This is a genomic window from Mangrovibacter phragmitis (genome assembly GCF_001655675.1).
In the GTDB taxonomy this organism is placed as follows: Bacteria; Pseudomonadota; Gammaproteobacteria; order Enterobacterales; family Enterobacteriaceae; genus Mangrovibacter; species Mangrovibacter phragmitis.
Genome location: NZ_LYRP01000022.1, coordinates 173,015 through 288,357, shown reverse-complemented (window position 1 = coordinate 288,357; position 115,343 = coordinate 173,015). Strand labels below are relative to the sequence as shown.

General features: G+C 50.0%; 108 protein-coding genes and 3 pseudogenes (2 of these 111 running past the window's edge). 44 read left to right on the top strand and 67 right to left on the bottom strand.

The genetic code is table 11. The annotated features are described in order from the left end of the window. Positions 1–1,338: the 3' portion of a phosphatidylglycerol--membrane-oligosaccharide glycerophosphotransferase gene (gene opgB / locus A9B99_RS14470; protein ID WP_064598619.1), read on the top strand. It extends 951 nt beyond the left edge of the window; the window shows 1,338 of its 2,289 coding nt (coding positions 952–2,289); its start codon lies beyond the left edge, outside the window; it ends in the stop codon at positions 1,336–1,338. 45 nt (positions 1,339–1,383) lie between these two features. Here the strand turns inward: opgB and A9B99_RS14465 are convergent, their stop codons facing one another. Beyond that, complete coding sequence (locus A9B99_RS14465) at positions 1,384–3,222, bottom strand: sensor domain-containing diguanylate cyclase (protein ID WP_197499280.1); 1,839 nt, start codon at positions 3,220–3,222, stop codon at positions 1,384–1,386. A 290-nt stretch (positions 3,223–3,512) separates the two neighbouring features. Here A9B99_RS14465 and A9B99_RS14460 point away from each other — a divergent pair, with 290 nt between their 5' ends. Beyond that, positions 3,513–4,829, top strand: coding sequence for a D-serine ammonia-lyase (locus tag A9B99_RS14460; protein ID WP_064598617.1), 1,317 nt, complete (start codon positions 3,513–3,515; stop codon positions 4,827–4,829). Positions 4,830–4,861: 32 nt separating this feature from the next. Here A9B99_RS14460 and A9B99_RS14455 read toward each other — a convergent pair whose 3' ends face one another. Further along, complete coding sequence (locus A9B99_RS14455; protein WP_064598614.1) at positions 4,862–5,380, bottom strand: gluconokinase; 519 nt, start codon at positions 5,378–5,380, stop codon at positions 4,862–4,864. A 214-nt stretch (positions 5,381–5,594) separates the two neighbouring features. Here A9B99_RS14455 and idnD point away from each other — a divergent pair, with 214 nt between their 5' ends. The 4 genes from idnD to idnR all read left to right on the top strand — a co-directional run bounded on the left by idnD (position 5,595) and on the right by idnR (position 9,917). Next, positions 5,595–6,626 carry an L-idonate 5-dehydrogenase gene (gene idnD / locus A9B99_RS14450; protein WP_064598611.1) on the top strand — a complete coding sequence of 344 codons (1,032 nt, stop codon included), beginning with the start codon at positions 5,595–5,597 and terminating at the stop codon, positions 6,624–6,626. 22 nt (positions 6,627–6,648) lie between these two features. Then, a complete protein-coding gene (gene idnO, locus A9B99_RS14445; RefSeq protein WP_064598608.1) occupies positions 6,649–7,413 on the top strand; it encodes a gluconate 5-dehydrogenase in 765 nt (254 codons plus the stop codon). Positions 7,414–7,492: 79 nt separating this feature from the next. Beyond that, a complete protein-coding gene (locus A9B99_RS14440; RefSeq protein ID WP_064598606.1) occupies positions 7,493–8,812 on the top strand; it encodes a gluconate:H+ symporter in 1,320 nt (439 codons plus the stop codon). Between the two features lie 106 nt (positions 8,813–8,918). Continuing rightward, positions 8,919–9,917, top strand: coding sequence for a DNA-binding transcriptional regulator IdnR (gene idnR, locus A9B99_RS14435; RefSeq protein WP_064598604.1), 999 nt, complete (start codon positions 8,919–8,921; stop codon positions 9,915–9,917). Between the two features lie 184 nt (positions 9,918–10,101). Here the strand turns inward: idnR and A9B99_RS14430 are convergent, their stop codons facing one another. Genes A9B99_RS14430 through A9B99_RS14405 form a run of 6 tightly spaced genes read right to left on the bottom strand, consistent with a single transcriptional unit; the run spans position 10,102 to position 16,299 of the window. After that, a complete protein-coding gene (locus A9B99_RS14430; protein WP_064598602.1) occupies positions 10,102–11,616 on the bottom strand; it encodes an ABC transporter substrate-binding protein in 1,515 nt (504 codons plus the stop codon). Further along, a complete protein-coding gene (locus A9B99_RS14425; RefSeq protein WP_036106511.1) occupies positions 11,597–12,634 on the bottom strand; it encodes an ABC transporter ATP-binding protein in 1,038 nt (345 codons plus the stop codon). Before A9B99_RS14425 ends, A9B99_RS14430 begins: the two co-directional genes overlap by 20 nt. After that, complete coding sequence (locus tag A9B99_RS14420) at positions 12,634–13,617, bottom strand: ABC transporter ATP-binding protein (RefSeq protein ID WP_064598600.1); 984 nt, start codon at positions 13,615–13,617, stop codon at positions 12,634–12,636. Before A9B99_RS14420 ends, A9B99_RS14425 begins: the two co-directional genes overlap by 1 nt. Further along, positions 13,614–14,465 carry an ABC transporter permease gene (locus tag A9B99_RS14415; protein WP_064598598.1) on the bottom strand — a complete coding sequence of 284 codons (852 nt, stop codon included), beginning with the start codon at positions 14,463–14,465 and terminating at the stop codon, positions 13,614–13,616. Before A9B99_RS14415 ends, A9B99_RS14420 begins: the two co-directional genes overlap by 4 nt. Continuing rightward, positions 14,462–15,400, bottom strand: a complete 939-nt coding sequence (locus A9B99_RS14410) for an ABC transporter permease (protein WP_064598596.1) — start codon at positions 15,398–15,400, stop codon at positions 14,462–14,464. Before A9B99_RS14410 ends, A9B99_RS14415 begins: the two co-directional genes overlap by 4 nt. Further along, entirely contained in the window at positions 15,400–16,299 is a 900-nt protein-coding gene (locus A9B99_RS14405; protein ID WP_064598594.1) for a proline iminopeptidase-family hydrolase, read from the bottom strand. Before A9B99_RS14405 ends, A9B99_RS14410 begins: the two co-directional genes overlap by 1 nt. A gap of 219 nt (positions 16,300–16,518) precedes the next feature. Between A9B99_RS14405 and A9B99_RS14400 the strand changes: the two genes are divergently transcribed. The 3 genes from A9B99_RS14400 (at position 16,519) to A9B99_RS14390 (ending at position 18,874) form a co-directional block, all read left to right on the top strand. Continuing rightward, entirely contained in the window at positions 16,519–17,271 is a 753-nt protein-coding gene (locus tag A9B99_RS14400) for a helix-turn-helix transcriptional regulator (protein WP_064598591.1), read from the top strand. An 84-nt stretch (positions 17,272–17,355) separates the two neighbouring features. Next, the gene (locus A9B99_RS14395) at positions 17,356–18,249 is read left to right on the top strand and encodes a proline iminopeptidase-family hydrolase (RefSeq protein WP_064598589.1); all 894 of its coding nucleotides are present in this window, start codon (positions 17,356–17,358) and stop codon (positions 18,247–18,249) included. A 202-nt stretch (positions 18,250–18,451) separates the two neighbouring features. Next, positions 18,452–18,874, top strand: coding sequence for a DoxX family protein (locus A9B99_RS14390; protein ID WP_064598587.1), 423 nt, complete (start codon positions 18,452–18,454; stop codon positions 18,872–18,874). A 51-nt stretch (positions 18,875–18,925) separates the two neighbouring features. Here the strand turns inward: A9B99_RS14390 and proP are convergent, their stop codons facing one another. Beyond that, positions 18,926–20,428 (bottom strand): glycine betaine/L-proline transporter ProP, encoded by a 1,503-nt coding sequence (gene proP, locus A9B99_RS14385; RefSeq protein ID WP_156519072.1) that lies wholly within the window; start codon positions 20,426–20,428, stop codon positions 18,926–18,928. Positions 20,429–20,857: 429 nt separating this feature from the next. On the opposite strand from proP, the gene A9B99_RS23885 reads away from it, so the two are divergent. Then, complete coding sequence (locus A9B99_RS23885) at positions 20,858–21,022, top strand: hypothetical protein (protein WP_156519065.1); 165 nt, start codon at positions 20,858–20,860, stop codon at positions 21,020–21,022. A 79-nt stretch (positions 21,023–21,101) separates the two neighbouring features. Here A9B99_RS23885 and A9B99_RS14380 read toward each other — a convergent pair whose 3' ends face one another. The 5 genes from A9B99_RS14380 to A9B99_RS14360 all read right to left on the bottom strand — a co-directional run bounded on the left by A9B99_RS14380 (position 21,102) and on the right by A9B99_RS14360 (position 25,416). Beyond that, a complete protein-coding gene (locus tag A9B99_RS14380) occupies positions 21,102–22,238 on the bottom strand; it encodes an ABC transporter substrate-binding protein (protein ID WP_082917880.1) in 1,137 nt (378 codons plus the stop codon). A 130-nt stretch (positions 22,239–22,368) separates the two neighbouring features. Further along, a complete protein-coding gene (locus tag A9B99_RS14375) occupies positions 22,369–22,626 on the bottom strand; it encodes a hypothetical protein (protein WP_064598583.1) in 258 nt (85 codons plus the stop codon). Continuing rightward, a complete protein-coding gene (locus A9B99_RS14370) occupies positions 22,607–23,419 on the bottom strand; it encodes a GNAT family N-acetyltransferase (protein ID WP_064598581.1) in 813 nt (270 codons plus the stop codon). Before A9B99_RS14370 ends, A9B99_RS14375 begins: the two co-directional genes overlap by 20 nt. A 513-nt stretch (positions 23,420–23,932) precedes the next feature. Beyond that, positions 23,933–24,574: a TenA family protein gene (locus A9B99_RS14365; RefSeq protein WP_064598579.1), complete on the bottom strand. Its 642-nt coding sequence runs from the start codon at positions 24,572–24,574 to the stop codon at positions 23,933–23,935. Beyond that, entirely contained in the window at positions 24,574–25,416 is an 843-nt protein-coding gene (locus tag A9B99_RS14360) for a BtpA/SgcQ family protein (protein ID WP_064598578.1), read from the bottom strand. The genes A9B99_RS14365 and A9B99_RS14360 overlap by 1 nt, the downstream gene beginning before the upstream one ends. A gap of 27 nt (positions 25,417–25,443) precedes the next feature. Between A9B99_RS14360 and A9B99_RS14355 the strand changes: the two genes are divergently transcribed. Next, positions 25,444–26,313, top strand: coding sequence for a PfkB family carbohydrate kinase (locus tag A9B99_RS14355; RefSeq protein ID WP_064598577.1), 870 nt, complete (start codon positions 25,444–25,446; stop codon positions 26,311–26,313). A 13-nt stretch (positions 26,314–26,326) separates the two neighbouring features. Here the strand turns inward: A9B99_RS14355 and A9B99_RS14350 are convergent, their stop codons facing one another. Beyond that, positions 26,327–27,271 (bottom strand): ABC transporter substrate-binding protein, encoded by a 945-nt coding sequence (locus A9B99_RS14350; protein ID WP_064598576.1) that lies wholly within the window; start codon positions 27,269–27,271, stop codon positions 26,327–26,329. Between the two features lie 306 nt (positions 27,272–27,577). Here A9B99_RS14350 and A9B99_RS14345 point away from each other — a divergent pair, with 306 nt between their 5' ends. The 7 genes from A9B99_RS14345 to A9B99_RS14315 all read left to right on the top strand — a co-directional run bounded on the left by A9B99_RS14345 (position 27,578) and on the right by A9B99_RS14315 (position 35,219). After that, the gene (locus A9B99_RS14345; protein WP_064598574.1) at positions 27,578–28,597 is read left to right on the top strand and encodes a LacI family DNA-binding transcriptional regulator; all 1,020 of its coding nucleotides are present in this window, start codon (positions 27,578–27,580) and stop codon (positions 28,595–28,597) included. A gap of 351 nt (positions 28,598–28,948) precedes the next feature. After that, entirely contained in the window at positions 28,949–29,695 is a 747-nt protein-coding gene (locus tag A9B99_RS14340; RefSeq protein WP_197499282.1) for an ATP-binding cassette domain-containing protein, read from the top strand. Positions 29,696–29,714: 19 nt separating this feature from the next. After that, positions 29,715–30,716, top strand: a complete 1,002-nt coding sequence (locus A9B99_RS14335; RefSeq protein ID WP_197499281.1) for an ABC transporter permease — start codon at positions 29,715–29,717, stop codon at positions 30,714–30,716. Positions 30,717–30,719: 3 nt separating this feature from the next. Continuing rightward, the gene (locus A9B99_RS14330; protein WP_064598569.1) at positions 30,720–31,799 is read left to right on the top strand and encodes a phosphotriesterase family protein; all 1,080 of its coding nucleotides are present in this window, start codon (positions 30,720–30,722) and stop codon (positions 31,797–31,799) included. A 13-nt stretch (positions 31,800–31,812) separates the two neighbouring features. After that, positions 31,813–32,571 carry a glutamine amidotransferase gene (locus A9B99_RS14325; RefSeq protein ID WP_064598567.1) on the top strand — a complete coding sequence of 253 codons (759 nt, stop codon included), beginning with the start codon at positions 31,813–31,815 and terminating at the stop codon, positions 32,569–32,571. Beyond that, positions 32,568–33,707, top strand: coding sequence for a M20 family metallopeptidase (locus A9B99_RS14320; RefSeq protein ID WP_064598565.1), 1,140 nt, complete (start codon positions 32,568–32,570; stop codon positions 33,705–33,707). The genes A9B99_RS14325 and A9B99_RS14320 overlap by 4 nt, the downstream gene beginning before the upstream one ends. 513 nt (positions 33,708–34,220) lie before the next feature. Then, positions 34,221–35,219 (top strand): hypothetical protein, encoded by a 999-nt coding sequence (locus A9B99_RS14315; RefSeq protein ID WP_156519063.1) that lies wholly within the window; start codon positions 34,221–34,223, stop codon positions 35,217–35,219. 55 nt (positions 35,220–35,274) lie between these two features. Here A9B99_RS14315 and A9B99_RS14310 read toward each other — a convergent pair whose 3' ends face one another. From A9B99_RS14310 to tssB, 16 genes are read right to left on the bottom strand one after another with little or no spacing between them, the layout of a single operon-like run. Then, positions 35,275–36,348 (bottom strand): VasL domain-containing protein, encoded by a 1,074-nt coding sequence (locus A9B99_RS14310; protein WP_064598561.1) that lies wholly within the window; start codon positions 36,346–36,348, stop codon positions 35,275–35,277. Continuing rightward, on the bottom strand, positions 36,333–38,876 hold the full coding sequence (gene tssH / locus A9B99_RS14305; RefSeq protein WP_064598559.1) for a type VI secretion system ATPase TssH: 2,544 nt from the start codon (positions 38,874–38,876) through the stop codon (positions 36,333–36,335). The genes A9B99_RS14310 and tssH overlap by 16 nt, the downstream gene beginning before the upstream one ends. 17 nt (positions 38,877–38,893) lie before the next feature. Further along, a complete protein-coding gene (locus tag A9B99_RS14300) occupies positions 38,894–42,325 on the bottom strand; it encodes a type VI secretion protein IcmF/TssM N-terminal domain-containing protein (RefSeq protein ID WP_064598556.1) in 3,432 nt (1,143 codons plus the stop codon). Between the two features lie 5 nt (positions 42,326–42,330). Beyond that, on the bottom strand, positions 42,331–42,948 hold the full coding sequence (locus A9B99_RS14295; RefSeq protein WP_064598554.1) for a DotU family type IV/VI secretion system protein: 618 nt from the start codon (positions 42,946–42,948) through the stop codon (positions 42,331–42,333). Next, entirely contained in the window at positions 42,948–44,309 is a 1,362-nt protein-coding gene (gene tssK, locus A9B99_RS14290) for a type VI secretion system baseplate subunit TssK (protein ID WP_064598553.1), read from the bottom strand. Before tssK ends, A9B99_RS14295 begins: the two co-directional genes overlap by 1 nt. 1 nt (position 44,310) lies before the next feature. After that, complete coding sequence (locus A9B99_RS14285; RefSeq protein WP_064598551.1) at positions 44,311–44,967, bottom strand: type VI secretion lipoprotein TssJ; 657 nt, start codon at positions 44,965–44,967, stop codon at positions 44,311–44,313. Next, on the bottom strand, positions 44,964–46,037 hold the full coding sequence (tssA, locus tag A9B99_RS14280) for a type VI secretion system protein TssA (protein WP_231889198.1): 1,074 nt from the start codon (positions 46,035–46,037) through the stop codon (positions 44,964–44,966). Before tssA ends, A9B99_RS14285 begins: the two co-directional genes overlap by 4 nt. Positions 46,038–46,050: 13 nt before the next feature. Continuing rightward, complete coding sequence (locus tag A9B99_RS14275; protein ID WP_064598547.1) at positions 46,051–46,347, bottom strand: PAAR domain-containing protein; 297 nt, start codon at positions 46,345–46,347, stop codon at positions 46,051–46,053. Further along, on the bottom strand, positions 46,344–46,799 hold the full coding sequence (locus A9B99_RS14270; RefSeq protein WP_064598546.1) for a DUF6931 family protein: 456 nt from the start codon (positions 46,797–46,799) through the stop codon (positions 46,344–46,346). Before A9B99_RS14270 ends, A9B99_RS14275 begins: the two co-directional genes overlap by 4 nt. Positions 46,800–46,808: 9 nt before the next feature. Beyond that, positions 46,809–48,788, bottom strand: a complete 1,980-nt coding sequence (locus A9B99_RS14265) for a type VI secretion system Vgr family protein (protein WP_064598544.1) — start codon at positions 48,786–48,788, stop codon at positions 46,809–46,811. 13 nt (positions 48,789–48,801) lie between these two features. After that, entirely contained in the window at positions 48,802–49,743 is a 942-nt protein-coding gene (gene tssG, locus A9B99_RS14260) for a type VI secretion system baseplate subunit TssG (RefSeq protein WP_064598541.1), read from the bottom strand. Beyond that, positions 49,734–51,533: a type VI secretion system baseplate subunit TssF gene (gene tssF / locus A9B99_RS14255; RefSeq protein WP_064598538.1), complete on the bottom strand. Its 1,800-nt coding sequence runs from the start codon at positions 51,531–51,533 to the stop codon at positions 49,734–49,736. Before tssF ends, tssG begins: the two co-directional genes overlap by 10 nt. Further along, a complete protein-coding gene (locus tag A9B99_RS14250; protein ID WP_064598536.1) occupies positions 51,526–51,954 on the bottom strand; it encodes a GPW/gp25 family protein in 429 nt (142 codons plus the stop codon). Before A9B99_RS14250 ends, tssF begins: the two co-directional genes overlap by 8 nt. A gap of 54 nt (positions 51,955–52,008) precedes the next feature. After that, positions 52,009–52,491 (bottom strand): hypothetical protein, encoded by a 483-nt coding sequence (locus A9B99_RS14245; RefSeq protein WP_064598534.1) that lies wholly within the window; start codon positions 52,489–52,491, stop codon positions 52,009–52,011. A gap of 27 nt (positions 52,492–52,518) precedes the next feature. Further along, positions 52,519–54,000, bottom strand: coding sequence for a type VI secretion system contractile sheath large subunit (gene tssC / locus A9B99_RS14240; protein ID WP_064598532.1), 1,482 nt, complete (start codon positions 53,998–54,000; stop codon positions 52,519–52,521). Next, on the bottom strand, positions 54,000–54,488 hold the full coding sequence (gene tssB, locus A9B99_RS14235; RefSeq protein WP_064598530.1) for a type VI secretion system contractile sheath small subunit: 489 nt from the start codon (positions 54,486–54,488) through the stop codon (positions 54,000–54,002). Before tssB ends, tssC begins: the two co-directional genes overlap by 1 nt. An 899-nt stretch (positions 54,489–55,387) precedes the next feature. Here tssB and A9B99_RS14230 point away from each other — a divergent pair. Both A9B99_RS14230 and A9B99_RS14225 read left to right on the top strand, forming a co-directional pair. Continuing rightward, entirely contained in the window at positions 55,388–56,347 is a 960-nt protein-coding gene (locus A9B99_RS14230) for a hypothetical protein (protein WP_064598528.1), read from the top strand. A gap of 16 nt (positions 56,348–56,363) precedes the next feature. After that, the gene (locus tag A9B99_RS14225) at positions 56,364–56,960 is read left to right on the top strand and encodes a hypothetical protein (RefSeq protein ID WP_156519062.1); all 597 of its coding nucleotides are present in this window, start codon (positions 56,364–56,366) and stop codon (positions 56,958–56,960) included. Here the strand turns inward: A9B99_RS14225 and melR are convergent. Further along, positions 56,957–57,898 carry a transcriptional regulator MelR gene (gene melR / locus A9B99_RS14220; RefSeq protein ID WP_064598524.1) on the bottom strand — a complete coding sequence of 314 codons (942 nt, stop codon included), beginning with the start codon at positions 57,896–57,898 and terminating at the stop codon, positions 56,957–56,959. The genes A9B99_RS14225 and melR overlap by 4 nt on opposite strands. Positions 57,899–58,171: 273 nt before the next feature. On the opposite strand from melR, the gene melA reads away from it, so the two are divergent. Both melA and melB read left to right on the top strand, forming a co-directional pair. Then, positions 58,172–59,527 (top strand): alpha-glucosidase/alpha-galactosidase, encoded by a 1,356-nt coding sequence (melA, locus tag A9B99_RS14215; RefSeq protein ID WP_156519071.1) that lies wholly within the window; start codon positions 58,172–58,174, stop codon positions 59,525–59,527. 112 nt (positions 59,528–59,639) lie between these two features. Continuing rightward, complete coding sequence (gene melB, locus A9B99_RS14210; RefSeq protein WP_064598522.1) at positions 59,640–61,067, top strand: melibiose:sodium transporter MelB; 1,428 nt, start codon at positions 59,640–59,642, stop codon at positions 61,065–61,067. A 177-nt stretch (positions 61,068–61,244) separates the two neighbouring features. On the opposite strand, the gene A9B99_RS14205 is transcribed toward melB, so the two are convergent. From A9B99_RS14205 to A9B99_RS14165, 9 genes are all read right to left on the bottom strand, one after another. Next, positions 61,245–62,042, bottom strand: a complete 798-nt coding sequence (locus tag A9B99_RS14205; RefSeq protein ID WP_064598521.1) for a PhzF family phenazine biosynthesis protein — start codon at positions 62,040–62,042, stop codon at positions 61,245–61,247. Between the two features lie 90 nt (positions 62,043–62,132). After that, a complete protein-coding gene (locus A9B99_RS14200) occupies positions 62,133–63,191 on the bottom strand; it encodes an AbrB family transcriptional regulator (protein ID WP_197499279.1) in 1,059 nt (352 codons plus the stop codon). 5 nt (positions 63,192–63,196) lie between these two features. Next, on the bottom strand, positions 63,197–63,754 hold the full coding sequence (locus tag A9B99_RS14195) for an isochorismatase family protein (protein WP_064598520.1): 558 nt from the start codon (positions 63,752–63,754) through the stop codon (positions 63,197–63,199). Between the two features lie 10 nt (positions 63,755–63,764). Next, complete coding sequence (locus A9B99_RS14190; RefSeq protein WP_064598519.1) at positions 63,765–64,196, bottom strand: MarR family winged helix-turn-helix transcriptional regulator; 432 nt, start codon at positions 64,194–64,196, stop codon at positions 63,765–63,767. A 150-nt stretch (positions 64,197–64,346) separates the two neighbouring features. Beyond that, positions 64,347–65,399 carry an L-asparaginase 2 gene (gene ansB, locus A9B99_RS14185; protein ID WP_064598518.1) on the bottom strand — a complete coding sequence of 351 codons (1,053 nt, stop codon included), beginning with the start codon at positions 65,397–65,399 and terminating at the stop codon, positions 64,347–64,349. 220 nt (positions 65,400–65,619) lie between these two features. Further along, positions 65,620–66,576: an ABC transporter permease gene (locus tag A9B99_RS14180; protein ID WP_064598517.1), complete on the bottom strand. Its 957-nt coding sequence runs from the start codon at positions 66,574–66,576 to the stop codon at positions 65,620–65,622. After that, positions 66,573–67,544: an ABC transporter permease gene (locus A9B99_RS14175; protein WP_064598515.1), complete on the bottom strand. Its 972-nt coding sequence runs from the start codon at positions 67,542–67,544 to the stop codon at positions 66,573–66,575. Before A9B99_RS14175 ends, A9B99_RS14180 begins: the two co-directional genes overlap by 4 nt. Continuing rightward, on the bottom strand, positions 67,537–69,021 hold the full coding sequence (locus tag A9B99_RS14170) for a sugar ABC transporter ATP-binding protein (protein ID WP_064598513.1): 1,485 nt from the start codon (positions 69,019–69,021) through the stop codon (positions 67,537–67,539). The genes A9B99_RS14175 and A9B99_RS14170 overlap by 8 nt, the downstream gene beginning before the upstream one ends. Before the next feature lie 76 nt (positions 69,022–69,097). Further along, positions 69,098–70,081, bottom strand: coding sequence for an autoinducer 2 ABC transporter substrate-binding protein (locus A9B99_RS14165; protein WP_064598511.1), 984 nt, complete (start codon positions 70,079–70,081; stop codon positions 69,098–69,100). A 446-nt stretch (positions 70,082–70,527) separates the two neighbouring features. Between A9B99_RS14165 and A9B99_RS14160 the strand changes: the two genes are divergently transcribed. Next, entirely contained in the window at positions 70,528–72,126 is a 1,599-nt protein-coding gene (locus A9B99_RS14160; RefSeq protein ID WP_231889197.1) for a DUF2235 domain-containing protein, read from the top strand. Positions 72,127–72,168: 42 nt separating this feature from the next. Here A9B99_RS14160 and A9B99_RS14155 read toward each other — a convergent pair whose 3' ends face one another. Further along, complete coding sequence (locus A9B99_RS14155; protein WP_064598509.1) at positions 72,169–72,891, bottom strand: GntR family transcriptional regulator; 723 nt, start codon at positions 72,889–72,891, stop codon at positions 72,169–72,171. Positions 72,892–73,187: 296 nt separating this feature from the next. Between A9B99_RS14155 and A9B99_RS14145 the strand changes: the two genes are divergently transcribed. The 3 genes from A9B99_RS14145 (at position 73,188) to A9B99_RS14135 (ending at position 76,806) form a co-directional block, all read left to right on the top strand. Then, positions 73,188–74,807: an alpha-glucoside-specific PTS transporter subunit IIBC gene (locus A9B99_RS14145; RefSeq protein WP_064598505.1), complete on the top strand. Its 1,620-nt coding sequence runs from the start codon at positions 73,188–73,190 to the stop codon at positions 74,805–74,807. After that, positions 74,804–76,129, top strand: a complete 1,326-nt coding sequence (locus tag A9B99_RS14140) for a 6-phospho-alpha-glucosidase (protein WP_064598503.1) — start codon at positions 74,804–74,806, stop codon at positions 76,127–76,129. Before A9B99_RS14145 ends, A9B99_RS14140 begins: the two co-directional genes overlap by 4 nt. A gap of 392 nt (positions 76,130–76,521) precedes the next feature. Further along, positions 76,522–76,806 (top strand): hypothetical protein, encoded by a 285-nt coding sequence (locus A9B99_RS14135; RefSeq protein WP_064598502.1) that lies wholly within the window; start codon positions 76,522–76,524, stop codon positions 76,804–76,806. A gap of 364 nt (positions 76,807–77,170) precedes the next feature. Here A9B99_RS14135 and A9B99_RS14125 read toward each other — a convergent pair whose 3' ends face one another. The 11 genes from A9B99_RS14125 to A9B99_RS14075 form a co-directional block, all read right to left on the bottom strand. Beyond that, positions 77,171–77,458, bottom strand: coding sequence for a HipA domain-containing protein (locus A9B99_RS14125; protein WP_269448072.1), 288 nt, complete (start codon positions 77,456–77,458; stop codon positions 77,171–77,173). Between the two features lie 55 nt (positions 77,459–77,513). Continuing rightward, entirely contained in the window at positions 77,514–78,320 is an 807-nt protein-coding gene (locus A9B99_RS14120; RefSeq protein WP_064598493.1) for a DUF6933 domain-containing protein, read from the bottom strand. Positions 78,321–78,531: 211 nt separating this feature from the next. Beyond that, complete coding sequence (locus A9B99_RS14115) at positions 78,532–79,011, bottom strand: discoidin domain-containing protein (protein ID WP_064598491.1); 480 nt, start codon at positions 79,009–79,011, stop codon at positions 78,532–78,534. Positions 79,012–79,399: 388 nt separating this feature from the next. Further along, positions 79,400–79,975, bottom strand: a complete 576-nt coding sequence (locus A9B99_RS14110) for an AAA family ATPase (protein WP_064598490.1) — start codon at positions 79,973–79,975, stop codon at positions 79,400–79,402. Continuing rightward, complete coding sequence (locus tag A9B99_RS14105; protein WP_064598488.1) at positions 79,972–80,409, bottom strand: PTS sugar transporter subunit IIA; 438 nt, start codon at positions 80,407–80,409, stop codon at positions 79,972–79,974. Before A9B99_RS14105 ends, A9B99_RS14110 begins: the two co-directional genes overlap by 4 nt. A 9-nt stretch (positions 80,410–80,418) precedes the next feature. After that, complete coding sequence (locus tag A9B99_RS14100; RefSeq protein ID WP_064598486.1) at positions 80,419–80,688, bottom strand: hypothetical protein; 270 nt, start codon at positions 80,686–80,688, stop codon at positions 80,419–80,421. Positions 80,689–80,757: 69 nt separating this feature from the next. Further along, positions 80,758–81,600: a class II fructose-bisphosphate aldolase gene (locus tag A9B99_RS14095; protein ID WP_064598483.1), complete on the bottom strand. Its 843-nt coding sequence runs from the start codon at positions 81,598–81,600 to the stop codon at positions 80,758–80,760. After that, entirely contained in the window at positions 81,587–82,954 is a 1,368-nt protein-coding gene (locus A9B99_RS14090) for a PTS sugar transporter subunit IIC (protein ID WP_064598481.1), read from the bottom strand. The genes A9B99_RS14095 and A9B99_RS14090 overlap by 14 nt, the downstream gene beginning before the upstream one ends. Continuing rightward, positions 82,947–83,261, bottom strand: coding sequence for a PTS sugar transporter subunit IIB (locus A9B99_RS14085; RefSeq protein WP_064598479.1), 315 nt, complete (start codon positions 83,259–83,261; stop codon positions 82,947–82,949). Before A9B99_RS14085 ends, A9B99_RS14090 begins: the two co-directional genes overlap by 8 nt. Positions 83,262–83,272: 11 nt before the next feature. Further along, the gene (locus A9B99_RS14080; RefSeq protein WP_064598995.1) at positions 83,273–84,253 is read right to left on the bottom strand and encodes a 6-phosphofructokinase; all 981 of its coding nucleotides are present in this window, start codon (positions 84,251–84,253) and stop codon (positions 83,273–83,275) included. Positions 84,254–84,851: 598 nt separating this feature from the next. After that, on the bottom strand, positions 84,852–85,793 hold the full coding sequence (locus A9B99_RS14075; RefSeq protein ID WP_064598476.1) for a sugar-binding transcriptional regulator: 942 nt from the start codon (positions 85,791–85,793) through the stop codon (positions 84,852–84,854). Positions 85,794–86,011: 218 nt separating this feature from the next. On the opposite strand from A9B99_RS14075, the gene dalD reads away from it, so the two are divergent. The 4 genes from dalD to A9B99_RS14055 are packed head-to-tail and all read left to right on the top strand — an operon-like array spanning position 86,012 to position 90,905. Further along, positions 86,012–87,379, top strand: a complete 1,368-nt coding sequence (gene dalD / locus A9B99_RS14070) for a D-arabinitol 4-dehydrogenase (RefSeq protein WP_064598474.1) — start codon at positions 86,012–86,014, stop codon at positions 87,377–87,379. Positions 87,380–87,388: 9 nt separating this feature from the next. Further along, positions 87,389–88,861: a xylulokinase gene (gene xylB, locus A9B99_RS14065; protein WP_064598473.1), complete on the top strand. Its 1,473-nt coding sequence runs from the start codon at positions 87,389–87,391 to the stop codon at positions 88,859–88,861. A 58-nt stretch (positions 88,862–88,919) separates the two neighbouring features. Beyond that, positions 88,920–90,197: an RbtT/DalT/CsbX family MFS transporter gene (locus A9B99_RS14060; protein WP_064598471.1), complete on the top strand. Its 1,278-nt coding sequence runs from the start codon at positions 88,920–88,922 to the stop codon at positions 90,195–90,197. Between the two features lie 45 nt (positions 90,198–90,242). Further along, a complete protein-coding gene (locus A9B99_RS14055; RefSeq protein ID WP_064598469.1) occupies positions 90,243–90,905 on the top strand; it encodes an HAD family hydrolase in 663 nt (220 codons plus the stop codon). A gap of 785 nt (positions 90,906–91,690) precedes the next feature. Here A9B99_RS14055 and A9B99_RS14050 read toward each other — a convergent pair. After that, positions 91,691–91,930: a DUF1737 domain-containing protein gene (locus tag A9B99_RS14050; protein WP_231889196.1), complete on the bottom strand. Its 240-nt coding sequence runs from the start codon at positions 91,928–91,930 to the stop codon at positions 91,691–91,693. Positions 91,931–92,128: 198 nt separating this feature from the next. Between A9B99_RS14050 and A9B99_RS14045 the strand changes: the two genes are divergently transcribed. After that, complete coding sequence (locus tag A9B99_RS14045) at positions 92,129–92,380, top strand: hypothetical protein (protein WP_064598466.1); 252 nt, start codon at positions 92,129–92,131, stop codon at positions 92,378–92,380. Positions 92,381–92,518: 138 nt separating this feature from the next. Here A9B99_RS14045 and A9B99_RS14040 read toward each other — a convergent pair whose 3' ends face one another. Continuing rightward, positions 92,519–93,076, bottom strand: coding sequence for a nucleotidyltransferase family protein (locus A9B99_RS14040; protein WP_064598993.1), 558 nt, complete (start codon positions 93,074–93,076; stop codon positions 92,519–92,521). 460 nt (positions 93,077–93,536) lie between these two features. On the opposite strand from A9B99_RS14040, the gene A9B99_RS14035 reads away from it, so the two are divergent. The 3 genes from A9B99_RS14035 to A9B99_RS14025 all read left to right on the top strand — a co-directional run bounded on the left by A9B99_RS14035 (position 93,537) and on the right by A9B99_RS14025 (position 95,232). After that, positions 93,537–93,953 carry a hypothetical protein gene (locus A9B99_RS14035; RefSeq protein WP_064598464.1) on the top strand — a complete coding sequence of 139 codons (417 nt, stop codon included), beginning with the start codon at positions 93,537–93,539 and terminating at the stop codon, positions 93,951–93,953. 264 nt (positions 93,954–94,217) lie between these two features. Beyond that, positions 94,218–94,475, top strand: a complete 258-nt coding sequence (locus A9B99_RS14030) for a YjhX family toxin (RefSeq protein WP_064598462.1) — start codon at positions 94,218–94,220, stop codon at positions 94,473–94,475. 10 nt (positions 94,476–94,485) lie between these two features. Next, on the top strand, positions 94,486–95,232 hold the full coding sequence (locus A9B99_RS14025) for an SAM-dependent methyltransferase (protein WP_064598460.1): 747 nt from the start codon (positions 94,486–94,488) through the stop codon (positions 95,230–95,232). A 140-nt stretch (positions 95,233–95,372) separates the two neighbouring features. Here A9B99_RS14025 and A9B99_RS14020 read toward each other — a convergent pair whose 3' ends face one another. Further along, positions 95,373–96,431 (bottom strand): DUF1176 domain-containing protein, encoded by a 1,059-nt coding sequence (locus tag A9B99_RS14020; RefSeq protein ID WP_064598458.1) that lies wholly within the window; start codon positions 96,429–96,431, stop codon positions 95,373–95,375. Positions 96,432–96,693: 262 nt separating this feature from the next. Between A9B99_RS14020 and A9B99_RS14015 the strand changes: the two genes are divergently transcribed. From A9B99_RS14015 to A9B99_RS14005, 3 genes are all read left to right on the top strand, one after another. After that, positions 96,694–97,245, top strand: a complete 552-nt coding sequence (locus A9B99_RS14015) for a hypothetical protein (RefSeq protein WP_064598457.1) — start codon at positions 96,694–96,696, stop codon at positions 97,243–97,245. 94 nt (positions 97,246–97,339) lie between these two features. Next, positions 97,340–97,606, top strand: a complete 267-nt coding sequence (locus A9B99_RS14010) for a hypothetical protein (protein ID WP_064598455.1) — start codon at positions 97,340–97,342, stop codon at positions 97,604–97,606. A 168-nt stretch (positions 97,607–97,774) separates the two neighbouring features. Further along, the gene (locus A9B99_RS14005) at positions 97,775–97,984 is read left to right on the top strand and encodes a YdgH/BhsA/McbA-like domain containing protein (protein WP_036106759.1); all 210 of its coding nucleotides are present in this window, start codon (positions 97,775–97,777) and stop codon (positions 97,982–97,984) included. Positions 97,985–98,188: 204 nt separating this feature from the next. Here the strand turns inward: A9B99_RS14005 and A9B99_RS14000 are convergent, their stop codons facing one another. Continuing rightward, positions 98,189–99,118: a DMT family transporter gene (locus A9B99_RS14000; RefSeq protein ID WP_231889195.1), complete on the bottom strand. Its 930-nt coding sequence runs from the start codon at positions 99,116–99,118 to the stop codon at positions 98,189–98,191. 200 nt (positions 99,119–99,318) lie between these two features. Next, entirely contained in the window at positions 99,319–100,395 is a 1,077-nt protein-coding gene (gene fic / locus A9B99_RS13995; RefSeq protein ID WP_064598453.1) for a protein adenylyltransferase Fic, read from the bottom strand. 435 nt (positions 100,396–100,830) lie between these two features. On the opposite strand from fic, the gene A9B99_RS13990 reads away from it, so the two are divergent. Then, on the top strand, positions 100,831–101,094 hold the full coding sequence (locus A9B99_RS13990) for a helix-turn-helix domain-containing protein (RefSeq protein ID WP_064598452.1): 264 nt from the start codon (positions 100,831–100,833) through the stop codon (positions 101,092–101,094). A gap of 80 nt (positions 101,095–101,174) precedes the next feature. Here A9B99_RS13990 and A9B99_RS13985 read toward each other — a convergent pair whose 3' ends face one another. From A9B99_RS13985 to A9B99_RS13975, 3 genes are all read right to left on the bottom strand, one after another. Further along, positions 101,175–101,681, bottom strand: a complete 507-nt coding sequence (locus A9B99_RS13985; RefSeq protein ID WP_064598450.1) for a hypothetical protein — start codon at positions 101,679–101,681, stop codon at positions 101,175–101,177. A gap of 347 nt (positions 101,682–102,028) precedes the next feature. Next, entirely contained in the window at positions 102,029–102,520 is a 492-nt protein-coding gene (locus A9B99_RS13980; RefSeq protein WP_064598448.1) for a hypothetical protein, read from the bottom strand. Further along, positions 102,510–103,271, bottom strand: coding sequence for a winged helix-turn-helix domain-containing protein (locus tag A9B99_RS13975; protein ID WP_064598447.1), 762 nt, complete (start codon positions 103,269–103,271; stop codon positions 102,510–102,512). The genes A9B99_RS13980 and A9B99_RS13975 overlap by 11 nt, the downstream gene beginning before the upstream one ends. Positions 103,272–103,946: 675 nt before the next feature. Between A9B99_RS13975 and A9B99_RS13970 the strand changes: the two genes are divergently transcribed. Genes A9B99_RS13970 through A9B99_RS13950 form a run of 5 tightly spaced genes read left to right on the top strand, consistent with a single transcriptional unit; the run spans position 103,947 to position 109,152 of the window. After that, positions 103,947–104,492, top strand: a complete 546-nt coding sequence (locus A9B99_RS13970; protein ID WP_064598445.1) for a fimbrial protein — start codon at positions 103,947–103,949, stop codon at positions 104,490–104,492. 52 nt (positions 104,493–104,544) lie between these two features. Continuing rightward, positions 104,545–105,222 (top strand): fimbria/pilus periplasmic chaperone, encoded by a 678-nt coding sequence (locus tag A9B99_RS13965; protein ID WP_064598443.1) that lies wholly within the window; start codon positions 104,545–104,547, stop codon positions 105,220–105,222. A 15-nt stretch (positions 105,223–105,237) separates the two neighbouring features. Continuing rightward, positions 105,238–107,760, top strand: a complete 2,523-nt coding sequence (locus tag A9B99_RS13960) for a fimbria/pilus outer membrane usher protein (RefSeq protein ID WP_064598441.1) — start codon at positions 105,238–105,240, stop codon at positions 107,758–107,760. Positions 107,761–107,772: 12 nt separating this feature from the next. After that, positions 107,773–108,285 carry a fimbrial protein gene (locus tag A9B99_RS13955; RefSeq protein ID WP_064598439.1) on the top strand — a complete coding sequence of 171 codons (513 nt, stop codon included), beginning with the start codon at positions 107,773–107,775 and terminating at the stop codon, positions 108,283–108,285. Between the two features lie 18 nt (positions 108,286–108,303). Next, entirely contained in the window at positions 108,304–109,152 is an 849-nt protein-coding gene (locus A9B99_RS13950; RefSeq protein WP_064598437.1) for a hypothetical protein, read from the top strand. A 243-nt stretch (positions 109,153–109,395) separates the two neighbouring features. Here A9B99_RS13950 and A9B99_RS13945 read toward each other — a convergent pair. The 6 genes and pseudogenes from A9B99_RS13945 to A9B99_RS13925 form a co-directional block, all read right to left on the bottom strand. After that, positions 109,396–109,788: pseudogene (locus A9B99_RS13945) on the bottom strand (phosphorothioated DNA-binding restriction endonuclease); the annotation flags it as partial. A gap of 149 nt (positions 109,789–109,937) precedes the next feature. Next, positions 109,938–111,266: a type II toxin-antitoxin system HipA family toxin gene (locus A9B99_RS13940; protein WP_064598435.1), complete on the bottom strand. Its 1,329-nt coding sequence runs from the start codon at positions 111,264–111,266 to the stop codon at positions 109,938–109,940. Between the two features lie 4 nt (positions 111,267–111,270). Then, positions 111,271–111,576: a helix-turn-helix domain-containing protein gene (locus A9B99_RS13935; RefSeq protein ID WP_064598433.1), complete on the bottom strand. Its 306-nt coding sequence runs from the start codon at positions 111,574–111,576 to the stop codon at positions 111,271–111,273. 327 nt (positions 111,577–111,903) lie between these two features. Further along, positions 111,904–111,990 (bottom strand): annotated as a pseudogene (locus A9B99_RS23630) (integrase); the annotation flags it as partial. Positions 111,991–112,232: 242 nt separating this feature from the next. Beyond that, positions 112,233–112,463, bottom strand: a pseudogene (locus A9B99_RS13930) (integrase core domain-containing protein); the annotation flags it as partial. A gap of 202 nt (positions 112,464–112,665) precedes the next feature. Continuing rightward, positions 112,666–114,795, bottom strand: a complete 2,130-nt coding sequence (locus A9B99_RS13925) for a helix-turn-helix domain-containing protein (protein ID WP_032715519.1) — start codon at positions 114,793–114,795, stop codon at positions 112,666–112,668. A gap of 345 nt (positions 114,796–115,140) precedes the next feature. On the opposite strand from A9B99_RS13925, the gene A9B99_RS13920 reads away from it, so the two are divergent. After that, positions 115,141–115,343: the 5' end (the start) of an ABC-2 transporter permease gene (locus A9B99_RS13920; protein ID WP_032715518.1), read on the top strand. Its footprint extends 490 nt past the window's final position; the window shows 203 of its 693 coding nt (coding positions 1–203); its start codon is at positions 115,141–115,143; its stop codon lies beyond the right edge, outside the window.

The window sequence follows — 115,343 nt, the reverse complement described above, 5'->3', positions numbered from 1 at the left end:
ACGCTATCCAGCCAAAATAAACGCTTCGCTTTGTTTACTCTGACAGTGGATACTCACCACCCGGATGGGTTTATTTCCCGTTCCTGTACACGCCGCAGTTATAAAATAGACGGTAAGGCAAATCAGTCGTTCAGCGCTGTCACCTGCAGCCAACAGCATATCGCCGCGTTAATTGAAAAAATTAAAGCATCGCCCTGGTTTAAGAACACTGTCATCGTGGTGTCTTCGGATCATCTGGCAATGAAAAATACCGCATGGCCCTATCTCAATAAACAAGACAGGGAAAATCTGTTCTTCATCATTCGTGGAGACAAACCTACGCAACAGCTGGTTTCCGTGAAACGTAACCCCATGGATAACGGCGCAACCGTGCTGGATATTCTGGGTGGAGATAACTACCTCGGCTTAGGGCGCAGCAGCCTGTCCGGGCAGTCGCTCTCTTCGCTCTTTTTGAATATGAAGGACAAAATCCTCGCCTGGAAGCCAGACGTGATTCGCTTGTGGAATTTCCCAACGCATATTGACACCTTCAATATTGATAAAGGCAAAAACACAATCAGTTTCTCCGGCAGCACCTTCCGCCTGCCGTTACTGTTACGCGTGTCCGACAAAAAAATCGAGCCATTGCCAGAGAGTGAATATTCCGCTCCATTGCGCTACCAACTGGCAGACTTCGCGCCCCGGGATAACTTTATTTGGGTTGATACCTGCTACAAAATGGCGCGCCTGTGGTTGCCAGAACTCGCGCTTTCCAGCGATTTGTGCGTGGCGCAAGGGCAGTTGGGGGGCCAACAACAGGTTCAGGCAGTCAACACTCAGGCCTGGCAAGGCAAGGCTCATTTCCCTGACACTGTCATTGATATGGCGCGTTACCGGCAAAATATCGATAAGCTAAAAATTGTCGATAATGACATCCGCTACAAAGCAGACAGTTTCATTTTCAATGTAGCCGGGGCACCGGAAGAAGTGAAAAGCTTCACCGGAATTTCCCGCCCGGAAGCATGGGGGCGCTGGTCTAATGCCAATATCTCTCCTGAAGTGAAAATTGAATATACACGGCCCTTGCCAGCGCACTTTGATGTGGTGATTAAGGCCAAAGCCTATGGCCCCAATATCAACCAGCCAATTCCAGTGCGTGTAGGTGACCAGGAACAGGTTCTGACTGTCGGTGATACCCCAGTCACAACAACATTGCGCTTTGATAACCCGGGCAACAGCAGTACGCTGACCATTACACCGCCAGCACCGCAGGAATCCAATATGGACAATATCCTCGGGCACTCGCCGCGTAAATTAGGGGTTGGTCTGATAAGCGTGGAAATTGTCCCGTTATCCTGAACAGGCTCAGCAAGGGCCCTGAGCCCTTGTTATCTGCCCCCGATGTTACGGCCCACAAACCTGGTTACGCCCGGCAGATTTCGCCTGATAAAGGTTGGTATCTGCCCGTTGTACCCAGTCATCCATTGAGGCAAACTCTGGCTGCCAGGGTGCCACACCAATACTTACCGTAAATGAGACAGAAACTGCTTCCCAGTCAAAGGAATAAGCTGCAATTGCTGCCCGTAGCCGCTCCATTGCCAGGCAGGCATCCCGCGTCGTCACATCCCGCAATAACACAATAAACTCCTCGCCACCCAGGCGGGCCACCAGATCCGTGCCCCGGGTATGCGTCTCCAGTAAGCGTGCCAGTTCCTGCAATAAAGCATCGCCCGCCAGGTGGCCATATTTATCATTAATCCGCTTGAAGAAGTCCACATCAACCAGCGCCAGGCAATGCCTGGACATCCCTTGTGAAGGTAAGTTGAGATCAGGCAAAGCATGTAATGATTCAAAAAAAGCAATACGATTTGGTAACCGGGTCAACCCGTCGTGGGTGGCGTTGAAGCGTAACCGGTCTTCCATTTCCGAACGTTTGTCTTCGAGACTGCGGGCCCGAATGAGTGTTCCCAGGGTGGTGACTATCGGTTTCAGTTGTGCGACCAGATCGTCATCCATCCCTTGTGGCCTGTTCGCCAGGGCTATCATACCTACAGGCTGCTGATTAAACACAATGGGAATACCCAGGAAATTATGCAAAGGAGGATGGCCCGGAGGAAAACGGCGTTTTCCCGGAAATGCTGGCACATCGTTCACACATATAATTTTGTTGTGCGTAATAACTTGGCCAAACATGTTATCCAGCCGGTGAAAAATCAGCGCGTTATTCGCCCGCATCTGCTCATCAAACCACTGAGTAACAGAGTCATTCCACGATATATTTGAAATAGCCGGAATATGTAAAGACAGCCCTCCTTCGGTATCCTGCACAATACCAATAAAGCCGAATTCACACTGGGTCATATTCAGTAATGGCGTGAAAACATGGTCACAAGCCGAAGCCAGGTCGTGATCGTGCAAAAAACGGTTCTGTGCATCCAGTAAAATATCCAGTAATGCACGTTGCTGAACCATTTTCTTTTCATTCGCTACATGCTCAGTAATGTCATGAGCATACTTCACTATGCGGCACAAGCGGCCTTCAGAATCAAAGATAGGGTTATAATTGGCCTGGATCCATAATGGCTGGCCGTTCTTACGGATTCGTTTAAATCGCCCTTTCCAGCCTTCACCACTGCGCAACGCTTTCCAGAAACGCTTGTATCCGCTGGCAGATACTTCATCTTTGGCACACAAAAAAGCATGATGGCGCCCCACCAACTCACGCTCAGTGTACCCCGTCATCGCCAGGTAATTGTCATTGGCACACAGAATGAAACCGTTTTTATCAAATTCAATCACACCCTGAGCACTATCGAGCGCCTGCAAACGAGCATGATATTCCACATACATCAATTTTTCTTGAGTAATGTCCATTGCCATCATCAAAATACTTTGTAATTCATTATTTTTATTCAGTACGGGTGAATAAGATGCATGTAGCCACACAACACAATCATCATGATGGCAACGTTTAAATTCGCCACAGGTAATATTCCCGGCCAGCACATCCTGCCAGAAAACATCACCGTAACCATGACTTAATACAAATTGCGAATGGTTAATATTCGCCATTTCTTCAGCATGAGAGAAACCCATTAAATTAGCAAACTGTTGATTTGCTGAAATAACATTACCGGACAAATCAAACTCAGCCATCGCCCAGCCACTATCAAGTAATAGCTGACTGGAATCACCAAATGAAACAATGTGTTGCTCATAATTATTGTGCTGTGTTGTCATCATCGTTTTGCCTGAAAGCATTACTTAAGCCAAATAGAGAGAATGAAGAATCATTCCCCATACAAAGTTATTTTTTCTTACCATGGCTTTTAATTGAGTATGGTTTAAAATTGTATTTGCGCCACTTACAACGGCTTCATAAAAAAACAATATTCATCTCTGATAATATCCGGTACTTAATGGATTTTTTGCCTGCGACCCGGAGAACTGTGCACGCATATACACCTGCAATGTGAAAAAGTAAGAGGATAACTGCTATGCTCCTTTTATCCTTGAGCAATAAGGACACAGTCATGACAACAACGATTGCAATGCTACGTGAAACCCGCCCTTTACTGGATGACCTGGTTGCAATGAAAGAAACGGTTTGGTGCAACCCGGATATCACCTCCGCCGAAGAAGGGCTGCGCTATAGTGGGCTGACCCGCAGGGATGTACAGAGCGCAGAGCAACGTCTGACACGTTTTGCTCCCTGCCTGAAACAGCTCTTCCCGGAGACAGCGGCTGCCGAGGGTATGATTGAATCGGAACTGGTTGACATACCCGCTCTCAAGGCAGCCCTGAACCAGAAATATGGTCACGCGGTGCCCGGCCGGGTAATGCTAAAAAAGGACAGCCATTTGCCTGTTGCCGGGTCGGTAAAAGCCCGGGGAGGTATTTATGAAGTGCTCACCTGGGCTGAACACCTGGCTTTTCGTACCGGGTTACTCAACCCTCATGACGATTACAGCAAACTGGACAGCGATGTGGCCCGCCAGTGCTTCAGCGATTACGAAATTGCCGTCGGCTCCACAGGAAACCTCGGGCTGTCTATTGGTCTGATGGGGAAAAAACTGGGATTTCGTGTCACTGTGCATATGTCTGCCGATGCAAAAGCATGGAAGAAAGCACTACTGCGGGAATGTGGTGCTAATGTCATTGAATATCAGGATGATTACAGTGTGGCCGTCAGCCATGGCCGGGAAGCGGCCAAACACCATGAAAATACATTGTTTGTTGATGATGAACATTCACGTACTCTGTTTCTGGGGTACGCCGTAGCTGGCGAGCGCCTCAAAAAACAGTGTGATGAACAAGGTATTATTGTCGACCATGAACACCCGCTATTTGTCTACCTGCCATGTGGTGTGGGTGGTGCACCGGGTGGAATCAGCTTTGGGCTGAAACTGGCGTTTGGCGATAATGTGCACTGTTTTTTTGCTGAGCCAACACACTCACCCTGTATGTTCCTTGGCGTGTATAGCGGCCTGCATGACCAGATAAGTGTTCAGGATATTGGCCTTGATAACCATACCGTTGCTGATGGACTTGCTGTTGGCCGGGCGTCTGGTTTTGTCGGTAAAACGATGGCACGCCTGATTTCAGGGTATTACACTCAGTCTGACGAAACGTTGCTTTCCCTGTTGGGCGATGTCTGGCGCCATGAAAATATTTTTCTCGAACCTTCAGCTGCGGCAAGTATTTCTGGCCCATGGGTGACTGCGGCTGAAAGTGCCAAATCCTTCAGCGCGCAACAACTGGCTGGTGCCACCCATATTCTTTGGGCTACAGGTGGCGGCATGGTGCCACAAGCGGAGCGCGAAGCATTACTACTCCAGTCGGGCCAGTAAACCTTCCGGCCTGCTCCACCGCAGGCCGTAATTCACTCTGGATTCAGGCTCTGTAGCACAGCGATACAACGCGCAGTAACCTCTTCAACAGTGGCATTCACATCTACAGCAAACACATCTGTCTCATCCGCCTGAGGCTCCTCCAGTGTGGCAAACTGGCTTTGCAATAATGTCACCGGCATAAAGTGCCCCGCCCTGTCAGCCATACGAGAGTAAATTGTTTCATAATCACCCTTTAACCACAGGAATATAATATTAGGGCTGCCTTCACGTAATTTATCGCGGTAAATTCTTTTTAATGATGAACAGACAATAATTCCCACTTCATTTTTCTTATAAAGGCTATAAGAAACATCATTTAACCTTGCTAACCAGGGAAAACGGTCATCATCATTTAGTGATTCACCACGAGACATTTTATCAATATTATTTCGCGGATGAAGATCATCACCATCAATAAACTTTGCGGGTAACTGCTGTGCCAGTTTTGTTCCCACCAATGATTTACCACTACCAGAAACGCCCATTAAAATAATACTTTTCCCCGCCATTATTCGACTCCCAGCGATTGAATTGCCAGAATACTAACTCACCAATGGTAATGTCATACACCCTTTTTTCAGCCACGTTTCAGAATTTATGGCTTCATCACGTTATGCGTAACATTGTTTTGTAACAGCCATACAATGTGACAACGGTCACAAATAAACATCAAAAAAGTGCGTTTTAATGATTTGTGTCAAAACCAATCAGAGAATGCACATCATGGAAATTACGACCAGGTCCTGTGTTGTTTCAGGCAAAGAAGACGTGTCAGTTATTCAGCAAAATGTTATCTGGAATAACCAGGAAACTTTAGTAGAAATAGTGCGTGGTGGTATTTGCGGGTCTGACCTTCATTATTACCAGGAAGGTAAAGTAGGTAATTTTCAGGTTAAACAACCTATGATTCTTGGTCATGAAGTTATTGGCCGTGTGGTAGCAACAGACTCACCTGACTTACAAAAAGGACAACGCGTTGCCATTAATCCATCGCGCCCTTGTGGACAATGTAAATATTGTCTTAATCACGAGGAAAATCAGTGTACCACCATGCGATTTTTCGGTAGTGCAATGTATTTTCCTCATGTTGATGGCGGGTTCACACAATATAAAGTGGTTGATACTGCACAGTGTGTGCCCTATGCCGAGCACGCTGATGACAAAATAGTCGCCTTCGCGGAACCCCTGGCTGTCGCTATTCATGCCGCTCACCAGGCGGGGGATTTAGAAGGTAAACGTGTGTTCATCTCTGGTGTGGGGCCAATAGGATGTCTGATTGCCGCAGCGGTTCGCACCCTTGGCGCTGCTGAAGTGGTGTGCGCCGACATCAGTGAACGCTCACGCCAACTGGCGCAAGAGATGGGCGCAACACAAACTGTGGATGCCAAAAACGGTGATTTTACTGCCTGGGAAGAAGAGAAAGGCTATTTCGATATCGCCTTTGAAGTTTCAGGTAATGCAGCATCGGTACAACGCTGTATTGCAGTTACCCGTGCTCGCGGCGTGCTGGTACAAGTTGGTATGGGCGGCAATATTCCTGATTTCCCGCTAATGAATATTATTGCCAAAGAACTGGTTCTGAAAGGATCATTCCGTTTCACCACTGAATTTTCCACCGCCGTCAACTGGCTGAGCAATAATACTATCAATCCACTCCCGCTGCTGTCTGCGGAATATCCATTTACTGATCTGGAAAATGCACTTAAATTTGCCGGCGATAAAACCAGAGCAGCGAAAGTCCAACTTGTTTTTTAATACCAATACAGGACATTACATAATGAACGATTTATTTTCTCTTCAGGGAAAACGTATTCTTATTACCGGTTCAGCCCAGGGGATTGGTTTCTTACTGGCAAATGGTCTGGCGAAATATGGTGCGCAAATTATCGTTAATGATATTACTCAGGAACGAGCAGAAGCCGCAGCCAATAAACTGACTCAGGCCGGTTATGTGGCAAAAGCGGTGGCTTTTAATGTCACCAATAAAGCAGATATTGATAAAGCCGTCAGCCAGATTGAACAAGATATTGGCCCCATTGATGTACTGATTAATAATGCCGGGATCCAGCGCCGCCACCCATTTACCGAATTTCCGGAACAAGAGTGGAATGAGGTTATCGCCGTCAACCAGACTGCTGTTTTTTTGGTTTCTCAGGCAGTCACTCGCCACATGATGGAGCGCAAAGCAGGCAAAGTTATCAACATCTGTTCTATGCAAAGTGAATTAGGCCGGGACACCATCACCCCCTACGCGGCATCCAAAGGCGCAGTAAAAATGCTTACTCGCGGCATGTGCGTAGAACTGGCCCGCTACAACATTCAGGTCAATGGTATTGCTCCTGGTTACTTCAAAACTGAAATGACCAAAGCGCTGGTTGATGACCAGGCATTCACTGACTGGTTATGTAAACGCACACCGGCCGCACGTTGGGGTGACCCTGAAGAATTAATTGGTGCTGCTGTGTTCCTGTCAGCTAAAGCGTCTGACTTTGTAAACGGCCATCTATTGTTTGTCGATGGCGGCATGCTGGTCGCAGTCTGATTTTACTTATTAACCCTTTCCCTATATATGCGGGCGGTTTTACCCACCGCCCGATTAACCATAAAAGAGATAAAACATCATGCCACTGATTATTATCGCCATAGGCGTAGCGTTGCTGTTATTGCTTATGATTGGTTTTAAAATCAACGGCTTTATTGCCCTGATACTTGTTGCGACCGTCGTGGGCTTTGCAGAAGGAATGCCAGCCCATGACGTTATTCATTCTATTCAATCCGGCATTGGCGGAACCCTTGGTGGTCTGGCCATGATTTTAGGGTTTGGCGCAATGTTGGGGCGCCTGATTTCCGATACGGGCGCAGCACAACGCATTGCCACAACACTCATTCACTCATTTGGCCGCGAACGCGTTCAATGGGCGCTGGTTATTACCGGTTTAGTGGTTGGGCTGGCCATGTTTTTCGAAGTTGGCTTTGTTCTTTTATTGCCACTGGTATTTACCATTGTTGCCGCATCACGTTTGCCGTTGCTGTATGTCGGCGTACCAATGGTTACGGCGCTGTCCGTCACGCATTGTTTCTTACCACCACATCCAGGCCCAACGGCTATTGCTGCCATCTATAATGCCAACCTGGGTACAACATTGCTGTACGGTATTATCATCACTATTCCAACTGTAATAGTCGCAGGCCCTATATTTTCGCGCTTTCTCACCAAATATGAAAAAACACCGCCTGAAGGGTTGTTCAACCCACATCTGTTCACTGAAGAAGAGATGCCGGGCTTTTGGAACAGTATTTTTGCCGCCATTATCCCTGTGGTACTGATGGCAATAGCCGCTATTTGTGAGATAACACTGCCCAAAGAACACCCCGTCCGTGTATTCTTCGAATTCATTGGTAACCCAGCCGTCGCGCTCTTTATCGCAATTGTGATTGCTGTCTTTACCCTGGGTTTGCGCAATGGCCGGTCTCTGGAACAGGTGATGAACATCACTGGCGATTCCATTGGCGCTATCGCAATGATTGTATTCATAATTGCTGGCGGTGGCGCATTTAAGCAGGTTCTGGTAGATAGCGGTGTGGGGAAATATATCGCTGACCTGATGAGTGGCACCACACTCTCGCCGTTATTGATGTGCTGGACGGTAGCCGCAGTGCTACGTATTGCTCTGGGGTCCGCAACCGTTGCCGCCATTACGACAGCAGGGGTTGTACTACCTATTATTGGTGTCACCCATGCAGACCCGGCGCTTATGGTGCTGGCAACCGGGGCTGGCAGTGTTATCGCCTCCCATGTGAATGACCCGGGCTTCTGGTTATTCAAAGGTTATTTTAACCTGAGTGTCACAGAAACATTGAAAACCTGGACAGTCATGGAAACACTGATTTCATTTATGGGTCTGGCTGGCGTTCTGGCCATTAACGCAATTATCCACTAATACAGACAACGGGTGGCAGGACGCGTATTCCGGGCAAAACCTGAGCAGGTCGTCTGCTTTTGCCACCCGGCTCATTCCACTGGCAGGCGAGTGTTATCCAAACATCATGAGAAACCATCGCATTTCATTACAGGATATTGCTACGCTGGCAGGCGTCACAAAAATGACCATCAGCCGTTATCTGCGTACGCCGCACAAAGTTTCACGGGAGACCGGAGAAAAAATTGCCAGCATCATTGAAGAGATAAATTACGTACCAAACCGCGCACCAGAAATGCTGCTTAATGCCCGGAGCTATACCATTGGCATCCTGATTCCTTCCTTTCAAAATCAACTCTTTTCCGACATTCTGGCAGGGATTGAATCTGTCACATCGGGCCATAATTACCAGACACTGATAGCAAATTACAATTACTGCCAGCATTCAGAAGAGGAACAGGTTATCAACCTGCTCTCTTACAATATTGACGGTATTATTCTCAGTGAAAAACACCATACATTACGTACCAGCAAGTTCCTGCGTGCGGCAAAGATCCCCGTGGTTGAAGTCATGGATACCCAGGGTAACAGGCTGGACATGGAAGTGGGGTTCAACAATAAACTGGCCGCTTACGATATGGTCAATACTATGCTGGAAAAACGCCAGCGGAAAAAAATTGTCTACCTTGGTTCAAAAGACGACGTCAGAGATGAACAACGTTTTCAGGGCTACAGTGAAGCTATGGCAGAAGCCGGGTTACCTTGCCTGCGCATCAACCCTCACTCTATCTCATCTATTCATCTCGGCTCCCGAATGCTGCAAGATGCACTGGCACAATACCCCGATTTAGACGGTGTATTTTGTACCAATGACGACATTGCGATGGGGGCTTTACTATGGTGCCACATGCAAAATATCTGTGTACCGCAAACCCTGTCAATTGCCGGTTTCCACGGGCTGGAAATGGGTAAGCGCATGATACCAAGCCTTGCCAGTGTGATTACTCCCAGGTTTGACATTGGCCGCACTGCGGCACAGATGCTATTAAAGAAAATAGAGGATGACGAAATAGTGGGTAACAGTGTTGATTTGGGCTACCAAATCTATATGGGCGATACCTTGTGAAATGGCGCCATTTTCAGATTGATGAAAAAGAAGGAAAAAGCGTGGTTTTTCCTTCTTTTTAGTTAGCAGCCGAAAATCAATAAATTGATTTTCCTGATTTTTTATTGGGTGACATACTATCGTTCTGTGCAGACATGAGGTTTGTCACCAGACTCAAAATGGCGCCATTTTAAGGATAAAACCGTTACTCTTTAACTGTATTTTCCAGGAAAAAACGGCCTAACGGATTCTGGTAGAAACCCTTAATATTCTTACGGCTGACATTACGGTACGGGCTGTAATACAGATCGATCCAGTTCACGTCGGCTTTGGCCATTTTTTGCAGACTGATGTACATCTGCTCACGTTTTTTCGGGTCCATTTCCAGGCGAGCCGCAGCAACCAGCGCTTTCACTTTCTCATTGTGGTAGCGGGTCATGTAGTTCATGTTCGCGTCATGGCCTAGCACAAATGTGGTTTTTTGGTCCGGGTCGAGAATATCGTTGGTCCAGTACATCACAGAAATATCGTAATCACCGGCCACCAGCATGTCCCAGCTTTGGCTTGGATCCACTTTCTGTAAGTTAACTTTCACCCCGGCTTTTGCCAGTTGCTGCTGCAGCAGAATAGCGATTTGTTCATCCACTTCATCGCCCGCATTCACCACATAGTTCAGCGCCAAATCCGATGCCCCGGCAGCTTTCAGCATCGCTTTGGCTTTTTCCGGATCATAAGGGCGGCGCAGGTTATCACTGTAGTGGTACAGCGCGCCCGCAGGAATATAGGAATTCGCCACCTGGCCGTAACCAAAAGTCACCGTTTTAACAATCGCGTCTTTATCAATGGCAAAATCCAGTGCCTGGCGTACCGCTACTTTGCCAAGGGCGCCGTGAGAATGGTTGATCAACAAGTGATCTTCACGGGTAGAAGGATCCAGTTCAACTGTCAGGTTTTTATCTTTTTGTAAGGAAGCGATGCGCGAAAACGGCACGGTGAGCGCAGCGTCCAGTTCGCCAGCCTGCACTTTCAGCATACGGGTATTATCATCCGGGATGGTCAGCCACTCGACTCCATCCAGGCTGACATCTTTCGCCTGCCAGAACAGTGGGTTCTTCTCCAGAACCACTTTCTCACCACGCACCCACTCTTTCACACGAAACGCGCCAGAGCCGACAGGTTTTTCAGCAAACTCATCTTCCCCTTCCGCTTTCAGTGCTTTTTCTGAAATCACCGAAGCATTAGGCAATGCCAGTTGCGATAAGAAAGGTGCCGCTGGCGCTTTCAGGGTAATCACCAGTGTGCGGTCATCCGGGGTTTCCACTTTAGCGATATTACTGTAGGAATCGCGCCACAGTGATCCTGCGTTGTCCCGAATACGTAACAAGCTGAAGGCCGCATCGTGAGAGGTCAGTGGTGAGCCATCAGAAAATTTGGTATCACGGATTTTGAATGTATACACCTTACCATCGGGTGAGATAGTCCAGCTTTCCGCCACACCAGGTTCAAGTTTGGTGCCAGTCTTATCTACCCGAATAAGTGGGTCGAACACATTGGAAAACACCCAATTATCCGCATTTTGCGCCGATTTAATCGGGTCGAACGTGGTACTGTCTTCACGACGGCCAATGGTTAAAATACCGGCTGCCTGTGCCAGTTCACTCATGGCGCTCAATGCCAACAATAACCCTGCTGCTGCCAATTTAACGTGCTTGCGCTTCATTCAACACTCCCCCAGTCAACGGAAATACAGTCTCTTCGCCTGCATGAGCTAACACGCAGGTCCAGCTATGGTCGGCAACATGCCGGGTCTGTGGTGGTGCGCCAGTGCAACATTGTGCCTGGGCATATGGACAACGCGGATGAAACGCACACCCGGCCGGAATCGCTATCGGGCTGGGAGGCTCGCCGCCCAATGGTTGGGCAGGGAGCGGTTTATCCGGGTCGATTTCGGGAATCGCGGCTACCAGTGCAGCGGTATACGGGTGGCGCGGATGAGAGAACACCGTTTCAGACGGCCCCTGTTCAACAATACGCCCCAAATACATCACCGCCACGCGGTCACATAAGTGGCGCACAATGGCCAGGTCGTGGGCGATAAACAGAATCGCCAGCCCCATTTTCTCGCGTAAGCTCATCAGCAAATTAATGATTTGCCCCTGAATAGAAACATCCAGCGCCGCCACACATTCATCTGCCACAATTAAGCGTGGTTCAATCGCCAGCGCCCTGGCAATACCTGCCCGCTGGCATTGCCCGCCACTGAGCTGGCCGGGTTTGGATGCTGCCTGCATGGGGCTTAAACCCACCAGCGTCAGCAATTCATCCACTCGCCCGGCAATATTCTCCGTGGGGACTTTGCGATGCACCCGCAGCACTTCGGCAATGCTTTCGCCAATAGTCTGGCGCGGGTTCAGTGATGAGAACGGGTCCTGAAAAATCATGGCAGTTTGCTGGCGCAGGCGAGCTACGTCGCTGCGCAACCCATGGGTAATACGCATACCATCAAACCGTACTTCGCCACTTGCCGGACGTTCCAGTTGCAACAGCGCCCGGCCAAGAGTACTTTTGCCACTACCAGACTCACCCACCAGCCCGAGTGTTTCTCCTGGTGAAATTGCCAGGCTTACCTGATTAACCGCGTGAACAACGCGCCGCGCGCGTCCCCAACCGCCTCCGGCCGGAAAAGTTACGCTCAGGTTTTCCGCTTCCAAAAGCGGCCAGCTTTCCTGTTTCGCCATTATCCCTCCCGCTGTGTTAGTGGTTGAAAGGGGTGAAAACAGGCCGCGGCATGAGACAGGCTGTTCTGTGTATAGTGCAGTGCGGGTTGTTGCTGGCGACAGGCTTCACTGGCTGCATGGCAACGCGGGTGAAACCGGCACCCTTCAGGAAAATGGTTTGCCACTGGTGGCTGGCCGGGAATGGTTTTCAAATACCCGGCACTGCCTTCACTTTGTGGCTGGCAATCAATAAGGCCCTGAGTGTAGGGGTGCGCCGCGTGGTGGAGCACTTCGCGTTTTCCGCCTGATTCACACAACCGGCCGCCATACATTACTGCGATACGGTCACAGGTTTGCGCCACCACTCCAAGGTCGTGGGTAATCATTATCATCGCCACGCCCAGTTCACTGCGTAAATCGCTCAGCAAACGCAGGATCTGCATCTGCACGGTGACATCCAGCGCAGTCGTCGGCTCATCGGCAATTAACAGGCGTGGTTCTGCCGCCAGTGCAACCGCAATCATTGCCCGTTGCCGCATGCCCCCAGAAAACTCATGTGGGTAATTTTTTGCCCGGTTTTGTGGGTCAGGGATCCCCACCTGGCGCAAAAAATCCAGGGCATCGGCCCGCGCCTGCCTGCGGCTGGCGCCAAAGTGCAGGCGGCGGCTCTCGGCAATTTGCTCACCCACCGTCATCACCGGGTTAAGGTGGCTGGTCGGGTTTTGGAAAATCATACCGATTTCCCGCCCGCGAACACCCGCCATCTGCGCCTCACTCAGGGCAACAAGATCACGCCCGGCAAGGATGATACTTCCCCCGCTAATGCGCAGCCCCTGCCCTGGTAACAAACGCATCAGCGCACGGCAGGTCACTGTTTTACCTGAACCACTTTCCCCAACCAGGCCTAACATTTCCCCTTCAGCCAGACGAAAGCTGATGCCATCCACCAGCGTCACCTGGTTTGCGGTTGTCACGGTCAGTTGTGAGACATCCAGTAAGGTCATACGCGCTCTCCTAACCGGTCACCTAACCCATCAGCCAGCAGGCTGAACCCCATTGCCAGCATTACAATTGCCAGCCCGGGGAAGGTGGTTATCCACCAGGCGGTGGTAATAAAGCTCTGCCCTTCAGCCACCATCACGCCCCATTCAGCAGTTGGCGGCTGAACGCCTAAGCCGAGGTAACTCACCGCGGCCCCGTTCAGCAGAACCAGAACACAGTCAGACATGGAGAACACCAGTGCGCCCGTCAGCGCGTTGGGCAATAAGTGGCGAAACAGAATACGGGTGTGGCTGTACCCCAGGCTGCGCGCGGCGAGAATAAAATCACGCTGTTTCAGGGTTAACACCTGCGCCCTCACCAGGCGGGCATATGACACCCAGCCCACCATTGCCATCGCAATATAAAAACTGCCGAGCCCGGGCCCCAGAATGGCGATGATTGCCAGCATCAGAACCAGGAAAGGAAAAGCCAGGACGATATCAATGACGCGCATAACGACTGCATCCACAACACCGCCCAGGTAACCAGAAAGAGCCCCCAGCACTGTTCCCAGCGAGAACGGGAAAATCACCCCCAGCAGGCAAATTTGCAGATCCACGCGTGCGCCCCACACTACGCGGGAAAAAATATCGCGCCCGAAGTTATCGGTACCAAACAAATGAACACCACCAGGAGGGAGCAGGCTCACTGACGGGTCCTGGTTTATAGGGTCGAAAGGTGCCAGCCATGGCGCAAAAATTGCGGCCAGTAACCACAACCCGATAATGCAGGCACCAGCTACCAGCGCGTGCTGGCGCGGAATAAAACGCCGCCGCCACTGCGCCACACTTGCAGACAAGGTCAGGTTCATAGTTTCACCCTCGAGTCCAGAGCAACTGTGAGCACATCCGCCACCAGGTTAACGGTGACCGTCGCCAGTGCAAAAACAATCACCACGCCCTGAACCACCATATAGTCCCGGCTGAAAATCGCTTTGATAAGTAACTGCCCCATTCCGGGTATGGCAAACACACTTTCTATCACTACCGTGCTGCCAATCAGCCAGCCAATGTTAACCGCCAGCAGGTTAATGGTTGGCACCAGTGAATTCGGTAACACATGCCGCCAGAAGATACGTGATTCCCGCTGGCCCCGTGCCCGGGCAGCCACCACATAATCACTGCTCATTTCCATCAGCAGGCTGGCGCGCAGGTTGCGAATCAGCACCGCCGATAACGCCAGCGCCACCGTAAAACACGGCAAAGCCATGTGGTGCAGGCGTTCGGTCAGGTCATCGCCATAACCCGAAACCGGGAACCAGCCCAGCGTCACGCTGAACACGATTATCATCATTATTCCCAGCCAAAAGGCAGGAAAACCCAGCCCGGCGGTGGTAAACAAGCGAATACACTGATCCCACACTCCTCCTCTATGACGTGAAGCCATGGCAGCCAGAGGAATGGTAATCACAATTGCCAACAGGACACTCCCTGCCACCAGCCAGATTGTTGGCTCCAGCCGGGAGCTTATTAACTTCAGGGTATCAACCCGGTAAACAATGGACTTACCCAGTTCTCCATGGAGCAGGTTGCGCAGAAAATAGAGATACTGCACCCATAAGGGTTCATCGAGGCCAAACTGGGCGCGAATACGGGCCAGTGCTGCAGGAGTACTGCGCACACCAAGTAAAATGCGCGCCGGGTCACCCGGGATGGCGCGCACCATGGCAAACGTGATAATGCTTATTCCCAGCAAAACTGGCAGCAATTGCAGGGGGCGAAACAGCAGAAACCGGTAACGGTGCATCAGTCGCCTCCTCTGCTACGCTGCCGTTCAAGAAAATCCAGCAGGACCGGGTAATAGGCCTGGGGTTCTTCATAAAACGGCATGTGGCTACTATTGGGGAATACATGCAGTTCCGCCTGGGGCAGACCCTGCTTCATTTTCATCGCACAGGCAGGTGTCAGTTCATCATGCTGGCCGGTGGTAATCAGGCAGGGCACCTGAATCATGTGCAAATCAGCACTGCGGTCCCAGTCTTTTAAATTACCGGTATAGAGAAACTCATTCGGCCCCTGCATTGTCTCGTAAGGCCCCATATTCCAGTCTTCCAGGGAACGCTTTACCGGAGCAGGCCAGACATCAAGCCGGCAAACATGGCGGTAATTCAGCAAGGTGACTGCGGCCTGGTATTGTGGGTGACTCAGCCAGCCCAGAGCTTCATAACGTTGCATCATCGCAACCGTTTCTGGCCCCAGAGCCTCGCGCAGGCGGTTGAGCTCTTGCACCAAATGGGGCATATCCGCCACCGTGTTTTCGAGGATCAGGCTACGAATCGCACCAGGGTGGTGCAATGCCACTTCAATAGCCAGCCAGCCGCCCCATGAATGCCCCAACAAATGCACTTTCCCAAGATTCAGCGCACGGCGTACTGTTTCAACTTCCTGAACATAGCGCTCCATTGTCCAGAAGCGCGGGTCCTGCGGACGGTCGGATTTTCCCGTCCCCAGTTGGTCAAAAGCCACCACCCGGTAGCCCTGCTGTTTCAGGCAGGAGTGGGCTTCACGCAAGTAATCGCAGGGCAACCCCGGCCCGCCATTCAGGCAAAGAACGACGTCGTCACCTTCACCAAACTCCCAGGCAACCACGTTGTAGCCATTAACCGTAATATCATGGCGTTTATCTGGCTGAATTTCGCTCCACATATTTCCCTCCGGTGCCCGTTATTCAATTCGCGGGTGTTTTCCTTACGCTAACGGCTTCGTCAGGCACTGAACAGTTAGCAAAAATACTAGTTTTGCCTGCCAGGTCAGTACAAAAAACAGTCAATTAATGGCACTGTATTTGCATATAAAGCGTTACAGACTGAAAAGGTTTTGCACAAACCATGCCGTTCACGGCACAGACAGAAAATGGAGGGGAACATGCAACCCGCTATTCAGCACCCTGGTTCATCATTTCCCAATGGACTGGATAATGCGTTCGCTGCGCTTTTTGACCAGACACAGACGCTGGGCTTTGACGCGGTTATTTATGACTACACACCCGTCCCCCGTTCACTGGAAGGGGAATTGATCACGCCGTCATTGTTACGGATGCACAACGTACCGGACGATATGCGCCAGCGCTGGTGCGATCAGGGCTATTACCAGGTTGACCCGGTACAACACTGCGCACTGGAAAGCTGCGCGCCTTTTGTGTGGTCTTATCAACGCCCGGATTACACCTCTCTGCGCGGGCGGCTTAACGACCAGCATAAACCGGTGACTCATTACATGCGTGACCACGATATGCCATGCGGCGCAACTGTACCGCTCCACTTGCCTCAGGGTGGTTTTGTCACCCTGACCGGTATCCTGACCGCACCCCATCAGGAACGGGATGTCATTGACAACCTGGCGCAACTGACCTTTATCGCCCACCGTTTCCAGGAAAGCGCATTCCCGCTATTCGATGCATCAATGCTGACCTGTCGCCATGTCAAACTCAGCAACCGCGAGCGCGAATGTCTTACCTGGTCCGCAGAAGGGCTGACAGCCAAAGAAATTGCCCGCAAGTTACACCGCTCAGTAGCCACCGTAACATTGCACCTGAACACCGCGGCGAAGAAACTGGGAGCCAGTAACCGGGTTCAGGCGGTGGTACGCGCATTGCACTACCGTTTACTGGACAGTTAAGAACTAGCATTTTTACTAGTATTCACTGCATGCGGCTGCGTTCTACCCTGAGCAAACATTCACATCACAGGGTAAACAGCAGCCATGTATACCATCCAAGAGGGCTATGCTCCGTTTCGGGAATACCAGACCTGGTTTCGTATTTGCGGCAGTCTCCATACGGGGCGCACGCCTCTGGTGGTCGCCCATGGTGGCCCGGGTTGTACCCACGACTATGTTGATGCTTTTCGTGATATCGCCCGCACCGGACGGCCTGTTATTCACTATGATCAACTCGGTAATGGTAACTCCACACACTTGCCCGACATGCCCACAGATTTCTGGAACCCGGCACTCTTTCTGGAAGAACTGGATAACCTGCTTAAGCATTTAGGTATTGAACAGGACTATGCGCTTCTGGGGCAATCCTGGGGAGGGATGCTGGCAGCCGAGCACGCAGTACGCCAGCCTGCCGGACTGAAAGCACTGGTCATCGCCAATTCCCCGGCATCTATGGCACTCTGGTTGTCGGCGGCGGCCAGACTACGTTCTGAATTACCACCAGAGGTTCAGGCTACCCTGCTGGAGCATGAAACCGCAGGCACACTGAACAGCGAAGCCTATAAAACCGCCAGCCAGGTATTTTACCAGCGCCATGTTTGCCGACTCGACCCCTGGCCGGTGGAAGTGCGCCGTACTTTTGACGCTATGGATGAAGACCCTACGGTTTACCACGCAATGAACGGACCGACAGAATTTCATGTTATTGGCACCATGAAAGACTGGACGATTATCGACCGGTTAAGCGCCATTAACGTTCCCACCTTATTGATTTCAGGCCGTTACGACGAAGCCGCCCCCGAGGTGGTACAGCCCTTTGCCGACAATATTGCCGGTGCGCAGTGGGTTATTTTTGAAGATTCAAGCCACATGCCTCATGTTGAAGAACGCGAGCAGTGTATGAAAACCGTCAGTAACTTTTTAACCGCCAATTTATAATTTTTAGCGCCAACACCACTCCCTTGCGGTTTCATTGAACAGGATGAAACCGCTACCTGCCAAAATCTGCCTGGCTTTCCCTGCATTCAGGTTGATTTAGCGCAGTTTTTTTCGAGCAGTTCTCCTGCAGAATTAAAATGCGACTCATAATTAATACACTAATTATTTAGCATACTTACCAGGACACTGGAGGGAGGGCATCATGCTCAGGCAACTCAATGTATTATTGGACAAACCCGATACTGGCAAGCTCCTGTTACGCCTGGCTATCGGTTGTATGATGTTGTTTCACGGTATCCACAAAGTGATAGACGGCATTGGGCCAATTATCAACATTGTGGAAAGCCACGGTATGCCAGGCTTTGTTGCCTGGGGCGTGTACCTGGGAGAAGTGGTGGCACCCGTTCTGTTGATAATCGGCCTGCTGGTTCGCCCGGCGGCGCTGGTGATGTGCTTTACCATGTTATTCGCCTGGTTGAGTACAGACCCGGGGCTGATTTTCACCACTACCAAAGTGGGTGCATGGGGGCTTGAAGAGATTGCGTTATTCTTTTTTGGCGGTATTACCATTGCGTTACTGGGGTGTGGCCGGTTCAGCCTGGTGAGCAACCCGGCATTGCGTTAATCGGGTGCGCCACCGCCGGGCAAACTGGCGGTGGCGGGTAATCACACCTGGTTATTCGTTGATATGCGGGTGTTGCTGAACCAGTTTGGTTCGTTTAGCCTGGAGTTCAGCAATTTCTGCATCAATTTCCTCAATTTTCTGCTCAATGTTATCGTGGTGCTCTTTGAGGATCTCTTTGGCTTCCTGAATGTCCGATGCCGCAGGCGTTGCGCCTTTTAACGGTAAATTCGCGGTTTCTTTCATCGTCAACCCGGTAATCAACCCAATCACGGCTATCACCATCAGATACCATGCTGGCATCATCAGGTTACCGGAGGTTTCCACCAGCCAGGCAGCAAGTGTGGGAGTCAGCCCCGCGATTAATATGGAGATATTGAAAGCACTGGCAAGCGCACTGTAACGAATATGCGTGGGGAACATCGCCGGGAGTGAAGAGGCCATTACCCCGGTAAACGCATTCAGTATCACAGCCAGAATCAGCAACCCGGCAAAAATTAACCCAATCACATCGCTGTTAATCAATTTAAACGCAGGAATCGCCAGTACTAATAAGGCAATACTGCCACAAATCACAAACGGACGACGACCAAAGCGGTCGCTGAGCAGCCCCATAACAGGTTGCACAAACAGCATCCCAATCATGATGGCGATAATAATCAGCACACCATGGTCTTCCGAATAATGCAGGTTGTGGGACAAATAGCTCGGCATATAGGTCAGCAGCATGTAATAGGTGACATTAGTTGCAATGACTAACCCAATACACGCCAGCAGGCTGCGCCAGTGCTGTGTGGCGATTTCTTTAAATGAAATCTTCGGCCCTTCCTGTAACCCCTGGCGGTCGCCCTGTTCAAGCTTATCGACATGTTGCTGAAAGGCCGGGGTTTCCTCCAGGGCATTTCTCAGATAGAGCCCAATAATCCCAAGCGGCAACGCCAGGAAAAAAGGCAGACGCCATCCCCAGGCCATAAAATGATCCTGACCAACAATGGCGGAAATCAGTACAACCAGGCCAGCCCCCAAAACAAACCCGGCGATCGACCCAAAATCCAGCCAGCTCCCCATAAAACCACGCCGCCGGTCCGGCGAATATTCAGCCACGAAAATGGAAGCCCCTGTGTACTCCCCGCCGACCGAAAAGCCCTGCGCCATTTTGCACACTAACAACAGCACTGGAGCCCAAACCCCAATCGTTTCATAACCCGGAATTAAACCAATACCGAAAGTACTGAGCGACATAATCACTATCGTAATAGAGAGAATTCGCTGGCGACCATATTTATCACCCAGCATGCCGAAGAACAGCCCACCCAAAGGGCGAATTAAGAAGGGAACAGAGAATGTCGCTAAGGCTGCTATCATCTGCACCCCAGGGCTGGCATCCGGGAAAAAGACTTTACCCAGCGCATAAGCAACGAAGCCATAAACACCAAAATCAAACCACTCCATAGCATTTCCTAAAGACGCTGCGGTAATGGCTTTTTTTAATTTAGCATCATCAATAATCGTGACATCGCTCAGGGCGATTGGCTTAATTTTTTTCCTTGCTCGTATCATTTGTATCCTCTTTTTTTTATTAACTATTTTCCTCTTACAGGCAGGTTTACAGAACCCTGTAGCCGGGAGCGATTACACGCATTCCCCTTACATCACACGTTCAGGTGAATGGTTACAGAATAGCAGATTCAGGGCATTACATTTGCCCAGATAGTAAGCAAACAAAATAACTCTCTAAAAAAACAAAAGAACAACCAATTGAATTTAATGTAAAAAAAATGAAAAACCTGAACATATCTGATTTTGCAAACGTTCACCAGGAGCAGTCTCAAACACCTGAATAAAATAAGGGTTTTATTCCACCCCAAATACCCATTCCAGACAAAAAAATTACTTCATTTTTGGCGGCAGATAATTGACGGGTATTTAACCGGGATTATCAGAAATAGAATAAATGCCAGACAAGCCAAATATTGATGGTTATTATTGCGCAGACGGTTACCCATTCTGCCTGGTGGCCCGGGGCTGCAATCTTCTGCAGGGCTGGTCTCCGCCAGAGGTATGTTGCCGGAGCAGGCACAACGTGCAACTCACGAAATCGGGCGCCAGTGGGTACTGAACAGACAGAATCAGCTTTATTACTGGCAGTGATTTTTCGCCAGAAAACTAAGCGTTGTTGGGAATAAACAGAGCAAACCCGCTACCGGCATACCGGAAGCGGGTTACGTTATCAGGGCTGGTAACTCAGGTTAATTGGTGCATCAGGCAGATGCGTAAAGTGGGTTACGATATAGTGGTAATCGGCTGTTGGGTCGATATCTTTCATCGCTTCAGGGTAGAAAATCTTACCCAGGATCTCCAGGCCAATAATATTCCACGGGTGGTTATAGAAGTGGTGGTAAATTCCTGCCACATGCCCGGCCTGCACTGCCGGAATACCAGCGACTGCATTACGTGCCAGTAAAGCATCAAACTTGGTTTTAATGGCCGCCGGGTCCGTATTGTAACCAAACGGGATCAACGGGTTCTGCGCATTACCGCGTTTGGAACCGGTCATCAGGTAAAAATCCGGTTTCATGGCAATAATTTTCTCCGGGTTGATGTACCCACTGGCGCCCGTTAACAAGGAAGAGCCAATGTTACGCCCACCCGCGGCTTCCACCAGCCCACCCCAGCCATTGTGCCCATGGGTAAAGCAACAGGCTCCGGATGTGCCGCCAATACCGGCGATAGGTTCAATAAAGACCTCGGGCTTTTTCTTTTGCACGGCAACAATCTGCTGGAGTTTAGCCAGGCGCTGTTGGTAGAAATCGGTATAGGCTTTTGCCTGTGATTCCCGGTTCAGAACTTTGCCTAACAACGTAATACTGGGCAGCGTGTTTTGTACCGGGTGCAATTCGTAATCAACAAACAATACCGGAATATGCAGCTCTTTTAAGCGCCCAAGCACACCGGTTTGTTCCAGCGCAGGTTTTGCCCGCAACTGCGCAATCATCAGGTCTGGCTCACTGGCAATGACCGTTTCATTATTGACTTCGCCCTGGTCGGAGAACCCCATATCCGGTATTTTTTCCGCTGCCGGCCAGGCCTTACGCAGAATATCCCAGGTTTGTTCATCTTGTTTCTTTAACAAGTTATTCCAGGCAATGACCCGGTGAAACGGGTTATCCCGGTCCAGCAAAGCCAGCGCCATCAGGTCGCGCCCGTCCTGCAAAATAATATGTTGCGGTTCGTGGTTCAGTACAACTGTACGGCCATCGATATCTTTTACGGTTAGTGGATATTGCGTGGCAATCGCCGCGGCAGGAAGCAGCACCAGAGCCATCAAGCAACTGTGCAGTAACCGGCCAGCCCATTGTTTAATCATCTTCAGTCACTCATCCCTTAACAGGTGTACTCACACCCATAACCCATTAGCTGGGGAATATAAATCAGAATGAGAAGTATTATCACAATGAATACATAACTGCAAAGAAACTTAAGGAAAATCTCATCGATTATTGAGTGATTGTTGAAGTCATATCCAGTTCAGGTAACCAGTCAGGTTCAGGATACTGGCATGGCGGCACTGCATTGTTCATTGAGCCAGCAAAACCACAACCTACCGGAACCATGCGGATCCCATACCTTACCTGGCACATTTCCCCATCCCCGTTTTCAACCAGGCCAATGAGAAAAGGAATATCCCCCCTGCAAGGCGGGCAAATAATGCTGACAGCCAGGTACACGCCACACTCAATGGGTTGACATTTCATACTGTATGACAGGCAACAGGCGATACCCGGCACGCAAAAACAACGCAGAAAAATGCTCAGGTACTGAGACTGCCGAAGTAAGGTGCGGATAATGCATCGCCAGGGCAGATAACATGGCACATGCTTCACCCTGGCGGCGGAATTCAGGTGCCGTATAGATAAAACGCAGTTGTGGTACACCGCCCAGTTCACTCACCACCGCGGTACAATGGCCGAGAACCCATGCCTGGCAAGGTAGCCCACAGAGTGTTTCTGGTGCCAGCATCCAGGGAAGGTCCGCCAGGCCCTCAGCACAGACAGCCGCCAGCAACTGGCGAGGATCACAGGTTTCACTCAGCAATGATTCACCAGACAGGCCGTTGCCCTGAGGAGCAGTAAACCCCACCAACCGCTGTGTAATCTGAAACCCCAAAGACTGATACAGGCGAATTGCCGGAACATTGTTAACCAGCACTTCCAGGCATAATGTACGGGCACCCTGTTCCCGAATGCTGCCGAATAACTTGTTCAGGCAAGGCCTTGCAACCCCTTTACCACGCCAGGGTTCCGCCACAGCAAAAGCCGCCAGCCTGGCTCCCCACCCACGGCGCGCCACCAACCCAACAGCCACCGGCTCCCCCCGGGAAAGCCATACACCAGAATCCGCAAGACAAACACCTTCAGCACTGAAACGGCGCGTAAAAACCGGCTCCGAAAAGGAAACCGGAACGGTGTAGCCAGTAAAGCAGGCATTCAGCAAATCACAAAGTTGTGTACTGCTCCAGGTACTCGCAAGGCTGAATTCCGGTTGCATAGTTCAGTTCCCTTGAATGGAATAGTTCTGTTGAATGGAACAGAGATGAGCATAAGTTAAAGCCGGTCATCTTTCATCTGCCTCCATTGTCATTTTGCGCAGGATTTCTCATTTTTTACTTAGTCTACCTGGCCGTACCCGATTGCGCTTGTTCGCCTGTAGTTACTGACCATATGGGTAAAAAACTTATGCCTCCCCTGGGTGCTTCACGGCAGACCGCAAGCCGGCTGGAAGGCTCTCCACTATACCAAAAGCCCCCAGACACGAGGCGGATGAGGTGGCGGATGAGCTCCATACCTGAAAAAACACTGGGGCTGGCTGTCGGATGTGGCCAATGCGGGAAATCTTCTGCTGACCCGGCAACTGCATAACCCGCCACAGATGTTTATGGAGAATATTCACAAACCAGCCTGTGCCCGGGCGAGTCATTAGATCTCTTTTTGCCTCAGGCTTTAACCAGCCAGTTACAAACACCCTGCCACGGAGTCAATTCCCCGTGGCAGGGTATTATTTTTAACCCAGCATCGCCTGGTGAAAATCAATTTCCCACGCCAGCACATCCCCATATAACTGGCTGAGCCGCTGCTTTTCCTGCCCGGAAAGCGTTAAACCGCACTGGTCCACTTCCTGTTTTAACCAGCACGCCTGCTGGTAAAAAGCATCATCCGCATGCATAGATAACCAGTCGTGCAGGTCTTCATCGTACTGTGCCCGTGAAGCAGCACGCGCGCACCAGTGGTAATACATCCACTCGGCGCCAAACATCAGAACCATGATATCGGCGTACCCGCCAGTACGGGCGGCCTGTAGCATGCCATCACGAAACCGAATAAACCCGGCAGGCGCGGGTTGCCAGTGCTCAGCAACCACACCGCGCTTTGCCATTACGCGTTCAAACCAGCCAAGTTGAGTATCCACCAGGCCATTCAGCCCCTGGATTAACCGGCGCTGGCGTGATACATCCGGCGCATGGCTCAACCCCTGAGCCAAAATTTCCACCGCACTGAACACAAACTCCCCTTCGAAAACCAGGTAGCGGTGAAAAGCGGTTTCCGGCAAGGTTCCCTGCTCTATGGCCTGAACAAAGGGGTGTTGCTGCATCTCGTTCCATACATCACTATGCCCGGCCAGCAGTTGGTCACTGAATGCGGTCATCAGGCCTCCAGCGCGGGGCGTGCCGCTGCCATAAACTTCACCACCCGTTCACGTTCTACCGGGTTCCACCAGACGCCACCTTCTTTCAGCGCACTGGCAACAATCACGCCCTGTGTACGGCCTAAAATGGTCGCCACGTTGTCCGGCGTCACACCTGAGCCCACCAACAAAGGCAGCGACGTGGCACTGCGAATATCGTCAATTTCACTCAATGTGGCGCTGTCACCAGTACGTTGCCCGGTGGCAATCACTGCATCGGCTTCAAAAAACTCAACATCGCGGGTTAGCTCAGCAACGGAGCGGTCTGCCACAATGGCATGGCTGCCATGTTTAACGTGGCTGTCGGCAAAAACACGAATGTGGTTCGCCTGAAGTTGGTTACGGTAGCGCAGAGCTTTTGCCGCGGCCCCTTCCACAAAACCTTCATTGGCAATATAGGCATTAGCCCACTGGTTAACCCGTACAAAATCGGCCCCGCACGCCAGCGCCGTCGCCAGAGCCGGAATAGCAGCATTAGCCAGCACATTAATCCCCAGGGGAACAGAAAAACGTTGGCGGATATTATCGGTAATCACTGCCATAAATGCCGCTGTTTCCGGGCCAATATCTTCGGGTTTGGAAAAAGGAATATCGCCATGGTTTTCCACAATCAAACCATGAACACCACCTTCAATATAATTTTCAGCGTCACGCAGTGCACGCTCAACAATACCACTAAAAGCTTTGCCATTATATTTTGGCGCACCAGGAAAGGCTTCACAATGAATAACACCAATCACTGCTTTATCTCGTGAAAAAATATCTTGAATTGCGCTCGTTTTTGTTGCTGATATAGAACCCATGTTAACCCTCTAAAAAAGGAATCGGCTATGCATATCTATGTTGCCGGGAATATTACTGTCGATGAAACCTGGCAATGCTCTGCCTTACCGCATAAAGGTGAATCGTTGCACGGAAAAAAAATAATGGCCGATACTGGCGGCAAAGGTGCAAACCAGGCCATTGTTTTATCCCGCTGTGGATTACCTGTAACGTTAATTGCCGCAAGGGGAAATGACCACTACGGAGAATGGATTTACCAACAACTTCAGGCCGAAACATTACAGTTATTTCCAGAAACACCATTACCTGTTCACACCGACACCTCAATTATTTTCACTACCAATGATGACGACAACGCAATTATTACCAGTTGCGATGCCGCCAGTGCACTGGAAACAGCAACCATTACTGCATTACTGGAAACAGCTCGCCCGGGTGATGTACTGGTGCAACAAGGTAATTTCACACCGGAAAAAACCCGGGAATTATTTACCTGCGCCCGGCGCAAGCAGATGCTGACTGTTTTTAACCCTTCGCCTGTCCAGGAGGATTTTCGCCAGTTGTGGCCCCTGGTGGACATCGCCGTCGTCAACGAGCATGAATCCCGTTTACTGCAGCCCGACACCGCTCACACCCTGGTGGTGGAAACGCTGGGTAGCCAGGGCTCCCGGTTACACGCCCACGGCCACACAGAGCATGTTCCTTCGGTGGCTGCCACCGTGGCCGATACCACTGGTGCTGGCGATACATTTTTGGCGGTGATGCTGGCCTCTGCACTGCTGCGCAACACCCGGCCAGATGCCCTTGCCCTGCATCATGCAAGCCAGGCGGCGGCTATCACCATCAGCCGCGCAGGAACACGCCAGGCTTTCCCGAGCAGGGCGACACTGGCGGCGCTACTGGCACAAGCCGGGTAGCGCTGCCAGTGGGTTATTTAAACAGTGGGCGGAACGTATCAACGTTCGCTTTTGTCACCACAGTTGCCGGAACAAGGATGTTCTTACTGACAGTCTTACCGCTGTTAATCGCATTCAGCGCTTTCACCGCTTCCTGGCCCATTTTTTCCGGGTCCTGTTGCAATACAGCAGTCACGTAACCGGCATCAATACCACTAATGGCACGGGCGGTGAGATCCCAGCCAAACACCTTGATTTGGCTCTGTTTTCCCTGGTTTTCCACTGCGGCAATCGCCCCCAGCAATGCGGGTTCTCCAGTGGCATAAATAGCCGTCAAATCCGGGTTACCGGTTATCAGGTTTTCAGCCGCGGTCATGGCGTCATCCTGGATATTTCGGCCATCGACTACATCCGCCACACTGATGCCTTTATGGCCTTTCAGTGTTTCTTCAAACCCTTTCTGGCGCTGGTTCTGAATCGCGGAGTTAAGTGCGCCGACAATACCAACGCGAGCCTTGCCAGCGGCGTTTTTATTAATGTAATCAACAAAGAATTTGCCTAAAATTTTGCCACCTTCTTCATTATTCACCCCAACCTGAGCAGCCTGAGGCCCGGCAGGCAATACCGCATCAATAGCAATGACAGGAATATTTTTCGCCGCGGCTTCTTTAATAGCGGGCATGATGCCATTCACATCAATGGCATCAACCATAATGCCTTTAACACCCTGTTCAATATAGTTTTCAATGGCATCATTTTGCGATACAGGGTTGTCGTTAGCATTAAAGATAACTAAATTTTTCCCGGTAGATTTTGCTTCTTCTTGTGCGCCTTTATTCATCAGGTTGAAAAATAGCGCCTGCTGGTTAATTTGCACCAATGCATAGCCCGGCGTTGCCGCCATTGCTTTACCGAACAAGAGTGCAGAAAGTATCAGTGCGCCAGAAATAACATTTTTTTTGCTGGTGTTGAATAACATTGGTCATGCCCTCGTCAGAAAAATTATGAACTTGTTTACAAAGTAACAAGGTGTATTTTGGCGGGACAAATAAAGAACACAGACGCCAAAAATGGGCCTGCGAGAGAAACGAAACTTGTTTTCTCAGGTGTTCCTTAACCAAAGAAAACACAGCAAAGGCAACGTCGGGAACAGGTTATTAAAATTCGCGCTTTAGCATCTCTTGTCAAGTGCTAATTTTCATCGCCCGGAAAAGGTGACAAAACGCTATATTCCTGAGCGCTATCTGTGTTACTGATATGAACACTCAATACGATAACGGCGATCATGACCAAAAAACGGGTTGTTCTTTCAGACGTTGCAAACCTGGCAGGGCTGTCGAAAGCCACTGTCTCACGCTACCTCAACCATAATCTGGTGTTGCCTCAGGAAACGGCAGCGCGGATTGAGGCAGCCATTCGTAAGCTGGATTACCAGCGCAACAGCCTGGCACGCCGCCTGAGCAAAGGTGGCAGTGAAACACTCGGTCTGGTGCTGCCGGATATCACCAACCCTTTCTTTGCTGAACTGGCCGATGCCGCCGAAGAAGCCGCCTCTGCACAAGGTTACAGCCTGGTGCTGTGTGTCACACGGAATAACCCTGAAAAAGAACGGCAGTTTATTCGCTGGCTGGATACCTGCCAGGTCGATGGCCTGTTGTTTACCACCAACCGCCCGGATGACGGCCTGCTGCGCCGCGAGGTGCAGCACCACCAGCGGATAATTTTGCTCGATGAAGACATCCCGGGCAGCCAGGTTCCGAAAGTGTTCGCCGACAATCAACAAGGTGGGCGCCTCGCAACAGAGCAGTTAATCCGCGCCGGGCACCGCCACATCGCGTTTGTTGGTGGGCCGGATGCCCTGATGAGTGTACGCGAACGCTACCTGGGTTTTTGTGAAGCACTGGCAGCTGCGGGCCTGTCATGCCCACCGGAATGGGTGCTGTATGGCGAATACCAGCGTGAATATGGTAGCAAAGCGCTGGATCAGTTATTCCGTGGTGCACAATGCCCCACGGCGATTTTCGCGGCCAGTGATTACCTGGTATTAGGCATTCTTGATGGCTTACGGGCACGCCAGCTTCAGGCTCCTGAGGCCCTGTCACTGGTAGGGTTCGATGATGCCAGTTACGCTAATTTCACCCAACCACGCATTTCCACTATCCGCCAGCCTGCTCACCAAATGGGGCGCACGGCGGTGCAACTGATGTTGCGTCTACTTAACGGCGAAACCGTGCCCGAGCATACCCGTTTCCCGGTTGAATGGGTTGCCCGTGATTCCATCATGCCGCCCCCCGGGCTGCGCTAATTGTGTGCAATGCCTGCTCAGTTTTAGCGCAACACGCCCTGTTAAGACATCACTCCCATCCGCTGCTTAGTAAACCGGTTTACTAAAAAATATCAATTCTAATAATTTAAATTCAATAGGTTATAAAAATATCAAGTGGGCATTTTTTAACCTGGCATGGTTACTGCTTGGGTAAATGCGGCGAACAAGTAACGAACACAGCAAACCTGACGGATGGTCGTCACCATTAAGTAAACCGGTTTACAAGAAGTGGACCGGTGTGGCGACCATCCGAATACGCAACGTCATCTACCGTCACACGACATTGGGAGTAATGGCATGCAACAACAGGCAGTCCCGGCAAGAGTCGAGATGATGAATATCACCAAAACTTACGGCTCTATACGTTCATTACGTGGCGTAAACCTGCGCCTGGCCCCCGGTGAAGTTCTCGGGCTGGTCGGCGATAATGGTGCGGGCAAATCCACACTCACCAAAATCCTGTCGGGGGCTGTAGTCCCCACCAGTGGGGCAATTCGCATTGATGGTGAAGAACACAGTTTCCAGACCCCGGCGGATGCCCGGCGTTGCCAAATAGAAATGGTTTACCAGGACTTATCACTGTGCGACACCGTTGATGTTGCCGGCAACCTGTTTATGGGCCGCGAACCAATGAAACAGGTGTTGGGTATTCCTTTCCTGGATGAGCAGCGCATGCACAAAGAAGCCCAGGAGATGCTCAGGGGACTGGGAATTTCTATTCCGGATACCCGGCTAATGGTGCGTAACCTGTCCGGTGGGCAGCGCCAGGCCATCGCCATTGCCCGTGCAGCGGCGTTCAACCCTAAAGTGCTCATTATGGATGAGCCCACTGCCGCCCTGGCCGTTGCCGAAGTGGAGGCCGTGCTGGAGTTGATCAAACGTGTCAGTGCCCGTGGTGTCAGCGTGATCCTGATAACTCACCGCTTACAGGATCTGTTCCTGGTCTGTGATCGCATCATGGTGATGTACGAGGGCACCAACGTTGCCGACCGTCGCGTTGCCGAAACCAGCCTGAGCGATATCGTCAACCTGATTGTTGGCGAGAAATTCACCGCCCACTCCGCTCAGGCTCATTGAGGGGATAACCATGAGTACCATTAATATGTCCAGCCCCCGCGTCCTGCAGCACAGCCTGCCCAAACGCATTTTGCACAACCACTCCGGCGTGGTGAGTATCGCGCTATTTTTCGTGTTCTGCTGCCTGGTGTTCACGCTCATCACCAACTACTTTCTGACTGGCAATAACTGGCTGAATATTATCCGCCAGACTGCGCCACTATTGATTGTCGCCAGCGCCATGACCTTTGTGATAACCACTGGCGGTATTGATCTTTCCGTAGGATCCACACTGGCTCTGGTGGGCGCGCTGTCGGCTATTGCGCTGAATCACTGGGGCCTGCCCTGGCCTGTCGTATTTATTGGCGGCCTGGCGGTTGGCGCACTGATAGGCCTTATTAATGGCTTTTTCATCGCCCGTGAAGGGATCCCCGCGTTTATTGTCACGCTGGCAACGCTGGCGGTCGTTCGTGGTGTGGCACTGCTGATAACCCAGGGCTATTCCATACCGGTTCCGGCCGGGAGTGGTTTTACCTTTATGGGCAGGGCATGGGTGGTTGGCATCCCAATGCCCGCACTGATCGGTATCGCGGTGTTGATCATTGCCCATTTTGCGCTGAACCATATGCGTTTTGGCCGCTATGTCACCGCGATTGGTGCAAATAACGAAGGTGCACGCCGCAGCGGAATCAAAACCCAGTCAGTGACGATGCGTGTTTACATGCTCAGTGGCATGGCCGCGGCACTGGCTGGCATGATAATCACCGCCCGCCTCGGTAGTGGCTCATCCAACCAGGGCGAAGGTTTCGAACTCCAGGTTATTGCCGCTGTGGTGTTGGGCAGTACCAGCCTGTTTGGCGGGTTTGGCACTATCATCGGCACTTTGTTGGGCGCGCTCTCCATTGCGGTTATCCAGAACGGCCTGATCCTGTCCCATATTTCACCGTTCTATACCCAGATTGCCACGGGCTGCATCATCCTGCTCGCCATCTGGCTTAACACCCGCATTCTTAACCCCACCCGTTCTGCCGCAAAAGGATAGCTCATGAAGGGTTCAATTTTTCGCCACCCCACACCGCTGCCCGTTGGTGTGAACAGTGGCAGTGTGATGACCGTGCTCGGGCCACTGCCTGTTGGGGAAATGGGCGTCACACTGATGCATGAACATATTTTGCTGGATGCGGCAGGCAAGTGGGTTCCGCCGTGCTGTTGCAGCGACCGTCATATTGCCGAAGCGCCGGTCAGTATCGAGAACCTTGGGGAATTATCGCTTAACCCGTTAATGAGCCGTGATAACTGCCAGTTGTTCGATGCAGATGTCGCTATTGAAGAGCTCATGAAATACCGCGCGCTGGGTGGAGAAACCGTAGTTGACCCAACTAACCTTGGCATTGGCCGGGATCCCCATGCGTTGCAGCGTATCTCGCGGCTCACTGGTCTGAATATTGTGATGGGCACCGGGTTATACCTGGAGCCATCACACCCGGACTGGGCCAAAACCCTGGATATCCAGACGCTGGCCGACAAACTGATTTACGACCTGGGCGGTATGGATGAAAAACCAGACGTGATCGCCGGGTTAATTGGCGAAATTGGCATCTCCAGCCGCTTCACACCGGAAGAAGAGAAATCGCTGCGGGCTGCCGGGCGCGCCAATGCCGCAACCCAGGTCCCCATTGAAGTCCACCTGCCGGGTTGGGAGCGGCTGGGCCACAAGGTGCTGGATATTCTGGAAGAAGAAGGGGCAGACCTGCGCCATACCGTGCTGTGCCACATGAACCCCAGTTTTGCCGACAAAGCCTACCAACACAGCCTGGCGAAACGGGGCGCGTTTCTGGAGTACGACATGATTGGCATGAGCTACTACTATGCCGACGAATCTGCCCAGTCGCCTTCCGATGAAGAAAATGCCCGTGCTGTTCGCGAACTGATTGACGCCGGTTTTATTCACCAGGTGCTGCTTTCCCAGGATGTGTTTTTGAAAACCATGCTCACCCGTTATGGCGGCCATGGTTATGGCTACATCCTCAAACATTTCGTGCCCCGCTTACGCCGCCACGGCGTTACTGGCGAACAACTGGAAACACTAATGATAACCAACCCGCAACGCGTATTTGGCGGGTAACAGGAGTTTATCCATGCAAAAGTCTGTTTTACTGGTCGGCGAATCCTGGACCAGTAGCGCCACACATGTAAAAGGGTTTGACCAGTTCTACACGGCCACTTACCACACCGGGGCTGATGCTTTTCTCGTGGCACTGAAAGAGAGTGACTACCAGGTCACCCACATGCCCGCGCATGAGGCCCAGGCCCAGTTTCCCACCACTCTTGAAGCATTACAGGCGTGGGATGTGATTATTTTGTCCGACATTGGTGCGAACACCTTGCTGCTGCACCCGGACACCTGGCTGAAAAGCCGCCGAACCCCCAATCGCTTAACGTTACTGCATGATTATGTTGCCGGGGGCGGGAACCTGATGATGGTTGGCGGTTACTTCAGCTTTCAGGGTATCAATGGCGGTGCCCGCTACCGCAATACCGCAGTCGAGAAAGTTTTGCCGGTGCGCTGCCTGCCCTGGGATGACCGGGTAGAAGTGCCGGAAGGCGCCAGCGCAGAGTGCATTACCCAACACCCGGTGCTGGACGGGCTGGCAGGCGAATGGCCGTGGCTGCTGGGCTATAACGAAGTCGAAATGCACCCGGATGGCCAGTTGCTTGCTACCGTATCTGGCACCGGGCACCCACTTTTGGCGGTGCGGGAATACCAAAAAGGCCGTACTCTGGCCTGGACCAGCGATATGTCTGCTCACTGGCTCCCCGATGAATTTTGCCAGTGGGACGGTTACCGCCGCCTGTGGATCAATGCGCTGGACTGGCTCACTCAGGCCCGCTCATGACGACACCACTCATCGCCCTTTCCCGGCAGTTACTCGGGTTCAACACCATAAACCCGCCGGGCAATGAACACGCCTGCATGGCATTTCTTGCCAGCCACCTGGAAGAGCGCGGGTTTGAAGTAAGCCTGTTACCCTTTGGCGAAAATCGTACCAACCTGGTTGCCCGGTTACCGGGCGATACTCAAGGTGCGCCACTTGGGTTTACCGGGCATCTGGATACCGTGCCGCTGGGCCAGCAACAGTGGCAGTATGACCCGTTCGGCAAAGATATCGTGGGCGGCCGCCTGTATGGGCGTGGCAGCAGCGATATGAAAGCCGCCATTGCCGCATTTATTGGTGCCTGTGATGCACAACGGGCGGCCATTCGTGCTGGTACGGGGGTCACCTTGTGGCTGACCGGTGGCGAAGAAACCGGGTGTGATGGTGCGCGGGCATTGCTGGAGTCGGGCCTGGCCGGTACCGCGCCAGGAGCGTTGATTGTGGGCGAACCCACAGCCAATTACCCGGTGATTGGGCATAAAGGTGCGCTCTGGCTGCGGGCAGAAACAACTGGCAAGACAGCCCACGGAGCCATGCCTGAACTGGGTGTCAATGCCATCTACCTGGCGGCAGACGCACTGCAAAAAATCCAGCATTTTTCACCCGGGCCGGATCACCCGTTAATGCGCCACCCAACTCTGAATGTTGGCCGCATTCACGGTGGGCTGAACATTAATTCAGTCCCGGACCGCGCTGTGTTTGATGTGGATATCCGCACCGCCCCGAATCTGAGCCACAGTGATATCTGCCAGCGGCTGCATCACCATATTGGCGAACATATTCGCCTGGAAGCGCAGGTCGACCTGCCCGCCGTTCTGACGGACCCGCAAGACCCGTGGATTCAGGCGGTTTTCGCGCTCTGCCAGCCACTACATGGCACACCACTTACACCGCGAATCGTGCCTTACTTTACCGATGCCTCGCTGCTGTTACCTGCGCTGGGAAATCCACCCTGTATTATTCTCGGGCCAGGGGAACCCGCCATGGCACACCAAACGGATGAATATTGTGAGGTGAACAAACTGGAACAGGCACAAAGCCTGTATGGTGAAATCATTGCGGGCTGGATGAAAGACCCCATGGCATCATCAGCGTAAAGACGCCCGCACACACCACCCAGCCTAACACACAGGCCATCTTTCAGAATGGCCTGAATACCTGGTCTGATTTTTACCCCAAAAGGTTGCCCCAGCCCTTGGCTGACAGGTACATTTCACCCTCTGGCAGACCCGTTCCATTCCGGGCGTTATGCTGTAGGCTTCCTGCAGTCTTTCTCCACGGATTCATTTACCCCTGAGTGATACCCCTTACAATGAAACACTTCTCCACCACTCTGGCCTGGATGAAGCAGACAGAGGCACAAATCAGGCAGGCAGATGCCACAGCGCTAAAGGAAATTATGCAACGCCTGGCACCGCCAGGTATCTGGCTTACACTCAAAACTTTCTGGCCCAGCCCCCCCGGTCTGGCAAACGTGCTGGCTGTGTGTCTGGTTTTATACACCTTCGTTATCTTGCAACTTAAACTATGGGCGGCAATTTTTAACTTTGTTGGCTGGCCTGTATCTGCTTTTTTTTACCCATATTCTGCCGTTCGGTGGCTGCTTTCTGGTGTTGATCATTGCTATGGGGATTGCTGGCGTGCGTGGATATATTGGCGTGCTGAAAAGTATCCTTTTTATGGCTGCGGGTATCGCCATCATTGCCACCGGATTTTTTACCTGTACCTGGGGGCGGTTTTTGTATGGGAGGAATATTCAGATCTGGGAATTAGTCGCCTCAACATCAGGTGCAGGGTTTACCGGGCTAAGCTTCTGGCTACTCAGCGCCCGGCGTTTTCGCACACTGGCGCAAGTGGTTCTGTATCACCATGCAGAGTTTAAACAGGCACAACTGGCTTCACTCCCACCGAAAAAGCGGGTGCAGCAAACCTCGCTTGTGAAGAGAATCAGCCTGAAACACTTCTCCACCACTCTGGCCTGGATAAAGCAGACAGAGGCGCAAATCAGGCAGGCCAACACTCAGGAATTAGCTGCATTGGTTGGCACTCACTCACTGGATTCCGGCAGTAAGCACCCAGATGCTCCCTATAACCTGGCCCTGAATGCCGGGTTTGCCTTGCTGAGTTATCTCCTTGCTCATGGGATGTTCTGGCAATGGCTATGCCATCTGTTTAACTGGCCTGTTCAGATACAGATTATTGGTATGCTTGCGCTCCCTGCCTTGTTTATTGCCAGCTTAATAACATTACTCAGCTTTTGTGTCCGGGGGTACTACCGGGCAATGAAAGGCTATTTAATTCAGTTTGGTGTGACGGTGGTGATAGTGGCCGGGTATGTGATTTTCGCCTGCCTGTATTCACTGGCAGGGCAAAGTGACAGTGCGCATTCTTATCTGCTCACGGCAGTTATCGCTCTGGGTGGGATTACTTTTAGTTACGCCATGCTGAATGCTCGCCGTTTTCGCACTGTTGCAAATATGGCACTGTATAACCGGGCTATGCGTAAACAAACTGAACTGGGTATTCAGGCACGCCATGCAAAGCAATTATACAGCCAGCGCGCCAAAGAACGCCGCCGCCTGCGGCAAAAGAAAACCAAACAGCCTTAACAGAAAACCGTGTCTGCTGTTAAGGCCGGTGACCAGTATCCGGCCCCAACAATGGCTACCAGGAGAGAAGCAACACACGGTATTGCAGCGCTTCCAGTTGTAACTCTAACGCCTGTATCACTGCAGGCGAAACAGGTTGCTGGTCATTGCGCTGTACCTGTAACTGGTTCAGTTGGTTTTCGAGCAAAGCCTCCTGCATTTTTAAGGTTTCACGCATCTGGTAAACATGGGTTTTCAATGCAGAAATCGTCATATAAGGCGTACGTTTATGCTCTGCATCCAGTAAGCGCTGTTCCAGGTCAATTAGCTGCTGGCTTAGCCGCTCATAAGAGTGATTAGCAGGATAAAGGGCCACATGCTTTTCGGCCTGCTTGCGCCATTTTATATACCATGCATTATCAGGCCATAGCTGGTGAGAATAGTATGCCGCACGGGAATTACCCAGCCCCCAAATACCTCCCATAAACATCACTGCAACCACCCCACCCAAAGCCCCCCATATACAACGCGCCCGCCATGTCAGTAACGGGATGCTGGCTGTGCTGCTGTCAGGCTGCGCCACTGGCTCAACTGGCGGAAGGGGTTGGGGTACTCTCTCCGACGGCGCGGCATTTTCCAGCCAGCGAAACAGCACCTTAAATTCGCTGGCAGACACCAGTTGGTGAGCCACGGCCTGGTGGTATAACTGATCCACCACTTCCAGTAACTGAATACGCGAAGCCGCACTGCGATTTTTCCCTGGCAAGGCATAAATAACAGGCAACAGCTGTGAACAACACCACTCCAGCAAATTGCGCCGCAAGTCCTTTGCCGCCAGTGGCGGCCAGCAAGGGTTTTGTTGGCTCACCAGGCCTTTTACCAGTAACTGGAGCGAATGTGTCAGACCTTGCCAGCCATGGCACTGGCAGGCAATCATGCAGTACCAGACACCACTTTGCAGGTCATACCCATGCTGGCGAAACAGCGTGTGGCACTGTTTTTCTTGCTCCAGCCACCATGCCCGTTCGCTGGCATGCTGCTTCCAGCGGCTCATATTGTGGCTGAGCTGAAGAAAAACCTGGTGGCAGCGCGGGTCGAAACAATTAAACCGGATAGCGGTTAAACTCTCATCAATTATGGCTGAGCGCATTTAACCTCCCGGCCAAAACGCAAGGTTATCCCATTTTTTCCCGCATCAATTTTTAGTGAACCTGAAGAACCACGTTTACCAATATTGCCAGCCAGACGCGGTAACAAGTGCTGATTAAGGACCTGATCGATGTCCCTCCCGCCACTCTGTTTCACCTGGCAGCGTTCCGCCACCCAGTTCACAACACGCCGGGTATAGACGGGCAATATCTGGCCTTCGGTCGCCTGCTGATACCGCTGACACAGGCACTGTAACTTCAGGTCAATAATTTTTCTCAGTGTCTCTGGTTGTAGTGGCAGATAGGGGATCAGCACCATTCTTCCCATCAGCGCAGGTGTGAAAACACGTTCAAACTCAGGCCGAATAAGTTGCACCAACGTCACTGGAGACTGTTCACCACGGTCACATGCTTCGGTCAGCTTGGCACTGGCGAGGTTGGACGTCATCAGAATCAGGGTATTACGGAAGTTAATGACCTGGCCTTCTGCATCTTCAATCAGCCCCTTATCAAAAATTTGGTAGAACAATTCCATGACATCCGGATGTGCTTTTTCTACCTCATCAAGCAAAACCACACTATAGGGGTTACGGCGCACAGCCTCTGTCAGTATCCCGCCTTGCCCGTACCCCACATAACCAGGAGGCGAACCTTTCAACCCGGAGACAGAGTGCGCCTCCTGGTATTCAGACATATTAATCGTGACCAGGCTATGCTCACCACCAAACAACAGCCCGGCAAGCGCCAGGGCTGTTTCCGTTTTCCCGGTACCGGATGGCCCGGCTAACAGGTAAACCCCTGCGGGTTTTAGCGGGTCGCCCAGCCCGGCGCGGTTGATGCGGATTTGTTGAGTTATCTGTTCCAGCGCATAAGACTGGCCAATGATGCGTTCTGCAAGACGCCCGAACAGCGCCTCGGATTGCTGGTGTTCTTTCTCCAGCATGCGGCCAAGAGGGATACCGGTCCAGTCTGCAACCACATCTGCCACACAGGTAGCATCCACGCATTCAAACACCATCGCGTGGTGTTGATGCCAGGCCGCCAGCGTTTCACGCCCCTGAGCCAGTTCACTGGCATCTTCACAGCGCAATAATTGTTGCACCAGTTCACGCTGGCGTTGCCATTCGGCCAGCAAACTCTCTCGCTGTTTTTGCAAAGTAACAGTCTGGCTCGCCAGTTTTACCTGGCGTTCGGCCCCGGATTGCTCCCGCACCAAAGCCTCATGCTCACTCTCAATAGCACGCAGTTGTACATTAATAGCTTCAATTTCTTTCGGCTCATGTGTCTGTGAAACGGCAACCCTGGCGCAGGCGGTATCCAGCAAGCTGACTGACTTATCAGGCAGTTGCCGCCCGCCAATATAGCGGCTGGCGAGATGAACCGCCGCGTGAATGGCATTTTCCAGTACAGGAATACCATGATGTGCCGACATTGCGGGGGCCATGGCGCGTAACATGGTTGTCGCATTCTCAATATCCGGTTCAGCGACTTTCACTACCTGGAACCGCCGTGTCAGGGCGGCATCTTTTTCGAAATATTTTTTATATTCTGCCCATGTGGTTGCAGCAACTACCCGTAACTCCCCCCTTGCCAGTGCAGGTTTCAACAGGTTAGCGGCATCATTTTGCCCTGCCTGACCACCCGCGCCAATCAGCGTATGTGCTTCATCAATAAATAAAATAATCGGCTGTGGGGCACAGGCAACCTCTTTGAGTAAAGACTGGAGACGATTTTCAAACTCACCTTTTACACTTGCTCCGGCCTGCAACAGCCCCAGGTCAAGGGTCATCACTTCCATATTTTTCAGCCGTGGCGGCACTGTACCGGCGGCAATACGCAGCGCCAGCCCTTCAACCAGCGCAGTTTTCCCCACGCCGGGTTCCCCGGTGAGAATGGGGTTGTTTTGCCTGCGGCGCAGCAAGATATCCACCATCTGGCGAATCTCCGCTTCCCGCCCCAGAACCGGATCAAGGCTCCCTGTGCGCGCCAGTTCACTCAGATTCCGGGTATATTTCGCTAAAGCGCCACTGGCACCAGACACAGCCCTCTCTGGAAGTGATGGAGCCTGGTCAGCCCCGGACGTACGCAGCAGCTGAAGCGCCTTATCCCGTTCGCAGTTCAGCGCATGTTGTACACCCGGTGCGCAAACATGCTCACCTTCATCATGTAACAAACTTGCCAGCAACACGGCAGGGTTAATCTGCGCCTGTCCCCAGGACGCACTGGCAAGCAACCAGCTATCGGTCAGCCATCTCTCCAGTTCCGCTGAGAACACCGGCATAGAGGCTGTCCCCCGGTTAATTCCATCGAGGACTTTTTGTGTCTCCGCCAGCAACATGTTTGCCGGCAACCCCGCCTGTAAGCCAAGAGACTCCAGCAGCGCACTCTCCTGCTGGATTAACGCCAGCAATACATGCTCTGGCATAACTTCCGCCTGGCGGCGTGACGCGGCATGGCACACGGCGGCATCCAGTGCGCTACGCCCTTCATTGCTGAGTTTACTCATAATAGATTTCAGATAATGGCTCATAACGGTCCTTGTCATATTTACAGGCACTGGGCGATATCACCCGGCAGTGCTGAAATGGGGCTTGCCAGCGTAGCGCGTGACTGCTGGCGGGCAGAATGTGCATCAAGATTAGCGAGTTGTTCGCGGGCATCACTCAGGTAGCTGGCCAGTTCCAGCCAGCGTTGCCAGCCTTCATCCAGCGCATAAGGGTCAGAAACACTCAGGCGTACGAGGATTTGCTTAATGCCGAGCTGATTAAGCAATGATTCATCTTCTCCAAATTCATGGCTGTCGAAGTAGGCTTCTCCCGAAGCAAAGCGCTGTACAAACCAGGGCCAGGCATCGTCACCAGTTAATGCATATTTAACTGAAAAATCAGGAAAATTAATATCAAGACTGACACTATTGCACTGCCCTGGTTGCCAGGAGAAATCGGCCCGCTCGGTGAAATTCATGTTGGTTAATTGCTGGCTGTTTTTCTGGCAATTCAGTGTCAGCCGGGTGCCAGTGGGCATGACTGCCGCTCCCCCCGGAATAGTCGCCGGGTGGCTGGTCACCTGTAGTTTCAGGGCGTCTTTCTCCAGTGCCCGCTGCTGGGCCACCAGGTCATCAACCTGGGCCTGCAGGGAGGCACGTAAGTCACCTTCCCGCGTGGTTGCCCGTTCAGGTACATCCAGAAAAAGCTCAGCAGGAAAAGCGTGACGCACCAGATACAGGAAGTCGTCTTCAAGAGGTACGCGCATATCTGCATATTCGGCCGCGTCCACACCCTGTGGCCCCAGAGTTAATAAAGCTTTCGCCGGCCCACTCAAGAAGTCGCTGACAATTTGATGACTTAATGATTGTTGGTCGGCATAACTACGGACTTCAGCCTGGTTGCCCAGAGGCCTGATGACCGTGGTCTTCCACTGTGAATTAAGCCAACACGCACTGTGCGCCATGGCATTCCCCAGAAGGCGGCGGGCATCATCTTCGAAAATGGCCCATATGGCCGCCACTGCGGTATCGTCACTTCCGGCTGAAAAATGCCCTTGTAACACTTGCATAGCAGGCAACAGCTCCACTAATGGATTGCTGGCGTCATTCTCTTCGTTGCCTGAAAACAACCCCCGGGTTAACCGGCCACCTGACTGGCTCTGCGCCACCGCATCCTGTACAGATTTGTTACGTATATCCAGCCATTTGCGCCAGGCCTGCTCCGACTGTTGCAGATTCCAGGTGGGTTTAACATCCGGGAATCCTTTCAACCATGAACCAAGAGACTGGCGCATGCGGTTGTCTGTCTGTGCAGCGCGACGTAGTAGCGTTGCCATATCATTCTCGTGGGACAACCGCTGCAACTGGCGCAACGTCACCAGCCAGGGCTGTGCCAGTGAGGTGGGAATATCGCTCAGTTCTTCTACGGCATTGGTGGCAAAATTCATTGCATAGCTTTTATTTTGCCCAATGGCGATTAACGCCTCACGCGGCATCATGACCGGTAGTGGTGACACAAGATGCGCAGATATATCAGCCAAATACTGGCGCCAGGCATCCTGCCGCTCCACTTGCCAGCGCGCTTGTGCCTGTTGTAATAAAGGAAGTGGTTGCCCGGCGCTGTGTTCCAGCAAAGCGACCCATTCATTCAGCGTGGCTTTACCAGACCGGGTGCGAGCACCAGGCAGCGCAATATCACCCGGCAACGAGGGCCAGAATGCTGATGCCTGCAAAGGGATCAGCGCATCACCCGGAGCAACCAACCACTCCAGTTCCGGATCATGGTTGACCAGGCTTATTAACAACTGTTGTGCTGTGAGATACCACTGTACGCCTGCCGGGCTCTGCATGTAGTGGCGCTCAAAAGCCAGCCGCTCCAGCAAAGAACGCTCACCCAACCAGGTGCGGGGTTGCAACGCTTCGTCTACCGGAGCTAATTGTTCAAGGACGGCCAGCCCTGCCCCATCCTGCATGTGCTGCCAAATTTGCAGGGCATTCGCCAGTTGCAGAATAAGCTCACGCTGCTCTGCCGGTTCAGCAGACAAAACTCGTTGCTGCCATGCAGAAAGCGTGGTACCTGCCAGGCGGGGCAGGCTGTCTGACTGGCTCAATAACCGGGTTTCTGCCCGGGTATGCTGCCAGTTAAGTAATGGTGAAAATGGCAGGTAACGCAATGAAAATGCAGAGTGTTTCTCTTCATCCGCAAGAAATGCGGCCAGCGCCTGAGGCGATAACTGCTCAAGATCAGAACGTATCCGGCCAGTACTGAATACTGCACTCACGATAATCCAGCAAGCACATATGCCAAGGACAATACGGCATGCAATATGGCTCCATGAGCGGAAAAACCAACGCGAGCTATGGTGATGCAGGCTTAATGCATGCAGGTGCTGTGTCAGCAAATCATGCATAAATACACTTTCCCGCCTCCCGGTATTGTCGGCCTGTATTTCAGCCGCACCAAACCATACTCCGCTGAGCGTGGTATGGCTGAAATAGGCGTTGGGTTCACAAAGTGCGGCCAGAGCATAACGCAGTGCCGGCTCCAGGCGGCCGAAGGCTTCAGGAAAATCCAGCAATGTCGCGTAATCCTGAGCACTGAGGTGCTCAGGGCGACCCATGCTCATCCGTACCTGAGACATACCATGGTGCAGGGCGGTAAACAGTGCCTGCAATGTTTGTTCATCCTGACCATCAACAGGCAAAGGTGTACGCCAGTTATAGCCAAGGGTTTGCTGACGCTGTTCAGGAGATAACTGATTGTGCCACAAGCTAAAACCGGGGAACGCATCACATTGTGTAACCAGCACATACAGTGGCAGACGTGATGAAAAACGGCGCATAAGCGGCTCAATTAATGCACGCTGGCGGCGAGCGCTGGCATGCAGGGCATTGAAATCTCCCTCAATCAGTGCACTCATCGGGATTGTCACAATCATTCCCGCCGGCGCTGGCATACGCGCACACCAGTGAGCAATCTTGCCCCAGGCATAATGAAAAGGCGCACTGCCTTTCAGAAAATTACTGGAGAGGTCAAGAACACATAAGTTACGGAAAAACCACCAGCGCAGAGTACGGGTAGGGCCAATAACGGTATTATCACCATCATCATAAAAACGCGGTAACCCGGCACTTGCCAGTAATGTGCTTTTACCACTTTGCTCACCCAGCAAAATATACCAGGGCAGGCGGGTTCGCTTACGCCGGATACGCCTGATAACGCTCGCGCCGGGATTCCAGTGGCTAAGCAGCACGCCTTCCCGGCGTGACAGGCGGTATCGGCGCAAGAACCGTTGCCCTTTTTTCCCTTTGAAAACGGACACCAGGCTCTGAGCCCCGGCCCAAATCACAGCAGTAATCAATAACATCAGCAACCAGCACAACACAATCACTGGCGTGCTCCAGTTTTGCCATAAGCCCAGAGTGAAACAAAATAGTAGCGACAGGCATATCACCAATAGCCAGCCGGTAAAACAGGCTAATTTCTTGAGCATAACGTTCAATTAATATACAGGGAGAGAGAAAGGAATACCGCACCGTATAACAGCGTAACTGCGACAGTGAGATTGAATAACGGCCGTTTATGCAGCGACATCACTGCCGGTGGCTCAGTGGAACATGGCGTTATGGCGGCGGCACAGGGCCACTGATGCCAGGCCTCCGGTAATAAGAGTTTGCGCTGTTGTGCAATAACGCCGAGCAAGGCCGCTTTATCATCGGGTGAGCCGTACTGGCCATGAAAACCGTTATGTAAACAGAATAAGAAGACTTTACGCGCCTGCTGCCAGGTCACCTCAAGTTGCTCAAGCTCGCTGAAAAAACGCTCTCCACCAATGGTGATATTCAGATACTTACGTTGCAGTAACTCACCTTGCCATTGCTGACGCCAGGGCAATAATGAGCAAAGGATGGTTTCATCCATCCAGGCTATCACAGCCAGCCTGGCCGCCTCTTTTTCCTGTTCACAGGCATCCTGTTGAGCAGCGCGTTGCATGGCTGTTTCAAGTGCATCAATGCAGGCCTCGCGCGCGCTGTCATACTCCGGATATGCCGCATGTTCGCCAGACATCAGGATTATCTTTTTGAACACAGGGAGGTAACAATCCAACAGAGCCATTAATTGTCCTCCATGAAGATAACCTGGACCTGAAGGTCCTCGGGTGCGCCATCCCAATAAAAAGCGATGTCTTTATCCTGCTCAATGCCTTGCCACAAGCTGTCTTGCGAATTAAGGCTGAAGTAAAAAGCGTCTTTACTGTCAGGCACGCCTCGTGGAGTCGGATTCAATAAGGTGGCGTTAACGCCCGGCAACGCGTGCTGAATCAGCCGGGTGATAGCGCGGGCGGGCGCCACTTTGAACCCCGGATTTTCTGCTGGCGCCATTGCTGCCAGCGTATCCGAGCGCAATAGCAGCAACACACTGCCTGTGTTCTGCCATGGCAATGACTGCAAATCACCACGAAACACATTCTGTTCATCCGCTACCAGGTGAACCCAGGTGTTATCTTGCAGCGTTAAATTTTTCAGTAAGGAGGTCAGCACCCGCCTGGCGCTGAGAAAACAAGCCGCCGGGTTATAATGGTCATAGGGTAACAACATGCTTTCGCCTCCCCATTCGCCCGTAAAGGAGCACTGTTCACTGAAACTGGATAACTCCCCCACAAGCTGGGTTAATAAGCCAAACACGGGCCAGGGGTGCATATTGGGCGTACGGCAAAAATGGTTCAGCAGGGGAAGTGTCCGGCTTAATGTGCGCATAGCGAGCAACTGGGTAATATCGCCCTTGTCGCTATGTTTACTCTGTTTCGGACGCTTGTATTCTTCAAATTTGTGCATGCGACTGGCCAGTTCAGCATACAACCCTGCCAGTAAGTTTTTCAGCATTGCACAACCATTAATGTTCACCAGCGGGGGGCAAAAGTCCGGGTCAACAATCACACGGTCATTGTCATAACGCAGACGCAGAAATGGCAAAAACTCACAGTCCACAACAGCGGCTTTTTCTTCATCACTGAGAATTTGTACGTTGTAGATAATGCGGGCAACACTGCATTCCGGGCCATTGAAATACACATCTTTCATAACGCCCTCTTCTGGCGTCTTTACCCAGCGGCTGTTGGAGGTATCGCCCACATTGGCGTGGCCCGGGTCAAAGCGCCGCAACGCGAGCCACAATGTGAAAGGTTTCTCCAGGTGTTTCCAGGCATCGCGAAACTGGCGGGGTTGCAACACACAATTTCCGGGAAATTCGAGATAATCACCGGAAGGCAAAATAGCCTGCAACCGTGTCATTTTTATTGAGAAATCGACCAGCGGTTCTGGATTAAAATCGCACTGGATGATGCCCACATTCCATGGTTGCGCCAGTTGGCGATGCCGGGAAAGCATAAAATTATGGTGCAGGTCTGTAGACTGTAAATGCTGTGGTTGCAGGTAAACACCTGAATACCAATATACTTGCTGGAGCTCTGGCAGCATATCAACCCTCCTTGTTTTCCGATTCAGGACCGGCTTCCGGTTCCGATTCCGGTGCGGCTTCAGCGTTATTATTCATAAACGTAATCGGGATGGGGCTCCCTCCCTGGAACTGGCTGATTCGCTGGCTTCCCAGGCGCATGCTCAATGCTGCTGGTTGTAATTCAGCCTGCCAGGTACGCTTCCACCACCCACGGCTTTTCGTCTGTACCGGAATAGCAAAAGCGACCATGTGCTGTTTTTGTGGGAATGGATAATAACCAGCGACAATTGCCACATGACGCGTGTTTTCGCTGCGATCTATATGCAGAGTGACACTTTGCCCGGGCATGGCCGCGTAACGGTCAACTTTCAGGATATCCCCTTGCGCACCTGCGCCACTGAATACACCTTTCAACATCACCGGGTTGGAGAGCAACTTATTCAATGTGCTGACCTGTTCAGACTGAATCACCAGCAGGGTACAGCTGTTGGCAATCCCATTAAGTGCATTAAGGTCCGGGTCAGTTTGAATGGCGAGTGAGATTGCGCCCTGCGCAAAAGGCGTATTTGCCTGCTCAATAGCTTGCTTTTCCGATGTCGCCGCGGTCTTATCTGAGGCGCACCCGGCAGTCAACAACGCCATCATCAATATCAGGCTGCCCAAAAATGTTTTTTTCATTCGTGGTTTCGCCCCAATACATTGTTGATATCATTGATGCTATTGGTGTCGTTCAGCATCTCTTCCAGCCACTCTGTCAGGGTCATTCCTGCCCAGCGCGCAGCCCGCTCCATTAAGTACGGTACCGGGCTGGAAGGCTCATTTGTACGAAAATGGTCGGCAATCGCCAGCATTTGGCTAACCGCCAGTTCACGCGTCATAACAGAGGATGGGTTAATCACAGACTCCGCTGAAACGAAAGGCATTGCACTATTGTCTTCAACCACGGCAACAGGTATCAGCGCTTCCGTCTCCGCGTTCGCCTGCGGTAACACACGTTGCGCCATACGTTGCAAATAATCCTCAATGTCCTTAAGTGTGGACCGTGTTTTAGTAAAAACCCCACCTTCCATGTCCTGGCTGATGGACACATAACGGGCATCCAGTTGCGCCAGCGCACTGGTTAGTTGGGCGGTTAAATCCGCCAGCTGACTAATTTCGAAAGAGGAAAAATGTGCCGAAATCTTTTCGAAGGTTTCAACAGTCAGATCGCCTTCTTCCTCAATAAGCGCATCACGCGCATCCGGATGAGAGTTGATCTTGTGCTCAAATGCCAGAACCTGCCGCCAGTGCGACAGAGATGATTGCGCGTGGCTTAACAAAGGAAGGCTGAACAGATGCTGGCTGAGATCTCTGTCCAGGCGCGTCAGACGGCCTCGCCGTATAACCACGCCATCGTCTTCCAGCGATGGCCAGCACTGAAACCAAAAACGGGTAATAAACTCGCTCAGGAAATCAACACCAGAGATTAACCCTGCCGGGCCCAACAACTGGCAACGTGATTCAACGAACCAACATGCCAGTTGCAGGTCTTTGCTTTGCAGGCTAAGAGCCTCAGAACAAAGTGTGTTGACCTTTTTCCAGTCTGCTTTTTTGGGTTCCCTGAGCGCCCACTCGCCTTGTGAAACATCAACAGGATCGCTTTCACGCGCATCGCGAATCACATCGAACAGGGGTTCATATTCCAAATTTTCCCCACCGGGTTTTTCAGGGCTTATTGGCACTAAAAGCGCGGCTATTTCAGGTTGCATAATCATCCTTAATTTATCCAATCAACACGGTAGGACACCCGCTAACAATGGTGCCACCATGGGCACAGGTGTCCCCCATCCGTGCAGCGGGTCTGTTGCCAATCAATACTTTGGTACTTCCCATAACAATCGTATCCACGGGGCCAACACACGTCGCCATGGAGCCAACTGTGGCGGCAGGCAAACCACCAATCAGTACCGTGGGTACACCTGGAGGCATAATGGGCCCTCCAACATGCGGAACAGGCGGAACCCCTGGTGTAACCATGGGGCAAACATGCATATCAGACACTCTGGCCGCCGGTTTCATTTGCTCATCGCCTCCCATGCCAGACAACGGTTTAAAAGTGCGCGAGTGCCTTCGACTGGTGAGTCATTAAGCTGAGCCGCCAGCAATAACATCGTGGTATGCAGCATTTGCGGAACCAGTGCCGGGTCGGGATAAACGGGTTCAACACCTTCCGGCGCCAGACTGCCTTCGGACCAAAATAGCGCCAGTGCCAGCGCACCGACAGGTGAACCAAATCCCTCAAGTGAAAAGCGATTAAAAATACGCCACCGTAACGCGTTATCATGTTTCTGAAAGCAACGGGTAATCTCGTCCAGAACCGCATGTTGTTCGGGCGGGGTTTCCTCCCGCAATACGGAAGCCAGACATAAGCCAGTAGCTTGTGCCGGGTGAGAATCCACCCATTGCTGTAACGCCATTTCCCAGTCACCACGCTCAAGCCATTGCTGGTGTGAAAATCCCTGTTCGGACATAGTGTTTCCTTAACCGATATTGGTGATGCCGCCAGATACCCGGGCCATGCCGCTACCGGATACTGTCGCCATTGCACCTTTGAGTTCCGCAGTGCCGCTGCCTTCCAGCTTGAGGATGGCCCCCTTCATTTCAGCCGTACTGCTGGCCTGTAATTTGAGGGTTGCTCCATTAATAGAAATACCACTGGCAGACAAAGTGATTTTGTTAGCACCCACTTTGAGTTCAATAGATTGCGTGGACTCAAGACTGAGCGCCTTGTCAGTTTTAACCTGCCCGCCGCCTGCGACTTTCAGGGCGTAATCGCCGTTTTTCAGCTCTGTCGCCATATTCCCCGTGATACTTTGCTGCCAGTTTCCCTTCTCCAGCACCAGCTTCATATCACCCTGGCGGAGCACCAACTGGTCATTACCTTTGGTCAGTTCTGTAAACCGGTTAGCGGCGATAGTATTTTTCACCTCATTTTTTACCGTCAGCTCAAGGTCTTTTTGGGCCACAATGGTCAACCGCTCTTCGCCTTTTTTATCGTTAAAGCTGAGCCGGTGCCCGTCATCAACACTCCCGCCAGTTGCACTGCGCGTCATAAAACCGCTCTCATTTTTTTCATCCGGCAAAGCAAAAGGAGGTTTATTCTGGCCGTTGTAGACCGAGCCCGTCACCACCGGGTGGTCCGGATGCCCCTGAACAAAACTCACCAGCACTTCACTCCCCACACGAGGAATGAACTGTGCGCCAAACTTTCCGCCAACCCACGACTGAGCAACCTGTACCCAACAAGAACTGGTGTCGTCTGCCGGGTTTTCCTGGTCCCAGGGGAACTGAATCTTGATTCGCCCGTATTCATCGGTATGGATCTCTTCCGATGCCGGGCCAACCACGGTGGCGAGCAGTACGCCGGGGATTTCTCGCGGGGAATATTTCACTGGTGGAGCCCATGGCGAGTCATTGCTCATGGCTTCAAACTTACAATGGCAATGGCTGGTTTTCCCATCCGAGTGATTGGCAATATTCAGCGTTAATGCCTGCACACGGTATTCTCTTTCACCAGAAGGATGGTCAGTGAGCGTGAAGGTTTCCCCGCTGGATAACCAGTGAACCGCTGAGGTTGCCTGATATTTCAGTACATTCGCTTCCCTTGCAGCCATGGCATGTTCTGCATGACGGGTAATCACCCCACGTTCGCCCGCGGGGGTAATATCAGTAAACACGACATCATCAAGTTTTGTGCCTTGTTTGCCTGCACTATGGCCAACATCAATTGCCGCTGCCTGCGGCATGGAAAATCCATGATACTCAACACGCCCAGGCAATAACGAAGCCTCTGAAACCCAACTATCAATGACGCCGCCGGACAGTAAACGCCCGGCATCGTGCCAGGCCAGAGAACTTCCACTGATAGCGACATGGCTGGCGGGATGGTCGGCAAGGATGAGCTGATGCCCCGATTCACTGTGACGGAAGAAATAGTAAATCCCCTCTTCTTCCAACAGACGCTGGATAAAATCAAACGCAGATTCGCGGTACTGTATGCAATATTCCCGTTCCGGGTAGGAACCATGTAATTGCATCTCCAGCTCGTTAATCCCATGAGTGCGTAACAGTTCACTCACTAAATCAGGCACACTGATATTTTGCCAAACCCGCATCACCCGCCCCAGTTTCAGTGGTGCCAGCGCAGGCTCCAGAGTGAAAATACATTCCGCTTCATCCTTCCCCCGCCGGGCATACTGAATGCGTGTGACCACACCGTGGACATAGCGCACCGGGCCCGGCATATTTTCTTCACCAATCCGGCAGGACACCGCCTGCCCGTGCCATTGGGCGATCTGCTCCTCTGTCTGGCGTGTCATAGAGCGCAGCAGGTAACAATAAGGCGACGATAACGCTTCCTCGCCCTGCAAAGAGACCAGTAACAGCGCATCCGCGATTGCACCATTCCAGCTCAATAAGTGCTGTTGCTGAGAACGTTTTGGTTGGTCGAGCAGTGACATAAAAACATCCTGTTTAGTCAGTGGGGGCAACCAGACGCACCTGGTAAAGGTGCGCTGCCGCATTACTGCCAAGGCAGAGATTGAGACCCAGAATCTGCTGCCCCAGTGACCTGGGGGCAGAATCAGTACTCTGGATAGTCAAGGAAACGGAAAAGTTGACAACAGGGCCAACATAGTCGCGAATAGCGCACCATACCGCACGCCAGGCACTTCCCTGGGCGGTAAATTTACGCGATATTTCCGGCGTCATTGGCCCTAAAACAACATCAAAACTGGCATGTAACTCAAGACGCGACTGGCCCATCATGGGCGCTGTTGCCAGCGTGTGATGCGGGTTGCCAAGCTGGCAACACTCTTGCGCCGGAACGGGTTGCCAGCCACCAGTAAAAGGAATTATCTGCGCCGGAACCCCGAACATCTGGCGCAATAGCTGTTCAAGGTTCACCATTGAGCGAACCGGTGCTGAAAATAACGAGGCGTAACGGGTATTTTCCGGATGAGACTGTGCGCAAAGCCGCCCGGTAAGCGCCTGTATTGCGGTGTGTAACGGAGGTTCATCCTGAGACTCAGCCAGGGCACAGAGGTTATGTTTCTGCCAGGCCAGGTAATCCAGGCAATATAAGCGGTGCCCGAACAGGTCAATAAACGCTTTTGCACTGCTGTCACTGTAGCGGTAATAACGATTAATCATCCATTCGCTGTATACCGTTGGCAACGCACCCAGCGCCCCCGTCAAACCGTTATAGCAAGCCGTTATCTCTACTGGCGAATCCGCTGTTTCGCGTGTGATACTCGCTATTTGCCCGTCTGGCGCATCCAGAGAAAGCGACGATGTGATATGCAGTTGTTCATCCAGCAACGTCTCTTCCGGCGTATGGCCGTCACGCAGTTTGCGCAGCAACAGGCGAATTTGTTGGTAAAAATTAAACTTACTCGCCACCGGAATCAGATCCATGACAGTTTCCCCGCCCGCACAGGCCACACACGGCGGGTTGCCGTTTCATGTTCAACACATGTCGTGAGACGGGTAAAACTATTTACCGGTGCATACAGAGCCAGTAAACGGTCCAGCAAGCTACACAGCAGGTAATACTCCGGCTCATGCAGAGCCTTCCTGTCAAACGTGACGGTCAGTTCAATACCACGGGCCAGAGAATGGGGATCATTACTGATAAGCCTTGCGGTCACAGGCTGGCAATCCAGTGACTGGATTAAGTGATAGAGCTGAGGTTTGCCGGGCTGATCCGTGAAATTGTACAGCGCCAGCATGGCTTTCAGATGTTGTGCGCCTTGATCACCCGATAGCAACTGGAAATTTAATGAAAGCTGTGACAAAAAACGCCAGCGTATATCCGCCTTTTCAGGCGCAGAGACAGGCCGGGTTGGCTGAGTCAGCGCGGAAATTCTCAGCCCGGCAACCGGGGCATCGGTATCAAAATCCCCTTTTTGTTGCCCATAAGGCATGTGATGCGCAAGTGCGTGATTGGTGCATAATAAGCTAAGTGTGACCACTTCCGGTGACGAAGAGGCCTGGCGCATAGTACGCACACTGAACCCAATGCTGAAGCGGGTTTGTGGCCCATCGGCATGCTGAGTCTCGCGGCGAAAACCTTGCCATGCTATCCCGGCATCCTCGCCTTGCAATGCCCCCTGGTAGCTTTCCAAAAGCGGCGGGACAACGTAATGCTGAATGCGATCATCCACTTTACGCTGCACTGATACCGATTCAACAGACCATACTTCAATATGGCGCTGATGGCGGGTATCCGGTATGACCGGATATTCACTACTGGCATCAGTCAGGCTGATGGGTTCCGCGCGCTGAGTGAAGAGATTAATAGCGGGAGTGCAATGCAAACGGAAAAAGCTGACGTCAATCAGACCGGCTAATTTTTCGAGCCGCTCAGTCAGAGGATTACGCCTAAAGACAGCCTGTAAAGTAAAAACGCTGTTACCACTGGCCTGAAATCCGGCAGGCAGAGCAATATCAATGAACGAAAATTTTTGTGGAAACCAAAAATAGTCCAGCAACAGAATATGGACAGGTGCGATGCGTGAATCCTGAGAAATGAGCGCATCCTCTGAATTGAAACCCACTGCGGTAATCACACCAGGATCCAGCTCAATAGCAATACCGTTATGGCGCAACACCAGGCTGCTGACTTCTGAACAGAGCAGTGTATACAGTGTATTGACCGCATTACCCGGGCCATGCAAGTAGAGACGGATGGTCTCATCACCCAGTATTGCCCCTGGCCAAACCTGAAACTGGAGTTGTAATTGCCAGCGCAGTTCATCACTGTCGAAGTGCAAGACAGCGTTATCCACTGCGAGAGGCAACAGCGTGACCGGGTACACGGTATGGAACTGGCAAGGTAACGGATCCCGTTGACGAGAAAACAGCGCCATGCCCGCAGCCAGCTCGTTCTTACCGGTTATTCCGCTTTTTTGCCTGTCAGGCTCTATCATCACAATGCAGCACGAAGGCAGTGGGCGCAGAAACTGAGGTGCCAAAACAGATAACAGCGCTTCTGTTACCTCAGGCATATCATCATCAAGGCGTTGATGAATGCGCGAAGTCAACAAAGCGAAGGATTCAATAAGACGGCTCACATGCGGATCTTCGGTTTCACCATCAACAAAACCAAGCCGCCGGGATATTTTAGGAAACCGTTGAGCAAATTTCTTACCGTGATTTTTCAGAAAGTGCATTTCTTTCTGATAATAAGCAAGCAATCTATTCATGAATATAAAACTGCCCCGTCATATTATTCCATTTTAATACTACTATGATGGGGGCATCTTCATAATGAGCCGTAATAGTAAATACCATGAGTTCTGGTTCATTTTCATCTGCGGCGCGGGAAACGGAAAAATGTGCTATACGGGGTTCAAAACGTTGCATCGCCCTGGTTACTCTTTCCTCCAGTACGATGTAACGATTCATTGTTTCTTCGTCAGAAACAAAAGTCTCATTGATACCATAATTTAAAATCGAGGCATTAATTTCTGGCATATTATCAATATCAGGCATCCGGACACGCGAAGTTAGCATCATTTTTAATTCATTAACCAATAACTCGCACGATTGTAAATCCCAGGGATAATCATCCTCTTCCTGATGAGGCTCATTATCGCTGAGGCGAACAAGTAATGAAGTAATCACAAGCACAGGCTCCTGAACCCGGTAGCACTTGTGCTACCGGGTGGTCACAGCAACTTATTTAAGTGCTTTTTCCGGAATGTCGTATTTGATTGGCCCAATCTTATCCAGGCCACTTCCGTTGGCATTCGGTACGTTAAATACCACTTCAATCATTCCCTCAAGAGAGAAAATAATATTCATGAATAAGTCATCACGGCGCTCAATACTCAGTGAATTAATTTTACACTTGGTATAAACCGTGCGCTGAACTTCATAGTCCTGATCAAACTGGTCAGAACCACGATGAACGATGGTAATTATGATTTCTTTATAACCACGCTTCAGGTAATACTCATAAAAGCTACTTGTGTCCTTGGTCATTAAAATGGACATATTTACATGATCGAAATAAGCACCATCCTGACCAGAAACCGTACTAATTCCCCCAGAGGCATAGCCTTCCATCCATTTATTGTATTTCTTCTCTTCAGAAGAGCCAGAAATCACTTTGCCATCAATCTTAATTTCAATAAATTGACAATCTTTTAACTTAGCCATTTTAAAACGTCCTGTTTACATTAAATATTATGCGCCAGCAGAAGTAGGTAAATCTGCTACTAACCGCAGCGACATGCTCAAACCTTCCAGTTGGAAATGAGGCTTTAACCAGGCAACCGCACGATACGTACCTGGCGCTCCGGGGACTTCCAACACTTCAACTTTTGCCTCACGTAACGGATAACGCGCTTTCGTTTCCGGCCCTGCGTTATCAGAGGCGACCACATACTGCATTATCCATTTTTGCAAATACTCTTCGCATTCTGCCCGGGACATAAAACTGCCCACTTTATCCCGGACAATGGATTTTAAATAATGAGCAAAACGTGATGTGGCAAGAATATACGGCAACTGGCTGGACAGACGGGCATTTGCATTCGCCTGGTCAGAATTATACAGCCGGGGTTTATTGATTGACTGAACGGCAAAAAATGCAGCGTAGTCTGTACCCTTACAGTGAACCAGCGGAATAAAACCAAGGTCAGACAGCTCTTTTTCACGCCGGTCAGAAATTGCTATCTGGGTAGGGCACTGCATAATACGCTCACCGCGACCAGACGTATAATTATACGCCGGAAGGGATTTCACTAATCCACCACCTTCCACGCCGCGAATTGAAGCACACCAGCCATATTCTTCAAACGATTCGACAATGCGACCAGCCAGTTCCCATGCAGAGTTAATCCACAGATAATCGCTTCCGGATTCATTTTCCCCGACATGCTCTTCAAAATTGAAGGTTTCCGCAGGAATTGTTTCCGCACCATAAGGTAAACGCCCCAATACCCGTGGCAGTGTCAACCCGATATAACGGCTGTCATCATTCTGGCGGAATGAACGCCAGCGGGCATAATCGGTGGTCTCGAACATTTTCGCCAGATCGCGCGGGCGCGGCAATTCAGAGAAATCATTCATAGACAGCATCCCCGGCGCTATCGCACTGAGGAATGGCGCATGAGCGGCAGCGGCAACATGGGAGATTTGCTCCAGTAAAGCAATATCCTGCGGGGTATTGTCAAACTGGAAATCGCCGACAAAAGCAGAAAAAGGTGTGCCACCAAAAGTGCCGTACTCGCTCTCGTAGACACACTTAAACAACATGGACTGATCAAAATCACTGGCTGATTTAAAATCTTTAATTAAATCCTGTTTAGTGCATTGTAACAGACGAATTTGCGTATTTTCCGTCACACTGGTTTGCACTAATTTGTGTAAACCACGCCAGGAAGACTCTTTTTTCTGGAACTCAGGCGCATGCACTATCAGGCTGACCTGACGCGACAGTATTTCATCAATTGCCGCAATACGCTGTTCAATACTGCCAATCAAGTCACTGGAAATGACCACCGCGCCAGATAGCACTTCCGCCATGAAGTTATTTAACTGTGACTTCATCCGGCCTCGGTCAGATTCCCTGCGAATAGCCTGTGTATTGTCAATAACCTGATCAAGAAAATCATCACTGAATGCCTGGTCTGCGACATTCAATTCCGCGAGTTCACCACTCATTATTCACCTTCTCCCTGGCTATCTTCCACCGGGCCTTTTGCCACACTTTGCTGTTGTGCCATTTCGGCTAATTGTTCTTTTAAACGTTCATTACTGGCAGCGCGATTACGCAAATCACTTAACTGTTCGCGCAATGCCATTAATTTGCGTAGCGGCTCAACCTGGCGAACGATATTATCCGGAGTAAAGTCATCCATATTTTCAAATGTCAGCGAAACCGCGATCTTACCGTCCTGTTCTGGTAATGCACTATCTACCAAAAACTCAGCGCTGGGCTTCATTGATGACATAATTTCGTTGAAATTATCTTTATCAACATTCAGGAATTTTCGTTCACGGAGTTCTTCATCTGATTGTGTAAAATCGCCCATAACACCGACAACCAGCGGTAATTCTTTCGCTGCCTGTGCATCACCGACTTCAACATCATAAGTAATTTGGACTCGAGGAGGGCGTGTTTTATCCAGTTTATGTTGGGTGTGGCTCATATTTTCTTATCATCCAGTTTGAATTTATCATCGGCGGCTCCGGCCTGACGATTAGAAAGCAAAAGTTCTGACTTGTACTATCCCACTTTGTATCAGGCCCAAAACAGAAGTGGTTCTTTTATTCATCAGCGACCACTTCTCTCATCAAGCTCATTTCGGCTATAAAACAGTTAAGCCTGCGCCAGATACAGTTGCTACTCGAAAGGTCAGTTAATCTCAGGTAGTACAGAGTCCTCTAACTAGCGGCATCATCATACTCACCACCCAATCAAACAAAAGTTTATATCGATAGAAACTAAAAAAACAGAATTAAAATCCGCAATACTCATATTTTTAATTTTTTACTATAAAAAAATACAAGAAAAAAAGAACATTAATCCAAAAAGATTAATCAAAAAATAACAAGTATTTCCCAAAAAATATTAATCAAAAAAACAAAGCAACCAATATTAAAAAAACTTCACTTTATTAAAATATCAAATACCCTGTTCCACTCAGGATTTATTTAATAAATATCAGCAAGATACATCTGTTCAACAGAAAAAAAGAAAGAAATGTTTAAAAGCGTAAAGTTATCAAAAAAGGAGAACGATACTCCCAACACATAATCGCTCATTTAATCAGTCTTTTCATCCAGGGGATTTACTTCTCCTGTCCGTCTGGTCAGTGCCAGACAGTATCTGTTTTTTCACTTTACTCAGCACACTTCACCCATGCCTGTCTCTCGCAGATCCCTGATTCCGGCTCAGGATAATAAGAATAATCTTAAATACCCTGTTCAGGCAGCCCATTAACCTGTTGCGTTAAATAACAATGAATTCCCCCACCACTCGCAGTTTATTTGTTTTGTTTTCTTGTTAATCAATACAACGCATGGTTCTGGAGAGAGGAGTTTCAACATGCAATACCCTGGCAATAACATAGAAGCAGGCATGCCTGACTATGCCGGTGCGCGGTTGTTTGGCGCAAGCGGCGCAGCAGATATCGATTTTCAAAAACTGGCCGATACACTGGATTGTTCCCGTAATTTCTACCAGGTCGGGATTATTTATGATGACGGGAAACAACGCTGGCTGGTGCGCCCTTCTCGGCGGGCAAAGTCCAACATCAAAAGTGAAGTCAGCCATGTCATTGTGACCAAAGTACGTTCGGTTTCTGCAACCCAGGCAACCAAAGCAGTGGTCAACACCTTGCAGGCGCCTTCACTGACCAATGAAATCACTTCCACGGCTATCGCCTGCGGTGCTACCGTTGCCACCGTGGTGCTGGCCGTTGGCGCGTCTGCCGCAGTTCCCTTTACGGCAGGGGGTTCAGGCGTTATTGCCGCAATGATTGTGGCAGGTGGTTTAGCCACTGCCGCTCAGTGTGTGATTGGCGCGGGGCGCCTGGCGTTTATTGGCACTGGCCACAGTGATGACGTAACATGGCTGGATAGCCAGGGCTGGTACAACACCACCAGTACAGTGCTGGATGTGATTTCTCTGGCGGGAGCCGGTGCGGGCCTGAAAAGTACCCTTGAAACCTGGAAGCTGATGAAAAGCGTGTCTTCTGCCAAAGCCGTTGAATGGCTCAAAGGCCTGAGCCGGGCTGAGCGCAAACGCCTGACAGAAGAAATTATCCGCGCCCAGAACCCGGGCATTTCCGGTGCTGGCATCAAAGCCGCCATGAAAGCCGGCGTGTACCCGAAACGTTTCCCGGCAGAAGCCCTGCAACACACCCTGCAGCGTGAATTAGCCAATGCGCTGGTTAATACCTCGGCATTTGCAGGCAGTGCGATGACCGGCACCATTCGCCATCCGGGGAATGCGGTACAATCTGGCCAGTATGTGATTGGTCTTCTTCAGTCTTTCTCTCTTTAATGTGTACTGCGATGAAATGAAGCAACTTACAGCGTGCCTTGCCCGGATGAAATTGTTGGATGCCCGAATACGCCAGGCCAGTGAATCCGAACTGGAAGCCGTAATGCAGGAACTGGTTTTTCCGGGCGTTCTTAACCCATTTAAACTTGGCTTACCCCTGGTGCTGAGCATGCTGTGCACACTATGCAGCTTTGCCATGCCGCAACCGGCGCTGTGGATGGGGATATTTTATCTGGCAGGCTGGCCGGGCCATGCAGTGTTCGCCGGTATTGTTCCTGGTGTACTGCTCTTTTGCCTGGTGTTGTTCACTCTGGGGTCGTTGACTGCCAGAGGTTACTGGCTGGCACTCAGGGGCTACCTGATTTTGTTACGGTGCGTGGCTGTCCTGGCAACCGGGTATCTCCTCTTTATGCTGGCCCAATTGTTTCTGGGCCATGCACTACACCCGTTGTTTGTAGCGATGTCTGTTGCGGGGGTGGCTTTCAGTGCACTCAGTTTTACCAGCCTTAACACACCAGGTTTTGAACGGGCGGTAAATGGCTTTCTGCACAACCGCGCGTGGCGTAAGGCCTGGCTATTACGCCGCCAGCAAACACAAAAGTCACGCAGTTAACTGTTTTCTTCACGCCCCATCAGCCGCCGTTGCTGGCTTAATTTGCGGTACTGCTGGGGTGACATTCCCACATAGCGGTCAAAAGCGCTGTAAAAACGGCTACTGGAACGAAAACCGGCAGTCAGTGCAACATCCAGTACCGTTTTATCCGTGTCGCTTAATAATGCCCGCACATGGTTGATACGCATCGCGGTAATGTATTGCTTCATTGTCAGTTGCATCACACGCTGGAAAATGCCCATTGCATAGTTAGGGTTAAGTTTAACATGCTCCGCCACATCATTAATGGTGAGAGACTGGTCGTAATGGCGGGCAATAAACTCCAGCATCTGGCTGACATAAAATTGCGCATGGCGCGACACCCGGTTTTTATGTGTTGGGCGGGTTTTATTCACCACCAGCGGCTGCCAGCCAGACAAACTAAAGCGCTTGAGCATCAGACCTATTTCATCAATGGTCACCTGGCGAATTTGTTCGTCTTTACTACTCAACTCCTGTTGCCAGCGCCGGACTTCAAACTCACTCAATTGCTGGCTGGCAAGGGAGTTAATAACCATTCCGTGCGTTACGTAGTTGATCAGTTCTTTATCCAGCGGCCACCCTAAAAAGAGGTGCATTGGCAGGTTGAAAATAGCCATACTTTGGCAGTGACCAGGGTTAGTAAGCTGGTGCGGGGTACAGGCCCAGAACAGAGTAATGTGCCCTTGTTTAATACGCACAACATCGTTGTTAATGACATACTCCACATCCCCATCAAACGGGACATTAATTTCTACCTGCCCGTGCCAGTGGCTGGTTGCCATGGCATGGGGCGCACGCAGCTCAATTTCCATTTTTTGGTATTCAGAATACAGCGACAACGGGCTGCGTGTTTCCCGTTCATCGCTGCTACACATAAAGGGGTCGGCTGGCAGTGCTGAAAAAGCGGAGTGTTCCATTGTTGCTCCTTGTTCAGGAAACTAAGAATAATGGCGTAACTCTGGGCAAAAAAACGCGCTGTCACCCTCATTCCGGGTTATAGCAGAGTAATAATGGAACAGAATTTCTGCCAAAAACTCTGCAAAACCGAATATTTTCTCCCATTTACTTATTTTTAATGCTCTGGCGCGCAAGTTCTGAGTTTCCGGGACAGTTCAACCGGTTACAGGGACGAGAATCTCTGGCCTCCGGTGCCATGCTGGCATCATTAACAGACGTGAGGAGAAACCATGATGATGTCCGCCCCCAAAATTGCCTTTATTGGCGCAGGTTCTACTATTTTCGTAAAAAATATTCTGGGCGATGTGTTTCAGCGCCCGGCATTGAAAGCCGCGCACATCGCGCTGATGGATATCGACCCGGTTCGTCTGGAAGAATCACATATTGTCGTACGTAAGCTGATGGAATCTACCGGGGCGACAGGCAATATCACCTGCCATACCGGGCAACGCGAAGCGCTGAATGGCGCTGATTTTGTGGTGGTGGCATTTCAGATTGGTGGCTACCAGCCCTGCACGGTCACGGATTTTGAAATCTGTAAACGCCACGGGCTGGAGCAGACCATTGCCGACACACTCGGGCCTGGCGGCATCATGCGGGCATTACGCACTATTCCGCATTTGTGGCGTATTTGTGAAGATATGACGGAATTATGCCCCGAAGCGACCTTGCTGAATTACGTCAACCCCATGGCGATGAACACCTGGGCAATCTATGCGCGTTACCCGCACATCAAACAGATTGGCTTGTGCCACTCAGTTCAGGGAACGGCTGAAGAACTGGCCCGTGATCTGGATATCGACCCGGCAGACCTGCGTTACCGCTGCGCCGGCATTAACCATATGGCGTTTTACCTGTCGCTGGAAAAGAAAACCGCGCAGGGTGATTACACCTCTGTCTACCCAGATTTGCTGGAGGCGTATGCCCAGGGCCGTGCGCCCAAAGCCAGCATGCATGGCAACCCGCGCTGCCCAAATATTGTGCGCTATGAAATGTTCAAAAAATTGGGCCACTTCGTTACTGAGTCCTCAGAACATTTTGCCGAATACACCCCGTGGTTTATTAAACCCGGGCGCCAGGACCTTATTGACCGGTATCAAATTCCGTTAGATGAGTACCCCAAACGCTGTGTTGAGCAACTGGATAACTGGCATAAAGACCTGGCGGCTTACCAGCAAGCGGAACGTATTGATATATCGCCGTCACGCGAATATGCCAGCGCCATCATGAATGCCATCTGGACTGGCACACCCGAAGTCATTTACGGCAACGTGCGTAATGACGGGCTTATCGACAACCTGCCAGAAGGTTGCTGCGTGGAAGTCCCCTGCCTGGTCGATGCCAATGGCATCCAGCCAACCCATATTGGCAGGCTGCCAGCCCACCTGGCCGCGTTGATGCAAACCAACATTAATGTACAGACGTTAGTGACTCAGGCTGTGCTGAATGAAAACAAAAACGATGTGTACTATGCCGCCCTGCTCGACCCGCACACCGCAGCCGTGTTAAGCATTGACGAAATTTATGCACTGACTGATGACCTGATTGCCGCGCACGGAGACTGGTTGCCTGACTGGTTGCACAGCTAAACAGGCAAACAAGCAATACGCAAAAAACACGCGGGAGCAACCGTCTCCCGCACTGGCAGGTAACCGTATCACTCTACATGAGGCAGCCCCTGGAAACAGAGACTGGTACCCTATGAGTATTTCAATGACAACAAAGCTCAGCTACGGTTTCGGTGCATTCGGTAAGGATTTCGCTATTGGCATTGTTTACATGTACCTGATGTACTACTACACCGATGTAGTTGGCCTGTCCGTTGGCGCGGTTGGGACACTTTTTTTGGTCGCCCGTATCTGGGATGCAATTAATGACCCCATTATGGGCTGGATAGTCAACGCCACCCGCACCCGCTGGGGCAAATTTAAACCGTGGATACTGGTGGGCACACTGGCGAACTCCGTCGTTCTCTTTTTACTCTTCAGTGCGCACAAGCTGGATGGCGATATGCAGCTCATTTATGCCGCCGTGACGTACATTCTGTGGGGAATGACCTACACCATTATGGATATTCCATTCTGGTCGCTGGTGCCAACCATTACGCTGGATAAACGTGAACGCGAGCAACTGGTGCCTTACCCACGCTTTTTTGCGAGCCTTGCCGGGTTCGTGACCGCCGGTGTCACGCTGCCATTTGTCGAAGCCGTCGGTGGCGCAAATCGCGGTGATGGGTTCCAGTTGTTTACCCTGGTGTTAATTGCTTTTTTCATTGCTTCCACTCTGGTCACACTGCGTAACGTGCACGAAGTGTATTCATCTGACAGCCCGGGTACATCTTCTGCCTCCACCACCAGCCTGAAAGCGATTTTTGGGCTGCTGTATAACAACGACCAGTTACGTTGCCTGTTGAGCATGGCGCTGGCTTACAACATTGCCGCCAATATCGTGAATGGCTTCGCCATTTATTACTTCACTTATGTGATTGGCGATGCCAGTTTATTTCCCTGGTATATGTCTTATGCTGGCGCGGCTAACCTTGTTACGCTCATTCTGTTCCCCCGGCTGGTCAGGCGGCTTTCCCGGCGCATACTGTGGGCTGGCGCTTCATTAATGCCCCTGCTCGGCAGTGGCGTATTACTGGTTGCCGCCCTGAGCCAGTTCCACCCGGTGATGGTCATTTTACTGGCAGGCGTTTTGTTTAATATTGGCACCGCGTTGTTCTGGGTTTTGCAGGTGATTATGGTGGCCGACACCGTGGATTACGGCGAATATAAACTCAATGTGCGCTGCGAAAGCATCGCTTACTCAGTACAAACCCTGGTGGTGAAAGGCGGTTCAGCATTTGCCGCGTTCTTTATCGCTCTGGTGCTGGGAGTCATTGGTTATGTTCCCAACGTGGCCCAGTCTGCCGGCACTCTGGCAGGCATGCAGGTCATCATGATTGTATTACCGGCATTTTTCTTCCTCGCCACGTTATGGCTCTATTTCCGTTACTACAAACTCAATGGCGATATGTTGCGGCATATTCAGATTCACTTGCTGGATAAATACCGCAAGCCGGGCCCGGTAAAACCGGCAACACCCCTTCCACGCCCTGTAACCGGGCAGCCGGAAACCGGGGTATAACATGGAGTGGCGCACATTCTGGTGATTAAATACCGCACAGGTTAACAATATTAACCAACTGATTTTATAGCGGATAAAATAGCAGTACCTGTTTTATCCGCTACTTAACCAGTGGCCCCGGCCCGATTATTTCGGTGGCACGCTTTTCCTCACTTCATACTGGCGAAGCCGTGACGCTTAAACTATAAACTGCCCCACCAGCACAGTACGCGCCTGCCCGCCAATATTCACCCGGCCAGGTTCACCCAGCGCGAGCGACAACTCACCACCACGCGCAGAAGCCTGGAACGCACGCAACTGCGTTTTCCCAAGCTCAGCGCACCAGTAAGCCGCCAGGGCGCAATGCGCAGAGCCGGTTACCGGGTCTTCGTTGACCCCCACCCAGGGCGCAAAGTAACGCGAAACCATATCGAACCCATTTTCGCCACGGGCACTCACTACAATTCCGCGCCCGGGTAACGCCCGTAAGGCCGCAAAATCTGGTGCCAGCTGGCGTACAACCGCTTCGCTACTGACCACAATAAAATGCTTCTCACCAAACATGCCCTGTGCTGTTACTTGCTCATCAATAAGCCCCAGCGCGGCAAGATATACCTGCCCGGCAGGCACTGCCATATTGGGTGGCAACAGCGGGAAATCCATAGCGATTGCATCCCGCCCTGCCGTTACATGCAGCGGGCCAGAAAGGGTTGAGAACGTTAATGTATCCCCGAGATTAAGCGCACCGGTTTGCTGTAAAACATGCGCAGTAGCGAGTGTACCGTGCCCGCACAAATTAACTTCAGTGAGCGGAGTAAACCAGCGTAACTGCTGGTTGCCAGGGGTATAAAATGCCGTCTCGGAAACAGCCATTTCTGCGGCAATTTTTTGCAGCAGAGCATCAGGTAGTGGTTCGGGAGTAATGCACACCCCGGCAGGGTTCCCGGAGAAGGCCTGGTGCGCGAATGCATCCACCAGGTACATAGCCAGTTCCATGCAGACATCCTCTGTGTTAACGACTGAGCCAGTACCCAGTATCACACAGTCCGGCTCATCTGCGAACCGCGTCTCTTTTTACCTACTTACCTACTCTGTCTCGCGCCTGTGCATCCAGTTGGCTATCCAGCGTGACAACACCGGCCCGGTCAGCATCACCAGGATAAACCGCCCGGTTTGCATCGCCATCACGAAAGGCAAATCCACCTTGCTGGACGAGGCAATAATCGCCACCGAATCCGCACCGCCAGGGCTGGTTGCCAGGTATGCAGTTAACGGGTCGATACCTGCGAACCGGACCAGCAGCCAGGCAAACCCGGCACACACCGCAACCAGGGTGAATACGGAGAGCAGCACGCGCGGCAATGCATGGGCCGCATGGCGCAGGATCTCAGCGGAAAAGCGCAAACCAATGCCCCAGCCAACAAACGCATAAGCCAGCGCCAGCAAGGTTTCTGGCAGTGTAATTGCCAGAACACCGGCATCTTGCGCAACCGTTGCCAGCACCAGAGCCAGCAACATTGGGCCTGCAGGGAGCTTAACCCAGTGAGCCAGCAATACGCTGCCAGCAATAACCAGTAAAGTGGCACACAGCGGCCATAAAGGTACGGGAGCAAACCAGTTTATCCGGGCTGCGGCAACATCCGGCATATCGCTCACCCACAAGCGGGTCACCAGCGTAGCGACCAGCGCCACCACCATCACCCGCAAATACTGCATAAACGCCACCAGGCGCACATCCGCGCCAAAGCTTTCCGCCATCAGTGTCATGGCGGTAGCAGCCCCAGGTGAGGAACCCCAAATCGCCGTGGAACCCGGCAGAACCCGGAAGCGGGCTAACAGCCCCCCCAGCACCAGGCTGGCCGCAATTACCGAAACCACACACCCCAGAAACAGCGGCCACTGGCGGGCGATTTCATGAAAAATAGAAGGGGGAATAGCGGCGGCAATCATGGCACCCACCACCGCCTGCGCACTGCGAAACAGTGGCCGGGCAATGTTCACCGGGCGGCTGGTTGCCGCAAAACCAATAGCTGCAAACATCGGCCCCAGCAATAAAGCAGCCGGGATCTGTACCGTTTCCAGAACCAGAATCAGTAAAGCAGAAATCAGTACCAGCCCGCACCAGCGGGCCAGTGATACCGGCACCTGAATCACCTGGCGTTAACCTGTGCCAGTACATCAGCTGTTGTTCCGGTTTCCCCCAGGCGCGGGAAAATACGTTCAATACTGTTCACATGGGTTTCTGCCGCCAGATCAGCCATAGCATCTACCGCCAGCGCCACGTTGTAGCCCAGCTCATACGCCTGGCGGGCTGTGGATTCCACACCAATACTGGTTGCCACACCCACCACAATAACCTGGGTCACACCCCGTTGTTGCAGTTCATCATGCAGCGGCGTGTTGCTAAATGCGCCCCAGGAGTGTTTGGTCACCGTGATATCGCCAGCCTGTGGAGCCATCTCCGGGATAAGCGTTGCCCAGTTGGCAGGCAGTTCACCACTGCGGCGCGGCTGTTCTGTGCGCCCGGGCGCGCCCCCGGCAACATTCACCAGCACCACGGGTAACTTTGCGTTACGAAAAGCGCCGACCAGCTGGGCGCATTTTTCAATAACCGGGCGGGTATCCTGCGCGGTGGGCAGAGAAACAATGCCATGTTGCAGGTCGATAACAATCAGTGCCGTATTGGCATCAAGGGTAGTAATAGCCATGTATAACCTCTCAGGATGAATAGTCAGCCAGTTTCTGGAGTAAAGGGACAAGTTGCGTTAATTGCTGCTGTTCTTCCTGTGAAAGCTGGCTTTCCATAGCTTGCAATAACCAGTCATCACGCATTGCGCGGTTAGCTGACACCAGCGCCAGGCAAGCCTCTGTTGCGTGATAACGTGTCTTGCGCCCATCGTTCGGGTCTGGTTCGCCGGTTACCATGCCGGATGCCTGTAAACTGGCCACGGTTGCGCCCATTGACTGGGTACGCACCCCTTCAGCGTCTGCCAGCTCTGTCACTGTCATTGCGCCATCACGCACCAGATAACCCAGTACGGCAACCTGTGACCAGGTTAAATCGCCCGGAGGTGCAGACTCACGCAAGCGGCGTACCAGCCTGCCAACCAGGCTACGCAGGCTGGCGGCAGTTACGGTTAACTCGTTCATTTTCTGCTCTCCTTACACCATGCAGACAGTCTATAATTACGAAGGCAAACTTAGTAGTTTACCTTCGTATCAATTTGTAACTACCCTGTTAGCAGGCACAAAAAAACCTGCCAGCCGGAAAGCGGGCAGGTGGGTAGCGACGATGTTGTGTTAATAGGAATCGAAAATAGCCTGAATAGCTTCTGGCGACTCAGTTTGCGTCAACGCCAGTTGCAACAGAACGCGTGATTTCTGTGGGTTGAGTGTGCCTGAAGCCACAAAACCATACCTGGCATCATCAATCTCTGCATCACGCGTGGTTGCCCCACCAGGTACGCGTGATGAACGAACAACTGCAATGCCTTGCTTTCGTGCTTCAACCAACGCATCAAACACCTGGTGGTATAAATTACCGTTACCCACACCCGCACTGACAATCCCTTTTACACCCTCGCCAGACAACGCCTTCACCGGAGCTGCCGAAGCATTGGCATAGTTATAGACGATATCTACCTTTGGCAGGGCATTGAGTTTGCTGATATCAAACACGGTCTGAGCCGGGTGCCTGCGCGCAGAAACCCGCTGGTAATCGACTCGCCCATTGTGAATAAGCCCCAATGGGCCAAAATTCGCCCCCTGGAAAGTCTGCACTCCGGTGGTATGGGTTTTCGTCACGTCCCGCGCATCAAACACCATGTCATTCATTGCCACTAAAACGCCCCGGCCCGCAGAATGTTTATCCACCGCGACCACCACTGCGTTATACAAATTAAATGGCCCGTCGGCGCTCATTGCGGTTGCCGGGCGCATCGCTCCCACAAGAACCACTGGTTTATCGCACTTTACCGTCAGGTCGAGAAACCAGGCCGTTTCCTCCAGCGTGTCGGTACCGTGAGTAACCACAAAGCCATCGCTGCCCGCGCATTGTGCATTAATCGTTTTGGCTAATGACAACCACACCTGGTCATTCATGTCTTGTGAGCCAATATTAGCCAGTTGCTCACCTTTAATTACCGCTATATCAGTGAGTTGAGGTACTGCCGCGACTAACTGGTCAACATTAAACTTCCCGGCGACATAGTGAGATTGTGTGGCTGATTCGCCACCACCAGCGATGGTGCCACCTGTCGCCAGCAGGGTGATAGTCGGTAAGGTTTGCGCAAAAACGGGGGAAACGAGTGAAAAGACAAAAGTACTTAATATGAACGAACGGGAAATGACCATTCTCAACTCTCCTGTCGAGGCTATATTCCACCTGGGCGATATTCCAGTAACCGTCAGCCTTCCCGCCGCCGGGCGATAAAACCACCTACCGCCCCACGGGGAAACGCCACGGGCATTATCACCAGGCCCGTGTTTTTTTCTGTGATACACCCCCAGGGAATCCCGTTCCTGTCTGGCAAAATAGCAGGCTTGCGGTACAGACCGCATAATGGCCTGCTATTTAGCGCCCATTAACATCCCCCATCATGCCGCGCACCTGGATAAAGCCCAGTAGCAATGTGCCCCACAGTGCCATGGTGAGGTAAGGGCTGACGCCCATCATGTTAAAGCCACTTTCAATGGTTTGCAGAAGAAACAGCGCCAGCACCATACCAATAATGCGCCCGCTACCGCCATCGGGGTTCACCCCGCCCAGAACCGCAGCCAGAATCGACACCAGCAGGTAAGATTCCCCGTAAGAGGCTTTGGCAGAGTTCAGTTTGGACATCATTAAAAACGCGGCAACTGCGCACAACAGCGCAGAAATCACATACACCTGAATCAGCACCCGGCGGGTATTAATCCCGGCGTAGCGTGTAGCCCGCTCATTGGAGCCAATCAGGTAGATGGCGCGGCCCAACGGGCTTTTCTCCAGCAGAACCCACAGCACCACCGCCACCAGCGCAAACAACCATAATGGCAACGGGATACCAAACCACTGTGCGTGGTTCAGCCACAACACCCAGTCCGGATAATTGGCAATGGCGCTGCCGCCGGTTATCAAAATATTAATGCCTTTCAGCAGTGTCATCATGCCGAGGGTTGCCAGAATCGGCGATACCCGAATCCCGGCAATCAATACACCATTACATAAGCCAATAAGCACCGCAGTACCGGCACCAGCGCCCAATGCAGCGAGCGCGGAAAGCCAGCCTGGCGGGTAACTGGTTGCCACCCAGGCCATCACCAGTGAACAGGCGTTGGCCGTGCCAATAATCGACAGGTTGATCCCACCACATAACATGGTCATCGCCATTGCCAGCGCCAGAATCCCCAGCACCGGCATTTGTGATGCCACTGACTGGAAATTACTGACCGACCAGAAAATATCCGGCATCAGTACACTGAAAGCAGCCACCACCAGCAGCAGCAACCCCACCAGGTAAAACTCCACATTATTACGCCAGGCGATTTTCATAACAGACTCCGGTTCTGGTGCTGGCTCCAGGCGGTCGCACTGATACTCACAACGATAATGCCGCCGGTAATCAGTGTTTGCCAGTAAGAGGATACGCCCAGTAAATTCAGGCCGTTTTGTACTACCGCCAGTAATATCACCCCCAGCAATGTGCCGCTGAGTGTCCCCCGCCCGCCCACCAGGCTGGTACCGCCCAGCACCACCGCCGCCAGCACTGTCAGCTCATAACCCAGCAGTGAATCAGGTGCCACGGTTTGAACTGTCCAGGCCTGAACCACACCCGCCACGCCAGAAAGAAAACCCATGTAGCCATAAACAAACAGGTGCAACCGCAATACACTAAACCCAATACGGCTGGCGGATTCCCGGTTGCCCCCCATTGCATATATCTTGCGGCCTGTGGTGGTGAAATTCATGATAATCCCGGTCAGCGCCACCACCGACAGCATCGCCAGTAATGGCAGGCTCAGCCCGTAGTCATAGCCATCTGCATCGGTGTATTTGAACAGCATGATGCCTTTTTCAAACCAGGGGGGAAAATCGTACAGCCAGACACCTTTACTCAGCCATAACAGCAGGCCGTAGAAAATATTCAGCGTGGAAATAGTAATAATGATAGATGGCACATTCAGGCGATTAACCAGCAGCGCATTTACCAGGCCCAGCAGCACACCAATACCGCCAGCCAGTAAAAACGCGACTGCGAAGTTGCCGCCAATGTGGTGCAACAGCAATACCATGCCATACTGGGCAATAATGGTCATGGCGGGAAAAGAAATATCAATACCGCCAGAAATCAGCACCATAAACAGCCCACAGGCCAGAATGGTTAACATGGCGTAGTTGTTCACCAGGTCATACAGGTTACCCAGAGTAAAAAACTCATCGCTTTTCCAGGCTAACCCGGCAAACAGCACTACAATCAGCAGCCCCAGCCAGGTTTCGTGGCGTTTGAATAAATCAGCCATTGACCACCCCGGCTATCATCTCTTGCGTGCTGTTTTCTGGCAGGAAACTGTGGGTTAACCGCCCCTGTTGCATCACCAGAATACGGTGGCTCTGGTACCAGGCTTCTTCGATTTCATCGCAAACCATCACCACCGCAATACCATGGTTTGCCAGGTCACTGATAATCTGGTAAATCCCGGCTTTGTTAGCGATATCAACGCCAACCGTTGGGCTGTCGAGAATCAATAACCGGGGAGTAATCGCCAGCCATTTGGCAATCGATACCCGCTGGGCGTTCCCCCCCGATAACGTATTCACCGGCAAATGAACATCAGGCACTTTAATGCGCAGAGCTTTTACCAGGCGGGAAACCAGCTCACGACACCGGGTTTCATCAATCAACCCCACTGAGTTAGTGACTTGTGGGAACACTGTGCTGATGACGTTATTCTCGATAGACTGCGCCATGACCAGCCCACGGTTCATCCGGTCTTCTGAGACATAACCGATACCATGGCTGATAGCATCCTGGTTACTGCGCAGTTTCACCGGTTGGCCGTTAATACGGATTTCACCGCTGTCTGGCCGCGTCAACCCGAACAGGCTCAGGCAAAGTTCAGTGCGCCCGGCACCTAACAGCCCGACAATGGACACTACTTCCCCAGCCTCCACCTGAAACGACACGTTCTGGTATTCCCCGGCACGGGACAAGTTCACCACTTCGAGCACCGGCGTACTGCCCGCACTCTGGCGCAGCGCCCGGGTCTGGTATTCAAACTGTTGCCCTGTCATCAGGAAACCCAGTTGCTGCGTTGTCATTTCTGCTGCCGGCCAGGTACCCACAAGCTCACCATCCTTAAGCACCGAAATGTTGTCAGATACCGCCAGCACCTCTTCGAGCCGGTGGCTGACAAACACCACACAAATACCTTTCTCCCGAAGCTGGCGCACCACTTCCAGCAACCCTTCCACTTCCTGGTGGGTTAGCGAGGCCGTGGGTTCATCCATAATAATCAGCCTGGCATCCTGGGCCAGCGCGCGGCAAATAGCCACCAACTGACAACGGGCAATAGACAACGATTCCACAGGGGCATCCAGCGGCAGGGAAACATGAATACTCGCCATTGCCTGTTCAGCAACCTGGCGCAGCGCCCGGCGTTTCACCAGCCAGCCATGGTGGTAATGGTTGACGGCAATGTTTTCCCACACACTCAGGTTGGGAAACAGTGAGAGATCCTGGTAAATCACCTGGATCCCCTCGGCAACAGATACCGAAGGTGTCAGTCGCGGCCAGTGTTGGCCGCCAAGGGTTATCTGCGCACCCTCATCGGGGCGATAAACCCCGGAAATAATTTTGATGAGTGTGGATTTTCCACAGCCATTTTGCCCGGCAAGGCAGTGCACTTCACCGGGCAGAAAATCGAGCGCCACATCGTTAAGCGCACGGGTTCCGTGAAAGGTTTTACTGATATGACGCAGAGAAAGAAACGGTTCCATAATCTTAATCCACCCGGTCCTGGTGCTGGCACAAACCGGCCAGAGGGCATAACAGCCCCCGGGCCTGGTACCAAACTCAATACAGCGAATTGATATTGTCTTTATTCACCAACAACACTTTGTGGAAGCGAATGATGTGCTTATCCATATCGACTTCCGCTTTCCCCAGGTTCTTCACTTCAAACCCGGGCTTAATGGTGCCGCCATTCAGCAACGTACTGGCGACAGCCGTCAGGGCATAACCGGCAGTTGCCGGATCGTAAGTGATCCCTTCAGTGATATCGCCGCTGCGGATCAGCGAAGCAGCCTGAGACGGGATCATCATGCCGTACACCGCCACTTTGTTTTTCGCACGCTTTTCTTTCACTGCACGGCCTGCGCCAATCGGCCCGTTGGAACCGAAGGAGACAATGGCTTTCAGGTCCGGGTAGGTTTTCATCAGATCCAGTGTGGTGCGGCGTGAATCATCCACGCTTTCCGCAACCGGCATACGGCGGGTCACTTCATGCATTTGGGGGTAATGCTCTTTCTGGTATTTCACCAGTAAATCAGCCCACAGGTTATGTTGCGGCACAGTCAGGCTGCCAACATAGATAACATAGCCCCCTTTGCCGCCCATACGCTTCGCCATGTGCTCAACGTATTCAGCCGCGAATTTCTGGTTATCAATAATTTCAATATCCCAGTTGGCACTGGGTTGACCGGGGGATTCATTAGTTAGCACCACAATACCGGCATCGCGCGCTTTCTTGAACGCAGGCTCCAGCACGTTGGCATCATTCGGCACAATGGTGATGGCATTCACTTTGCGGGCAATCAGGTCTTCAATAATTTTAACCTGCTGCGGCGCATCGGTGCTGGCCGGGCCTACCTGAGAGGCATTCACGCCAAAGTCTTTTCCCGCCTGTACCACTCCTTCGCCCATGCGGTTAAACCAGGGCATACCATCGACTTTGGAAATATTCACCACCGTTTTTTCTTCAGCGTGCAGCGGCGCAGACAACGCAGCCGCTCCCATCAGTAATGCAGACAACATACTGGCAATAAATTGCTTACTCATTTTCAGCCTCATTATTTATTCGTCAGAACAGCGGTAAGAAAATGCGGCATACACAACCAACCATGAAATGTTGCCGCCTATCATGATTTTGTTACGTTTTTTTAACGATAGTCAGATTTGAAAATAGTTGGCACGCCGGAAATATCCTGCTGGAAATATGGATAAAATAGCTGTTGTTTTTCTATGTGATGAGACTCACGCCCTGATGAAAAATTAACGGGGAATTACGTGAAAAATTAGCATCCGTGAAATATGACGTAGTGCAAAACCCGGCAGATGCCAGCGCTGGCATGCCGTTTTAATGATTATTATTGAGACCCTTAGCCGGTTTTTCACAAAATACGAAGAAGGTATGAATAAAGTGATATTTTGAGTCAATTATGACATCTGCACATATCGCACAGTCTGAATAAAAATAGCCAAAGTGTAATAACCATGAACTATAAATGGATAATTACCCAGCTGTTAACGGCGACGAAAAACACTACGACACACAGGATAAAATCATGCTCAATCTCATTGTTTGCTGTGATGGTACCTGGAATACACCGGATCAAATGGACGACGACCTTCCGGCTCCCACCAATGTGGTGAAACTCTATAACGCGCTGGAAACCTCCCCAACACAACACCGCTATTATCACCCCGGAGTTGGCACCGACGGCACCTGGTTTCACCGCATGATTGGAGGCGGCACCGGCGCAGGGTTGAATGAAAATATCATGAGTGCTTACGGATGGCTGACACAGAATTACCAGCCAGAAGCGCGTATCTGGTTATTTGGATTCAGCCGTGGCGCCTGGACCGTGCGCAGCCTTGGCGGAATGATTGCCCGCTGTGGTTTGCTGAATCCGGTGGCATCGCAAATGGATGAAAAGCAACGCTGGGCGGCAATTAAAGACCTGTTCGATACCTACAAAACGCCAGAAGATAAAGCTAAGCCAGTGGTCGCTACCGCTCAGCGAGCCTTTTTTGATACACCGCTGGGCACACCAACTAAGCACAGTATCAGTATTGAATTCATTGGCGTGTGGGACACAGTCGGTGCGCTGGGGGTGCCGGATGATATGGCCCTGCTCAATCTTCTCGACAACCCGGACAATTACCGCTTCCACGATACCAGCCTGAGTAACAAAGTGAAGCACGCGCGCCACGCCATTGCCATTGATGAAAAACGCCAAAGTTTTTCGCCGACCCTGTGGGACAATGAAGCAGCTCATACAGATATGAAGCAACTCTGGTTTCCCGGCGTACATGCTGATGTTGGCGGGGGTTATGGGCAAAGCGCGTTATCAGACGGGGCGCTGAAATGGATGATGGAAGAAGCCAAAAACTGTGGTCTGGCGTTTCGCCCGAATACCATGGCGCAACTTCATCCGGACTATCTGGGCTACCTGCATAATTCTGTTACCGGTGTTTTTAAATCGCTGAAAACCCGCCCGCGTAATGTGCCCTGCTTTACCACACAAACTAACAAGTTGCATTCATCGGCAATAGAGCGCCACAACAACCCACCACTGGCACAAGGTGGCTACTGGCCCACAAAAGTATTAGCGACGGGAGAAAAACAAACTGTCACGGTGTTTGCCCGTGAGCACTGGAATGCAACCGGGTTGTACCTGGAAGCCGGGAAAACCTGGCACTTTCAGGCGCAGGGCGAATGGGTGGATGGTGATATTCCCTGTGGTCCGGCTGGCTGTGATGACGGAAAATTTCAGTTAAGTAAAATGGCACACAGTGTTTCATCCCTGTTAGGGAAAGCCGAAACGCTCTACCAAAAATTCACCCAAAACCATACTGCTGATTTCTGGTACACCAAACGTGAGGAAGAGCATCCCTGGTTCGCGCTGGTTGGTATGGTTGCCAACGATGTTCCTTCGGGAAGCCAGCAGGATGAAAAATTACCCCATGAAGTCTTTCTGATTGGTGACACAACCACCTTCACACCTAAGGCGAGTGGCTACCTCTACGCTTTCGCCAATGATGCATGGCAGACTTACCACAATAATCGCGGCAGCATCACGCTGACCGTAACCTGTGAGTAATAAGCACTGGAGCAGCCGGGTATCCTGCTGCTCCATAGCCACTCACACTACCGGTTGGTGCGGCGCACTGCGGCGCAAATGGTAATCCACCTGGTATTCGCGGGTATTACGGTACATTACTGAGTAATTGAGGAATACCCCGCTGTCGTTATAAGACAATGAACTTATCCGTAGCAAAGGCGTGTGCTCAGCAACATTTAACTGTTCAGCCAGTTGGCGGTCTGCCAGCACGGGCGTGAGGCTTTCATAGTTGCCACTGATAGTCAGCCCGCACTCTTTCTCAATATAATCAAATTTCGACCCTTCAAGATGCGCCAGCGATAAATAAGGAAACAGTGCGACAGGCATATAGCTGTCTTCCAGCATCAAAGGCTTGCCATCCACATAGCGCAGACGGCGGGAAAACCAAATCCGCTCATTGACCAGCACCCGCAGTTGCCGGGCAATTGCCGGGGGCGCGGGCATTACCTCAAATTTCAGCACCTGACTGACAACCTCTTTGCCCTGCAGACGCAGCACTTCCGCCAGGCCACATAAGCTGTTGGTTTCATGATGAACATCTTTGCGGGCGACAAAGGTGCCGCTACCATGGCGGCGAACCACCAGCCCCCAGTTCACCAGCAAATCCAGCGCGTTACGTATTGTCATGCGTGCAACGCCAAATTCCTGCGCCAGTGCTTTTTCACCAGGCAATGGGCTGCCCACAGCATAATCCGATGAATTAAGCCGTACCCGTAATTTTTCCGCGATAGATTTGTAGATCACTACTGGACCTCTTTTTGCCTCAGCCATGAGTAAAATGAACTGGCATTTCTATTATAAAATTATTCAAAAACAAATAATTAACATCGATAACAGCAACATATTCCCAACCGATTCCTGCACTTGTCTGGTTTTACGATAAAAAGTAGACATCAGGTACTGAAATAAAACTTTGAGAGCTATCACAAACCCAGTTTTCTCACCCGGCCACCCCATGCGCCAGTTCTTATTCTCAATACCGGCCAGCACGACAATGAAATAAGGCCTCTTACCCGGTTGGTTTATGTGAGGATTTTACAATGCTCAGTCAAATACAACGTTTCGGCGGTGCGATGTTCACCCCGGTATTATTATTTCCATTTGCAGGAATGGTTGTTGGCATAGCTATTATGCTCAGCAACCCGCTTTTTGTCGGGGAGTCACTGACCGCGCCTGAAAGCTTATTTGCACAAATTGTTCATATTATCGAAGAAGGTGGCTGGAGCGTATTTCGCAATATGCCACTGATTTTCGCCGTCGGCCTGCCCATTGGCCTGGCAAAGCAGGCTCAGGCCAGAGCGTGCCTTGCCGTACTCATCAGTTTCCTCACCTGGAACTATTTTATTAATGCCATGGGAATGACCTGGGGAAATTTTTTCGGCGTAGATTTTACTCAGGATCCCGTTGCAGGAAGTGGGCTGACACTGATAGCCGGAATAAAAACTCTCGACACCAGTATTATTGGCGCAATTGCAATATCTGGCATAGTTACAGCATTACATAACCGCTTTTTTGATAAACCCTTACCTGTTTTCCTGGGAATTTTTCAGGGCACATCATTTGTTGTGATTATTGCATTTCTGGTCATGATCCCTTGTGCCTGGCTAACATTACTGGGCTGGCCGAAAATCCAGATGGGTATTGAATCATTACAGGCATTTTTACGCACTGCTGGTGCCACTGGCGTGTGGATCTATACCTTTCTGGAACGTATTCTGATCCCTACCGGCTTACACCACTTTATCTATGGCCCGTTTATCTTTGGCCCGGCAGCAGTCGAGGGCGGTATTCAGGTTTACTGGGCACAACATTTACAGGCATTCAGCAACAGCAGCGAACCGTTGAAAGTGCTGTTTCCTGAAGGGGGTTTTGCCTTACACGGTAACTCCAAGGTGTTTGGCTCTGTGGGGATTGCCCTGGCACTCTATTTCACCGCCGCGCCCGAAAACCGGGTAAAAGTCGCCGGGCTGCTGATCCCGGCCACACTCACCGCCGTTCTGGTGGGCATTACCGAACCACTGGAATTTACCTTCCTGTTTATCTCCCCGTTGCTGTTCGCTGTACATGCTGTGCTGGCTGCCAGCATGGCAACGGTGATGTACCTGTGTGGCGTGGTTGGCAACTTTGGCGGCGGCTTACTGGATCAGTTTTTACCCCAGAACTGGATCCCCATGTTCCACCACCACAGCGGCATGATGTTCACCCAGATAGGTATCGGCCTGTGCTTCACCGCACTTTACTTTGTGGTGTTCCGCACTCTGATTCTGCGGCTCAACCTGAAAACTCCAGGGCGCGAAGACAGTGAAGTGCGCCTGTACAGCAAGGCCGACTACCAGGCAGCCCGCGGTAAAAACCCGGCCCCTGCCACCAGAGATACCCGTACCGGCCAGGCGCTTGGGTTCCTGGAAGCGCTGGGCGGAGCCGCCAATATCGACAGCATCAATAACTGCGCCACCCGCCTGCGCATTGCCCTGGTAGATATAGCGCAAACCCAAAGTGACGACGTTTTCAAAGCCCTTGGTGCTCATGGCGTGGTACGCCATGGCAACAGTATCCAGGTGATTGTCGGGCTGCATGTTCCGCAGGTGCGGGAGCAACTGGAAAGCCTGATGAACAACCCTTTAACGAATGAATCCAACACCATGACGGAGGCAGTATGACTAATAAATTTTCAGTGGTAATCGCCGGAGGCGGCAGCACTTTTACCCCAGGCATTGTGCTCATGTTGCTGGCGAACCAGGACCGTTTCCCATTACGCGCGCTGAAATTCTATGACAACGATGGCGCACGCCAGGAAGTTATCGCCGAAGCCTGCAAAATTATTCTGCAGGAGCAGGCGCCTGATATTGCATTCAGCTACACCACCGACCCAAAAGAAGCCTTTACTGACGTGGACTTTGTGATGGCACATATCCGCGTGGGTAAATACCCAATGCGTGAGCAGGATGAAAAAATCCCCCTGCGCCATGGTGTTCTGGGCCAGGAAACCTGTGGCCCGGGTGGGATTGCCTACGGCATGCGCTCTATTGGCGGCGTACTGGAACTGGTGGATTACATGGAGCAATACTCCCCCAATGCCTGGATGCTGAATTACTCCAACCCGGCCGCCATTGTTGCTGAAGCCACCCGCAGACTGCGCCCGCATGCAAAAATCCTTAATATTTGCGACATGCCAATCGGCATTGAAGGGCGCATGGCGCAAATTGTTGGGCTCAAAGACCGCAAACAGATGCGTGTACGCTACTATGGCCTGAACCACTTCGGCTGGTGGACACAGATAGAAGACCTGGCCGGCAACGATTTAATGCCACAGTTGAAAGCCTATGTGGCACAACACGGCTATGTTCCCCCGGCAAAAGATACCCATACCGAAGCCAGCTGGAACGATACCTTCGCCAAAGCGAAAGATGTTCAGGCGCTGGACAGCGCAACCCTGCCCAACACCTATCTGAAGTATTACCTGTTCCCGGATTATGTGGTGGCCCACTCCAACCCGGAAAGAACACGGGCAAACGAAGTAATGGACCACCGTGAAAAACAGGTGTTTGGTGCCTGCCGGGCCATTATTGAAGCCGGGAACGCCAGCGCGGGAGAACTGGAAATCGACGAGCATGCTTCTTACATTGTTGACCTGGCTGCCGCCATTGCGTTCAACACCCAGGAACGCATGTTGCTGATTGTTCCCAACAACGGCGCCATTGCCAACTTTGATGCCGATGCCATGGTGGAGATCCCCTGTCTGGTTGGGAAGAATGGTCCGGAGCCCCTTACCGTAGGCGAGATTCCGCATTTCCAAAAGGGAATGATGAGCCAGCAGGTGGCGGTTGAAAAACTGGTGGTGGATGCCTGGGAAGAGCATTCCTACCAAAAATTGTGGCAGGCAATAACCCTGTCGAAAACGGTGCCCAGCGCCAGTGTCGCCAAAGCGATTCTCGATGACCTTATTGAGGCGAATAAAGCTTACTGGCCTGAATTAAACTAACCCTTCCTTTGTTGCTTCCCGTTTACCCGGGAAGCAACACCCCTGAACCGTATAACGGCCAACCCGCGCTGATTATCCCCACCAGGCAGCACAATATTTATATGGCAGATAATGCTGCAACTGATTCCCACCATAAGAAAAGCAACCAGAAAGAGAACCATACTCAGCATGATACACAGGAATTTTTTTCGTTTAAAAAATATACTATAAAAGCCAATAACACCGGTGCAGTGCTTAATTAACAACATAGTGATTTAAATCAAAATGCACACCACCCAAAACGCGGAGAAATATCACAAACAACTATTTAGATTTTCCCGGCTCAGGTTTGCTTCTCAGCCGCACTACGTTGCAAGGCAACTTAGCGATGGGCTTAATGTGAGGTTTTGACAATGGAAACTGTAGTAAAAGGTTCTAACTCACTGGGTGAGTATTTTACTCTGTTACTGGATAAAACCCAGTACGACAAAGACGCAATTCTGAAAGCCAGTTATGGTTTAGCCGAGTATTATTTTGTGCATATTACTAAAGCAACCACTGAAAAATTGGCAATCTCTTTCTATACCAAAAATATCACTGGCACCCCTTTAGTGATTGAGAACGCGGTAACCCTGTTCTTAAACGCACTGCATGCCACCCCGCCTGTGCCATTGCCACTGGCAGAAACCCACCATTGAAGGTGTTCCAGCTAATGGCACACTTTACTTTGCCATAAAGTCACTTTATGCTGGTTCACTACCTGGGGAAATATATTAATCAGCCGCCCAATAATGAATAATCTGGTTATTCCCCGGCAAGCATAACTGAGCCAGAATCGCTTTAAAAAAAGCCCAATAGCTGAAACAATTCAGCTTATTCAACCCACGGATTCTGGTTGCAATTTCACCTGTAAGATTATCCCCTGTTAATAAACACCACCCAGCAGTACGTTTTGCCATACCAGCGTTTTTATTCGACTGTCGTTATGCCAGCAATGGAGCATAGTCCGGTCGGGCAGGTGACTGCTGGCGTCTCCAGTTAATATGGCATGAATTAAATGAATTAAATAAATTCATACTTTCTGATGCGAAACTCTTTTCCCTCAGCCAACTTCAGCAAATGGGATTTATCGGTGAACGCCTTACTGCTTGCGAGCTTAAGCGCCATCTTGTTATCTATGGTGTCGTAGATAAGCGTATGAGTGATATCAAATGGTGGTGAAACAAAAATCTGTGGCGTATCAGGCGAGTACTGCAAAGCAAAGTTCTTTAGGTGCGCATCGCCATTACCAATAGAGCAACTAAACACTATGTAACGAAACATGGTTTCAACTTCAGTTTGGCTCGTGATACGGGGTGCGCTCAGTTCAACCCGAACTTACTTCAGGTAATTGATTACCATGCAGTTACTTGCTCTTTTTATTGGCTCTGGCCTGCTGAAAATCAATCACGTTATCCACACGCGCAGGCTTACCTTCAAAATTATTCCGCAACACTGTCTCTGTTATGCCCTGCATTTCATCCTGGTGTTCTGGGACTGGTAATAAAGGCGGCATTTGCAGGCGCAGGGCGCGGAAATACTCCCGAACCTGCGGCTCTTCACTGCGGTCCAGTTTGCCATACTGGCTTATCCACTCAAGAAACATCTCTTCATCGGGGTGGAAATAGTCTTTATGCGTTTTAGTGGAGCGCAGTGTGCTGTTTATCGACTCATCAAATAATGACGCCTGCACCAGGTCTTCAGGCAACCCGCCCGTTTCATCAGCCAGATATTCAATGTTCCACACGACATCAGAAATATGGCTCTGAACGCTTCTGTCGCCGCGCTGGCAGAAACAGGGGTTTGGGTTCTGGCGAATAAATTGCTCAACCATCGTATGGAAGCTGGTTTCATCGCACAGCTCAAATTGTTTACCGAAGAACTGCATGTTATTAAACAGCCGCTCCAGCCACTGCCTGGAAAATTCAGCGTAGTTACCTTTTTGCAGGCCAGTAAACACCATAGCGTAGCGAGTATGTACATGCATGGCGATTAACACATTTTTACGCTGAACCTTAATGGCATGCACCAGCCATGAACTGACGGGCAGGTTTTCGTGCTGAGTATCAATAATCGCCGGTGTTGGTGGTTTTTCCAGCGGCGACTGTTTTTTACCCTGACGTGTCACAGTAAAAAACTCCGCTGCCGTTTTGGTGCAGTTAAACACTAACATGGCGGTTTTCCTTTTTGTTCAGACAAAACACGGGGACGCAATAAGAGCAAAACCTTTACCCGGCTGCGACAGGAACTGTTGCAGGTTCGCAATCAACACCAGCCCGACTTCGCTGTTTTGCTGTGAAATGCCGGGTAGCCATTATGACGACCCGGCATTCTATGCACAACGGTACTTTTCTGAAGCCTTTCCGGTTCACCACCGGCAGGTGTTAATTCAGCATGGTTTCTGGCAACGCTTCATCGCTATTTACAGCGACCTGGTGTAACGAACTCCATGAGTTGATATCTGTGCCATGAACCTGCAGTTTTATCCAGCGAGCTTTAACCGGATTAACCACAAATTTCTCGCCATGCAGTGACACCGTCGATGTCTGAACCCCTTGTGCCAGTGTGACCCAGTCCTGGTTATCCTGCGAAACCAGCAAATCAAACTTAAGCCGCCGCTCTGCTGGTTTAAAAGTATGCAGAACAATATTATGAATCTCCGTTTCATCGGCTAACTGGAACACAGCCCAGTTCCCTTTACCACTTACGGCCCACCGGGTTTTAGCGTTACCATCCAGCATAAATTCAGGCTTGTGGCCGTTCTTTTCATCAAAACCAGAAGCCGTAACGCCACTGATTTGGGTGGCGAACGCTGTTGCAGAGCATGCCAGTAAGAGTGCTGCGCTAACCAGTCCTTTAAACATAGAGCTGTCCTTAATAAGTCAATATGCGGGTATGTTGTGTAAGGCACAGTATCGGTTGATACGAATGCTACGCAGCGTAATAAACCGGAATGCCGGAGTGAAAACAACAGAACAAACAGGTATGGCGAAATAAAATTACAAACTGTGGTGGATTTCCTGTTTTTTTATAACCGGAATGCACTTCCGGATAGCAAAATTAATTACAATTGCACTGGTTAATTAATGCTTGTATTAACTGAATATACGATTAAATAAACACGCAAGGCCGTTCACATAACGTAATCAATTTATTCATGGTAAACCGTCTCCCCAACGAGCCAGGTAAACAACAATATGAACAAGCCAGGCGCTATGGTAAAAATACGCCTGACTGCCCCTGCCAGTGCACTCACTCAACCAATGCTCCACTGGCTATATGGTGCGTAACCCAGTTAAAAAGTGCCCCTGAATCACCACCGTCTTCATCCTGCTCAAATGTGTACACCGGGCCGAGGCTCATTGGACGGGCAGATTGCGCTAACAAAGCCAGTTCTGGCAAATACTCTTCTCCCGGGTGGCCCGGTTTACGTTGCTCAAGCCGCCGGGCATAGCGTGATACAGCCAGCTCCGGTGAAACCTGATTCCAGATTTCCAGCACTTCGCGTACCCGGGCCTGTTGCAAAAAAACCTGGAGTTGCTCACGGGGCTGAAACCCAAACCAGGCATCAACCAGCCAGATACAGTTTGCTGGTGCCGTAGCAATAACTGACCAGATAGCGGCATAAGCCGCGCACCCAAGCTGGCGGTTAAGCTGGCGATCTATGGCCGGGAACTGCGCCATAAAAGGCTCTTTGATACCATCCAGCGTCAGTGAGGGCAGGCCGAATTGCTGTGAAAGCACCTGGGTGACGGTACTTTTTCCTGATGCCGGAATACCATTAACCAGAATGACGGTTTTTTGTTCAGCACTAAGTAACTGTTTCATAGCAATGCTGCCACCTCCTCTTTGCTGCGCGCTGCCCGCAGGCTGGACAACCGGACATCGTTATCCAGTAAATCGACAATTGCGCGAATCCCCTCTTCAATATGCGTATTGCTATCCTGAGCACCAAATAAAATAACAATATCTGCCGCGCCACTTCCGGCAAAACTGACCGGGTTTTTAAGTAACACCAGACTAAAACAGGTGCGGGAAACACCGTTTTCAGGGCGGGCATGAGGTATCGCAATACCTTCATCAAAAACATAATACGCGCCGTGTTCGAGCGTATTTTTGATTACGGCTTCACCATAATTGTGTGAAATAAAACCTTTATTCACTAATGGGCTGGCAGCCCGGCGAATCACATCCTGCCAGTTATCAATATCTACACCGACCTGGATAGCATCTGCTTCCAGCAACAAATCTTTAATGGACATGCGCACTCCCTAAATATTACGGCGAATAATATTTCGCAGTTCATCAATTCGTGTAAACAACGTCTCCACCTGTGGCCGATAAACAGGGCTTGCGGCATAGGCACGTAGTGCACGGTTGTACTCAAGCATTAATGCTTTCTGTGTTTCAGCATTATCTGGCTGTTGTGCCAGAGATTGCTCCAGCAGAGCTATTTGTTCAGACAACTGTTGTGCCTGCTGATTATTATCTTCCTGGTTCACTGGCGCTTTTTGCCATAATGCTTTTAGCGAATTAAACATAGCCGACTCCAGCCCCGACGGGTGCCGGGGCACCAGGGTGAGTGATAAAAACAAAAGAATAAGGGGTATTTATTTAAACAGTGCGATCTTTTCCATTAATACCTGCGTAACGGCTTCGTTTGCCGGAATTAAAAACTTCCGCACACTGTCATTCACTTTTCCTTTTTCAAACGTGGTTTTACATTGCCCTACCCACTGGACATTCATTTCTGTACCCACATTCACTTTATTAATCCCTTCGGTCACCGCCAGGCGCATATCTTCATCGCTGACACCCGTCCCGCCATGTAATACCAGCGGCGTGCCAGTTGCTTTACTGATTGCAGTTAACCGTTCATGGCGAATTTGCGCTTTACCCGTATACAGGCCATGTACCGTGCCAACAGAGACCGCCAGCATATCAACCTGCGTTTCATGCACAAAGCGCACAGCATCTTCCACGGTAGTAATGGTGATGTCTTCATCTGCCACGGCTTTGCCATCTTCCGAGCCACCAATCGCTCCCAACTCACCTTCTACTGTGATATTTTTCGGGCGAGCCATTTCCACCACAATACGCGTATTCGCAATGTTGTCATCAATACTAAGATGGGAACCGTCATACATCACAGATGTAAAACCGGCATTCATCGCTGTTTCAATCGCGTTAATATCCGTGCAGTGGTCCAGGTGCAGGCAAGTTGGCACATTCTCACTTTCCGCCAGAGAGCAAACAGAATCCACCAGCAATTTATAACCCAAATATTGTGCTGTTCCGGTAGATATCTGAATCATTAACGGACTGTTCGTTTTTTTTGCAGCCCGGAAATAGGCAGGCAGCATTTCAATACAATGTAAGTTAAATGAACCAATTGCCTTAAATTGTCGTTCCTGAGCAATACGTAAAATATCGTTGAAATTAAGCAGGCTCATGACCTTTCTCCCCTTTAGGATTAACAGACTTACCATTTACAAACCAGGCAAGGGCGGCAACAAACACAATAAATAAGGCAACAAATAACCAGTTATTTTGGAATGCATGCCCCAGCACCAGGCCAGAACTGATCACATCTGAGTCACTGAATGTGACGCCATTAAAACCGTAACTTTCCAGCATCGGCACCAGCACAGACGGCAGGAAAGTGATAAACAGGCCATGGACAACACCACCAATCATGGCTCCACGCCGCCCTCCCAGCGCATTGCCAAAAACACCAGCGGTCCCACCTGCAAAAAAGTTCGTCAATAACCCGGGAAGAATCATCGCCATCCCGAACATCGGGAAGACCAGCATGCCGATAATAGAACCCACTGTTGTTGCCAGAAAGCCCACTATCACTGCATTGGGGGCATAGGGAAAGAGAACCGGACAATCCAGAGCGGGTTTAGCGTCCGGCACAATACGCATGGCAATTCCCCTGAATGCGGGCACCAGTTCATTAAGCAGTAAACGCACACCGCTATAGAGAACAAAGACACCAGCGACAAACTGGATAGATTGCATAAACGCGTACATCAGGTAGTTCATACCGCCAGCAAACTGGGCAATATATGCAGGGCCTGCCGCCAGTGCCGGGATCAGGTACATGGGCACCATCACCACCGCCATAGACAAATAGGTATCTTGCAGGAACTTGAAATTATCCGGCAGCACCAGGTCTTCAGTTGAGCGGGAGCCTTTGCCAACAACCTTTGCCACCGCCGCCTGAACCAGGTAGCCAATGGTACAAAAATGCCCCAGAGCGACGTCATCCGAACCGGTAATTCGCCGTACTACAGGTTGCGCCAGCGCAGGCATCAGCACTGCCATGACCCCGCCAAAAACACCACCAGTCAGGATCAGGGGTAAACCTGTCAGGCCCGCTTTATAGCCAATAACGGTGCCGATAGTTGCCATCCAGAGCAGTGCCTGCCCGGTCAGGAAGATGTACTTAAAGGGTGAAAGACGCGCCACCAGGATATTGACGGCAAATATCACCATCAGCGTTAACGCCACTTCGGACCCCAGCTCGCGGTTTGCCAGCCCGGCTATCGCTGCCACATCGGTGATATACCCTTTCATGCCGAAACCATGGGTAAAAATGTCGTTCAGGAAAGTCAGCGTGGCGACTATAATGTTGATGCCTGCCATCATTATCAGAAAGCCCAGCAGCGTTTTAAATGTACCCTCTGCTATTTTCCCTGGTGATTTTTTTTGCAGAATCAACCCGAGCATGGCAATAAATGCCACCAGGATAGATGCCTGGCCAAGTAAATCTTTTACAATAAATGAAATAACACTATTCATGATTAACCACCATTAAATTTTGTGCTTTCATAAAGGCAACTATTTTTGTTTCTATTTCCTCTTTATCAGTTAATTTGTTCAGAATAATAACGCGTTTAGCCTCTTCTTCACTGGCGTCGGCTGTTAAAATATCTGCAAATGTTTTAGAGGTTAAGATAATATCTGATTTAAATGCTCCCGCTTCAGATACTGTGGTGTGTTCAATTTGAGCAGGGATCTCCAGTTTTTTAAGAACAGCTTTCGCAGTCATTTCAATGGCAAAGCTTGAGCCGAGGCCGCAGCCACATACGCAAAGTACTTTTAACATGTAGGGTCTCCTCAAAGGATATTGAGCTGCCTTGCAAGTTTATAATGATGCCCTTCAGTATCGACCAGGCGTTTTTGCATACTAATTAAATCAATGGGAATAGGTTTATTACTCGAATTAATAACAATGGCTTTATTACGCATTCCAGACTGAATACAACGAACAATTTCACTGGCCATAATCGTTCCCTGATAAATTTCCTCGCAACTTGGCTCGCCACTGCGTAAGCCAAAACCCAAAATGGTCTTACGGATACGCACACCTATTTGTGGCTCCAGTTGTTTTATCATAGTGTCTATCGCCCCCTGAAAGCCGGGCGAATACTCCTTTGTGTAGCCTTCTGAGCACAGGATGATGACACTATTTTGTTCAGCCAGCTTATGCTGGATCCTTGATACCAGTTCAGCCACTGGCAGCTGCCTTTCAGGAATTAACGCTATATCGGCATTACTCTTAATAGCCGCCTGCAAAGTCAGTTCGCCACAGTACCCACCGAGAACTTCAATCATAAATACTCGCCCAGGTAATGCTCTGCCGGTATTACGTAATTTGGATACTTCCTGACGGATTTGTTCACAGGCAGTTGAGAAACCAATCGTGTAGTCACTGCCGAATACATCATTATCAATCGTCATACCCACACCAAAACAATTAACACCAAATTCACTAAGGGTATTCAGAAATTGTAAAGAACCATCACCACCTGCCATGATTAATATATCAATATGGAGTGACTTAAGTTTTTTACTGATTTCACTGTACTCAGAGCGTATTAATTTTTTCGACGTCCTCCCGGATGTGATTACCGGCATTGATGAGATAGAGAAATCTACCAGTTCACGCCATGAAATCTCGTGGTGTTTTTTCTCCAATAAGCCAGAAATTCCACCATTAAATAGCGTAATATCAGCCTGCGCCAGCCTGGCCACCTGGAAAATAAAGTTATTTATCCCGGAAACATCTCCGCCACTTACGACAATACCGATTTTCATCATTTGCCCTTATTGCTTGCGACACCCATATTTTTCCCTGGCTGCAAGCCCTTTATTTGCAACGGAGATCTCAAAAACTGGATAAATGAATCCATACAGAACATTGACAACCTGTTTTGTTAATGTTTTTTTGTGGACTCAGTCACATTAAAGATTTAACAAACAGCAGAAATCATATATTTTTATTATGAAAATACAGTGAGTTATTGAATAAATGAAAAAGCTGAATTGAACAGGGAGCGAGGCGAGTAATAGCCAAAAGGTGAGATGACAAATTTGTGAACACCACCTCATTTTTTGCTTTCAGGAGGTGCCATTAAGGCACCTGAGTCTGATGACAAACCTCATGTCCGCACAGAAAGAAAGGATGTCACCTAATAAAAAACCAGGAAAATCAATTCATTGATTTTCGGCTGCTAACTAAAAAGAAGGGAAAACCACGCTTTTCCCTTCTTTTTCATCAGTCTAAGGTGCCATTAAGGCACCTGTTTATTTTTACCGGGATAATAAGGCGCGAAAATTGCCAGATGTAATAGCGAAAACAGGCACCATAAACACCAACCTGGTAGCACAAAAAAAGTGGTGCAAACAATGGCACTCAGCGCGTCAACAACCAGCGGGCGGTATGCTCATCGGTAACCAGGCTGTTAATCCAGCCCCCTTTTAACGCGGCTAAAATCGCCGGGCGTTTGTAATCGCCGCAGGCCACACCAATACGTGGGCAGGGATTTTTACGAATATCATAACTGGTTATCAACTGGTTGATTTCGCTGTTAACAACGTTACCGCTGGCATCAATAAACCGCCCCAGGATCTCGCCGACAGAGCCCAGTGCAGTTAATTCATCCAGTTGCGCCCGGTTAATAAACCCGTCTTTATAAATGGGGCTTTGCTCACCTAAAGGCCCCACACCAACAAAAATCACATCCGCCTGGTTGGCTAACTCACTCACGTTATTAAACAAGCGGCTGGAGCACCACATGGCGTGTTCATCATTAGTTTGTGCATAGCGTGGTGCCGGCCACTGAGAATATTTGGCTTCCAGTTTACGCGCTAATAACAGAGGAACGTCGTCGTAGTAATTACACTGGCCGTTTTCATCCATAGCACTAATCAACGCCACACAGCGGGCGTTCTTACAATTAAAATCGATGCGCTGAATGGTTTTTTTCAGGGTAAACCCTGAGCCAATGCCAATGATTTTCGGTGTATCGGCTCGCAGAAAACGGGACATCACCTGGTAACAGCCAAATGCCACGCTATCGAGAATACTGTCTTCGCTGTAGACCGGCACAATATTACATTCATGCAACTGGTACTTTTCCTGCAACAACTGCGCATAATCAAGGCAGTTCGCCACCGGGTGATGCAAACCAATTGAAACAATCCCTTCTTCTTTCGCCGCCGCGATCAGGCGTTGTACAACTGGCCTGGAGGTACCCAGGCGGGTAGCGATTTCACTCTGATTCTGCCCGGCAATGTAATACATCCATGCCGCACGCACTTTTTGATCCAGCCTGGCATCATCTTCTTTACTCACTTTTCCCTGCCTTATTCCTGCGCCTGCGGGCACTTTACCCCGGCAATACCCGCATTCTGGCGGGAAGATCATAGTGAAGCAAGTACCCTTGTCACAATTAGATGCACATTATTGGTCATTTGTATTTTTGTCGGTCTTTTGCTCTTTTGTGATCTATAGCTCTACATTTGATCAAATGATTACATAGAGTGTGCCCACACCTTAATGGAGAACAGAGCATGAACAATCAATTCACATGGCTTCATATCGGTTTGGGTTCTTTTCATCGTGCACATCAGGCCTGGTACCTGCACAGCCTGATTGCCTCAGGCGATAACCGCTGGCATATTGCCGCCGGGAACATCCGCCCTGATTCAGAAAACGTTCTTCAGGCACTGAAAGCACAGAATGGCCGTTATGTCCTGGAAACCGTCAGCCCGGAAGGGGAAAGAAAATACGAAGAAATCACTTCAATTCAGAAGCTCATCCCCTGGCAGGAAAACCTTCAGCCACTGATTGACGAAGGGGCTAAACCAGAAACCAAAGTGATTGCATTTACAGTCACAGAAGGCGGGTATTACCTGAATACCCGGCACCAACTGGATACCAGCAACCCGGATTTGGCGGCAGACCTGAAAGGCGCCTGCAAGACAATTTACGGCACCATTACCCGCATTCTTGAAGCGCGCATGGCAGCGCAGGCGGGCCCGTTAACCCTGCTGTGCTGCGATAACGTCCGCCATAATGGCGAGCGCTTTCATGGCGGGTTAATCGAATTTTTACAACAGACGGGCAAACAGGCCGTGATTGACTGGATGACAGCCAACACCACCAGCCCGAATACCATGGTGGACCGTATCACACCACGCCCGGCGCCAGACCTGCCAGCCCGTATCAAAGAAAAAACCGGTATTGATGACAAAGCCCCGGTAATGGGTGAAACCTTTATTCAGTGGGTGGTGGAAGATAACTTCCGCGATGCCCGGCCTGCGCTGGAAAACGCCGGTGTAGAACTGGTGTCTTCTGTGATTCCTTATGAAGAAGCCAAAATCCGTATTCTTAACTCATCCCACAGCTGTATTGCCTGGGCGGGCACGTTAATCGGCCAGCAATATATCCATGAAAGCACCCAGACCGATTTTATCTATGCCATTGCAAACCGTTATGTCACCGAAGATGTCATTCCCTGCCTTGGCGATAACGGTATTGACCTTGCCAGCTACCGCGATGTGGTGCTTAACCGCTTTACCAACCCGTATATTCAGGATACCAACCAGCGTGTTGCCGCAGATGGTTTCTCAAAAATCCCGGCGATGATCACGCCAACGCTGCTGGAATGTTACCAGCGTGGCGCCACTCCGGATGCCACCGCGATGCTGCCTGCCCTGTTCTTCGTGTTTATGGAGCAATGGCACAACGGTGCCCTGCCTTATGAATACCAGGACGGCATTCTGGATGCACCCGCCGTTCATGCCATGTTCAACGCGGCCGACCCCATTACTGTTTATGCCAGCAACCAGGCACTGTTTGGTGAACTGGCCTCACGCGCAGACTTCGCTGCTCTGCTGCGCGCGAAAATTGCCGCTGTATACACACTGATTCAGTGAGGAATGACTATGTACTTAGGCATTGATCTTGGCACATCCGAAGTGAAAGCACTGGTCATTGACGACAACTACCATGTTGTTGCCACCCACAGTGCGCCACTGAGCATCCAGCGGCCACACCCGCACTGGTCTGAACAATCTCCCCAGGCCTGGTGGGAAGCCACAGATTATTTAATGGCGACACTGAAAGAGAAATGCGGCCAGCACTGGTCGGCCATTAAATCGATTGGTTTATCCGGGCAAATGCATGGCGCAGTGCTGCTGGATAACCAGGGCGAAGTGATTCGGCCAGCGATTTTATGGAACGACACCCGCTGTGCACAGGAGTGCGCAGAGCTGGAAGAAATCGCGCCGGAACTCCACGCCATTGCCGGTAACCTGGCGATGCCGGGGTTTACCGCACCCAAGCTGCTTTGGGTGCGTCGCCATGAAAGCGACAACTTTAACCGCACAGCAACCGTGCTGCTGCCGAAAGATTACCTGCGCTTCAAAATGACGGGCAAGAAAGTCTCCGATATGTCTGATGCCGCAGGCACTCTGTGGCTGGATGTGGCAAAACGAGACTGGTCAGATACTCTGCTGGAGAAATGTGGGTTGTCGCGCAGCAATATGCCGGAACTGGTGGAAGGTTGTGCGGTGTCGGCAACACTGGCACCAGACGTAGCACAACGCTGGGGGCTGAATGCTTCAGTGGTGGTCGCCGGTGGTGGTGGCGATAACGCAGTTAGCGCAATTGGTGTTGGCGCGGTCTCCCCGGGTGATGCATTTATCTCTTTGGGTACTTCCGGCGTGTTGTTTGTTGTAACCGACGCCTACCGCCCCGCACCGGAATCGGCGGTACACGCCTTTTGCCATGTGCTGCCCAATTTATGGCACCAGATGAGCGTGATGCTGAGTGCAGCCAGTTGCCTGCAGTGGTTTTGCCGCCTGACGGGCACCACCGAAACGGCACTGCTGGAAGAAATAGAACAGTTAAGCGACAGCGAGAAAGCCCATGCGCCACTGTTCCTGCCTTACCTTTCTGGCGAGCGCACACCCCATAACGACCCGAACGCACGCGGCCTGTTCTGGGGGTTAACTCACACCAGCCTGCGCGCGCAAATGGGCTATGCCGTTCTGGAAGGCGTAAGCTTCGGGATTGCCGACGGCCTGCGAGTGCTGCAGGAAAGCGGCACCGATATTACGCAGTGCTCATTAGTTGGCGGCGGTGCCCGCAGCCCGTTCTGGGCACAACTGCTGGCAGACATTCTCGCCATGCCCGTTATCACCCACAAAGGTGGTGAAACAGGCGGGGCACTGGGAGCAGCACGGCTGGCCTGCCTTGCGGCAGGAAGACCAATGGGCGAAGTGTGCAGCAAACCCGAAATCTACAAAACCTGGCAAGCGAACCCCGAGCGCCACCTGGCACTAATGGAACGCTATAAACAATTCGCTGCTCTGTACCAAAACGACATTACTTACCGTACTCATTCATTTTTATAACAAAACCCTCCGGCTCTGTGCCGGAGCGGTTCCACTGTACCCTGAATACGAGGTCATTATGTCTGTAACCAACAAGCAGTGGCTGGGATTGCCTCTGAACCTGATATGGGGCTATATCGCTATCGCCTTCTTCATGACGGGAGATGGTTTCGAACTGGCGTTTTTATCCCACTACATTAAAGAATTAGGCTTTTCACCCGCCGAAGCCTCTTTGGCATTTACTCTCTATGGCCTTGCAGCCGCGCTTGCCGCGTGGGTGTCTGGCGTGGTGGCTGAAATTATTACCCCGCAAAAAACCATGCTGATTGGCTTTTTGATGTGGTGTATTTTCCATGTTCTGTTTCTGGTGTTTGGCCTGGGGCACGCAAATTACGCCATGATCCTGCTGTTCTACGGTATTCGTGGTTTCGCTTATCCCCTGTTCCTGTATTCGTTTATTGTCGCCATTATTCATAACGTGAAGAGCGACAGCGCCAGCTCAGCCATTGGCTGGTTCTGGGCGGTGTATTCCATTGGTATTGGTGTGTTTGGCAGTTATATTCCGAGCTTCACCATCCCGCATATTGGCGAACTGGGGACATTGTGGCTGGCGCTGGCGTTTTGTATCACTGGCGGGGTTATCGCACAGATATCTCTGCGCCATATTGCCACACCACGCCATATGCAAAACCTCACCACGCGTGAGAAACTCAGTGAGCTCACCCGGGCAGTCACGCTGATTTACAGTAACCGCAATATTATGCTGTCCTGCATGGTGCGGATTATCAATACGCTGTCGCTGTTTGGTTTTGCCGTCATCATGCCAATGATGTTTGTCGACCAACTTGGCTTCACTACGTCTGAATGGCTCCAGGTCTGGGCCGTCTTTTTCTTTACCACAATATTCTCCAACGTGTTCTGGGGCGTTGTGTCCGAAAAATTGGGCTGGATAAAAGTGGTGCGCTGGTTCGGGTGCATTGGTATGGCGCTCTCCAGCCTGGCGTTTTATTACATCCCTCAGCATTTTGGGCATAACTTTGCCATGGCGTTAATTCCGGCAATCGCACTGGGCATTTTTGTGGCGGCATTTGTTCCCATGGCGGCGGTATTCCCGGCGCTGGAGCCCAGGCACAAAGGCGCGGCTATTTCGGTTTATAACTTATCTGCCGGGACATCCAACTTCCTGGCCCCGGCCATTGCCGTGCTGCTGCTGCCCCACTTCAGCACCATTGGTGTAGTGATTGCCTACACCGTGCTGTATATCGTCGCGTTTTTCATCTGCCCATTCATTCACGTTGAACAGCCCGGTTTTAGCACTAAACCGGAATGTGCGGCAGAAAGTGCGCAATTGTCGTAAGCAACCAGGCTGGCGGGCAACCGCCAGCCTGCAGGAGAAGTAAAAATGAAGGTGAAAGCGGTTATTTTTGATATGGATGGTGTGATTATTGATTCTGAACCGTTCTGGCAACAGGCGCAAATCACGGCACTGGCTGCCTGCCAGGTTCAGGCCACGGTGGCGCAATGCGAAGCCCTGACAAAAGGCAAGCGGCTGGATGAAATCGCCAGGTTGTGGTGCCAGCATTTCAACTTGCCCACCCAGCCCGGGCAACTGGAACAGGCCATTTTGCACCATGTCACCACATCCATTACGGCAAACGGTAAGCCTTTGCCGGGTGTCGGAGCAGTATTACACACCTTACAGCAAAGCAACTACCGTATCGCTTTAGCCACTTCATCTTCACACCAGGTTATTGATGCCGTGTTCGATAAACTGCAACTGCGCCACTATTTTGAAGTGGTTTCCAGTGCTGATGACGAACCGCGCGGTAAACCAGACCCGGCAGTTTACCTCTCTACCGCACGCAAACTTTCACTGCCCGCCGCAGAGTGCCTGGTGGTGGAAGACAGCCTGAATGGCTTCCGGGCTGCACAGGCTGCCGGAATGCCAGTATGTATGGTCACGCCAGCCTGCCACCAGCCAGAATTTCACGGCGCTGCCGGGCGTTACTGTTCACTGGCGGAGATGCTCGCCACACTGCCAGAGCCAGCCACAGAGCCCGCATAACCCACCTGTTTTCTGAATATGTAAGCGCAAACATTCCGGGAGATAAACGGTCTGTTCTTTCCTTGTTTGCGCTTACTTTTTTAGCAGCAATGAGTGGTCTGGAAGACAGAATTTCCACAGGTTTTCATATAAATCAGTATATTAATAATTAAAAATAACGCTTCAAAATGGCCGAGAACGCTTTTTTCTTGTGGCTCTGACTTGTGGCTCTGAGCATACCATTGCGCCTGGTTGCAACTGGGTAACGGGTATTTTGCGCAATGGTGTACCGCGTAAGATTTTACGCGCCGCACGGTAGCGGTCACACAGAAGCATTGCGCCACAAGCCATGAAGAAAATACCGATTAATATACTGATAGTATTCTCTATTTTCCTCTCACCCTCATTCCAGGCCTGTCAACGCAAAGCAGAAGTGGCACCTTCAGTGCGAAACAGAAATGTCCTGTCGACGTTCAGAGAAAAAAATCGAAAAGGTCCGCTGTGGGCCAAAAACGGACGTTATGAAGCGCATCATGGGCACATAACTAGACACGGGAACCCTGCGAAGGTAGGGGGGTTATCCTCCCTCTGCTATTGAGAATAGGTAGTTTAATTTGTAAACGATATCTCGTAGATTAAAGCACAGAGTGGGGATTATTGCGTCTTACACTTGTGACAAACAGTGAAAGACAGAAGTAATAAGAAGGCCTGCGTAAAGATAAAGTGTGTCGCGATGAGTGATGACATTACCTTACGACAGACACCAGCGGTGAAAAACAGCACCGGACGGATTCAGTACGCCATTACTACGAACCCTGATTCTGTTGTGCCTCAGGCCATATGATAGCCTGTGCAACAATCACATCCTGCCCATTAAACGTCGCGGCGGGTGAACCATACAGTTGATAACCAAGCGCCAGCGCTTCTGAAATCCGATGACAAAATTTAGCGTCATCCTTACCAGTCAGGAGACGATAACGAGGTAGACCATCCGGAGGTTCATGGCCCTTATTTTTTATTTCTGGGTTGATCATGGTAGTGCTCATCTTCAAGTTGAGCCTTATAGGCTCTGTCGTTATTCTTATCTTCACAAAACCATAAAATATCATAATGGTCAATCTGGACCATGCGTCCAGGGGAGTGATCCCGGGTCCGAACGTCACCAGAGTGCCAGAAGCGGACGTTGATAACTTCATGTTATGTTGATGCGCAGGGATCCAGTCAAAAACTAAGTAGAGGTTCGTATGTCTTCACAATCTATACAATTAGTAAAGATCATTGCTGATATAGCTATCGCACTCGAATTTACCGACGAGAACTTAATTAATCCTGATGTAGCCATTGAGATGCAGGAAAGTATTGCAGGAACTCTTCAGTCCCTTGATGAAGTTAATCGAAAAGATATAGCTGATGTCTTTGAAAGTATAGCGACTCATTACAATGGGGAGATTGCAGATTATGTCAGCTCTCTACCTGCAAATTATGGCATCAAGTAAGGAGATAAATAATCATTGCGAGGACCGCTCCTTGCTCATAGTGGACCTTTTGCTCAGTCAGTTCGTGCACTTCGTGTCAGGCGCGGACTGTCAATCATACAGTCGAACCGCATGAACCGGGGTATTTGTATATTGAGGTTATAAGGAAACGATGAGCTGTAACCTGGGATAACGTTCCAACCATTGCTTTGTAATGACCCGTTGTTTAAAACAATCCAACTTTTCACGTTCAAATGCAGGAGTCGGTCGTAAACGCAGTTCAAATAAGTCAGAAAGCCCATAAGGTGCAGTGATATCGAGACCTTCCTTCCCCAATCTGACAGCTACGGCCGTAGCTGTTTCAGGCCAGTGCAGTAAAGCATTTCCCGTTGAGGTATAGGGATGGTCACCATTACGTTGATGCATTCTGGCTTGATTCTTCACCGACCAGTTTAGCGAAGGTAACTGTTGCCTAAGCCTGCCTTCTGGATAGCTATCATGGTCTGGGCTACAGTGATCACAGTCAAACCAGACGACATCTACATCACCAGAAACAGGACTTAGCCCATACCCATGTAAGTGATCCCAGACAGCGTCTCGTACAAATCCCGCTCCAATCCAACCATCATTGAGCTCCAGTGCCCGAACCGCATGTAGGATCTTCATTCTTACAGGGTCATCTGACAATATTTTCTGCAATGACGTTTGGTATTCCATTCGTACCCCCTGTTGGATAAAGTTACCCACTGGCGGAAATATTATCAGCATCTTCCTGTCCATGTCCGCTTCACGCCCTGAGACATTCGACAAGCTTTTGATGGCTTCAGTAAGGGCTCATTACGCGCCCCCCAAGGGGACATTACAGCTTAGTGTTAACACTCTCATTCCAGACCTGTTCCCCCGGCGCGGTTAATGCTACATTGGCACAGCAAGATCATTCCCCCCACCAAAAATAGTAGGGCTATAGCCAGAATCAGGGCGCAAATGACACGTTATGTTACCCATTGTTGGCAACCCAAAATCGTTATAATGTGTAGGGATCTCCCTAAGGGAAATGCTTTCTGAAGTGCTGTCACGATATGCGAAGTCAGCGACGAAAATACGCCGCAAACTGAACTAATCTTCCTGATGGAGGACTGCACGTTTTATATACAGCCCGGCTATAAGGAACATCATCATGGCGACGCGTAACTATCGGCTGAATAATGACAACAATCCCCAGGAAAAAACCAGCACTCTGGATGGGCAGTCGCACAGGGCCGCACGGGCGCTGGACTCCTGGCGTTTAAAGTTTGACAATATTGCGCTGAGCAAATGTGGCGGAATGTCTCTGGAAAATGCCCGCCAGAATGCCGCAGAAATTTTTCCGATGCTGAAATTACGCTGGCAAAGCCACAATGATGATAACGTGGATTGCAGCGATATTCTTTCCCAGCTCCATACACGGGCAGATATTGTGCAGTTGATTATTATGTCTATCAACGTGGCGCAACACGCCATAATGACTCACGGTTTATTTTCCAGCGAAGCAGAAGCGCGCCTGTATTTAATGGGCCGGATAATGGACCATTACAAGGTGCCCCACCGTTTATAATCCAGGCAGAGCTGCCACCTCCACAGTATTCCCGCACCGGGTTCACATTATTCACCTCGCCCTGTTCCCATATAAAAAGCAGGTGTTAATATTCACCTGTTTATTCATACCCAATCTCACCGGAGCTTTGATGCTGGAGAATGTAATCATCTGATAATCAGCCTGCTGGCTCTACGCCACACTGGTTATCGCTGCGCTAAAACCTTACGCGAACACCTGCGGGTGTTGGCATGTTTTTGCACATGATGATTAACAGGTTTCAGTATGAATTTATCCCGTCAGGAACAACGGACTTTGCATGTACTCGCAAAAGGCGGGCGCATTGTACATACCCGTAATACCGCTGGTCGCGTTACCGCAGTTGAATGTTACAGCCGTGAAGGTTTATTGCTGAGCGACTGCACACTTGCTGTTTTCAAAAAACTCAAAACCAAAAAACTCATTAAGTCCGTAAACGGGCAGCCCTATCGTATTAACACGACCGGGCTGAATAACGTTCGCCCCCAACCGGACAACCGCTGAGGAGAGCACCATGGATATCCCACGTATTTTCACTATCAGTGAAAGCGCTCACCGGATCCACAACCCCTTTACCCCGGAGAAATATGCCACTCTTGGCCGGGCATTACGCCTGCAACCCGGAGACAGAGTACTGGACCTGGGCAGTGGCTCAGGCGAAATGCTGTGCACCTGGGCCAGGGACCACGCCATTACCGGCGTGGGTGTGGATATGAGCCCACTATTCAGCCAGCAGGCAAGGCAGCGTGCCGAAGCACTCGGCGTCAGCCATGCAGTGACGTTTATTCATAGCGATGCCAGTGGCTTTGTGGCCAGCGCCCCGTGCGATGTGGCCGCCTGTATTGGTGCCACCTGGATTGGCGGCGGTGTTGCCGGTACCCTTGCGTTACTGGAGAAAAGCCTGAAGCCGGGCGGCCTGCTGCTGATTGGCGAGCCATACTGGCGCCTGTTGCCGCCCACTGAAGCCATCGCCCGTGCCTGTGGCGCCACTGCACCAGGCGACTTTCTCACACTGCCGGAACGGGTTGCTTCATTTAGTTCATCCGGCTACGACCTGGTGGAAATGGTGCTGGCAGACCAGGACGGCTGGGACAGGTACGAAGCGGCAAAATGGCTGACAATGCGCCGCTGGCTTGATGAAAACCCGGGTGATGACTTCGCCGGGGAAGTGCGGGCGCAACTCACTGAAGCCCCACTCCGCCACGTAACATACACCCGTGAATACCTGGGCTGGGGGGTATTCGCCTTACTGGCTCGTTAATATTCATCAGCCAGGCAAGCCTGAAAGCAAAAAGGCCGGCATACCCAACTGGGTAACCGGCCTTTTTCTTGTGGAGCGGCCGCAAAAGCAGAACAAACGGGCGCTCAGAGTAATTCACTGTTATGAGCAAGCGCGGCGCTTCACTGAACCGGTTTCACCTGTGCCACCCAGAGCGGTAAATCCCAGGTACCGCCCAGGCGCAGGTAACGGCACGACCCGGTACCACCTTCATGGCTTTTACGGAAAGCAGCGCCATCCCATACCCAGCTGGCATTCCACCAGCAATCGCCTATGCCACGGCCTTTCTGGCTTTCTGAAATTTCGCCATCGGTATAATCAGAACCCGATGTCGTCACTAACACCGGCTTGCCCGCCAGTGACTTGTCGATAACCCAGTAGCCATAACCCTCGTTATAAGCCGCCCGCCAGCACAGGGCTGAAATCAGGGAGTGACTGTTATCCAGAGGCTGTAACGTTACCTCGTTGTCGCCCGGCATCTGGCTGTCGCCCTGCTCTTGCGAGTCGCTCAGGTTATCGCACATGTCGTCTCCCCCAAGCGTTGCCAACAGTTGCGGCTTCAGTATTTTCAACTCTGGTGCCGTTAACGGGCGAGGCTGAGCGCTGGCCGTCTTCACTTTTTGAATTACCGGTGCCGGAATGGCCGCCAGCACACTGCTTTCCGGCTTATCGCCTTTTTTGGTTAATGCACCCGGCGTACCAATGCGCCCTTGTACATCATCCATTTTCAGCAATACAGCATAAGCGCCATCGCCAGAGATCACGAACGGTTCCGGCCCGCCCTTAAATTCAACTTTACCGCTACCTTTAATGGCGGCAACCAGGCGCTGGGTTTGTTGTTGTGAAAGTTGCCAGTCGTCGTTTTTGGTCGGCGTTAATGCACCCGCTGGCTGGCCGTTTATCCACAGTGCCAGTTGAGCTACCGGTGTGCTTTCACCTTCGTCCACTTCAGCCAGCATCACTTTGCCGGTAACCGCACTGCCCGCCCCAGCTTTACGGGTTAACAGCACCGAGCCGCCTTGCCCTTCTTCCGGGCTGTAACCTGCTGCCCGGCAGGTGAGCGTGTTATCACACACCACTTCCCAGTTTTTGTGGCTGAACGACACTCCACTATCCTGAGCCAGCGCTGGCACGCTGCAAAACACCATGGCCAGTAACCCCACCGGAGTAATACCCTTCATGTCATCTCTCCATAATGAATAAGCAAGATTAATCACAAAAAAACAACTCACCAAAATCAGCCTGCCATATACGTAATATTCATGCTGAGAATACAACGTTGTTTTTTGCTGAATAGCACATTCTTGCGGCACAAAGCACCGCCATCGCTGGCTGTATTGCGCCAAATGCAGGAGTAAAATAATAAACAATGTTAACAGATGATTTATATATATAATTACTTATTATGAGACAACAATAACATACAGTTATGGAGCAACAGTGATGATCAAACGGGCAACATTAGCCGCCCTTCTCCCGGCAATACTTCTGGCAAACGGGTGCGATGATGCATCCAAAGACAAAGCGAATACCGCAGAAGCACCCACTACAGCGCAGGCCAGTAAAACGGCACCGGGCGCTAACGAACTGGATAAGCGGCTCGCAGAAATACGTGCACAATCCACGTCAGCAAAAATTGAAGAATTTAATCAGTTAAAAGATAACGACCCAAAGTTACTGCAGAAATCCGTAGTGGCAGAAGTTAAAAAACAACTGCCGTTATTAATTGATGATGCCACCATGATGTCGGATGTCTCATCGGAAGGAAACACGTTCACTTATAAATTCGTGATTAAAGGGCTCCCTGCCAGTATTACGAAGAATGAGGAATGGCGCAGTAATATGCAGAAAGTGATTATCAAAAACTATTGCTCCAACGATAACCGGGTGAAAGTTTTCCGTTCACTCTTCCCGGATGGGGCAGTTTATAACTACTACCAGGACAACGAACTGGTCTATTCCTGGAAAGCACAGCCTTCCATCTGCAAGGAATAGTGGCACCAGTGCGGCTGGTGTGGTTTGTGGTTAGTTACAGCCAGCCCGTTCTCAGAACGGGTTGGCGGCATGATTACCCTGCGCGGAGCGCCCTATGCCGGTATTTATTTTCTTAAAAAAAGGCAGCCAGATTGCTGTGGTGGAGAAAGCGGATGCCCCTGAGGCAGCCCGCCTGAAAGCACAAGGTTATGAACAGCAGTTTGAGGAAATTACCGCCCCCAATACCGCGAAAGCACTGGCCCGCTTTCGGGATATTAAACAAGAGGAAGAAGCAATACAGCATGGTTTTTCTACAGGTGCGGCGTTTTTTTCCCTGCTTGCCGTACTGATGATGATCATCGCCTTTTTCTTGCAGAGGTAGCCAACCTGCCTGGCAACACAGGGGGCCATTTACCCTACCAAAATAATTCATATTTTTTGAAAGAGATCTGCAAATTGTTTTGATTTTAATCACCGTATGGCAGGCCTATGATTGTTCACATCAGGGCAATACAGCCCTACCGAACAAAACCATTTAAGGAATACGACCATGAAATCTATCAAAACTTTCGTTGCAGTTGCCGCTCTTTCTGTTATGTCTTTCGGTGCTTTCGCTCAAAGCGTAACCGCCACCGCTTCCACCCTGGACGGCGCTGAAGCACAGATTGCGGCTCAGGCTAAACAGGCTGGCGCTTCTTACCGCATTACTGAAGCCAATGTGAATAACGGTGTACATATGACGGCTGAACTGACCAAATAAGCCAGTACCCAGGCGAAAAACACACCAGTCTGATGACAAACCTCATGTCCGCACAGAACGAGAGGATGTCACCCAATAAAAAACCCGGAAAATCAATTTATTGATTTTCGGCTGCTAACTAAAAAGAAGGAAAAACCACGCTTTTTCCTTCTTTTTCATCAACCTGAAACCACCTTAACCGGTGGTTTTTTCGTTTCTGAGCCCTCAGCCTTTACGGCTTGCCAGGGTAACGCCGGCAATAATGGCGGTAATACCTGCCAGGTGAAACAGGTGGAACGGTTCACCCAGAAACACCAGCGAAAGCACCACGCCGAACACCGGAATCAGGTGGATGCACAACCCGGCGCGGGCAGCACCAATAGTTTCCACACAGCGCCCGTAAAACCAGTAAGAAATAAACGACGGGCAAACGCCCAGAAACAGCACCGCCGACAACGTGGTGGCATTCCACTGCACCGCCAGCCCACTGATATGCTCATGGAGCCAGAGCGGAGACACCACCAGCAATGTGATAAGTACCTGCACCCACAGTAACCCCATGCGGTTAATTTCCGCCGGCAGTTTACGCAGCCAGAGTGTGTATAACGCGAAACTTGCCATGGCCCCGAGCAGCATTACATCCCCGGAAGAGAACGCCAGTTGCATAAGCCCCTGCAGGCTGCCCCGGAAAATAATCACCAGCACACCGCAAAATGACACCGCAATACCAGCCACCTGCAACCCGCCAAGGCGTTGCTGATAAAACAGCGCCCCAAACAGCATAATCAGAATAGGTATGCAGGAATTCAGCAACAGGGCATTGGTGCCGGACGTGTGGTGCAGACCGTAGTAAACCAGCAAACTGAACGCAGTAATGCCACTAAGCGACAGGGCGATAATGCGCAGTGGAACCTGCAAATAACGGCGAAAATCCCGGCGGATAAACGGCGCGGCAAAAGGGAAAATGACCACCAGCGCCACCAGCCAGCGGAAAAAGGTTAATGTTGCCGGGGGGATATCATTACGAATGGCCCGGCCGACAATAAAGTTACCGGCCCATAATAACGGCGGGATAATAAACAAGAAAAAGGCCACCAGCCGCGCAGGCGATGCACCGCTGGTTTTCTCCAGTGCTGCAGATGATTCAGAAGCCACCCTGTTACTCCTTATTTTTCTCCCCCGCACAGACCTGGCTGCACACCACGGGCAGAATACGCATTATTTTCCTCATCATCTCTGTTTTTCGGCTATCTGGCATTAACTGTTTGGCACTTTAATGCAAATTGTGTGGGGGTGGGAAAAGCACGGAAGGCGTTGCGGGCGAAAGTAAATAACCCGCAAGAAGCCAGTGACCACTACTGATTCAACTCTTGCAACAACCTTGTGTTGATATACAGTTTTTCGCGCCCCACAGCCATTTCTTCCAGCACACCAATATCAACCAGTTGCTTCAGGTATACAGATGCTGTCTGGCGTTTAGCCACACCACGTTCCACAAGGTTTTCAATCCGGCAATAGGGTTGAGCAAACAGCGCCTGGATAAGTTCATGAGTATAAATTTTGGGTAGTTTTTCACGCACAAACGCTGCGATTTCTGCCATCAAAGCCCGAATAACTGAAATTTTACTCGTCGTCCACCGTGACGCGCTTTCTACTGCATTCAGCATAAAGAGTATCCAGGATTCCCAATCGCCTTCTGCGGTCACTTTTCGCAAAAGGGTGTAGTAATCATCACGCCTTTCCAGAATAAAACGAGACAAATACAAAATAGGTAGCGAGAGCAGTTCTTCCTGAATTAAATACAGGATATTCAGTATACGGCCTGTTCGCCCATTGCCATCGGGAAACGGGTGAATGCACTCAAACTGATAGTGCGCAATAGCCATTTTCACCAGCGGATCTAAATCATCTTCACTGTGTATAAACTGTTCCCAGTTCGCCAGTAAATTACGGATGGCGTCTTCACCGACGGGTGGCGTATATACCACTTTGTTGTTCTGATCCCGCAAGACTGTACCCGGTGTTTTCCGGACATCTGTTTGCACGGCGCGCAATTTGGTACAGATAGCGACCGCGGTATTTGTACAGAGTGGACAGGTTTCAAGGTGGGTAAAACCATCATAAAGCGCAGTACGGTAGCGCAGCGCCTCTTTGGTTGCAGGATCGGCCTTATCTGCGTGATCTGCATACTGAAAAAGCTGATCGCTGGTCGTTACAATGTTCTCAATGCGCGAAGAATCTTTTGCTTCCAGCATGGGCAGAATATTTATCAGTAAACCCTGATCGGGGATCAACTCACCGGCCGTTTTCAGCTCGGCAATGGCTGCGCGCGCACTAATGCATGCTTTAAGAACATTGCGTGTTTCAACCCTATCCAGTTCGGGCGGCAGCACGGGCAGTGCGTTGTAAGGCGTTTGCGGATCCCAGTTCATATGTTTATAAAAACCGTTTTAATCGACACATCACCATACTATGCCGATACGCGACACACGTCACTCCAATATGTTTAAAAAAAAGCATTTTATCGACATATCACAAGAACGTGTCGATGCCATGAACATGTTTAAGCCATATGTTTAAAAAAACGTATTTTATCGACATATCGCCAGAACGTGTCGATACCGTAAACATGTTTGGGCTATATGTTTAAAAAAACGTGTTTTATCGACATATTGATGGTGAGTTGTTGTAAATCCGGGCAGCAACTTTAGCCTGGGTTGTGACTTATAGTCCGTGGCCTGAGCGGCACTACCAGGTCATGTTAGTGGGGTGAATAACATCTCTCACATTCAGGCGCATTTATGGAGCTCATTCACTGATGTAATCCGCCATGAAAGTGAGGCAGAACCCACGAAGGAGCAATTATCATGAGCAACACAGACTGGCATGCGGCAGATATTATTGCCGCACTGCGTAAGAAAGGGACTTCCATGGCCGCGATTTCCAGGGAAGCGGGGCTTTCATCTTCCACACTCTCGAATGCACTTACCCGCCCCTGGCCCAGAGGCGAAATATTGATTGCAACAGCAATTGGCGTGGATGCCAGCGAGATTTGGCCGAGCCGTTATTTTGACAAGCAGGGCATGCGGATAGACCGAGCAGCCATGATGCGCAGGAAGAATGCGGTTTGATTACTCAGCACGCCCGTAAAGGGCGTGTTTGGCGATTGAGCAGCGCCCATCTTCACAGTGTTGATTCTGGAGAACATGCGTTAACAATCAATATCAAGCACGAAGATCTGCGATGTGGCAACATATTTTTCATTCATAAACCGAATGAATTCCCACGGCCCCACCTCGAACTCTATCTCGCCAAAATTGGCATCAAAAAGGATACAGTTTGATTTAACCCTGTTATCAAGCACCACCACATGAACAATGTGTGAGAACGTGAATACAATCATATACACGCCGTAACCCATCGAGACGGTATGTTCCCAGCGGTCAAAGTAAAAACGAAAAGTGTAGGGAAGGTTATCGCTTTTTAATATACAGGTAATTGAATTGAGCTTTCCTGCTTCACAGGCGTAATACGCTGCCCGCTGCCTTGCGGTAAAGTGGCAGGCTCGCGAGAAATACTCCAGTTCCTGAGGTTTATTTCTCACCAGGTTACGGCAATATGCAATACTTGCGGCCGTGCACACGCCACCATTGATGCCATCGGTGTAACCGCCTTTTTTTGCATCAGCATTGATATCACATTTGAATCTGTATCTCATTTTCTTCCTGAAAATTCACAGTTATAGCGTAACAATAATTAATCACAGGCGTGCTTTTAAGAGGGACATGACTTACCCAATACAACCACTGCCTGCCTGAGTAGCAGGAATCGATTTTAGGTACCTGATCCGGGTAAGAAAAGTAGATGTTACTTACTGGTTTAGCCAGTATTTAGAATAGTTCCGGTGTTCATTTTTTAAGTAAGACGGTTTCATTGCCGGAACAAACAGAAAGGCAGACATAAACCATGATACACATAAAAACCTGCCTGACCGCCGGTGAGAATTCACAGGTTGTGCTTACCTCAAATTATTGCCATCGCCGGAAAGAAAGCCAGGCAGAACACTCAGCCGGTACATAGCATATAGGGAGTGAATGAATTCCATACTAAATACCCTCCCTGAACACGGGTCAGCCGTATTCTTGGGTGATCTCTCTGCACATCGAAAACGTAGGAATTAAAAAAATCATCCGGAAGATTATCTTCCAGATATTTAGTTGTTATAAACTTATCTATGTCAATCCAGCCATTGGCTTTAGTTTTATAGGAAAATTTTAACTGGCGGTAAACATGCCATGACTGATTGATATTACCCTCCTGGTGCACATCGCCAAAGATGACAAACGTACCATCATTACCATCAAGGCTGAAGGAAATATTTGAGTTAAACTGGTGCCCTGTTGCAGGTAAAACAATATTCAGCCTGCTGGTGCAATTTACTTCTTCTGAATAATTCGCATGCCTTAACGTATAACCATTGAGGTTAAGTAATATTGCGCCCAGTACCAGAAAAGCAGCAACAACGGAAACGATAAAGTACTTCGTTCTACCTTTCACGCAGGTAAACTCCTTTGCAATTCGAGAAAACGGCACTGCCACCCTTTACCTGGGCACATCGGCTCAAAAAAACACGGCCATTGGCATGGCTCAGAAAAACGTTGTCAGTAAACAGCACATAGACCTCATCACCTGAGCATTTTGCATACTGGTTAACCACCCCAATGAGCTTCTCATTAATGGGGGTTGATTTGTCTGCCATATACACCGGGCACTGCCCTATTTTCCCTGCCAGCACCAGGTTTTGTTGAGGAAATTTAATTCCCTGAGCTCCGGGAAGTGGAAATACCAATAAAGCGGTAAAAATAACCAGTAACAATATACCGTATAAAACAAGCCACTCAGGACTGTGTTTTTTTATTTTTGAGGAACTGTGCCCTGCACTGGATAATTTTTCGCTTGTTGGACCTGGAGGAGAATCATTAATAGTTACCGAATCACTGGCAATCAGAAGCCCTTTTTTCGGAATGGTTTGAATCACTTCACACTCGCACCCTAATTCAGAAAATGTCCGCCTGATCTGGGAGATATGCTGATTAAGAGAATTACTGGATGGCACCAGGCCATAATCGTCCCATACATGCTTAAGTATGCCCTCACGGTCAATAATGCACCCCTGGTTTTCTAACAAATGGCACAAAATACGAACAGGTAATGTAGTCAGTGTAACAACATTATCAGTATTAGTAACATTCCAGACTGCACCGTCTTCCGGCCGAAATGCAATAACATGTTGTATTATATATATCATAATTATTTCTGACGGTTAATTTACAATACAAGAGAAGCCAGGTAATGAGAAAGCACCCTGAGATTGCCCGGTTTTGCATGTAAAAGTTGCTCTGCGCCTCGCTGAAAGAAACCCTGTTCTTGATGCTCAGAAACTTGTTCTTGACATGAAGACGTATACTGGCCGCATATAAGTAGTCACAAGGTGAAGCAAGCCCTGCCTGGCGACTTCTGGTTTATCCTTACTGGGAGGTAAGGAGAATGCATTGGCAATACGCAGAGTACTCCTCCCATTCAGGGCACCATTTATAACCTAATGCCCAAAGTAATGATGACCTGGCCTGGTACTTATGGCAACCCATAGCTTCATCAAATACATCTTCATGCCCTCCAAACAACTCGCTATTAGCTTAGTAAACACCTCGTATTTTACTTATTAATTTATTAATCACTGTATTAACTCATGGTCATCACCTCCCGCAAATCAGAATTTAAATCTGTTTAAATTAAAAATTTAAACATTTTTATCTAAATTTTATCGTAAACAAAACATATGTTGCCAGAGAAAATCAATAACTTGATCCTGACTCGCATCGGCCAATAGCACAAAGAAGTCATTTAGTGATCCTGATTCATATTGGCCGATACCCATAACGAAATTATTTTTGATTAACCTAAATAACCTTGAGTAAACATCATGAAAAAGACTTTGCTGGCAGCCATTATGGTTCCAACCTTATTCGTCGCATCTCAGAGTTTTGCCGATGAAGGCGACGGCCCAACCCCCATTAACGTAAATGGCGGCGTGGTTCAATTCTCCGGTTCAATTGTTAACTCACCTTGCAGCATTTCTACTGGCACCCAGAGCCAGACAGTTGAACTTGGCCAGTACCGCGCAGCAGACTTCAAAAATATTGGTGATACCTCTCCGGCAACTGGTTTTAACATCACTCTCAAGGATTGCTCAGTAGACTCCTACAGCAATGTTGCTGTTAGCTTTAATGGTAATGCAGCCAGTAATGATACTTTAGCTGTTGAAGGTGGCGCAGATGGTGTTGGTATTCAGATCGTAAAAGACGGTAAAGCACTGGCGGTTAATGGCAACGGTTCAACTGACCCGACGGACCTTATTGAAGGTGCTGATAACAATATCTATTTCCAGGCACAATACGTTTCTATCGCCAGCACAGTGACCGCAGGCGCGGCAAATGCTGTGGCCGATTTTATTCTGCACTATAAATAATTTTCCCAATAGCGCCTCACGTAACAGTGAGGCGTTTTGAGGTGGTAATGAAATGAAAAAGTTAATCTCATTCATCCTTGGCCTGTCACTGTGCGTGCCATCTTTAGCTTTAGCAAACGGGGTTTCATTAAATACAACCCGAGTTATATATGCAAAAGATGCCAGGCAGGCAACAATCAGCTCAAGGAATAGCGCCAAAGAAACAACATATTTAATGCAAACCTGGGTTGAAGAAGAAACAGGGGAAAAATCGAAACGGTTTATCATTACGCCTCCGTTGTTAACGGCCCGGCCAGGTAGTGAAAACCTGATGCGCATCATTTTGAAAGATGGCGCATCATTACCTAATGACAGGGAAAGCATTTTTTACCTTAATTCTAAAGCCATTCCATCAGTAAACAAGGCAGAGGCTGAAGGTAAAAACTTGTTAATTATTGCCGCAATAACTCGCATTAAACTTTTTGTTCGGCCTTCCGGGCTTAAAATCGGCCCTGATGAAGCCCCTGGCAAACTGGAATTTAAAAAGGAAGGCACTAACGTTAAGGTCCGTAACCCTACGCCTTATTACATCACCATAAATAACTTGCAGGCGGGCTCTAAAGTTATTAGTGATTTAATGATTGCACCACAGGAAGAACAAGTTATTAACAATATATCTGCCAGTTCTCTTGCATTCAGCACAATCAATGATTATGGGGCAACAACCCAGCAGATAAAAGTTAACTTATAACAGGCTTTGTTTGATATGGTTATTTACAAGTGTAAAACAATATCTTCGCTTTTGATATTAAACGCATTGGCGTGTAATTCATATGCCGAGGAACTTTGGTTTCCTGAAAGCCTTATTAATGAAAGTGGTTCAGACAACACCGACCTAAGCGCTCTGCTCAATGGCCATCAAAACCCCGGTGTCTACTCAGTTGACATTTTCTTTAACCAGGGAAAAATAACCAACCGTGATGTAGAGTTTATCTCTTCCAACGAAAGTGCTGATAATACGGGATTAATTCCCTGTATCAGTACTGAGGAATGGCTACAGTTCGGAATCAAAGCAGAATTCTTACCTGCAACCTCAGAAGCACCAAACCAATGTGTCTCCCTTAAAGACTCTATTCCTTCGGCTACGATTCGGTTTGATTTTGAGAAACTTGCCCTGCACATTGATGTTCCGCAAATTGCACTTAACAATAAAGCCAATGGCTGGATTCCGCCAGAAAGCTGGGATAACGGCATTACGGCAGCCTATATCAACTATTATGCCAGTGGGCAAAGAGGCAGCACACCTTACTCCCGCAACGAACACCGCTATCTTCGGCTGGAAAACGGGATCAATATGGGTGCCTGGCGAATCAGGGATGACCGCACATGGACCGAAAGCTCGGTCGGCGGCATCACTGAATCCAGGTGGCAACATGGTAATACTTATATTGAAAGGGCTATTATCCCGTTAAAAAGCCGGTTGACACTTGGCGACAGTACAACTGAAGGCAACATTTTTGACTCAGTGGCAATGCGGGGTGCCCAACTGCTATCTGAAGATGCCATGTACCCGGATAGCCAGCGCGGCTATGCACCTGTTATTCGCGGAACCGCATTAACCAATGCTCAGGTATTGGTCAGGCAAAATGGGTATTTAATCTATCAGCTCAATGTCGCCCCGGGCGATTTTGTCATTGATGATTTATACCCAATGTACTCAAGTGGAGACCTGCAGGTTACTGTTATTGAATCTGACGGCTCATCACGCATCAATACGATACCATACTCTGCTGCCCCTTTAATGATTAGAGAAGGCCGCTATCAGTACGCCATTGCGGCAGGTAAGTTACGCAATAACTTATCCAATGAATTTGAGTCACCAACATTTTTGCAGGCGACTTTTTCCGTAGGGCTGCCTGGTGATATAACCAGCTACTCCGGGGTCCAGTACTCTGAAAAATATAAATCAGGTTTGGTAGGGGCCGGGATTAATCTGGGTAGCTTCGGGGCAGTATCCGGTGATTTAACCCATGCTAAAACAGAGCTCTCCAATAAAGAAGAAAGCAAGGGTCAGTCATTACGGTTATTATACAGCCGTTCATTGAACGAGACAGGCACCACATTTCAACTTGCTGGTTACAGGTATTCAACGAAAGGTTTTTATTCTTTCAATGAAAGTGCCTATAAAAATAGCACCATTAATGAAACAGATAACAATGTTGTATACGACTACATCACAAATAGTTACAACCGCAATGATATCCGTAAGCAACAACTACAATTAAATATTTCACAATCACTGTCAGAAATAGGCAGCATATATATTACCGGAACAAGGCAAACCTATTGGAATAAAAAAACTCCCTCCGACTCATTAATGGTTGGCTTTAACGGATATTACCGTGATGTAAGCTACAGTATGAGTGTTAACCACAGCAAGTATGCCGGTAATCAGGGAAGTGACCGTTCCTTATTCATGTCGCTCTCTTTTCCGTTTAATTTTGGCCGGGTACTTAATCGTAACCCAATTAACGTCAATCTCAGTGCATCAAGAGACAACAACGGTACATTAACACAGCAAACCGGCCTGAGTGGTTTGTTACTGGAGCAAAGAAACCTGAGCTGGTCAGTAAATCAAAACTACTCAAAAGAAGATTCTGGTGGCAGTGCCAGTGCCAGTTATCAGGGGAGTTATAACAATAGTTCTGTTGGCTATTCTTATAACAAAAACTACCATCAGTTAAGTTATTCTACCTCAGGTAGCATCCTGGGGCATGCGGATGGCATTACCCTTGGGCGGCCGATTGGGAATTCTGCCATTCTGGTTGAAGCCAAAGGGGCTGCCGGCATTGAACTACAGAATTCAAACGGAATTAAAACAGACTGGCGAGGATACGCCATATCGCCATGGGCGAATAATTACAGGCTCAACCGGGTGGCATTAGATAATACTTCATTAGATAACTTTATAGAGGTTCAGGGGTCTGTTGATAACGTAGTTCCTACCCGCGGCGCTATTGTTAAATCCAGTTTTGCCACTGTTAAAGGGTATCGCGCATTATTTACTTTAAAACATAATGGTAAGCCACTGCCATTCGGCTCTACTGTTGTTGCATCAGGTAATTATGGTTTAGTTGATGATGAAGGAAATGTATTCCTTTCCGGCCTGCCAGATACCGGTGAATTAACCGCCAGTTGGGGAAGTAAAGAATTCAGTTGTAAGGCAGAGTTTGATATTTCAAATTCTGAATCAGAGCATATTATTGAAAAAACACTAACTTGCCAATAATGGGATTTATCTATGATTATCAAAAAAAGAATTAACTTTATCTGCCCACTACTGTTTGCGATGTTTTTTTCCTCGTCGGCTTTCAGTGCCACAAATATGGAGATGAAAGTAACAGCAACAATTAAGGATGCTACCTGTAGTTTTGCAAAAGAACTCGGCACCATTCCTTTGGGGGAAGTAGACATAGCAGATCTCTCTACTACGGATATCTCACTGAGTAAAGAAGTGAAAGTTGAACTTAAATGTGGTAGCGATGCCAAATCAGTTTATTTGACGATGAACGGCACTGCCGCTACCAACGATACCTTTAAAAACGAAGGCACTGCCGCTGGCGTTGGTTTAAGAATTTTTGAAGATGCGGCCAAAACTAAAATTGTTATCCCTAACACAACTAAAATCGCACTGACCCCAAGTGCTCAAGCCGCATCGCATAATTTTACTTTGGGTATTTTAGCATTAGCTGGTGCAACACCTGGCCCGGGGTCTTTCTTATCTACAGTAACCATTGCTATTAGCTATTCGTAAAAAAGGAGTGGGCCCATAATGGGCCCATCGGAACATCCAATGAAATATCTTCTCATTGCTATTTTGGCATTCAGTAATTCATTCTCTGCTATTGCGGCCACACTCCAGTGTACAGCCAAAGGCTGGAGTGCCGGTAGAAATCATACTTCTTACCATACATCCCAATATTGGGATGAAATAATAACAAAGAACATTAAGTTAACGCTTCTACGTGATAATATTAATTTTTTAACAGGCGCTGAGGTGATGTGGTCCGTGGGTAACGATAAGACTATGCTTTACTATAAGTATGCGTTGACAGGTAAAGAAGACCAGGCAACGCTCCTCACAACCTCAGGTAACGTAGTTTATTGTACCGGTGGTACCTACGATCGTTGTGATATAGGACGTTCTACTATACCACAGAGCTATGGCAGACGTTATAACGTGGATTTCACTATAAAGAAAGATATTACCGGAGATTTAAAAATAAAAGTCAGCGCCGACGATGGAAGAGTTGACGAATATTTTGTTCTAAATGCACCTGATATAATCAATATTGGCGACGCCGTTAGTATACCGGATACGCTAGAATTCACAGCCAGTAATGATAAAGATTCGCTCTTATCGCAAAAAGTGTTGGAAAAAAATAATGGCCCGGGTAGTATTACTATCAGGCCGTCTGGTGGTTTCAACGACTGGTACACAGATGCGGCTAAAAGTGTATTTATCTACCCATCCAGTACCGCCAATAGCAGCACTGTTCCATCCAGCACAACCTATACCAACAAAGTTGGCGAACCGATTTATATCAATTTAAAGGTTAATAAGGGTGCGACAAGTGCTGCTCACTCTCAACGATTAACAATAACACTAAACTGCCCTTGATTAGCGGTGCGGGCAACATCGTATTTTATATTTTGCTTCAGCTTATTTGTTGAAGGTATATAGGGTATATGTTTGCTCGCCAGTGCTTGTCTCTTTTCTGCGTTGTGCCGCCAAACAGCCTGCCCTGGTGGAATGTGCCAGCTCCTACACTCAACAGGTATTAAGCAAGCGGCGCACCACCTGGTTGCGAGCCAGGCCGTTACCTCCCAGCCCACCGCAAAGCCAGTATTTGAGCCAGACAAAGAGGAGGCCGGGATGTGCCAGTAGCGACTGGTAAGCCGTTTCATCAAAACCGCCCATCACTTGATTATCTATCAACTCTTTCTTTGTTGGCTGGGTGTTGCCACTGCGGGGTTTACAGCCTTCAGCGTTGGCGATTTCCCAAAAGCCGTCAGCTCGGAGCCGCCAGAATGGCATATTGGGGTAGTCAGTGCGCCGTTTGGGGCCAAACTCTTTTAACAAGTGAGTAAGCTGCTGGTGGATCTCCTGGCCGTAGTTGAACAGGCGCGGGTGGCCTGCTTTGTACTGGGACAACACATACAACAGCAGCAACGGCTTATGCGGCGCGCATACATCCCCCTGACGCCACACAGAAACGTTAGAGATGGCCGATTGCAGCGCTTCGCGAGATATCATAGGAGTTAACCAGGTAACAGACTGATGTTGTTGCGATCATGCTCGCAAAAGCGGTGAAATTCAATTGTTGCCTGTTGAGTGCACCAGCATGGAATTCCCTCACTGCTCGTGGTCGATTACCTGTAGATGAAACATGCCAGTGGCGTGAATTATCCTCTTCCAGCCAAACGCCCGCACTGCTGCCGCATGCCATCAAAAATACACTCAGCAAGCTCAGGTGGAAACGACTCCGGAAGCAACGCAGATACACGCTCAATGACTTGTGGTGTGCTGGATATAATGTCATCCATCATGGACTCAACCTGTCGTCTTCCCAATCCGGTTAATTCACCATGATTGATCCAATGCCGCCGTTGAATTCTATAAATGTGGTAATAATTACTGCTGCCGCGAACAGCCATTGCCAGTTTGCATCTCTGCCAGGATATTTGATTATTACCATGGCCAATTACCGGCCATGCTGATAAAACATCATAAAGAGGCGTAAGGTGGTAACGGCTTTGTGGCTCAATAGCGATACTGAAATTTTTGGCATGGCCGTCAGTAGCAGCCATCAGCCAGAAAATAATTTGCGCCCTGAAGAACTGCTCTTTGTCCTGCTCAGCCTGATATGAATGACTCAGTATTTCCATAATATCGGAAATACCCGGCCCACCATCAGACTGGTATTTTCGTAACGGAGAAACACCCAAAGCCTGACACATATCCTCTTGTGGCAAACGAATGATCCATTGCCGATCGCCTGACCATCTTCTGTCGAAACGCTCAACCACTAATGCCTTTTGATCTTCAAACTGCGCAATCTGTGTTTTTGCTACAGGGATCCCGTAGTGCTCAAGAAGCAAAGAACATAGCCATTCATTTTCAACCGATGTACTCATATCCGCTTGCATGTTCCCAACCAACCCTAGCGGCAGCTTGAAGATATGCGTCGTCGGGGTATTACCTTCTGGTAAACACCATTGTTCTTCATGCCACAATAAAGCCGTTTTTTCCTGCGCACCGGCAATTGATAATCGCAAATCGTCAGTTTCGTCCTGCCGACCAGGCAACGATACCGCCGTAGTGTTACGCAATGTAGTCGCGATATCAGCTTCAGAAAGTGGGCGATAATTTACGGAAAATAAATCTGTGGGCTCTTCATCAACATTCAGTAACTGTATTGCACCAACGCAGTCTCTTCCCAGCTCAGCCAATAGATCAAAAGGCTCAAGGCTTTCAGACTGGTAACGCACAGCTAAACGCCTGCGTATACTTTCGCTGTCAGGCAATAAATTGTCAAAATAGTCACGAACAACATTACCGCGCCAAAGCTGATTACCAGGAGTGAAAGGCAAAGAAAGCGATAAAGGTCTTCCCTGTTCATCCACTATCCATTCTGGAAAGTATTGCAATAAATCCTCGCCTCTGACCTTCTCCCAGAATCCGACCCGAATTCCATTCATCCATATTGCTAAACGCTGCTGTGTTCGACGCATATCGTCACCATTTTTCCCGTCTGGCAGGTGAATCTTTTTGCGGTTCTGACTCTTTCATTGTTGAAGATGACATCGAAGAAAGTATCTGTGGTCCAGAAGAGAGTACCATTTCAACACCCAGCACGGTAAATACCCTGAATAGCCGCTCCATACTGGCACTGGCTGGATTCGCTTCCAGCCGGGCATAGGTTTGTTGTGTTACTCCTAACCTTTCAGAAACTTCTTTTTGTGTCAGTCCATTAGCCTTGCGAAAGCCAATCAGCAATGGACGAATTTGATTCAAAGTTTTCAACGGATAAACAGTATTCATAAGGCATTTACCATTGTTAGAGGCGTTGATACAGTCTATAAGCTGTATTTGGACAATACACCTTATAAGCTGTAAATGCAAAATACAGCTTATAAGCTGTTAAATGAATACAACACCCTATAGGCTGTTAAAAGAGGTATCCTTATATGATGAGCTCTCTTCAACAGAATTCAGGACCCCCTCAGTGCCAGGGTAGTTGTCACCCCCTCTGAAAAAACACCTGAGGGCGATGGAATGACGAATGACTCGCACTGGATGATGCCAAAAGTGACTCATGCACATTGAATATAGCGCCGATCAGTCAGTGGTCTTGTAAGTACACCTGTTTTAGTTCCATGTACTTTTTGAGATTTCCGGTTTTTCAGCCATCAGCCGGTACTCTTCCAGTGTCAGGTTATTCAGGGATTCATGGGGCCCGGTAACGCTGAATCCTGAGCGGGAAAAACAGGCAGCCTAAATCAACCCAGGGTGCCAACTACCTTGACACTTACCGCCAACACGGAAATACCATAAAATAAATATGGTTATTACTGAAAAATAAATTATCTTTGAATTACAGATAGATATGAAAGAATTTTGACGGAAATGGACACAAAAAAAGCCACCCTCAGGTAGCTTGGTAATCCCCCCATTTTTAACGGAGGTGATAAGTAGAATCAGGCCATGCGTTGAATATGCTGCATCGGCGTGAAGCCATTCAGTGCCATATTCGGACGTTCATGATTATAAAACCATTGCCACTGCGTGGCATAGCCCTGCAATTCGTCCAGTGAGTTAAACAGGTGCTGGCCCAGCCAGTCATAACGTACCGTCCGGTTATATCGCTCAATCCAGGCATTCTGTTGAGGTTTGCCAGGCTGAATAAAACGAAGCGTTATATTCTGCTTATCAAAGCAAGGTTTAGGGTGGGTCAATAAGCTTTTATCATAGGCTCAAAATTCCCAACAACTCTGAACATAATCGTCTGAATAATGTGATGACGCTGTAAAGCTTTTACGTTACACAGAGTTCTGAAAGTTCTCCAGTAGCAACCTGCCGCATGATTCTTAACTAGGAGTTTTGTTATGCATCTGGTACTTACCTTACTATTTATTCGTCGGTAATCAGTAACGATTCAACCCGGGTTAGCGCCAAATCCCATTCACGTTGAATCATTGACCACAGTTCATCTTCAAGCCGTTTTTTCTCCGGGTTGTTAAACCAGTCTCGACTATGGGCAGCAATCCTGCCTTTGTAGCCACTACCTTGCCCCCATTCTCTCTGGCAACTATTCCAGAAATTTCTATCTTGTTTTAATTCATCGCGGAAAGATGTTTGACCCATAAGTTGAATTTTAGACAGTAGCTCGTCATAAGCTGTCTGAAGTAAACGCTGGGATTGTCCAAGTAATTCGTTTGCTTCTTCAAGTTCAGGTGTTTCTGCCATGTTCTGGCAAATCTCAGCAAACCCCAAGACTGCAGAACTGAGTGATTGAACCGCTATTTTTCTTGCACCATAACCAAGGTGATGACCAAAATTAAAGTTGTACCAGTCCCCTTCCCGATTTACAGAGGCTCTAACAGTTGCTGCGTAGGCGTAGCCCAACTGCTCAATAAGGCTGTCCTGAACATGCATATTTAAATGTTCAAGCGAACGATGTCGGTTGATCCAAGTTCGCAGTTGTTGTGCCGCTTGACGAATGACTTCTTGAGTTTGAGCCAGTTCATAGTTTTGCAGAAGAGCGTTGGCATTAGTGATGATTTCACTCAACTGATGGGCGAAAGACTGACGTACATTATTCAGCCGTTCTGATAGAAACGCCTGGAACAATTTAGGGTCATCCTGGCGAGAGTCAAAAAAGCCGACGGCTAATTCAGATAATCCAAGAGGTGCTAGACTCATGGATATTTGTTCATGCTTCAGTTCATAACCTTCTTCCGCATTCTCAACTCTCATTCCCATCTCATCTTTTACTTCAAGAGCTTCGCCTGCGCGAGGGAGTACTAGTAATGCTGCCTTTTGGATAAGACCGCGGACACCTGCATCTTTAGCTCGCTCGAGAAGTAGTCTAGCTTCCGCAGCTGGAGCATTGTTAAAACCAGAACAAAGGATAGCTAGCGTATGAGGATCATCAAGAAGGCATTCGAGGTCTGCTCGAGCTGATGTACGATCAATCCCTTTGGTATCTATAAAACGTACTGACAGATTATCTATCGGAAGCAGGTGATCTGGTACTATTACTTCAATACGTGCAGGAAGTGTAAATTCAGGATGACGACCATTGTTGACTTCCTCAAACGTGTCTTTTAGCCAATTAAGAGGCTGTTTTCCCGTGCTGGCATCATACCAAACATCACGGCGGTCACGTCGAGGAAGCTCCATTCTAGACAGAATCTCGACAACAACTTCGCGGGTACTGCTGAATTTGCTAGCAAGCTCTTTAGCTTCATCATGACGGACTGTTTTTCCGTCCACTCCTTTGCTTTTGCTGATTCGCAATCTGGCAAGATTGCGAATCGCTCTCTCAATTTCTTTTGAAATTCCCTGTGATTCATCTCCGCTCCCCCCTTGGATGCCTATACCTCGAATATATTCTGCAAAATCGGTTACATGAGCACGAATAACGTCATCCAGACATGGTTCAATAATAAGTCCATAACTAGGCCCCTGACGAAGGTGTACTTCACAAACTGTAATACCCCCAGCACCAGCCTCAAGTACAGGAGCCGAAGGGTGAGCATCCGTGTTGGAGACCTCAAGACCAGTAAGTCTGCAGATTGCAGTGGATTTACCTATACCAATACTGCCAATAAATGCTACTTGATGCTCACGTTTGAGTAATAAGTTTGCCGAAGCCTTCAATTCACCTACGTAAGTAGATAGACGGCGTTCGAAGGCATTTTTGGTGTCGGGTTTTTGAGCTAACTCCATAAGCTGCTTGGCAACTTCTTCTGCAGACCACAAAAGATCCTGATCGGGGTGGTCAAGGCTTGGACGCTCAATTATCTGCCAGTTACGTTCAAGAATTGTACGAAGACGCAGAGCCTCTGGAGTATCAATCGCTTCCAACAGCATTGACAGCTCCCCCGACTCTACCGAACGGTCTCCACTCTCAATACGAGATAGTACTGCTGCGCTCCAGGTTACCCTACGGGCTAGTTCAGCTTGCTTAATTCCGGCACGTTCACGTACTAGTGTTAGATACTGGCCTAATTCAAGAGAGGAAATGTTAGTTATCATGATTATGCTCCTTTTTCGATTAAAGAAAGGATGCAGCAACGTTTCATTTTAGTCAATAGGATATAGAGAAACGTTTTCGATTCATTGCTTGACTTGCCACATTCCCTCACATTAAGCAGCCTTTGAGTGCGACCTTAGCCTCTGGGAAGGGAAAATGAGTTATCATCATTTAAAGCCCAAACACAATTAGTATCACTAAGCTGTTAGTGATACTAATTGATTTAAATAATTCATTACCAATTGAAAATATTAGACAAATCGCGTTCGCGTATGTTGGTAGCTTAAGCTAGCCGAAGTTATATAACACTCAACTTCGTATAAAATCAGTCCAAAAGGTCTTCACGGATGAAAAAATTGCTGAATGTATCTCTTTTTGTAGCTGTTGTGATTCTAGGTGTCGCTCTGCTGGTTTCCGGATTACTCGATGGAACTGCTTTTGTAGCATTTATCGTTTCTGGTTGTCTGGGCGCTTCTGTTTACGCGTTGTTACCATCGATAACTGAGTTTTCTATAGGAGGTAACTCAGTTAAATTTCAGGAAAAGCTCCA

Bases quoted from the DNA above. Each gene is read 5' to 3' on its own strand.
- A9B99_RS14465 (WP_197499280.1), bottom strand. From the start codon at position 3,222: ATGATGACAACACAGCACAATAATTATGAGCAACACATTGTTTCATTT.
- A9B99_RS14460 (WP_064598617.1), top strand. From the start codon at position 3,513: ATGACAACAACGATTGCAATGCTACGTGAAACCCGCCCTTTACTGGAT.
- A9B99_RS14455 (WP_064598614.1), bottom strand. From the start codon at position 5,380: ATGGCGGGGAAAAGTATTATTTTAATGGGCGTTTCTGGTAGTGGTAAA.
- idnD (WP_064598611.1), top strand. From the start codon at position 5,595: ATGGAAATTACGACCAGGTCCTGTGTTGTTTCAGGCAAAGAAGACGTG.
- idnO (WP_064598608.1), top strand. From the start codon at position 6,649: ATGAACGATTTATTTTCTCTTCAGGGAAAACGTATTCTTATTACCGGT.
- A9B99_RS14440 (WP_064598606.1), top strand. From the start codon at position 7,493: ATGCCACTGATTATTATCGCCATAGGCGTAGCGTTGCTGTTATTGCTT.
- idnR (WP_064598604.1), top strand. From the start codon at position 8,919: ATGAGAAACCATCGCATTTCATTACAGGATATTGCTACGCTGGCAGGC.
- A9B99_RS14430 (WP_064598602.1), bottom strand. From the start codon at position 11,616: ATGAAGCGCAAGCACGTTAAATTGGCAGCAGCAGGGTTATTGTTGGCA.
- A9B99_RS14425 (WP_036106511.1), bottom strand. From the start codon at position 12,634: ATGGCGAAACAGGAAAGCTGGCCGCTTTTGGAAGCGGAAAACCTGAGC.
- A9B99_RS14420 (WP_064598600.1), bottom strand. From the start codon at position 13,617: ATGACCTTACTGGATGTCTCACAACTGACCGTGACAACCGCAAACCAG.
- A9B99_RS14415 (WP_064598598.1), bottom strand. From the start codon at position 14,465: ATGAACCTGACCTTGTCTGCAAGTGTGGCGCAGTGGCGGCGGCGTTTT.
- A9B99_RS14410 (WP_064598596.1), bottom strand. From the start codon at position 15,400: ATGCACCGTTACCGGTTTCTGCTGTTTCGCCCCCTGCAATTGCTGCCA.
- A9B99_RS14405 (WP_064598594.1), bottom strand. From the start codon at position 16,299: ATGTGGAGCGAAATTCAGCCAGATAAACGCCATGATATTACGGTTAAT.
- A9B99_RS14400 (WP_064598591.1), top strand. From the start codon at position 16,519: ATGCAACCCGCTATTCAGCACCCTGGTTCATCATTTCCCAATGGACTG.
- A9B99_RS14395 (WP_064598589.1), top strand. From the start codon at position 17,356: ATGTATACCATCCAAGAGGGCTATGCTCCGTTTCGGGAATACCAGACC.
- A9B99_RS14390 (WP_064598587.1), top strand. From the start codon at position 18,452: ATGCTCAGGCAACTCAATGTATTATTGGACAAACCCGATACTGGCAAG.
- A9B99_RS14380 (WP_082917880.1), bottom strand. From the start codon at position 22,238: ATGATTAAACAATGGGCTGGCCGGTTACTGCACAGTTGCTTGATGGCT.
- A9B99_RS14375 (WP_064598583.1), bottom strand. From the start codon at position 22,626: ATGAAATGTCAACCCATTGAGTGTGGCGTGTACCTGGCTGTCAGCATT.
- A9B99_RS14370 (WP_064598581.1), bottom strand. From the start codon at position 23,419: ATGCAACCGGAATTCAGCCTTGCGAGTACCTGGAGCAGTACACAACTT.
- A9B99_RS14365 (WP_064598579.1), bottom strand. From the start codon at position 24,574: ATGACCGCATTCAGTGACCAACTGCTGGCCGGGCATAGTGATGTATGG.
- A9B99_RS14360 (WP_064598578.1), bottom strand. From the start codon at position 25,416: ATGGGTTCTATATCAGCAACAAAAACGAGCGCAATTCAAGATATTTTT.
- A9B99_RS14355 (WP_064598577.1), top strand. From the start codon at position 25,444: ATGCATATCTATGTTGCCGGGAATATTACTGTCGATGAAACCTGGCAA.
- A9B99_RS14350 (WP_064598576.1), bottom strand. From the start codon at position 27,271: ATGTTATTCAACACCAGCAAAAAAAATGTTATTTCTGGCGCACTGATA.
- A9B99_RS14345 (WP_064598574.1), top strand. From the start codon at position 27,578: ATGACCAAAAAACGGGTTGTTCTTTCAGACGTTGCAAACCTGGCAGGG.
- A9B99_RS14340 (WP_197499282.1), top strand. From the start codon at position 28,949: ATGATGAATATCACCAAAACTTACGGCTCTATACGTTCATTACGTGGC.
- A9B99_RS14330 (WP_064598569.1), top strand. From the start codon at position 30,720: ATGAAGGGTTCAATTTTTCGCCACCCCACACCGCTGCCCGTTGGTGTG.
- A9B99_RS14325 (WP_064598567.1), top strand. From the start codon at position 31,813: ATGCAAAAGTCTGTTTTACTGGTCGGCGAATCCTGGACCAGTAGCGCC.
- A9B99_RS14320 (WP_064598565.1), top strand. From the start codon at position 32,568: ATGACGACACCACTCATCGCCCTTTCCCGGCAGTTACTCGGGTTCAAC.
- A9B99_RS14310 (WP_064598561.1), bottom strand. From the start codon at position 36,348: ATGCGCTCAGCCATAATTGATGAGAGTTTAACCGCTATCCGGTTTAAT.
- tssH (WP_064598559.1), bottom strand. From the start codon at position 38,876: ATGAGCCATTATCTGAAATCTATTATGAGTAAACTCAGCAATGAAGGG.
- A9B99_RS14300 (WP_064598556.1), bottom strand. From the start codon at position 42,325: ATGCTCAAGAAATTAGCCTGTTTTACCGGCTGGCTATTGGTGATATGC.
- A9B99_RS14295 (WP_064598554.1), bottom strand. From the start codon at position 42,948: ATGGCTCTGTTGGATTGTTACCTCCCTGTGTTCAAAAAGATAATCCTG.
- tssK (WP_064598553.1), bottom strand. From the start codon at position 44,309: ATGCTGCCAGAGCTCCAGCAAGTATATTGGTATTCAGGTGTTTACCTG.
- A9B99_RS14285 (WP_064598551.1), bottom strand. From the start codon at position 44,967: ATGAAAAAAACATTTTTGGGCAGCCTGATATTGATGATGGCGTTGTTG.
- tssA (WP_231889198.1), bottom strand. From the start codon at position 46,037: ATGCAACCTGAAATAGCCGCGCTTTTAGTGCCAATAAGCCCTGAAAAA.
- A9B99_RS14275 (WP_064598547.1), bottom strand. From the start codon at position 46,347: ATGAAACCGGCGGCCAGAGTGTCTGATATGCATGTTTGCCCCATGGTT.
- A9B99_RS14270 (WP_064598546.1), bottom strand. From the start codon at position 46,799: ATGTCCGAACAGGGATTTTCACACCAGCAATGGCTTGAGCGTGGTGAC.
- A9B99_RS14265 (WP_064598544.1), bottom strand. From the start codon at position 48,788: ATGTCACTGCTCGACCAACCAAAACGTTCTCAGCAACAGCACTTATTG.
- tssG (WP_064598541.1), bottom strand. From the start codon at position 49,743: ATGGATCTGATTCCGGTGGCGAGTAAGTTTAATTTTTACCAACAAATT.
- tssF (WP_064598538.1), bottom strand. From the start codon at position 51,533: ATGAATAGATTGCTTGCTTATTATCAGAAAGAAATGCACTTTCTGAAA.
- A9B99_RS14245 (WP_064598534.1), bottom strand. From the start codon at position 52,491: ATGGCTAAGTTAAAAGATTGTCAATTTATTGAAATTAAGATTGATGGC.
- tssC (WP_064598532.1), bottom strand. From the start codon at position 54,000: ATGAGTGGTGAACTCGCGGAATTGAATGTCGCAGACCAGGCATTCAGT.
- tssB (WP_064598530.1), bottom strand. From the start codon at position 54,488: ATGAGCCACACCCAACATAAACTGGATAAAACACGCCCTCCTCGAGTC.
- A9B99_RS14230 (WP_064598528.1), top strand. From the start codon at position 55,388: ATGCAATACCCTGGCAATAACATAGAAGCAGGCATGCCTGACTATGCC.
- A9B99_RS14225 (WP_156519062.1), top strand. From the start codon at position 56,364: ATGAAGCAACTTACAGCGTGCCTTGCCCGGATGAAATTGTTGGATGCC.
- melR (WP_064598524.1), bottom strand. From the start codon at position 57,898: ATGGAACACTCCGCTTTTTCAGCACTGCCAGCCGACCCCTTTATGTGT.
- melA (WP_156519071.1), top strand. From the start codon at position 58,172: ATGATGTCCGCCCCCAAAATTGCCTTTATTGGCGCAGGTTCTACTATT.
- melB (WP_064598522.1), top strand. From the start codon at position 59,640: ATGAGTATTTCAATGACAACAAAGCTCAGCTACGGTTTCGGTGCATTC.
- A9B99_RS14205 (WP_064598521.1), bottom strand. From the start codon at position 62,042: ATGGAACTGGCTATGTACCTGGTGGATGCATTCGCGCACCAGGCCTTC.
- A9B99_RS14195 (WP_064598520.1), bottom strand. From the start codon at position 63,754: ATGGCTATTACTACCCTTGATGCCAATACGGCACTGATTGTTATCGAC.
- A9B99_RS14190 (WP_064598519.1), bottom strand. From the start codon at position 64,196: ATGAACGAGTTAACCGTAACTGCCGCCAGCCTGCGTAGCCTGGTTGGC.
- ansB (WP_064598518.1), bottom strand. From the start codon at position 65,399: ATGGTCATTTCCCGTTCGTTCATATTAAGTACTTTTGTCTTTTCACTC.
- A9B99_RS14180 (WP_064598517.1), bottom strand. From the start codon at position 66,576: ATGAAAATCGCCTGGCGTAATAATGTGGAGTTTTACCTGGTGGGGTTG.
- A9B99_RS14175 (WP_064598515.1), bottom strand. From the start codon at position 67,544: ATGGCTGATTTATTCAAACGCCACGAAACCTGGCTGGGGCTGCTGATT.
- A9B99_RS14170 (WP_064598513.1), bottom strand. From the start codon at position 69,021: ATGGAACCGTTTCTTTCTCTGCGTCATATCAGTAAAACCTTTCACGGA.
- A9B99_RS14165 (WP_064598511.1), bottom strand. From the start codon at position 70,081: ATGAGTAAGCAATTTATTGCCAGTATGTTGTCTGCATTACTGATGGGA.
- A9B99_RS14160 (WP_231889197.1), top strand. From the start codon at position 70,528: ATGGATAATTACCCAGCTGTTAACGGCGACGAAAAACACTACGACACA.
- A9B99_RS14145 (WP_064598505.1), top strand. From the start codon at position 73,188: ATGCTCAGTCAAATACAACGTTTCGGCGGTGCGATGTTCACCCCGGTA.
- A9B99_RS14140 (WP_064598503.1), top strand. From the start codon at position 74,804: ATGACTAATAAATTTTCAGTGGTAATCGCCGGAGGCGGCAGCACTTTT.
- A9B99_RS14135 (WP_064598502.1), top strand. From the start codon at position 76,522: ATGGAAACTGTAGTAAAAGGTTCTAACTCACTGGGTGAGTATTTTACT.
- A9B99_RS14120 (WP_064598493.1), bottom strand. From the start codon at position 78,320: ATGTTAGTGTTTAACTGCACCAAAACGGCAGCGGAGTTTTTTACTGTG.
- A9B99_RS14115 (WP_064598491.1), bottom strand. From the start codon at position 79,011: ATGTTTAAAGGACTGGTTAGCGCAGCACTCTTACTGGCATGCTCTGCA.
- A9B99_RS14110 (WP_064598490.1), bottom strand. From the start codon at position 79,975: ATGAAACAGTTACTTAGTGCTGAACAAAAAACCGTCATTCTGGTTAAT.
- A9B99_RS14105 (WP_064598488.1), bottom strand. From the start codon at position 80,409: ATGTCCATTAAAGATTTGTTGCTGGAAGCAGATGCTATCCAGGTCGGT.
- A9B99_RS14100 (WP_064598486.1), bottom strand. From the start codon at position 80,688: ATGTTTAATTCGCTAAAAGCATTATGGCAAAAAGCGCCAGTGAACCAG.
- A9B99_RS14095 (WP_064598483.1), bottom strand. From the start codon at position 81,600: ATGAGCCTGCTTAATTTCAACGATATTTTACGTATTGCTCAGGAACGA.
- A9B99_RS14090 (WP_064598481.1), bottom strand. From the start codon at position 82,954: ATGAATAGTGTTATTTCATTTATTGTAAAAGATTTACTTGGCCAGGCA.
- A9B99_RS14085 (WP_064598479.1), bottom strand. From the start codon at position 83,261: ATGTTAAAAGTACTTTGCGTATGTGGCTGCGGCCTCGGCTCAAGCTTT.
- A9B99_RS14080 (WP_064598995.1), bottom strand. From the start codon at position 84,253: ATGAAAATCGGTATTGTCGTAAGTGGCGGAGATGTTTCCGGGATAAAT.
- dalD (WP_064598474.1), top strand. From the start codon at position 86,012: ATGAACAATCAATTCACATGGCTTCATATCGGTTTGGGTTCTTTTCAT.
- xylB (WP_064598473.1), top strand. From the start codon at position 87,389: ATGTACTTAGGCATTGATCTTGGCACATCCGAAGTGAAAGCACTGGTC.
- A9B99_RS14060 (WP_064598471.1), top strand. From the start codon at position 88,920: ATGTCTGTAACCAACAAGCAGTGGCTGGGATTGCCTCTGAACCTGATA.
- A9B99_RS14055 (WP_064598469.1), top strand. From the start codon at position 90,243: ATGAAGGTGAAAGCGGTTATTTTTGATATGGATGGTGTGATTATTGAT.
- A9B99_RS14050 (WP_231889196.1), bottom strand. From the start codon at position 91,930: ATGAGCACTACCATGATCAACCCAGAAATAAAAAATAAGGGCCATGAA.
- A9B99_RS14045 (WP_064598466.1), top strand. From the start codon at position 92,129: ATGTCTTCACAATCTATACAATTAGTAAAGATCATTGCTGATATAGCT.
- A9B99_RS14040 (WP_064598993.1), bottom strand. From the start codon at position 93,076: ATGGAATACCAAACGTCATTGCAGAAAATATTGTCAGATGACCCTGTA.
- A9B99_RS14035 (WP_064598464.1), top strand. From the start codon at position 93,537: ATGGCGACGCGTAACTATCGGCTGAATAATGACAACAATCCCCAGGAA.
- A9B99_RS14030 (WP_064598462.1), top strand. From the start codon at position 94,218: ATGAATTTATCCCGTCAGGAACAACGGACTTTGCATGTACTCGCAAAA.
- A9B99_RS14025 (WP_064598460.1), top strand. From the start codon at position 94,486: ATGGATATCCCACGTATTTTCACTATCAGTGAAAGCGCTCACCGGATC.
- A9B99_RS14020 (WP_064598458.1), bottom strand. From the start codon at position 96,431: ATGAAGGGTATTACTCCGGTGGGGTTACTGGCCATGGTGTTTTGCAGC.
- A9B99_RS14015 (WP_064598457.1), top strand. From the start codon at position 96,694: ATGATCAAACGGGCAACATTAGCCGCCCTTCTCCCGGCAATACTTCTG.
- A9B99_RS14010 (WP_064598455.1), top strand. From the start codon at position 97,340: ATGCCGGTATTTATTTTCTTAAAAAAAGGCAGCCAGATTGCTGTGGTG.
- A9B99_RS14005 (WP_036106759.1), top strand. From the start codon at position 97,775: ATGAAATCTATCAAAACTTTCGTTGCAGTTGCCGCTCTTTCTGTTATG.
- fic (WP_064598453.1), bottom strand. From the start codon at position 100,395: ATGAACTGGGATCCGCAAACGCCTTACAACGCACTGCCCGTGCTGCCG.
- A9B99_RS13990 (WP_064598452.1), top strand. From the start codon at position 100,831: ATGAGCAACACAGACTGGCATGCGGCAGATATTATTGCCGCACTGCGT.
- A9B99_RS13985 (WP_064598450.1), bottom strand. From the start codon at position 101,681: ATGAGATACAGATTCAAATGTGATATCAATGCTGATGCAAAAAAAGGC.
- A9B99_RS13975 (WP_064598447.1), bottom strand. From the start codon at position 103,271: ATGATATATATAATACAACATGTTATTGCATTTCGGCCGGAAGACGGT.
- A9B99_RS13970 (WP_064598445.1), top strand. From the start codon at position 103,947: ATGAAAAAGACTTTGCTGGCAGCCATTATGGTTCCAACCTTATTCGTC.
- A9B99_RS13965 (WP_064598443.1), top strand. From the start codon at position 104,545: ATGAAAAAGTTAATCTCATTCATCCTTGGCCTGTCACTGTGCGTGCCA.
- A9B99_RS13960 (WP_064598441.1), top strand. From the start codon at position 105,238: ATGGTTATTTACAAGTGTAAAACAATATCTTCGCTTTTGATATTAAAC.
- A9B99_RS13955 (WP_064598439.1), top strand. From the start codon at position 107,773: ATGATTATCAAAAAAAGAATTAACTTTATCTGCCCACTACTGTTTGCG.
- A9B99_RS13950 (WP_064598437.1), top strand. From the start codon at position 108,304: ATGGGCCCATCGGAACATCCAATGAAATATCTTCTCATTGCTATTTTG.
- A9B99_RS13940 (WP_064598435.1), bottom strand. From the start codon at position 111,266: ATGCGTCGAACACAGCAGCGTTTAGCAATATGGATGAATGGAATTCGG.
- A9B99_RS13935 (WP_064598433.1), bottom strand. From the start codon at position 111,576: ATGAATACTGTTTATCCGTTGAAAACTTTGAATCAAATTCGTCCATTG.
- A9B99_RS13925 (WP_032715519.1), bottom strand. From the start codon at position 114,795: ATGATAACTAACATTTCCTCTCTTGAATTAGGCCAGTATCTAACACTA.